This window comes from Streptomyces sp. NPDC006193, from assembly GCF_040613915.1.
Taxonomy (GTDB): domain Bacteria; phylum Actinomycetota; class Actinomycetes; order Streptomycetales; family Streptomycetaceae; genus Streptomyces.
In genome coordinates this window covers 111,826-201,568 of sequence record NZ_JBEXTB010000007.1, presented here as the reverse complement: position 1 = coordinate 201,568, position 89,743 = coordinate 111,826, and the positions used below count along the sequence as shown (strand labels likewise).

General features: G+C 74.2%; 76 protein-coding genes, 2 pseudogenes and 1 riboswitch (1 of these 79 cut by a window edge). Of the genes and pseudogenes, 22 read left to right on the top strand and 56 right to left on the bottom strand.

The features are described from left to right. Positions 1-377: 377 nt before the first annotated feature. Together ABZ261_RS10880 and ptsP are read left to right on the top strand one after the other, a co-directional pair. Entirely contained in the window at positions 378-827 is a 450-nt protein-coding gene (locus ABZ261_RS10880; protein WP_356857565.1) for a PTS glucose transporter subunit IIA, read from the top strand. A gap of 77 nt (positions 828-904) precedes the next feature. Continuing rightward, the gene (ptsP, locus tag ABZ261_RS10875; RefSeq protein WP_356857563.1) at positions 905-2,575 is read left to right on the top strand and encodes a phosphoenolpyruvate--protein phosphotransferase; all 1,671 of its coding nucleotides are present in this window, start codon (positions 905-907) and stop codon (positions 2,573-2,575) included. A 108-nt stretch (positions 2,576-2,683) separates the two neighbouring features. Here the strand turns inward: ptsP and ABZ261_RS10870 are convergent, their stop codons facing one another. Both ABZ261_RS10870 and ABZ261_RS10865 read right to left on the bottom strand, forming a co-directional pair. Beyond that, a complete protein-coding gene (locus ABZ261_RS10870) occupies positions 2,684-3,577 on the bottom strand; it encodes a hypothetical protein (protein ID WP_356857561.1) in 894 nt (297 codons plus the stop codon). 201 nt (positions 3,578-3,778) lie between these two features. Continuing rightward, positions 3,779-5,746 carry an acetoacetate--CoA ligase gene (locus ABZ261_RS10865; RefSeq protein ID WP_356857559.1) on the bottom strand — a complete coding sequence of 656 codons (1,968 nt, stop codon included), beginning with the start codon at positions 5,744-5,746 and terminating at the stop codon, positions 3,779-3,781. Positions 5,747-5,960: 214 nt separating this feature from the next. Here ABZ261_RS10865 and ABZ261_RS10860 point away from each other — a divergent pair, with 214 nt between their 5' ends. Further along, entirely contained in the window at positions 5,961-8,321 is a 2,361-nt protein-coding gene (locus ABZ261_RS10860; protein ID WP_356857557.1) for a glycoside hydrolase family 31 protein, read from the top strand. Positions 8,322-8,331: 10 nt separating this feature from the next. On the opposite strand, the gene ABZ261_RS10855 is transcribed toward ABZ261_RS10860, so the two are convergent. The 5 genes from ABZ261_RS10855 to ABZ261_RS10835 form a co-directional block, all read right to left on the bottom strand. Further along, complete coding sequence (locus tag ABZ261_RS10855) at positions 8,332-8,868, bottom strand: NUDIX domain-containing protein (RefSeq protein ID WP_356857555.1); 537 nt, start codon at positions 8,866-8,868, stop codon at positions 8,332-8,334. 501 nt (positions 8,869-9,369) lie between these two features. Then, the gene (locus tag ABZ261_RS10850; RefSeq protein ID WP_356857553.1) at positions 9,370-9,975 is read right to left on the bottom strand and encodes an ATP/GTP-binding protein; all 606 of its coding nucleotides are present in this window, start codon (positions 9,973-9,975) and stop codon (positions 9,370-9,372) included. A gap of 328 nt (positions 9,976-10,303) precedes the next feature. After that, complete coding sequence (locus ABZ261_RS10845; protein WP_356857551.1) at positions 10,304-10,699, bottom strand: DUF742 domain-containing protein; 396 nt, start codon at positions 10,697-10,699, stop codon at positions 10,304-10,306. A 9-nt stretch (positions 10,700-10,708) separates the two neighbouring features. Further along, positions 10,709-11,143 (bottom strand): roadblock/LC7 domain-containing protein, encoded by a 435-nt coding sequence (locus ABZ261_RS10840; RefSeq protein WP_356857549.1) that lies wholly within the window; start codon positions 11,141-11,143, stop codon positions 10,709-10,711. After that, on the bottom strand, positions 11,140-13,983 hold the full coding sequence (locus tag ABZ261_RS10835; protein WP_356857547.1) for a nitrate- and nitrite sensing domain-containing protein: 2,844 nt from the start codon (positions 13,981-13,983) through the stop codon (positions 11,140-11,142). Before ABZ261_RS10835 ends, ABZ261_RS10840 begins: the two co-directional genes overlap by 4 nt. Positions 13,984-14,403: 420 nt before the next feature. On the opposite strand from ABZ261_RS10835, the gene ABZ261_RS10830 reads away from it, so the two are divergent. Then, entirely contained in the window at positions 14,404-14,937 is a 534-nt protein-coding gene (locus ABZ261_RS10830; protein ID WP_356857545.1) for a hypothetical protein, read from the top strand. 155 nt (positions 14,938-15,092) lie between these two features. On the opposite strand, the gene ABZ261_RS10825 is transcribed toward ABZ261_RS10830, so the two are convergent. From ABZ261_RS10825 to ABZ261_RS10805, 5 genes are all read right to left on the bottom strand, one after another. Then, positions 15,093-15,491 (bottom strand): hypothetical protein, encoded by a 399-nt coding sequence (locus ABZ261_RS10825; protein ID WP_356857543.1) that lies wholly within the window; start codon positions 15,489-15,491, stop codon positions 15,093-15,095. 136 nt (positions 15,492-15,627) lie between these two features. Further along, positions 15,628-20,280 (bottom strand): hypothetical protein, encoded by a 4,653-nt coding sequence (locus ABZ261_RS10820; RefSeq protein WP_356857541.1) that lies wholly within the window; start codon positions 20,278-20,280, stop codon positions 15,628-15,630. Between the two features lie 82 nt (positions 20,281-20,362). Beyond that, positions 20,363-21,253: a hypothetical protein gene (locus ABZ261_RS10815; protein WP_356857539.1), complete on the bottom strand. Its 891-nt coding sequence runs from the start codon at positions 21,251-21,253 to the stop codon at positions 20,363-20,365. 130 nt (positions 21,254-21,383) lie between these two features. Then, a complete protein-coding gene (locus ABZ261_RS10810; protein WP_356857537.1) occupies positions 21,384-22,913 on the bottom strand; it encodes a hypothetical protein in 1,530 nt (509 codons plus the stop codon). A gap of 150 nt (positions 22,914-23,063) precedes the next feature. Further along, positions 23,064-23,765, bottom strand: coding sequence for a GntR family transcriptional regulator (locus ABZ261_RS10805; RefSeq protein ID WP_356857535.1), 702 nt, complete (start codon positions 23,763-23,765; stop codon positions 23,064-23,066). A 127-nt stretch (positions 23,766-23,892) separates the two neighbouring features. On the opposite strand from ABZ261_RS10805, the gene ABZ261_RS10800 reads away from it, so the two are divergent. The 5 genes from ABZ261_RS10800 to ABZ261_RS10780 all read left to right on the top strand — a co-directional run bounded on the left by ABZ261_RS10800 (position 23,893) and on the right by ABZ261_RS10780 (position 28,557). Then, positions 23,893-25,215, top strand: a complete 1,323-nt coding sequence (locus tag ABZ261_RS10800; protein WP_356857533.1) for an MFS transporter — start codon at positions 23,893-23,895, stop codon at positions 25,213-25,215. Then, positions 25,212-26,039 carry a putative hydro-lyase gene (locus ABZ261_RS10795; protein WP_356857531.1) on the top strand — a complete coding sequence of 276 codons (828 nt, stop codon included), beginning with the start codon at positions 25,212-25,214 and terminating at the stop codon, positions 26,037-26,039. The genes ABZ261_RS10800 and ABZ261_RS10795 overlap by 4 nt, the downstream gene beginning before the upstream one ends. Before the next feature lie 172 nt (positions 26,040-26,211). Continuing rightward, entirely contained in the window at positions 26,212-26,970 is a 759-nt protein-coding gene (locus tag ABZ261_RS10790; RefSeq protein ID WP_356857529.1) for a 5-oxoprolinase subunit PxpA, read from the top strand. Further along, a complete protein-coding gene (pxpB, locus tag ABZ261_RS10785) occupies positions 26,967-27,584 on the top strand; it encodes a 5-oxoprolinase subunit PxpB (RefSeq protein WP_356857527.1) in 618 nt (205 codons plus the stop codon). The genes ABZ261_RS10790 and pxpB overlap by 4 nt, the downstream gene beginning before the upstream one ends. 103 nt (positions 27,585-27,687) lie before the next feature. Next, on the top strand, positions 27,688-28,557 hold the full coding sequence (locus ABZ261_RS10780; protein ID WP_356857525.1) for a biotin-dependent carboxyltransferase family protein: 870 nt from the start codon (positions 27,688-27,690) through the stop codon (positions 28,555-28,557). A gap of 124 nt (positions 28,558-28,681) precedes the next feature. On the opposite strand, the gene ABZ261_RS10775 is transcribed toward ABZ261_RS10780, so the two are convergent. Then, positions 28,682-30,100 (bottom strand): HEAT repeat domain-containing protein, encoded by a 1,419-nt coding sequence (locus ABZ261_RS10775; protein WP_356857523.1) that lies wholly within the window; start codon positions 30,098-30,100, stop codon positions 28,682-28,684. Positions 30,101-30,399: 299 nt separating this feature from the next. After that, positions 30,400-30,792 carry an ankyrin repeat domain-containing protein gene (locus ABZ261_RS10770; protein WP_356857521.1) on the bottom strand — a complete coding sequence of 131 codons (393 nt, stop codon included), beginning with the start codon at positions 30,790-30,792 and terminating at the stop codon, positions 30,400-30,402. Positions 30,793-31,056: 264 nt separating this feature from the next. On the opposite strand from ABZ261_RS10770, the gene ABZ261_RS10765 reads away from it, so the two are divergent. Beyond that, positions 31,057-31,251 (top strand): hypothetical protein, encoded by a 195-nt coding sequence (locus ABZ261_RS10765; RefSeq protein ID WP_301975129.1) that lies wholly within the window; start codon positions 31,057-31,059, stop codon positions 31,249-31,251. Positions 31,252-31,291: 40 nt separating this feature from the next. Further along, positions 31,292-32,914 (top strand): ABC transporter ATP-binding protein, encoded by a 1,623-nt coding sequence (locus tag ABZ261_RS10760; protein ID WP_356857519.1) that lies wholly within the window; start codon positions 31,292-31,294, stop codon positions 32,912-32,914. Positions 32,915-33,168: 254 nt separating this feature from the next. Here the strand turns inward: ABZ261_RS10760 and ABZ261_RS10755 are convergent, their stop codons facing one another. Next, entirely contained in the window at positions 33,169-34,677 is a 1,509-nt protein-coding gene (locus ABZ261_RS10755; protein ID WP_356857517.1) for a PLP-dependent aminotransferase family protein, read from the bottom strand. 102 nt (positions 34,678-34,779) lie between these two features. On the opposite strand from ABZ261_RS10755, the gene ABZ261_RS10750 reads away from it, so the two are divergent. Together ABZ261_RS10750 and ABZ261_RS10745 are read left to right on the top strand one after the other, a co-directional pair. Then, positions 34,780-35,436: a hypothetical protein gene (locus ABZ261_RS10750; protein ID WP_356857515.1), complete on the top strand. Its 657-nt coding sequence runs from the start codon at positions 34,780-34,782 to the stop codon at positions 35,434-35,436. A 297-nt stretch (positions 35,437-35,733) separates the two neighbouring features. Continuing rightward, positions 35,734-36,108: an RNA polymerase-binding protein RbpA gene (locus tag ABZ261_RS10745; protein WP_003977404.1), complete on the top strand. Its 375-nt coding sequence runs from the start codon at positions 35,734-35,736 to the stop codon at positions 36,106-36,108. Between the two features lie 72 nt (positions 36,109-36,180). On the opposite strand, the gene fxsA is transcribed toward ABZ261_RS10745, so the two are convergent. From fxsA to ABZ261_RS10725, 4 genes are all read right to left on the bottom strand, one after another. Beyond that, positions 36,181-36,732: an FxsA family membrane protein gene (gene fxsA, locus ABZ261_RS10740; protein WP_356857513.1), complete on the bottom strand. Its 552-nt coding sequence runs from the start codon at positions 36,730-36,732 to the stop codon at positions 36,181-36,183. Positions 36,733-36,801: 69 nt separating this feature from the next. Further along, complete coding sequence (locus ABZ261_RS10735; protein ID WP_356857511.1) at positions 36,802-37,596, bottom strand: polyprenol monophosphomannose synthase; 795 nt, start codon at positions 37,594-37,596, stop codon at positions 36,802-36,804. Positions 37,597-38,153: 557 nt separating this feature from the next. Continuing rightward, positions 38,154-39,758 (bottom strand): amidohydrolase, encoded by a 1,605-nt coding sequence (locus ABZ261_RS10730; RefSeq protein ID WP_356857509.1) that lies wholly within the window; start codon positions 39,756-39,758, stop codon positions 38,154-38,156. Positions 39,759-39,810: 52 nt separating this feature from the next. After that, the gene (locus tag ABZ261_RS10725; RefSeq protein WP_356857507.1) at positions 39,811-40,251 is read right to left on the bottom strand and encodes an Lrp/AsnC family transcriptional regulator; all 441 of its coding nucleotides are present in this window, start codon (positions 40,249-40,251) and stop codon (positions 39,811-39,813) included. 232 nt (positions 40,252-40,483) lie between these two features. Here ABZ261_RS10725 and ABZ261_RS10720 point away from each other — a divergent pair, with 232 nt between their 5' ends. Next, complete coding sequence (locus ABZ261_RS10720; protein ID WP_356857505.1) at positions 40,484-40,918, top strand: hypothetical protein; 435 nt, start codon at positions 40,484-40,486, stop codon at positions 40,916-40,918. Between the two features lie 228 nt (positions 40,919-41,146). Then, positions 41,147-41,383 (top strand): hypothetical protein, encoded by a 237-nt coding sequence (locus ABZ261_RS10715; protein WP_356857503.1) that lies wholly within the window; start codon positions 41,147-41,149, stop codon positions 41,381-41,383. On the opposite strand, the gene ABZ261_RS10710 is transcribed toward ABZ261_RS10715, so the two are convergent. From ABZ261_RS10710 to ABZ261_RS10685, 6 genes and pseudogenes are all read right to left on the bottom strand, one after another. Continuing rightward, complete coding sequence (locus tag ABZ261_RS10710; RefSeq protein ID WP_356857501.1) at positions 41,346-42,518, bottom strand: acyl-CoA dehydrogenase; 1,173 nt, start codon at positions 42,516-42,518, stop codon at positions 41,346-41,348. The genes ABZ261_RS10715 and ABZ261_RS10710 overlap by 38 nt on opposite strands. A 366-nt stretch (positions 42,519-42,884) precedes the next feature. Then, a pseudogene (locus ABZ261_RS10705) lies at positions 42,885-43,097 on the bottom strand (TetR family transcriptional regulator); the annotation flags it as partial. A gap of 269 nt (positions 43,098-43,366) precedes the next feature. Beyond that, on the bottom strand, positions 43,367-43,507 hold the full coding sequence (locus ABZ261_RS10700) for an SCO1431 family membrane protein (protein WP_356857499.1): 141 nt from the start codon (positions 43,505-43,507) through the stop codon (positions 43,367-43,369). A gap of 108 nt (positions 43,508-43,615) precedes the next feature. Beyond that, complete coding sequence (locus tag ABZ261_RS10695; protein ID WP_356857497.1) at positions 43,616-44,977, bottom strand: peptidase C39 family protein; 1,362 nt, start codon at positions 44,975-44,977, stop codon at positions 43,616-43,618. A gap of 281 nt (positions 44,978-45,258) precedes the next feature. After that, positions 45,259-46,797 carry an amino acid permease gene (locus ABZ261_RS10690; RefSeq protein WP_356857495.1) on the bottom strand — a complete coding sequence of 513 codons (1,539 nt, stop codon included), beginning with the start codon at positions 46,795-46,797 and terminating at the stop codon, positions 45,259-45,261. A 61-nt stretch (positions 46,798-46,858) separates the two neighbouring features. After that, complete coding sequence (locus tag ABZ261_RS10685; RefSeq protein ID WP_356857493.1) at positions 46,859-47,815, bottom strand: hypothetical protein; 957 nt, start codon at positions 47,813-47,815, stop codon at positions 46,859-46,861. 258 nt (positions 47,816-48,073) lie between these two features. Between ABZ261_RS10685 and ABZ261_RS10680 the strand changes: the two genes are divergently transcribed. Both ABZ261_RS10680 and ABZ261_RS10675 read left to right on the top strand, forming a co-directional pair. After that, positions 48,074-48,694: a hypothetical protein gene (locus ABZ261_RS10680; protein ID WP_356857573.1), complete on the top strand. Its 621-nt coding sequence runs from the start codon at positions 48,074-48,076 to the stop codon at positions 48,692-48,694. A 443-nt stretch (positions 48,695-49,137) separates the two neighbouring features. Beyond that, complete coding sequence (locus tag ABZ261_RS10675) at positions 49,138-51,000, top strand: AAA family ATPase (RefSeq protein ID WP_356857491.1); 1,863 nt, start codon at positions 49,138-49,140, stop codon at positions 50,998-51,000. Positions 51,001-51,069: 69 nt separating this feature from the next. On the opposite strand, the gene ABZ261_RS10670 is transcribed toward ABZ261_RS10675, so the two are convergent. The 10 genes from ABZ261_RS10670 to ABZ261_RS10625 all read right to left on the bottom strand — a co-directional run bounded on the left by ABZ261_RS10670 (position 51,070) and on the right by ABZ261_RS10625 (position 60,565). After that, on the bottom strand, positions 51,070-52,158 hold the full coding sequence (locus ABZ261_RS10670) for a hemolysin family protein (protein ID WP_356857489.1): 1,089 nt from the start codon (positions 52,156-52,158) through the stop codon (positions 51,070-51,072). Continuing rightward, positions 52,155-53,489 carry a hemolysin family protein gene (locus ABZ261_RS10665; RefSeq protein ID WP_356857487.1) on the bottom strand — a complete coding sequence of 445 codons (1,335 nt, stop codon included), beginning with the start codon at positions 53,487-53,489 and terminating at the stop codon, positions 52,155-52,157. The genes ABZ261_RS10670 and ABZ261_RS10665 overlap by 4 nt, the downstream gene beginning before the upstream one ends. A gap of 287 nt (positions 53,490-53,776) precedes the next feature. Beyond that, positions 53,777-54,235: a PH domain-containing protein gene (locus ABZ261_RS10660; RefSeq protein ID WP_356857485.1), complete on the bottom strand. Its 459-nt coding sequence runs from the start codon at positions 54,233-54,235 to the stop codon at positions 53,777-53,779. Positions 54,236-54,251: 16 nt separating this feature from the next. Further along, a complete protein-coding gene (hisG, locus tag ABZ261_RS10655) occupies positions 54,252-55,100 on the bottom strand; it encodes an ATP phosphoribosyltransferase (RefSeq protein ID WP_356857483.1) in 849 nt (282 codons plus the stop codon). 48 nt (positions 55,101-55,148) lie between these two features. Beyond that, on the bottom strand, positions 55,149-55,421 hold the full coding sequence (locus tag ABZ261_RS10650) for a phosphoribosyl-ATP diphosphatase (RefSeq protein WP_007491392.1): 273 nt from the start codon (positions 55,419-55,421) through the stop codon (positions 55,149-55,151). 34 nt (positions 55,422-55,455) lie between these two features. Further along, complete coding sequence (gene ribH, locus ABZ261_RS10645) at positions 55,456-55,941, bottom strand: 6,7-dimethyl-8-ribityllumazine synthase (protein ID WP_356857481.1); 486 nt, start codon at positions 55,939-55,941, stop codon at positions 55,456-55,458. 23 nt (positions 55,942-55,964) lie between these two features. Then, positions 55,965-57,296 (bottom strand): bifunctional 3,4-dihydroxy-2-butanone-4-phosphate synthase/GTP cyclohydrolase II, encoded by a 1,332-nt coding sequence (locus ABZ261_RS10640; protein WP_356857479.1) that lies wholly within the window; start codon positions 57,294-57,296, stop codon positions 55,965-55,967. Next, positions 57,293-57,934: a nicotinamide mononucleotide transporter family protein gene (locus ABZ261_RS10635; protein ID WP_356857477.1), complete on the bottom strand. Its 642-nt coding sequence runs from the start codon at positions 57,932-57,934 to the stop codon at positions 57,293-57,295. Before ABZ261_RS10635 ends, ABZ261_RS10640 begins: the two co-directional genes overlap by 4 nt. Continuing rightward, entirely contained in the window at positions 57,931-58,536 is a 606-nt protein-coding gene (locus ABZ261_RS10630) for a riboflavin synthase (RefSeq protein ID WP_356857475.1), read from the bottom strand. The genes ABZ261_RS10635 and ABZ261_RS10630 overlap by 4 nt, the downstream gene beginning before the upstream one ends. 162 nt (positions 58,537-58,698) lie before the next feature. Further along, positions 58,699-58,829, bottom strand: a riboswitch (FMN riboswitch). Positions 58,830-59,266: 437 nt separating this feature from the next. After that, positions 59,267-60,565 carry an ROK family transcriptional regulator gene (locus ABZ261_RS10625; protein ID WP_356857473.1) on the bottom strand — a complete coding sequence of 433 codons (1,299 nt, stop codon included), beginning with the start codon at positions 60,563-60,565 and terminating at the stop codon, positions 59,267-59,269. Positions 60,566-60,706: 141 nt separating this feature from the next. Between ABZ261_RS10625 and ABZ261_RS10620 the strand changes: the two genes are divergently transcribed. Then, the gene (locus tag ABZ261_RS10620) at positions 60,707-61,912 is read left to right on the top strand and encodes an MFS transporter (protein ID WP_356857571.1); all 1,206 of its coding nucleotides are present in this window, start codon (positions 60,707-60,709) and stop codon (positions 61,910-61,912) included. Here ABZ261_RS10620 and ABZ261_RS10615 read toward each other — a convergent pair. After that, a pseudogene (locus ABZ261_RS10615) lies at positions 61,872-62,053 on the bottom strand (acyl-CoA thioesterase); the annotation flags it as partial. The gene ABZ261_RS10620 and the pseudogene ABZ261_RS10615 sit on opposite strands and share 41 nt — an antisense overlap. 97 nt (positions 62,054-62,150) lie before the next feature. Between ABZ261_RS10615 and ABZ261_RS10610 the strand changes: the two are divergent. The 3 genes from ABZ261_RS10610 to ABZ261_RS10600 all read left to right on the top strand — a co-directional run bounded on the left by ABZ261_RS10610 (position 62,151) and on the right by ABZ261_RS10600 (position 65,431). Continuing rightward, positions 62,151-63,542, top strand: a complete 1,392-nt coding sequence (locus ABZ261_RS10610) for a solute carrier family 23 protein (protein ID WP_356857471.1) — start codon at positions 62,151-62,153, stop codon at positions 63,540-63,542. Between the two features lie 193 nt (positions 63,543-63,735). Continuing rightward, entirely contained in the window at positions 63,736-64,422 is a 687-nt protein-coding gene (locus ABZ261_RS10605) for a DUF5995 family protein (protein WP_356857469.1), read from the top strand. 79 nt (positions 64,423-64,501) lie between these two features. Continuing rightward, on the top strand, positions 64,502-65,431 hold the full coding sequence (locus ABZ261_RS10600; RefSeq protein ID WP_356857467.1) for an LLM class F420-dependent oxidoreductase: 930 nt from the start codon (positions 64,502-64,504) through the stop codon (positions 65,429-65,431). Positions 65,432-65,464: 33 nt separating this feature from the next. Here ABZ261_RS10600 and ABZ261_RS10595 read toward each other — a convergent pair whose 3' ends face one another. From ABZ261_RS10595 to fmt, 11 genes are all read right to left on the bottom strand, one after another. Next, positions 65,465-67,162, bottom strand: a complete 1,698-nt coding sequence (locus tag ABZ261_RS10595) for an NAD(P)/FAD-dependent oxidoreductase (RefSeq protein WP_356857465.1) — start codon at positions 67,160-67,162, stop codon at positions 65,465-65,467. A gap of 50 nt (positions 67,163-67,212) precedes the next feature. Continuing rightward, on the bottom strand, positions 67,213-68,001 hold the full coding sequence (locus tag ABZ261_RS10590) for a carbon-nitrogen hydrolase family protein (protein WP_356857463.1): 789 nt from the start codon (positions 67,999-68,001) through the stop codon (positions 67,213-67,215). A gap of 833 nt (positions 68,002-68,834) precedes the next feature. Continuing rightward, positions 68,835-69,287 carry an Lrp/AsnC family transcriptional regulator gene (locus ABZ261_RS10585; protein WP_356857461.1) on the bottom strand — a complete coding sequence of 151 codons (453 nt, stop codon included), beginning with the start codon at positions 69,285-69,287 and terminating at the stop codon, positions 68,835-68,837. Positions 69,288-69,314: 27 nt separating this feature from the next. After that, positions 69,315-70,802 carry an amino acid permease gene (locus ABZ261_RS10580; RefSeq protein WP_356857459.1) on the bottom strand — a complete coding sequence of 496 codons (1,488 nt, stop codon included), beginning with the start codon at positions 70,800-70,802 and terminating at the stop codon, positions 69,315-69,317. Positions 70,803-71,293: 491 nt separating this feature from the next. Next, positions 71,294-72,736, bottom strand: a complete 1,443-nt coding sequence (locus ABZ261_RS10575) for a GuaB1 family IMP dehydrogenase-related protein (protein WP_356857457.1) — start codon at positions 72,734-72,736, stop codon at positions 71,294-71,296. 132 nt (positions 72,737-72,868) lie between these two features. After that, positions 72,869-73,198, bottom strand: a complete 330-nt coding sequence (locus tag ABZ261_RS10570; RefSeq protein WP_356857455.1) for a barstar family protein — start codon at positions 73,196-73,198, stop codon at positions 72,869-72,871. Then, positions 73,195-73,611, bottom strand: coding sequence for a ribonuclease domain-containing protein (locus tag ABZ261_RS10565; protein WP_356857453.1), 417 nt, complete (start codon positions 73,609-73,611; stop codon positions 73,195-73,197). The genes ABZ261_RS10570 and ABZ261_RS10565 overlap by 4 nt, the downstream gene beginning before the upstream one ends. 49 nt (positions 73,612-73,660) lie before the next feature. Further along, positions 73,661-74,704 carry a sugar-binding domain-containing protein gene (locus tag ABZ261_RS10560; protein WP_356857451.1) on the bottom strand — a complete coding sequence of 348 codons (1,044 nt, stop codon included), beginning with the start codon at positions 74,702-74,704 and terminating at the stop codon, positions 73,661-73,663. Between the two features lie 90 nt (positions 74,705-74,794). Next, a complete protein-coding gene (gene rpe, locus ABZ261_RS10555) occupies positions 74,795-75,481 on the bottom strand; it encodes a ribulose-phosphate 3-epimerase (RefSeq protein WP_356857449.1) in 687 nt (228 codons plus the stop codon). Between the two features lie 120 nt (positions 75,482-75,601). Then, entirely contained in the window at positions 75,602-77,020 is a 1,419-nt protein-coding gene (locus ABZ261_RS10550) for a transcription antitermination factor NusB (protein WP_356857447.1), read from the bottom strand. A gap of 114 nt (positions 77,021-77,134) precedes the next feature. Continuing rightward, on the bottom strand, positions 77,135-78,067 hold the full coding sequence (gene fmt, locus ABZ261_RS10545; protein ID WP_356857445.1) for a methionyl-tRNA formyltransferase: 933 nt from the start codon (positions 78,065-78,067) through the stop codon (positions 77,135-77,137). Between the two features lie 214 nt (positions 78,068-78,281). Here fmt and ABZ261_RS10540 point away from each other — a divergent pair, with 214 nt between their 5' ends. Further along, entirely contained in the window at positions 78,282-78,824 is a 543-nt protein-coding gene (locus ABZ261_RS10540; RefSeq protein WP_356857443.1) for a hypothetical protein, read from the top strand. A 173-nt stretch (positions 78,825-78,997) separates the two neighbouring features. Here the strand turns inward: ABZ261_RS10540 and ABZ261_RS10535 are convergent, their stop codons facing one another. The 9 genes from ABZ261_RS10535 to carB form a co-directional block, all read right to left on the bottom strand. Further along, positions 78,998-81,157 carry a primosomal protein N' gene (locus ABZ261_RS10535; RefSeq protein WP_356857441.1) on the bottom strand — a complete coding sequence of 720 codons (2,160 nt, stop codon included), beginning with the start codon at positions 81,155-81,157 and terminating at the stop codon, positions 78,998-79,000. A 148-nt stretch (positions 81,158-81,305) separates the two neighbouring features. After that, the gene (metK, locus tag ABZ261_RS10530) at positions 81,306-82,514 is read right to left on the bottom strand and encodes a methionine adenosyltransferase (RefSeq protein ID WP_356857439.1); all 1,209 of its coding nucleotides are present in this window, start codon (positions 82,512-82,514) and stop codon (positions 81,306-81,308) included. Between the two features lie 246 nt (positions 82,515-82,760). Further along, the gene (gene coaBC, locus ABZ261_RS10525) at positions 82,761-83,963 is read right to left on the bottom strand and encodes a bifunctional phosphopantothenoylcysteine decarboxylase/phosphopantothenate--cysteine ligase CoaBC (RefSeq protein WP_356857437.1); all 1,203 of its coding nucleotides are present in this window, start codon (positions 83,961-83,963) and stop codon (positions 82,761-82,763) included. A 129-nt stretch (positions 83,964-84,092) separates the two neighbouring features. Next, the gene (gene rpoZ / locus ABZ261_RS10520) at positions 84,093-84,365 is read right to left on the bottom strand and encodes a DNA-directed RNA polymerase subunit omega (RefSeq protein ID WP_003982715.1); all 273 of its coding nucleotides are present in this window, start codon (positions 84,363-84,365) and stop codon (positions 84,093-84,095) included. Positions 84,366-84,418: 53 nt separating this feature from the next. Then, positions 84,419-84,976 carry a guanylate kinase gene (gene gmk, locus ABZ261_RS10515; RefSeq protein ID WP_356857436.1) on the bottom strand — a complete coding sequence of 186 codons (558 nt, stop codon included), beginning with the start codon at positions 84,974-84,976 and terminating at the stop codon, positions 84,419-84,421. Positions 84,977-85,036: 60 nt separating this feature from the next. Next, a complete protein-coding gene (locus ABZ261_RS10510) occupies positions 85,037-85,360 on the bottom strand; it encodes an integration host factor (RefSeq protein ID WP_003977346.1) in 324 nt (107 codons plus the stop codon). Between the two features lie 299 nt (positions 85,361-85,659). Next, on the bottom strand, positions 85,660-86,517 hold the full coding sequence (gene pyrF, locus ABZ261_RS10505; protein WP_356857434.1) for an orotidine-5'-phosphate decarboxylase: 858 nt from the start codon (positions 86,515-86,517) through the stop codon (positions 85,660-85,662). Next, positions 86,514-87,620: a quinone-dependent dihydroorotate dehydrogenase gene (locus ABZ261_RS10500; protein ID WP_356857432.1), complete on the bottom strand. Its 1,107-nt coding sequence runs from the start codon at positions 87,618-87,620 to the stop codon at positions 86,514-86,516. Before ABZ261_RS10500 ends, pyrF begins: the two co-directional genes overlap by 4 nt. A gap of 60 nt (positions 87,621-87,680) precedes the next feature. Next, on the bottom strand, positions 87,681-89,743 hold the 3' portion of the coding sequence (gene carB, locus ABZ261_RS10495) for a carbamoyl-phosphate synthase large subunit (protein WP_356857430.1). It continues 1,246 nt past the right edge of the window; only the last 2,063 of its 3,309 coding nucleotides appear in the window; its start codon lies off the right edge, out of view; its stop codon occupies positions 87,681-87,683.

Here is an 89,743-nt window from a genome sequence, read left to right as displayed (position 1 = left end):
CGTTGATTTTTGGCACGCTGTTGAGTTCTCAAGGAACGGTCGCTTCCTTCGTACTCACCCTCTCGGGCTTTCCTCCGGGCGCTTCCCTTCGGTGTTTCAAACTCTACCAGGCTTTTTCCGTGTCTCCGACCGCCCCCTGCGAGCACGCAGAAGAAGATCCAGAGATAGGATCTGATGAGTTGGTTGCTGCCGGGCCAGGACGTTGTTGCACGCCGCTCGGCCCCCTGCAGGAGTACGACTGTACACGGAGCCCGGAAGACGGTGCAAATCTGCTGGGTTGGTGGTCTAGACCACTAGCTGGTAGCTTCTGTCCGGAACCACCACTTCGCTTGACATACCCTGCTGCTCAGTGCGGCTCCACTGCTGGGAGGCTTCCCATGACCACCGTGACGTCCCCTCTTGCTGGTCGGGCCATCGGACTGGCCGCGGTGCCGGATCCGGTCTTCTCCGGGGCCATGGTCGGCCCGGGAACCGCCATCGACCCCGTGCGGGAGCCCTCCGAGGCCGTCGCACCCGTGGACGGCGTCATCGTTTCCCTCCATCCGCACGCGTTCGTCGTGGTGGACGAGAGCGGCCACGGCGTGCTCACCCATCTCGGCATCGACACCGTCCAGCTGAACGGCGAGGGCTTCGAGCTGCTCGTCGACAAGGGCGACACCGTGTCCCGCGGCCAGAGCATCGTGCGCTGGGACCCCTCCGCCGTCGAGGCCGCCGGCAAGTCCCCGGTGTGCCCGGTCGTCGCGCTCGAAGCCACCGCCGAGTCCCTCTCCGATCTCCGTGACAGCGGTGACGTGAAGACCGGCGACAGCCTCTTCTCCTGGAAGTGACGCAGCGCCGTCCCGGGACGGCGGACAGGACAACCACCGCGGCGGCGGAGCCCGCCGCACTATCGGAGACGGGTGAGATGGAGACAACGCTGCGAGGCGTCGGCGTGAGCCATGGCGTGGCGATCGGCGAGGTCCGGCACATGGGCACGGCGGTGCTGGAGCCGCCGGCCAAGCAGATCCCCGCCGAGGAGGCGGAGCGCGAGCAGGGGCGGGCGCGGCAGGCCGTCGACGCCGTGGCCGCGGACCTCACGGCGCGCGGCAACCTCGCGGGGGGCGAGGCGCAGGCCGTCCTCGAGGCGCAGGCCATGATGGCGCAGGACCCCGAGCTGATGGCGGACGTGAACCGGAGGATCGCCGTCGGCAGCACCGCCGAGCGCGCGGTGTACGACGCGTTCGCGGCGTACCGGGAGCTGCTGGCCGGTGCCGGCGAGTACCTCGCCGGGCGGGTGGCCGACCTGGACGACGTGCGGAACCGGATCGTCGCCCGCCTGCTGGGCGTTCCGATGCCGGGCGTCCCGGACAGCGACGAGCCCTATGTGCTCGTGGCCCGGGATCTGGCGCCTGCCGACACGGCTCTGCTGGACCCGTCGCTGGTGCTCGGCTTCGTGACCGAGGAGGGCGGTCCGACCAGTCACAGCGCCATCCTGGCGCGGGCGCTGGGGGTGCCGGCCGTCGTGGCGCTGCCCGGTGCCGTCGAGCTCGCCGAGGGCACGGTGATCGCCGTGGACGGCAGCACCGGCGATGTCTTCGTGAACCCGAGCGACGGGAAGAAGGCCGAGCTGGAGGCCGCGGCGGCCGCGCGCAGGGCGGCGCTGGCCGCGTCGACCGGGCCCGGGGTGACTGCGGACGGGCACAAGGTGCCGCTGCTGGCCAACGTGGGCGGGCCCGCGGACGTGCCTGCGGCGGTGGAGGCCGGCGCCGAGGGCGTCGGTCTGTTCCGTACCGAGTTCCTGTTCCTGGACGACAGCAAGAACGCTCCTTCCGAGGAGAAGCAGGTGGAGGCCTACCGGCAGGTGCTGGAGGCGTTCCCCGAGGGCCGAGTGGTCGTGCGGGTGCTGGACGCGGGTGCGGACAAGCCGCTGGACTTCCTGACGCCGGCGGACGAGCCGAACCCCGCGCTCGGCGTGCGGGGGCTGCGGACCCTGCTGGACCACCCCGAGGTGCTGCGCACGCAGCTGACCGCGCTGGCGAAGGCGGCGGAGGGGCTGCCGGTCCACCTGGAGGTCATGGCGCCGATGGTGGCGGACCGCAAGGACGCGAAGGCCTTCGCGGACGCCTGCCGGGAAGCGGGGCTGCGGGCGAAGTTCGGCGCGATGGTCGAGATCCCGTCGGCCGCGCTGCGGGCGCGTTCGATCCTGCGGGAGGTCGAGTTCCTGTCGCTGGGGACCAACGACCTCGCGCAGTACACCTTCGCCGCCGACCGGCAGGTCGGTGCGGTGTCGCGGCTGCAGGACCCGTGGCAGCCGGCGCTGCTCGACCTGGTCGCGCTGGCCGCCGAGGCGGCCAGGGCCGAGGGCAAAAGCTGCGGGGTGTGCGGCGAGGCGGCGTCCGACCCGCTGCTGGCCTGTGTGCTGACCGGTCTCGGTGTCACCTCCCTGTCCATGGGCGCGGCGTCCATTCCGTACGTGCGGTCCACGCTGGCGAAGTACACGCTGGCCCAGTGCGAGCGCGCCGCGGCGGCGGCGCGTGCGACGGACAGCGCCGAGGAGGCGCGCAGCGCCGCTCAGGCGGTGCTGTCCGGCGAGTAGCCGCAAGCGGCGTCTGCACGGCGTCCGGTCCAGGGGCGCCCCGCCTTCGGGTGGGGCGCCCCTGCTGTGTCCGGGTGCCCTTGCGCTCGGTGGCGGTGGCCCGGTGCGTCAGTGGCGGTGGCCCGGTGCCGTGGTGTCCTCGCCCAGGTCGGGGGGTTCGCGGTAGTCGACGCCGGACTCCGGGGAGATGAGCTCGCCGGACTCGACGTCGGTGCAGTAGGCGTCGAAGACCTCGGACGCGGTCAGGGGTTCGAGGGCGCCGCGGCGCAGACGCCAGCCGTAGACGCGGTCCGGTGTGCCGGTGGCGGTGGTGCGGATGACGAGGCCGCCGGGGCTGCGGGTGGCGAGGCCCAGGGCGAGGACGCTGGTGAACTCCAGGGCCTCGGCCTCGTCGAGGCGGGTCGCGCCGTCGGCATCCTGATCGCCGTGGAGGACGGCGACCAGGGTGTCCGGTGATCCGGAGACGGTGCAGACCAGATGGCGGTCGCCGGGCGGTGCGGTGTCGAGGATGCGGCCCAGGAGGTCGGAGGCGCGGGTGAAGGCCGCCCTGCCGATGTCCTCGCCGCAGCCGGCGCAGGGGCCGAGGCGGGTGAGGAGGGTGGTGGCGTACTCCCAGGTGGCCTGGCGTACCGCCGCGTCCACGAGGTCGGACAGGAGGACGGCGAGCGGGCGGCCGTCGTAGGGGACGGTGGGGCCGGTGGCCGCGAGTTCCGCGGTGAAGCGGGTGCGGCTGGCCGCGGCTTCCGGGTCGAGGCCGGCGTCCGCGCAGTACGCGGCGTAGTCCTCGGGGTCGAAGAGCGCGAGCGTGGTGTGCGCTCCCTGGGCGGCGCGGGTCTCCAGGACGGCCTCCACCTGCCGGAGGTAGGCGGCGTGGTCGTCGAAGGCGAAGCTGCGGTAGCGCCGCATGGCACGGAAGTCGTGTTCGTCGGTGAGGACCCCGAGGGTGCCGGCGATCTCGCGGTGCAGGGCGCGTCGCATGGTCCGGTGGTCGGTGTGCGCCATGTCTCCCCCAAATGCGCAGTCGATCAATGCTCACTCACAGTAATGGACGGCACTGACAGTGGGGGTGTCGGCGGGAGGCGCGGACCCGGCGGTCGGCTCTTCTGCGCAGGTCGTAGGGGGCGTTCGGGTGGGCCCCGGACGGTGCCGCGTGGTGCGGCAGGGGTCCGGGGCCGTGTGCGGAGCGTGTTCTTCCGGGCCGGGTCAGGCGCGCTTGCGGGCCAGTTCCTCGTAGAAGGCGAGCAGGGTCAGGTCGTCGATGGAGCCGGGGTTGACCGCCTTCTCCCGCGGGGTCCCTTGCAGGAGGCGCTTCACCGGGACCTCGATGCGCTTGCCGGTCAGGGTGTGCGGGATGCCGGGCACTTCGATGATCTCGTCGGGGACGTGGCGCGGGGAGAGCTGTTCGCGGATGGCCTGCTTGATCCGGTTCCGGAGCGCCTCGTCGAGGGCGGCGCCCGGTGCGAGGTGCACGAACAGCGGCATCCAGTAGCCGCCGTCGGGCTGTTCGACGCCGATGACGAGGGACTCCCTGATCTCGGGCAGGCGCTCGACGACCTCGTAGATGTCGGCGGAGCCCATGCGGACGCCCTGGCGGTTGAGGGTGGAGTCGGAGCGGCCGTGGATGATCACCGTCCCGCGCGAGGTGACGGTGATCCAGTCGCCGTGGCGCCAGACGCCGGGGTAGGTGTCGAAGTAGCTGTCGTGGTAGCGGCGGCCGTCGGGGTCGTTCCAGAAGCGGATCGGCATGGACGGCATGGGGTTGGTGACGACCAGTTCGCCGACCTCGTCGACGAGGGGCTTGCCGCTGGGGTCCCAGGACTGCAGGTCGGTGCCGAGGCAGGGCGCCTGGAGTTCGCCGGTGTACACCGGGAGGGTGGGCACGGCGCCGGCGAAGCAGGAGCACACGTCCGTGCCGCCGCTGACGGAGGCGATCCACAGGTCGTCGCGGACCTCGTCGTGCAGCCAGCGGAAGCCGTCGGGCGGCAGGGGGGAGCCGGTGGTGGCGACGCACCGCACCTTGGTGAGGTCGTGGTCGCGGGCCGGGTGGACGCCCGCCTTGCGGCAGGCCATCACGTAGGCGGCGGAGGTGCCGTAGAGGGTGGCTCCGGTGCGTTCGGCGACCCGCCACTGGGCGCCCGTGTCCGGGTGGCCGGGGCTGCCGTCGTACAGGACGATCGTGGTGCCGGTGAGCAGGCCGGAGACGAGGAAGTTCCACATCATCCAGCCGGTCGAGGTGTACCAGAAGAAGCGGTCCCCGGGGCCGAGGTCGCAGTGCAGGCCGAGCTGCTTGAGGTGTTCGACGAGGATGCCGCCCTGCGACTGGACGATGGCCTTGGGCAGGCCGGTGGTGCCGGAGGAGTACAGCACCCACAGGGGGTGGTCGAAGGGCACCTGCTCGAAGACCGGCTCGGTGTCCCCGGCCGTCAGCGACGACCACTCCAGTGCGCCGTCGGGCGCCTCGCCGCCCAGCAGCGGGATGTGGACGACGGCGCGCAGGGTGGGCAGTTCACGGCGCAGCTCGGCGACGGTCCCGCGGCGGTCGTGCTCCTTGCCGCCGTAGCGGTAGCCGTCGACGGCGAACAGGACGACCGGCTCGACCTGCTGGAAGCGGTCGAGGACGCTGCGGGCGCCGAAGTCGGGCGCGCAGGAGGTCCATACGGCGCCGACGCAGGCCGTGGCGAGGAGGGCGACGACGGCCTGCGGGATGTTGGGCAGGTAGCCGCTGACGCGGTCGCCGGGGCGGACGCCGAGGGACCTGAGGGCGGCGGCCAGGGAGCCCACCTGGCGGCGCAGCTCGGACCAGGTCACGGGGCGTGGTTCGTGGGTCTCGTCCACGTGCAGCAGCGCGGGTTCGTCCGCGCGGTCGGCCGCGGCGCGCAGAGCGTGTTCGGCGTAGTTGAGGGTGGCTCCGGGGAACCACTGGGCGCCGGGCATGGCGCGGTCGCCGAGCACGCGCGCGTAGGGGGTGGAGAAGCGGACGTCGAACCACTCGGTGACGGCTTTCCAGAAGGCGTCCGGCTGGTCCACGGACCACCGGTGCAGGGCCGGATAGCCTCCCTCGGCCGGGGCGCCGTGATGGTCGGCGGCCCATGCCTGGAACCGGGTGATGCGGGCCTGGGCGATCCGCTCGGGATCGGGCTGCCAGAGCGGCTGGGGGTTCGCGTTCGACATGGGGCGGCTCCCGGGCTGTGCGCTTCGTGGGCGTCGGTCCGCGCACGGGCTGGGGTGTGCGCGTGACGCGGCTGACACGGACGATGCCATGTGATCGACTTCCGCACCAGGGTCCGCCCCACATAGTCCGTGTCGTGAAGATGTGGGCCTGGCGTGGGTGAACGGCAGTTGAACGACACGCCCGGGCGGGGTGCTCAGTGGCAGGGTGAGCGGCATGGACGGTCGTGACCTGGTGCGTTCGGTGGGTGGGGTCGGTGCGGGGAGGACGGCGCGGCAGGTGCGCGCCCTGCGTGCCGCATGGCGCAGGTGGCGTGCCGACGCCGCGGGGCTGCCGCCGCGGGGTCCCGAGCGGGCCCGGGTGCCGGGGCAGGTGCAGGGTGCGGAGCCGGGCCCCGGGGGCGGGGTGCTCCGGTTCGCGCGCTCCGAGCTGCGGATCGTCGTCGCGGTGAACGGGGCCGTCTTCTGGGGGTGGGACGGGGCGGGCCCGCAGCCGTCGTACGCGCTCGCCGGGAGCGGCCCCGAGCCGGATGCGCGTGCGGTGCTGGAACCGGACAAGGACGGCGGCTGGCGGGTGGTGGCCGAGCGGGTGACGGTCGGCGTCTCGCGGCACGGCGCGGTTGAGGTGTGCACGCCCGGCGGGGTGACGCTGCGGCGGGACCTGCCGCCGCGGTGGTGGGAGCCGGTCGGCGGGGGCACGGCCCGGTGGACGCAGCGGTCGCAGGTGGCGGCGGACGCGCGGTTCTTCGGCCTGGGCGGGCACGCGTCCGGGCCCCGGCTGCGCGACGGCGCGTACCGGCTGTGGAACACCGGTCCGGGCCGGGCGTCCGGGCCCGGTGGCGACCCGCCGCGCCTGACGATGCCGGTGCAGCTGGTGGTGGCGGACGCCGGTACGCACCTGATGTTCCACGACACCACCTGGGACGGGACCGTGCTCCTGCGGGAGGGCGAGGAGGGCGCCGGGTCCGGTCATGACCGTCCGGGGTGCTCCGAGCTGCGGATGGACGGCGGTCCGCTGCGCTGCTGGGTGATGGTCGGCACGCCCGCGCGGGTGCTGCACACGTGGGCCTCGCTGACCGGGGCGCCCGCGCTGCCGCCCGTGTGGGCGCTGGGCCACCATCACGCGCCGCGGGGCCTGGACGGCGAGCAGGAGGTGCGCCGGGTCGTCGCGGACCACCAGGAGCGCGGACTGCCGCTGGACGCCGTGCACCTCGGCGACGAAGTGAGTGAGGGGCGGCGGGAGTTCAGCGTCGATCAGGAGCGTTACCCCAAGCTGCCGGTGCTGGCGGACGAACTGCGCCGGGACGGGATCCGGCTGGTGTCGGTCGTCTCTCCGGCGGTGCGGGCGGAGCCGGGCGGCGGCGTGTACGACAGCGGTGCGGCCGTGGACGCGTTCGTGCGGGACGCGCGGGGCCGGGTCGTGCGGGGAGTGACGGAGGCCGGCGAGTCGGTGTTCCCGGACTTCACCGACGCGGGGGTGCGCGCGTGGTGGGGCGCGCTCCACGAGGAGCGGCTGGGGCAGGGGTTCTCGGGGTTCTGGTACGACGGGAACGAGCCGGCGTCGTCCGCCGCCTTCGGCGAGCCCACGCTGCCGCGCTCGGCCCGGCACGCGCTGGAGGGGCGCGGCGGCGACCACCGGGAGGCGCACAACGTGTACGCGCTGTGCATGGCCCGGGCGGGCCACGAGGGCCTGCGCGCGCTGCCGCCCGGCGAGCGGCCCTTCGTGTTCTCCCGCTCGGGCTGGGCGGGGCAGCAGCGGTACGGCGGCACCTGGTCGGGGGGCGGCGTGGCGGCGGGGTGGCCGGGACTGCGGGCGTCGCTGTCGCTGGTGCTGGGGCTCGGACTGTGCGGGGTGCCGTTCTCGGGGCCGGACGTGGGCGGCCCCGACGGCGTGGTGGCGCCGGAGCTGTACCTGCGGTGGCTGCAGCTCGCCGCGTATCTCCCGGTGCTGCGCACCCGTGGCGGCCCGGCGGTGAGCGGGGAGCCCCAGGGGTCCGGGGCCGAGGTGCTGGAGCACGCGCGCGCGGCGCTGCTCGAACGCCGGCGCCTGCTGCCGTACCTGGTGACGCTGGCGCATCTGGCGCGGCGGACCGGCGCGCCCTGCGTGCGGCCGGTGTGGTGGGGGGCGCCGGAGGACCGGGCGCTGCGCGACTGCGAGGACGCGTTCCTGCTCGGTGACGCGCTGCTGGTGGCCCCGGTGCTGGGTCCCGGTGCGGGCCGGCGTGCGGTGCGGCTGCCGCGGGGCCGCTGGTACGACACGGTGACGGAGGAGGCCCACGAGGGCCCGGCCCGGATCTGGGCGGACGCGCCCCTGTCGCGGATACCGGTGTTCGCGCGCGCGGGAGCGGTGCTGCCGGTGCGGGGCGCCGGGGGCGGCACGGAGCTGGAGGTGTGGGCGCCCCCGCGCGGGGGCGCGGGGGGCGGACCGGTGGTGCAGGACGCGGGCGACGGGTGGCGGGAACCGGAGATCGAGCGCTACGCCGCCCGCCGGCAAGGCGACCGGGTGGTGGTCACCCGGGAGGGGGAGGACGGCGCGGGCGAGCCGCCCTTCCCGGTGCGGGTGCGGGGGCTGCGCTGAGTCGCGCGGCTCAGATGTAGCGGCCCTCGAACCATGCCCGCACGGCCGCCGTGTGCAGGGGGAAGGCGAGTTCCTCGGGTCTGCGCAGCAGGTGCCAGCCCTCCGTCTCGTCCGTGCGGGCGGAGGGCGGCAGTGCGTCGGCCGGGCGTTCCGGGAGCAGTCCGAACAGCAGCAGGTGGCCGTCGGGTGAGCTCATGGCGTCCGCGAGCCGCACGTCCCGGGCGGCCGCCTCGATGCCGGTCTCCTCCGCGAGTTCGCGTACGACGGCCTGCCTCCAGTCCTCGCGGTGGTCGATGAAGCCGCCGGGCAGGGCCGTGCCTCCGCGCGCGGGGGCGACGGTCCGGGTGATGACGACCAGAGCCGTGCCCTGGGTGTCGTACACGGGCTGGAGCGCGACCGCGACCGGCAGCGGGTTGCGGTAGGCGACGGCTCCGCAGGACGGGCAGGTGCGGGGCCAGCCGGAAATGCCCTCTCCGTAGGGCGTTCCGCAGCTCGAACAGTGGGAGTCGGGCGCGGAGTTGGCGTAGGAGCGCTGATTTTCGGACACGCGCGGACTGTATCCGATCGCGAGATGCGCGTCTTCTGTCAGCGGCGCCTCCGTGGAGCGCGGGGAGGCGGCCACGGAGAGGGGTGGCCGGGACCACCCCCGTCGATCCCGGCCACCCTCGTGTACCACGACGCGGTACGGGGCCGTTCGGTTCACCGGCACCGCCTGCAGGTGCGCGCGGCCCGCGGCACGACCGCGGCGCCGGTCCTGCGCGCTGCGTACGTTCGTCCGGTGTGCCGCGTGTGCCGCGTGTGCTCGTGGGCCGTGCTGTGGGCTCGGTGCGGCGCGGCAGCAGCGCCGGGACCGGTGGGCGGCCCGGCCTCGCCGCCGCCGGCGGCCTCCGGCGGAGCCTCGGCCTGCTCCACGAAGGGAACGGGGAGGACGGCAGGTGGGCGTCGCCCGCAGGCGCGCAGGGGCGTCACCGAGGACCACGGCCCGTACCCGGGTCGGCGGGGGTGCCCGCCGCGTTCGTCGGCCTGAGCGAAGTGGTGGGTCTGCCGGTCAGCCGACGGCGGCGCGGCGGCGGGCGGCCGTGTGCCTCATCGCGTGCTGGACGACGCCGATCAGGACCTCCTTGACGGACTCCCGGTCGCGGGCGTCGCAGAGGACCAGGGGCACGTCCTCGTCCAGGTCCAGTGCCCTGCGGACGGCCCCGGCCGGATGACGGGCTGCTCCCTCGAAGCAGTTGACGCCCACGAGGAAGGGGATGGAACGCCGCTCGAAGTAGTCGACGGCGGCGAAGCAGTCCTCCAGGCGGCGCGTGTCGGCGAGGACGACGGCGCCGAGCGCGCCCTCGGACAACTCGTCCCACATGAACCAGAACCGCTCCTGCCCGGGCGTGCCGAAGAGGTACAGCACCAGGTCCTCGCGCAGGGTGATGCGGCCGAAGTCCATGGCGACGGTGGTGGTGCGCTTGCCCTCCACGCCGGTGGTGTCGTCGACCGGCCGCCCCGCCTCGGTGAGCGGTTCCTCGGTGCGCAGCGGCCTGATCTCGCTGACCGCGCCGACGAGGGTCGTCTTGCCCACGCCGAAACCGCCGGCCACGAGGATCTTGAGCGTGACGGGCTCGACCGGGGGCTTGCCGCGCTCAGAGCGCCCGAGGATCATCGATCTCTTCTCCTGCTGATAGGGGGTCGGGCGACGGCCGGCCGGGGCCGCCGTCACCGGGTGACGAAGGGGTGCGCCGCCGGGAGCTGCGTGCCGGTCGTCCGCTCCCGGGCGGAAGCGGCGCCCGCGGCGCGGCGGCCTTCTGCCGGGCCGTGCGGGCCGGGGACCGGCACGCCGGGTGAGCGGCCCGCCGGGTGCGGCGGCCCGCCGGGGGCCCGCCGGGTGAGCGGCCGTGCCGTCGGCCCGCCGCACCCGGCCGGCGCCGGACGGTCCCGGAGGCGCCGGCGCCGACCCGTCCGTCACCTCCCCGGCCCGCGCGTCCGCGCCGTCACAGGGCCCTCAAACCGTTGATGACGTCGCGCAGAATGCTTTCGTCCGGCAGCTCGGCCGGTGGCACCGGGCGGGTCACATGGACGAGCTCCGCGTGCACGAGGTCGCCGATGAGAACGCGGACCACACCGATGGGAAGGTCGAGTTCCGCGGCGATCTCCGCCACCGACTGCGGCGCCTTCCGGCACAGTCCGACGATCTCCACGTGCTCCGGGGACAGTGCGGGATCCGCCTCCGGGTCACCGGCGCCGGGCTCCGCGGCGACCACCGCGATGAGGTCGAGGCGGTGCTGGCCCGCGCTGGTGGTGCGGCCGCGCGTCATGGCGTACGGACGGACGACCGGGCCGGCCTCGTCGTCGAACCAGTGGTTTCCTGTCTGGCCGTCTGCGCTCATGCCCTCTCACTACCCGCCCGCGGGCAGATCGGTGCGCGGGGCGGTGCCCAGGTGCACGCCGACCCGCTTGACGAGGAGCGTCATCTCGTAGGCGACCTGTCCGACGTCGGAGTCGGCGTCCGAGAGGACGGCGAGGCAGCTGCCGTCCCCGGCGGCGGTGACGAACAGGAAGGCGTCGTCCAGCTCCACCACGGTCTGCCGGACGCTGCCCGCGTCGAAGTGGCGGCCCACGCCCTTGGCCAGGCTGTGGAAGCCGGACGCCACGGCGGCCAGGTGTTCGCTGTCCTCCCTGGTCAGGTCCTTGGACACTCCCGTGGGCAGTCCGTCGCCGGACAGGATCAGGGCCTTGCGGATGCTGGCGACCCTGTCGACGAGTTCGTCCAGGAGCCAGTTCAGCTCCCCCTGGTTCGTCGCCGTGCGGCCGGTCGCCTTCGGTGCGGTCATCGACCGTCCCCCTTTGTCGTTCCTTGTGCTGTGCCGTCACGGGCCCCGTCGCCCGCGGCGTTCTCCTCCCGTCCGCGCTGCCAGCCGCGCTGGAGGGAGGCCATCCGGCTGCGGACCTCCTCGGCGTCGCGGTCGGCGGGCTGCTCCGCGCGCCGGGCGCGCGGTTCGGGGTCCTGCTTGAGCTGGGGGGCCAGGCTGGCCTGGCGTACCCGCCTGGGCAGCGGCCCGGCGCCCGGTTCCGCGGCCGGGCCGTCGGCGGGGGCGGCCGTGCCGCCGCGCGGCGCCCGCTCGCCCGGGCCGCCGGTGCGGGGCTCACCGGGCCGGGTCCGCCGGGGCGGCTCCGGGGCCTCGGGTGTCCCGTCGGCGCCGGCCGCCGGGGTCGCCGGACGCTCCTCGGCTCGGTCGGCTCGGTCGGCTCGGTCGGCTCGGTCGGCGAGGCCGCCGGGGTGCCGGGCGGCCGGACCGCGGCGGCGGGCGGGCAGCGGGGCCGGGCCGTCCGGGTCCGGGCGGCGGGACGCGAGGGAGGGCTGCCGGTCCGGTTCGCCGCGGCGGGACCGCTGGTCGGTGACCGGCTTGCCGTGCGAGCTGACCAGCTTGGGCGTCTGCCGTCGCGGCAGGGGCACCGGTCCGCGGTCGCCGGTCCCGTCCCGCCCGAGGCGGTCGGCATCCGGCGCGGCCGTCCGGTCGTCGGCGTCCGGGCGGGTCCGGCGGGCGCGGAACAGTCCGCCGCGCTCGCTGTCCGCGTCCTCGAGGGCGCCGGGGAAGTCCTCCAGGGCGTCGAGGTCGACGGGCGCCTCCAGTTCGACCGGGCCGTCCAGCAGGGAGGTCGGCAGGCCGGGCAGTTGCAGCGGCCCCGGGGTCCGTCCGGCGGTCCGGCTCGCCGGCTGCTCGGCGCCCTTCGCCGTGCGGTGCCGGTCCAGCCGGAATCCGGCGCCGTCGGTGTCCGGGACGTCGTCGGTGAGCAGGGCGTCGGGGATGAACACCACGGCGGTGGTGCCGCCGTACGGCGAGGGCTGCAGGGAGACGCGGACGTTCTGCCGCTGGGCGAGGCGGCTGACCACGAACAGGCCGAGCCGGTCGGTGTCGGAGAGCTCGAACTCCGGGGTCTCGGCGAGGCGCAGATTGGCGTCCAGCAGCGCCTCGGCGGTCATCCCGAGGCCCCGGTCGTGGATCTCCAGGGTGAACCCGTTGGCGACCCGCTCGCCGACCACCTGGACGGCGGTGTGCGGGGGCGAGAACACCGTGGCGTTCTCCAGGAGTTCGGCCACGAGGTGGGTGAGGTCGGCGACGGCGGGGCCGGTGACGGCGACCCGCGGCAGCCGGCGGACCTCGATGCGCTCGTAGTCCTCGACCTCGGCGACCGCCGCGCGGACCACGTCCATCAGCTGCACGGGCCGGCGCCACTGCCGCGAGGGTGCGGCGCCGGAGAGGATGACCAGGCCCTCGGCGTGGCGGCGCATACGGGTGGTGAGGTGGTCCAGGCGGAACAGGTCGGCGAGTTCGTCGGTGTCCTCGGTCCTGCGCTCCATGCTGTCGAGCAGGGTGAGCTGCTTGTGGAGCAGGACCTGGCTGCGGCGGGCGAGGTTGACGAAGACCTCGGAGACACCGGCCCGCAGCTCGGCCTGCTTGACGGCGGCCTCGACGGCGGCACGCTGCAGGGTGTTGAGGGCCTGGCCCACCTCGCCGATCTCGTTCTTGTCGTACTCCAGGCGCGGCACCTCGGTCTCGACGTCGACCTGCTCCCCCGCGGACAGCCGGCGCATCACGCTCGGCAGCCGGACGCCGGACGCCTCGTGCGCCTCCATCCGCAGCTGCCGCAGGTCGCGGATGAGGCTGCGGCCGACGCGCACGGACAGGACGACGGACAGGAGGAGGGCGACCAGGCCGAGGACGCCCTCGACGGCCGCCTGGACGACCACGCCGCCGGCCACGGGCCGCAGGCGGTCCCGGAACCGGTCGCCCGCCTCGTCGTCGAGGGCGCCGAGCTTGTCGAGGACGCTCGCCGCGGCCGCGTCCCAGCTCTGCGCGGTGAGGCCGCGCACGGTCCCGGACTGCGTGCGGACGACGGACTGTTCGGCCGTGCGCAGCGGGGCGGCGGTGGCGTTCTGCCAGAAGCGTTCGTACCGGTCGCGGTCGGAGGCGGGCAGCAGCGGCAGGCTGATGTCGTACAGCAGGTCGCGCTGGGCGACGAGGTCGGAGACGGTGCGGGTCTCGTCGTTCGACAGCGTGCCCACCACCAGGGCGGAGCCGAGCAGCGCGTCCTCGCGGGAGAGCAGTTCGCGGGCTCGGGCGAGGTTGACGAGGGCGCGGGCCTGCTTGTCCAGCTCCACGCTGTCGACGCCGTCGAGGGAGGCCAGCAAGGTCAGGCAGGGGTCGACGAGGCGGTTGTAGCGGTCGAGGGCCTGGGCGCGGCTGACCGTACGCGCCGCGACGCCGCGGCGCAGGGAGCCGAGGCCGTCGAAGGCGTCCAGGACCATGGTGAGACGCTCGCGGTCGTCGTCGTCCATGCCGTCGACGACGTCCCGCTTCTTCGCGTTCTCACGGATCTCGGCGAGGGAGCGGTCGGTGGCGGTGCGGGTGCGGCGCAGTGCGGAGAGGGCGTCGGCCGCGCGCGGGTCGGCGAGGTAGACGAGGGCCTGGCGGCGTTCCTGCTGCAGGCCTCGGACGGCGTCCTCGGCGGGGCGGCCGATGCCCTGCACGATGCCGGACACGCGGAAGAGCCGGGTGACCTCACGTCCCGTCGACACCGTGGCGACGCCCCAGACCGCGGTCAGGGACACCAGCGGCACGAGAAGCAGCGCCACGATCTTCCGGCGGATCGACTTCCCGCGAAAGCGCATGGCCTCCCCCAGCTCGACCCCCGCCGGCCGGGGGACACATGTGCGTCAACAAACGGCGCGAGCCTACTACCGCCGCACAGTTAACTCGAAGACATGTCCGGAGCGCGAACTTCCGCACCGGTGGCGAGAGATGACGAGTTGTCCGGGCATTGCGGGAGATTGCCGCCGCGATCCGGGGCGCCCGTGCCCGCGCCGCCGCGGTCCCGGGAAGGGGCGGTTGGCTGGATTCTTTCCACCGGTGGGAATCTTCGGGCGGTCCCGTTCGTCCTTGTCTTCGGGAGATGGGGGCGGAATGGGCCACAGGAGCCGCATCCCGCACCCCGGCGGCGTGAATCAGCGCAAGCCGGGCAGTTCACTGGGGAGCCGGGGTCTTCGGGCATCGGGGCGAGCGGTCTGTCGGCGGTGGGGAGTGACACGGTGATGGACACGGCGGAGCGGCGCGGGGCGCCGGAGGGGAGCGCGGCGGGGCGCTCGCAGGCGCGACCGGGCGGGGAGGTACCGGTGCGCCACGCTGCGGCACGGCGGGGCGCCGGGGGGCCCGGCGACGAGGAACGGCAGCGGATATCCCGGCCGTTGTGGGTGGAGGAGCCCGCACGCCGGCATCCGCTGCCCGATCCGGTGCGTACGGCGGCGGTGCGGGCGGTTCTGGTCATCGCGGTGACGCTGATCCAGGCCATGGTGGCCTTTCTGTGCACGATGGCCGGGTCCTGGCTGGCGTTCCCCATGGTGATCAGCAGCGTGGTGAGCACCGTGGTGGCCACCTGGGCGGTGGTGGACGTGTGGGTGACCCGCCAGGTGTGGAACCAGCGGTACGGCGTGGTCTCCGAGCCCAGCAGCACGGCCCGCGCCCTGCGTCGCGAGCGCCGCGCCCGCCGGCGCCGGGAGCGGGCCGCCGCGCGCGAGCAGGAGCGGATACGCCGGCGGGGCGGCGCCGGGCAGCTGTCGCACCCCTGAGGCGGCCGCGTCCGGCGGCACCCGTCCCCGCGGACCGGAGCCGGCGGGACGAACCGGCGGCACCGCGGCGGGGCCGCCTCACGTTCGGGGAGGGCACACGCGTGGAGGCGGGCCCGGAGGCCCGCCCCTGCGTGTCCCTCGTCGTGCTCTTGCGGTCAGGCCTGGGCGTACTCCCAGCCGCCGCAGCTGTACGGCGTGCCGCTGGACGTGTCCTGCAGGCAGGCGCGGATCTGCAGGGTGGTGCCCTCCGCGAAGGACAGGTCCCAGTTCTTGGGGACGGCGTAGCCGTTGCCGTTGTAGTACGAGTGGGTCGGCGAGCCGGCGTTGTAGCGCCACTGGGCGGCGGTCCCGTGGCCGTCCTTCTTCAGGTCGAGGGCGGTGAGGGTCTCGCCGTCCTGGGCGAACTCGGTCTCCGCCGTGGGCGAGGTGAGTGCGTTGTAGGCCCGGAAGACGTTGCCGTCGGCCCGTGCCGGGGCGATGCCCAGAACGATCACCGACACGGAGGCCGCGGCTGTCCCGAGAACGGTCGTCAGACGACGGTAAGGCGTGCGCAAGGCTGCGTTCCTCTCTTCGGACGACTGACCGGGTCCGAACCTACTCCGGGGAAAGGCCGGTTGCTCACCCGTTTTTTCCCTCGCCCCGCGGGTCCGGACGCTCACGGCAGCGGGGCGGTCACGGATCCGCCCCCGCTCAGTGGGCCGCGGGCGCCGGGCGCTTGAACATGCGCGTCGCCGTGATCTCGCTGTGCACCGTCTCCCCCGGCTGGGGCTGCGGCGGCAGCCCGGGCCGCAGATGCTCCTCCACACTGATGTACTTCAGGCCCGCCCGGAGATCCGCGTCGTTGCGCAGGCGGATCACCAGCGGGAACTCGGCGAGGGCGGTCGTGTCGAACAGGCCGGTGGTGTACAGCAGCTGCACGCCCAGCGCGTCGGAGACGGCTCGCTGCAGCTCCAGCAGGTAGGTGGCGTTGGCGCGGCCGATGGGGTTGTCCAGGAACAGGGTGCCCGCGTGCCGGTGCTTGTCGCGGCCCCGGTCGTTGGAGCGCAGCGCGGCCATCGTGCAGTACAGGGCGATGGCGGCGGTGAGCAGCTGGCCGCCGGAGAACACGTCGCCCATCTGGCCGACGGGGACCCGCTCGGCGCGCAGGACCGCGTCCGGCTTGAGGATCTCGACGGCCACGCCCTTGGGCTGCAGCGCCGCCGCGACCCCCCGCAGCAGCAGGGACATGCCGTCCCGGCGCAGGTCGCTGTTCTTCTTCACGGCCGCGCGCGTCGCCTCGTCGACGACCTCGCCGAGCCGTTCGGTGAGCGTGGCCTGGTCCGGCTCCTCGAAACGGATGCGCAGGAACTCCTGGCCGGACCACTCGCCGAGCCCCTCCGGCAGCCGGGAGAGCCGCTGGGCGGACCTGAGCGTCGCCAGGGCCGACTCCACCAGGCCGCGCAGCCGGTCCACGATCGAGTCGCGGTTGCGCTCGAGCTGGGCCAGTTCGTCGGTGAGGACCCGCAGCCGGGGCGCGAAGGCGTCCGCCCACTTCTGGGCGTGCTCGGGCAGGGCGGAGGCGGGCAGCTCGCGGATCTGCTGCCGCGCGGGGGTGCGGACCTGCTCGTAGCGCGTGGAGTTGGCGTGCCGAACGAGGACGTCGCTCGCCTCGCGCACGGCCGCCTCGGCGGCGGACAGGTCGGCGGCGCAGCCGCGCAGCGAGCGGCGCGCCTCGGCGGCGGACTGCCGGGCCTCCTCCAGGGTGCCGGGGTACGGCTCCTGCTCCTCCTGCTCCTCCTCGGGGGTGTGCTCGCGCAGCAGGTCGCGGAGCATGGCGGCGATCTCGTCGAAGCCGCCGGCCGCGTCCTCGGCGGCGCGGTGGGCCTCCTGCAGCCCGGCGTGCGCCTCGCGGGCCTCGGCGAGCGCCTCGGTGCGGGCGGCGAGCTCGGCCGTCGCGGTGCGCAGCAGCGCCTGGGCGTGCTCCGCGTCGCGCGGGACGAGTTCCCCGGGCAGCTCGGTGTGCGCCTCGCCGTCCTCGGGGGCGAGCCGCTCGGCCTCGCCGCGCAGCCGGCCGAGCTGCTCGCTCGCGGACGACATCCGGGTCTCCAGGAGATGCACCAGCTCCTCCGCGCGGGCGGCGGCGGCCTGCCGGGAGGGGCCGTCGGAGCCGTCGGGCGACTGCAGCAGCTGCTCGGCGCGGGTGCGGACCTTGTTGCTGAGCCGGTCCAGTTCGGCGCGGGCGGCGCTCTCGTCGCTCTCCGCGCGGGCCTGCTCGGCCCGCAGATCGGCGCCGACGCCGACCTTCTCGTACACCTGGGAGGCGGTCCGGTAGGCCTCGCGGAGCGCGGGCAGGGACGCCTTGGGCGCGTCCGCGTCCTCGGCCGGCAGGTCGTCGGGGGCGCCGGCGATCTCGGAGCGCTCGGCGCGCAGGGCGCGGGCGGTGCGGCGGGCGTCGTCGGCGGCGCGCTGGGCGGCGCGGCGGTCCTCGTCGGCCGCGCGGGCGCGTTCCAGGCAGGACTGGGCGCGGGCCTCGGACTCGGCGGCCTCGTCGGCGAGTTCGCGCAGCTTCGCCTGCCAGCCGGCGCGCTCGCGGAGCCGGTGGGCGAGGCCGGCGAGGGCGTCGGCGGCACGGCGGGCCTTCTGCGCGGCCTCCTGCCGTTCGTCGCGCAGCTGTGTGGCCTCGGCGGCCTGCTCGTCGGCCTCCGCGCGCACGGTCCGTGCCTCGGCGAGCTCGGCCTCGGCCTCCTCGGCGAACGCGCGGGCCTCCTGGGCGGCGCGGGCGAGTTCGGTGAGGCGTCCGGCGGGGCAGCCGGTCCGCCAGGAGGCGAGCCGGGCGGCCAGTTCGCGGTCCTTGCCGAGGCGGGCGGCGAGGGCGCGGATCTCCTCGTCGCGCTGCATGGCGCGTTCGCGCAGGGCCTGGCGCTCCTCGTCGGCGGCGTGCTCGTCGTGCATGGCCGGGTTCGGCGGCACGAGGAAGACGTCCCCGGCGCCGGCGTCGTCGGCGGGGGTCGGGGCGAGCAGGGCGGCGGCGGTGCCGACGGCGACGGCGGACCGGGGCAGCAGCGCGGCGTCGCTCAGCGCCTCGCGGGCACGCGCGTGCGTGTCCGGATCGGTGATGATCACACCGTCGACCAGTTCGGGGCGGGCGGCGAGCACGCGCGCGTGGTCGGCGGGGTCGACGGCCTGAGCGAGGTAGCGCCAGCCGGGCAGCGCCGGGATGCCGTGCTCGCCGAGGAACTCGACGGTGGCCAGCACGTCGGGGCCGGGCGGCAGCAGTCCGCCGTCACCGAGGGCGCCGAGGATGCGGGCGTCGTCGGCGGCGGCCGTACGCAGGTCGAACAGGTGCCGTTCGGCGGTCGAGACGGCGTCGTCGAGCAGTGCGCGCAGCTCGTCGGCGAAGCGGTCGAGGTCCTCGGGGCCGAGCGGTCCCTCGCCGAGGGGGCGGGAGGTGCTCGTGGGGGCCGGGGCCGCGTCGTCCGCGCCGCTGCGGGGGCCGGGCACGCGGGCCGCGGCCGCCGCGCCCGGCAGGCTCAGCAGCTCGGCGAGGCGCTCCTCGGCGGCCAGCGACTCGGCCAGGCGGCGCTCGGCCTGGTAGGCGCGCTCGGCGGCGGTCGCCGCGTCGGCCGCACGGGCCGCGGTCAGCTCCGCGCGGGCCTCGGCGGCGGCCGCCTCGCGCGCGTGCTCGGTGGCCTTGCGGGCGGCTTCGCGGGCCGCGTCCCAGGCGGCGACGGCGGTCTTCTCGGCGTCGCTGGCGGCGAGCGCGGCCCGGGCCGGGTCGGCGTCCGGGGCGCTGTCGTCGAGCCAGCCCGCGCGGACCGCCTCGGCGGTCTCCTGCTCGACCTCGGCGAGCCGCTGGCGCAGGTGTCCGGCCTCGCTGCGGGCGCGCTGGGCGTCGGTGGCGGCGGCGGTGGAGTCGCGGTAGGCGCTGTCGCTGACCTCCTGGAGGGCGGCGGAGCGCTCCTCCTCCTCGTTGGCGAGGGCCTCGGCGCTCTCGGCGGCGGCGTGCAGGGCCCGTACGAGGTCGACGGCGGCCTTGGCGCGGGCGGCGAGCGCGGGGGCGGCGTCCCGTTCGGCCTCCTGGATGGCGGCGGACACGCGCGCGACGCGGTCGGCGGCGGCGCGGTGGCGCAGCACGGCCTCGGCGGCCTGCCAGGCCGCGTGCAGGGTGCGGGCGTCCGCCAGCTCGCGCTTCTGCGCGGCGGCGGACTTCTCGGCGGCGGCGAGGGCCAGGGAGGCGTGCCGGTAGGCCAGTTCGGCGGCGATCAGGGCGCTGCGCTCCCGCGCGCCCTCGGAGTGCGTGACGGCGTACGCGGCGGCCGTGACCCGCTGGGCGAGGTCGGCGGCGCGGACCCGCTCCTGCACGGCCCGCGCGGACAGCCGCCGGGCCAGCGTGCGGGTGCGGCGCTCGGCGCCGGCGTGCACGTCGCGTGCGCGTGAGCGCGCCTCGGCGGCCTCCACGATCCGGCCGAGCAGGTCGACGGAGCCGGCGGTGAAGTCGCGCTCGGCGATCAGTTCGGCGCGCCGGCCGAGCTTGTTGCCGAAGCCGCTGACGAGGTCGGCGAGTCCGTCGGTGTCGCGGGTGTCGGTGACCGCGCGCAGCAGCAGGTCGGTGAAGTCGGAGTCCTTCTTGACCGCGAAGAGGCCGGCCGCCTCGCCCTCGTCGGCGTTCATCTCGCGCTGGTAGCGGAAGAGTTCGGGGTCGAGGCCGAGCTCGCCGAGGTGCTCGGTCCAGCGCTCGTGGATCTCTTCCCAGTGCACCTCCAGGTGCGGGTAGGCCTTGCCGGCCTCCATGAGGGCGTCGCGGAAGCCCTTCATGGTGCGGCGGCGGCCCTGCGCCCCGGAGGCGCCCTCGGCGGGCGGCCGGACGGCGGTGGACTCGGCGACGGGCAGGTTGTCCAGGCTGAGGCCGGGTCCGGGCCGGAAGGAGTACCAGGCCTCGGCGAACTTGCGCGGGTCGTTGGAGACCTGCCGCCCGCGCCACTCGCTGACCTTGCCGACGACCACGCACTCGCCGGTCAGCACGTGCTGCCACTCCAGGGCCACATGCCCGCAGTCGTCGGCGAGCAGGAACTTGCGCAGCACGCCGGAGCTGGCGCCGCCGAGGGTGTTGCGGTGGCCCGGCAGCATCACCGAGAAGATCAGCTTGAGCAGGACGGACTTGCCGCCGCCGTTCTCCAGGAACAGCACGCCCGCGGGCGCGGGCCGGCGGGGCGGGCCGGACGGCTCCTCCGCGAAGAACTCCGCCTGCGTGGGCGCCGGGTCGGGCACGGGCTCACCGACACCTCGCAGGTCAAGCACGGTGTCGGCGTAGCGCGCACCGGCGGGACCGATGGAGTAGAGGCGGACCCGGGACAGCTCGTACATGGCGGACTCTCGTCAGTCTTCTGGCAGTTCTGGCGGTTCTGGCGGTTCTGGCGGTTCAGGTGCGGCGGTGCTGGGGGGGTGATCAGGGGTGCGAGGGCGCGTGGAACGGCAGTCCGGCGTCGGCGACCAGGTCCAGGTCGTCGGTGTCCTCCGCGGGCAGCAGGGTGGCCGTGCCGTCGGTCACCGGGACGACGCCCAGTTCCAGCAGCTCGGCCAGGGCGGCGCTGCCGGCCATGTCGCGGACCTGGAGCTGGTAGCGGGCCGTGGTGCGGTAGGTGCCGCCGTTGTCGTCGCCGGTGCGCTGCAGGAAGCCCGAGTCGGTGAGGAAGGCCAGGGCCTTCGCCACGATGCCGGTGGTGGAGGCGGCCGGCCGGCGGGCGTCCTTGGTGGCGCCGGTGGCGCTGCGCCGGGCCCAGATCCGCCAGGCGGCCTCCAGGCCGGGCGCGTCGGTCGCCGGGTCGGTGTTCTCGCCCTGCTCCTCGGCGCGTTCCTCCAGGCGGCGGCAGGCCTGCCGGACGAAGGCGTCGACGCCGTTGACGGTCACGCGGCCGATGTAGGTGTCGTCGGCGAGGTCCTCCGGGCGCGGGAACGCCAGCGCGGCGACGGCGAGATGGGCGAGTCCGTGCAGGAAGCGGTCCCCGGAGTCGGCGGCGGTGCGACGCGCGTAGTCCCCCATGCGGACGGCGAAGACGGAGTCCTCCGCGGCGGTCACGGCCATTCCGGCGCGCGGGGACACTTCGAGCACGACGAGTCCCAGACCGGTGGCGACGGCGTCCGCGAGCCGGGCGAAGGCCGGGTCGTCGCGGTAGCGGCGCAGCAGCTCGGTGTACTCCTGGTCGCGCGCGGGCTGCAGTTTGGGCTGCAGCCCGAAGGCGACGAGCCGCGCCGCGTCGGCGGCGTCGGCGGGGGTGACGGCGGCGGATGCCGACGGCGCGGAAGGCTCCGCCTCACTCCACTCGACGTGCTCGCTCACGGACACAACTCCTCGATCTCGAAACTGGGGGCAGGAAGGACGTCCTGGGGGGCGTGCCGCGCCGGTGCGCGGCCCGGCCGCGGGGCGCGGGCGGCCGCCGCGGGTCCGCGCCCGCCGGCCGGCCGGGGCCTCACGCCGCTTCCGCCCTGTCGGCGGCCATGCCGGCCGCATCGAGCAGGGCGGTGCCGACGATCAGGTCCGCGCCACCGAACTCCGGGTCGTCCAGTTCGGTCCCGTCGTCCACGGCGAACAGCAGCTTCTCCTCGCCCTGCCGGTAGGCGGTGCCGACGGCCGGGCTGGCCGCGTGGACGGCCAGCAGCGCCACCAGGTAGGCCAGGTCCGGGTCACCGGTCCGGCGGGCCTCGGCGAGCAGCCCCGAAAGTCTTCTCGGCGCGTCCGCCGGCAGGTCCAGCAGCTCCTGCGCCGCGGCCAGCTGCTCCTCGCTGAACCGGCTGTCGTCCGGGGTCGCGATGAGGTCCGGCTCGGGCATCTCCGCGCCCAGGTGCTCGCGTTCGACGGGCGGTGTCAGGAGGATCTCCACGAGGTCCGCGACGCGGACGGACACCGGCGTCCGCAGTCCCGTGCCGCGCGCGAAGAACGCGTCCGTGACCCGGATCGCCTGCTCCACGGGCAGCGGCAGGACGGGGGCGACGAGATGGCCGTAGAGGTCGATCCCGGCCGTCGCCGCCGGCGCGGCGAAGGCCTGCCGGTCCTGTTCGGCGCGGAACAGCGGTCCCGCCTCCAGCAAGCGCGACTGGAGCTGGGTGTGCCGGCGGATGCAGTCCTTGACGATGTCGACGAGTTCGGCGGCGCGGCGCTTGTGCTCCGGGTCCTCGGTCTCGTCGCGTGCCTTGCGGATGTTGGTGAGGATGGCGTTCTCGTGGCGGTAGCGCTCGGCCACGTGGTCCAGGGCCTCGGCGATCATGTCGGGGACGGCGTTGAGCCAGTCGACCGCGCGGACGTTGCGCCGGGTGGCCTCCAGGGCGCGGCGGAGCGTCTCGGAGTACTGCACCGTGCGGTAGCGGGCCTGCTCGGCGGCGAGCTGGGCGTCGGCGAGCCGGCCGCGGCTGATCAGTACCTCCAGCTTGACCTCGGCGGCGATCTGGGCGCTGGTGACGTCGGTGTCGAGGGCTCCGACCAGGACGTTGACCGCCTCGTCCGTGGTGCGCAGGTAGACCGTGCCGCCGGGGCCGGGCACCTCCTCGATCAGCTTGAAGTCGTAGTCCCGGCGGACGTACGTGCCGTCCGGGGCGAACGTGCCGTAGACGGCGCGGAACCCGCGGTCCACGCTGCCCACGTTGATGAGGTTCTCCAGGACCCAGCGGGCCACGCGCTCGTGCTCGGCGGCGGGCCGGTGCGGGGCCTGGGCGGCGATCCGCGGCACCAGCCGGGCCACGATCTCCTCGTGGTCGGCGCCCGTGTCGAAGTCCATGTTCAGCGTGACCAGGTCGATGGCGGCCAGCGCCACTTCGGCCATTCCGTACACCGAGTACTCGCCGGCCAGGTTGGCCTTGCGCGCGTCGAGATCGTGCAGCGGCGCGGTGCAGGCGAGCGCGCGCAGCCGACGCGCCAGCCCCTCGTCGGCGGCCGGGCCCGAAGCAGGGCGCGGCCCCGCGCTGAGCTGGGACGGAGCAGGGTCCGTCGATGCAGGTGAAGTCACGTTGCACAGCCTAGGTCCTCGGTCTGACATCGACCCAAACGGCGTGGACCGGCGCCGCCGGGCGGGCCGGGCGCCGCGGTCCGCGTGCCCGGGTGCGGGCCCTCCGCGGCCGTCCGCGGCCGTCCGCGGCCGCCCGCGCGGCCCGCTCCGCTACGGGGCGCTCTCCTCGCCCACCCGCCGCCGGTACACCTCGACGATCCGCTCCAGGGACTCGGCGAGGTAGGTCCGAAGCTGCCGCTCCGCCGCGCGGCGGTCGCCGTCCTGCAGGGTGCGCAGGAGCTCGCGGTTGCGGGCGAGGTACGGCTCGTGCAGCCGGCGCTGGTCGTCCACGACGTGGAAGGCGAGCCGCAGTTCGGCGAAGACGCTGCGCATCAGCTCGTCGGTGCGTTCGCTTCCGGCGAGGGCGACCAGTTCGCGGTGGAAGTGGATGTTGGCCGTACCCACCGCTTTCCAGTCGTTCTCGACGGCCGCCCGCTCCCCCTCGGCGACCGCGGCGGCCATCCCGTCGAGCGGGTACGGCGGTTCGCCCAGGCCGCGCACCACGGCGCACTCGACGAGGGACCGCGTGCGGTAGATGTCCTCGACGTCCTCCACCGTCAGCACCCGTACGAACACACCCCGGTTGAGCTCGTGGACCAGCAGGCGCTCGTGCGTGAGCAGCCGGAACGCCTCGCGCAGGGTGTTGCGGGAGACCCCGAGCGCCCCGCCGATGCCGTCCTCCGAGAGCCGGGTGCCGGGCGGGAAGTACCCCTCGCTGATGCGGTTCCTGAGGATGTCGGAGACCCGCTCCGCGGTACTCGTGCGGCCCAGGAGGACACGGTCGCCGGCCAGTCCCGTCAGCTGCTCTGCCATGCCCGGAATTCAATCGCAGACACCAGGACGAGACAACACAGGTATTGAGGGATCGTTGAACAATCCTCTACGGTGCTCCGCACGGCTCACATCCCAGCGCCCTCCGTCTCCCGTCTGCGAGGTGCCCATGAGCACGCCTCCACCGCCTCCTTCCGTGTCCTCCCCCGGCGTACGTCCGGCGCCGGGCGATCACAGCGCCGGCGACGGCGCGTTCGGCTGGCTGCGCGCCCTCGGCCCGCGCGGCCGGCGCGCGTTCGCCGGCGCCTTCGGCGGCTATGCCCTGGATTCGTACGACTACTTCACCCTGCCGCTCAGCATGGTGGCGCTGTCGGCGCACTTCGGCCTCGACAGCGGCGAGACCGGCCTGTTCACCACCGTCACGCTGGCAACCTCGGCGGTCGGCGGCGCGCTGGCCGGCGTGATCGCGGACCGGGCGGGCCGGGTGCGCGCGCTGATGATCACCGTGCTCGCCTACGCGGTGTTCACAGTCGCCTGCGGCTTCGCCCCCACCTACGAGACGCTGCTGGTCCTCCGCGCCCTGCAGGGCCTCGGCTTCGGCGGCGAGTGGGCGGTCGGCGCGGTCCTGGTCGCCGAGTACGCGGGCGCACGCCACCGGGGCCGCACGCTCGGCGCCGTCCAGAGTTCCTGGGCGGTCGGCTGGGCCCTGGCGGCGCTCTTCTACACGCTGGTCTTCTCCTTCGTCGGCGACGACCTGGCCTGGCGCGTGATGTTCTGGACCGGCGCGCTGCCCGCACTGCTCGTGGTGTGGCTGCGCCGCCGCGTGCACGACGCCCCGAGGGCGACGGCGGCCAGGGAGCAGGACCCGGGGCGGGGCTCGTTCGCCGCGGTGTTCCGGCCGGGCCGCGACGGCTCCCCCGGCCTGCTGCGCACCACGGTCTTCGCGAGCCTGCTGTCCACGGGCGTGCAGGGCGGCTACTACACGCTGGCGACCTGGGTGCCGACGTATCTGAAGACGGAGCGCGGCCTGTCGGTCGTCGACACCGGCGGCTACCTGGCCCTCCTCATCTCCGGCGCCTTCCTCGGCTACCTGACCGGCGGCCGGCTGACCGACCGGCTCGGCCGGCGGAACAACATCTGGCTGTTCGCGCTGCTGTCGGCGGTGTGCATCCTGGCGTACGCGCACATCCCGCACGGCGCCGACACCCTGCTGCTGGTGCTCGGTCTCCCGCTCGGGTTCTGCATGTCGGCCATCTTCAGCGGCTTCGGCTCCTACCTGAGCGAGCTGTATCCGACGCCGGTGCGCGGCACCGGGCAGGGTTTCACCTACAACACGGGCCGCGCGGTGGGCGCGGTGTTCCCCACCCTGGTGGGCTTCCTCGCGGACGGCTGGGGCGTGGGCGGCGCGCTGGTCTTCGGCGCGATCGGTTACGGCCTCGCGGCGCTGGCGCTGCTCGGGCTGCCGGAGACGCGCGGGAAGGAGCTGGCGTGATAGGGGTGGACCGTCCCGTCACCGCGGTCGAGGAGCACGCGCGCGCGTGGAGCCCGGAAGCCGCGCGGGCCAGGTTCCGCGAGGGCCTGGCCGGCCCCACCGCCGGGGTGGCGGCGGGCCACACGCAGGCCAACCTGATCGCGGTGCCCGCCGACTGGGCCTACGACATGCTGCTGTTCTGCCAGCGCAATCCCAGGCCCTGCCCGGTGCTCGACGTCACGGACGCGGGGTCGTGGACGACCGTCCTCGCCGAGGGCGCCGATCTGCGCACCGACCTGCCGCGCTACCGGGTGTGGCGGGACGGCGAGCTGGTGGACGAGCCCACGGACGCGCGCGCGTACTGGCGGGACGACCTGGTGTCGTTCCTGCTCGGGTGCAGCTTCACGTTCGAGTGGGCGCTGGCCCGGGCGGGGGTGCCGATCCGGCACGTCGAGCAGGGCCGCAACGTCCCGATGTACGTGACCGGCCGCTCCTGCCGCGCGGCGGGCCGGCTGAGCGGGCCGATGGTGGTGTCGATGCGCCCGGTGCCGCCGGAGCACCTGCGGGCCGCGATCCGGGAGAGCAGCCTGCTGCCCGCCGTGCACGGCGGCCCGGTGCACTGCGGGGACCCGGCGGCCCTCGGCATCGCGGACCTCGGCCGGCCCGACTTCGGCGACCCGGTGACCGCGGCCGAGGGCGACATCCCGGTGTTCTGGGCCTGCGGGGTGACTCCGCAGGCGGCCGTGATGGCCTCCCGGCCCCCGTTCGCCCTCACGCACGCCCCGGGCCAGATGTTCCTCACCGACGCCCGGGACGAGCAGTACCGGCTGGTCGGCGTCGACTGAGGCCCGGCGTCCCGGGGGCGGACGGAACCGGAGGCGGACGGAACCGGGGACGGACGGAACCGGGGGCGGACGGAACCGGGGGCGGACGGAACCGGGGGCGGACGGAACCGGGGGCGGACGGAACCGGGGAACAGAGGAAACTGGAACGAGAGACCGGAGGCACGGGACCACCATGACCGCGATCGATCTGAACGCCGACCTCGGTGAGGGCTTCGGCCGCTGGCGGCTGACCGACGACGAACAACTGCTCTCCGTCGTCACCAGCGCCAACGTGGCCTGCGGCTTCCACGCCGGGGACGCGGCCACCATGCGCCGGGTGTGCGACCTGGCGGCCGAACGCGGGGTGACGGTCGGCGCGCAGGTCTCCTACCGGGACCTCGCCGGGTTCGGCCGGCGTGCGATGGACGTGCCGCCCGCCGAGCTGGCGGCCGAGGTGGCCTACCAGATCGGGGCCCTGCAGGTGTTCGCGCGGGCCGCCGGGGCGCGCGTGGCCTACGTCAAGCCGCACGGCGCGCTCTACAACCGGGTCGTGCACGACTCCGTGCAGGCCCGCGCCGTGATCGAGGGCGTGCTGCTGGCGGACGGCGCGCTGCCGGTGCTGGGCCTGCCCGGCTCGCGGCTGCTGGAGCTGGCCGCCCGGGCGGGGCTGCCGGCCGTCCCGGAGGCGTTCGCGGACCGGGCGTACACCGACGAGGGCACGCTGGTGCCGCGCGGCCGGGACGGCGCCGTGGTGACCGACCCGGAGGCCGTCGTGGAGCGCTCCGTGAGCCTGGCGCGCTCCGGCGAGGTCACCGCGCTCTCCGGTGCGCGCATCCGGGTGCGCGCCCGGTCGCTGTGCCTGCACGGCGACACGCCCGGCGCGGTGGAGCTGGCCCGCCGGGTGCGCGAGCGGCTGACGGCCGCGGGCGTGCGGGTGGAGGCGTTCGCATGAGGACGCTCCCCGTCGGCGACGACGCGCTGCTGGTGGAGGTGGCCTCCGGCGAGGAGGCGCAGGCCCTGCACGCGGCCCTCCTGCGCCGCCGGGCGGAGGGCGCGCTCCGGGTCCGCGAGATCGTCCCGGCGGCCCGCACGGTGCTGCTGGACGGGCTGGCCGACCGGGCCCGCTGGGCCGCCGAGCTGGCCTCCTCCGACGTGCCCGGGGTGCCGCCGCGCCCGCGTGAGCTGCTCGAACTGCCGGTGCGCTACGACGGGCCGGACCTCGCGGAGGTCGCCGCGCGCTGGCAGGTGCCCGAGCGGGAGGTGGCCCGCGTCCACGCGGGCACCGAGTTCACCGTCGCCTTCTGCGGGTTCGCCCCCGGCTTCGGCTACCTCACCGGGCTCCCGGCCCGCTACCACGTGCCGCGGCGCGCCACCCCGCGCACCGCGGTCCCGGCCGGGGCCGTGGGGCTGGCCGGGCCGTACACGGGCGTGTACCCCCGCTCCTCGCCGGGCGGCTGGCAGCTGATCGGCACGGTGGACGCGGTGCTGTGGGACCCCGCGCGCGAACCGGCGGCGCTGCTGGCGCCGGGGACGCGCGTGCGGTTCGTACCGGTGGAGGGACCGTGACGGCCGGGACGCGACGAGCCGCCCGCCGTGACTCCGGGCCCGGCGTGGACGCGGGCGCCGTGCGCGTCGCCGCGGCGGCGGGGGTCCTGCCCGGGGAGGGGTCATGACCGATCGCGCGCTCGTGGTGGTGCGCGCCGGCGCGCTGACCACCGTGCAGGACCGCGGGCGGCCGGGGTACGCGCATCTCGGCGTGCCCCGCTCCGGGGCGCTCGACCCGCCCGCGGCGGCGCTGGTGAACCGGCTCGTCGGCAATCCGCCGGACGCCGCCGTGCTGGAGACCACCCTCAGCGGCTGCGCGCTGCGCCCCCGTTCCACGGTGACCGTCGCGGTGGGCGGCGCGCCCTGCCCGGTGTCGGTGGGCGGCCGCCCGGCCGCGTGGGGCGCCCCGGTCGTGGTGCCGGGCGGCGAGCTGCTGGAGGTGGGCGCGGCCACGGCCGGTGTCCGCAGCTACGTCGCGTTCGGCGGCGGCGTCGCCGTGGAGCCGGTGCTCGGCAGCCGCGCCACCGACCTGCTGTCCGGGCTGGGTCCGGCCCCGCTGGCGAACGGCACGGTGCTGCCGCTGGGCCCCCCGGCCGGCCCTCCCGCGCGCGTGGACGGCGTGCCGCAGCCGCGGCCGCCGGCCGAGCTCGTGCTGCGGGTGACACCGGGTCCGCGCGACGACTGGTTCACGGCGCGGGCGGTACGGGACCTCACCGCGTGCGCGTACCGGGTCTCCGCGGCGAGCAACCGGATCGGCCTGCGCACCGAGGGGCCCGCGCTGGAGCGGGCCCGGTCGGACGAGCTGCCCAGCGAGGGCATGGTCCTGGGCGCGGTGCAGGTCCCGCCGGACGGGCGTCCGGTGGTCTTCCTCGCCGACCATCCGACCACCGGCGGCTACCCCGTGATCGCGGTGGTCCGCGCCGCCGATCTGCCGGCCGCCGCCCAGGCCCTGCCGGGCACCCCGGTCCGCTTCGTGCCGGTACGGCGCCGCTGAACCCCGACGGCCCCAGGCGGGACCTCGGTGCTGCGGTACGGGGGTTGCGCCGCGACGGCTCGCGTGGGACTCCCGGTGCGCCGGCGCCGTGCGCGCCGCCGGCCGGGCCGGTCCGCGGCCGGGGTCAGCCGAGGGCCGCGTCCGGGCCGAAGCGGGCGCGCACCGCCGTCTGCACCTCGGCCTCCTCGGCCGGATCGGCGGCGAGGCGGCGCAGCCGCTCCACGACCCGGGCGTCACCGGTCTCGGCGTGCCGGGCGGCGAGCTCCCGGGTGGTCTCCTCGCAGTCCCAGAGGCACTCGACGGCGAACCCGGTGGCGAAGGAGGGATCGGTGGCGGCCAGTGCGCGGGCGGCGCGGCCGCGGAGGTGGGAGGAGGCCGTCTCGCGGTAGACGTGGCGCAGCACGGGGGCCGCGCAGGCGATGCCGAGGCGTCCGGCGCCGTCGACGAGGGTCCACAGGGTGGGAGCGTCCGGGCCCTCGCCGCGTACGGCCTCGCGGAGGGCCCCGAGGACCAGGCCGCTGTCCCGGCTGCCGCCGCGGCAGGCGAGCACGCGGCCGGCGGCGGCGCCGAGCGCGTCGGGGCGCTGCGCCCAGCCGCGCGCGCGGTCGACGGCGGCGACGCTGCGCATCCGTTCGAAGGCGTCGACGGCGGCTTCCGCTACGGCCGCCGTTCCGTCGGTGACCGCGGCCTCGACCAGGTCGAGGGCCTCGGGGTCGTTCGCGTCGGCGAGGTAGCGCAATGCGGTGCAGCGGGCGCCGTCGAAGCCGGTCCGGGCGGCCTGGACGATCTCCGGCCGGTCCTCGGGGCCGGCCACGGCGGCCAGGCAGCGGGCGGCGGGCACATGGAGGGCGGCGCCGCGCTCCATGCCCTGCTGCGCCCACTCGAAGACGGCGCGCACGCTCCAGCCCGGCCGGGGCCCGGTGGGGCGCATCTGGCGCTGCCAGCGGTCGAAGCAGCCGGCCTCCTGCGCGGCGCGCACCCGTGTGGCGACCGACCGGCGCGGATCCTCGGCCCACAGCCGCCAGGGCCGCGGCTCGAAGGCGTCGCGCACGGCGGCGGCCAGCTCGGCCTCGCCCTCGGGATCGGTGGTGAAGCGGGCCAGAACCGGGGCGGCGAGGGCGCGCAAGGCCGCGTCGTCGTCCCGGAGGGCCAGCTCGTCGAGCGCCCAGGCCCAGTTGGAGCCGTGGGCGGCGTACCTGCGCAGCAGGTCGAGGGCGTCCCGCCTGCCGTACGAGGCGAGGTGCCCGAGGACGGCGAGGGACAGGCCGGTGCGGGACTCGTCGGTGTCGAGGACGTCCTCGGGGCCGAAGAGGTGTGCCTCGACGGCGTCCAGCTCGCCGTTCAGGTCGAGGAAGAGGCGGGCGTAGTACAGGGAGCGGTTCTCCACCTGCCAGTCGTGGCGCGGGTCGCGCAGCACGCAGTGGTTCAGGGCCGCCAGCGCCTCGGCGCGCGGGGCGGTGAGCGCGTGCAGCGTGCCGTCGCCACGACCTCGCTGGAGCAGCCCGAGCAGCGTGCCGCTGGGCGCTATGACCGGATCGAACATGGGAAACAGCCTCACATCAAGCGTCGACGCAACCGGGAAACACGCATTACCTGGCCGCGTGACACAACGTCGGAGCGCCCGCCGTCTCTTGCTTGCTGTAGACCATCTCTCTCTGCCTCTCGTCGGTGGCCCATGCGGACCGCGTCACGGCCCGCGCGGTGCGGCAACACCTGCCCAGCCCTCGCGTCCGTGAATCACGTCGTCATGATGACCCGCGGTGTGTGCTGCCGCGACCGTATTTCCGGCGGCCGGCACCGCCTCCCCCGTTTTCCGTGTCGTTCCTGGTCGGGATGTCCGCGTCAGTGGACGCCGAACAGCTCCAGCAGGTCTGTCCTGCCGAACATGCGGGCCGTGTCGACGGCCGAGGGCGTCCCCGCGGACGGGTCGGCCCCGCCCTCCAGGAGGGCCTTGATCACATCCGTCGCCCCCTTGAAGACGGCGCCCGCGAGCGGGGTCTGGCCCCGGTCGTTGATCTGGTCCGCCGCGGCGCCGCGGGCGAGCAGCGCGCGCACCGCGTCGGCGTGGCCGTGGTAGGCGGCGAGCATCACCAGGGAGTCCCCGCGGTCGTTGGTGAGGTTCGCCGGGACGCCCGCGTCGACGTACGCCACGAGCGCCTCGGTCCGCCCCTGCCGGGCCAGATCGAAGATCTTGGTCGCCAGCTCCACGACCTCGGGGTCGGGGGCTTCACTCATCGGCCGGACCGCCTCTCCTTGCAACCGTTCAGGTGAATCGCCAGGGTACTGGCTCGCGTCTCGCATGACCCGAAGTGCCCGAGGTAAAGATCACCACGGCCTGTGCCCGGGCGGCGGACCCGGCCGGCCGGGCCGGGGCGGGCTCCGCCGAGCGGGGTAAATGAGCCGGTATTCACCCAGTTGCACCTTTAATCGTATGGATACATGCTGTGATCCTGGAAGAGCTCATGGTGACTGTCCCCCCTCGACACCAGGAGGCCCCCAATGATCCTCTCCATGTCCGGCGTCGTCCTGCTCGGCATCATCGTCTTCCTGTTCTTCCGCAAGGACGGCCTCAAGGGCTCGCACGCCTGCATCTCGGCCCTGTTCGGCTTCTACCTGGCGAGCACGGCCATCGCCCCGAGCATCAAGGCCGGGGGCGAGAGCCTGGCGAGCCTCCTCGGCGGCATCAGATTCTGACCCCGCCCGTCCCGTCCGAACGCACCGTCAGGAGACAGCAGTGGCCCGGCGCCCTCTCCCCCGCATCCTGAGCAAGGACAGCGCCCAGATCGCCCGGACGCAGATCGCCCGGAGCAGGGAGCTGGCCCGGACGGCGGCCGACAGCGCGACCGACGTGCTCCACCCGCTGATCACCGTCACGCGCGGCCTGCGCCGGCTGGCCTCGGCCGGACGGCGCAAGTGGGCGGACACCCCGAAGGACAGGCGCGGACCGCTGCTCTTCCTGGCGGCCTCCGCGATCCTGGTCGTGGCGCTGGTGCCGTACGGGCCGCTGCTCGCCGTCGTCACCGTGATGGCGGCGGCGGCCTGGCAGGGGCGCGACCGCACCCCGCCGGGGCCCGAAGGACCCGACGCCTCCCGGTCCGAACGGCTCCGCGCGCTGTACGAGGCCCTGGTGCCGTACTTCTCCGGCCCCGAGGACCCCGCGCCGCTGTACGCGCACGGCGGGGAGTGGGAGAAGGCCTTCGTGGAGCACGAGTTCGACGACGGAGGACGCGTCGGCCATCTGGTGATCCGCTACCCCGCCTGTTTCGCGGACGGCGACCCCGCCGCCCGCGCGCGGATCGAGCAGCTGCTCACCGCGAAGGCCGGCCGGGGCCGCGAGTACCGCTTCGCGTGGGACGAGGAGGGCAACCAGCTCACCGTCACCGTCCTGCCGCCGCTGCCCGCGGACGTGCCCGCCCAGCACTTCGTCACCGCGCCCGGGGAGACCGTCCTCGGCTTCACCGATCCGAGCGAGGTCCAGCGCACGCTCCCCCTCTGCTACGGGGAGGAGGAGCGGATCGACGTCCCGCCCGTCGTCTGGCGCACCGGCGTCCGCTCCACCGAGCCGCACCTGCTGGCCATGGGCCACCCCGGCGGCGGCACCTCGACCCTGCTGCGCTCGATCGCCCTGCAGGCCCTCCGGTACGGAGACGTGCTGATCGTCGACGGCGGCGGCACCGGTGAGTACGCCTGCCTCACCGGCCGGGACGGCGTACTCGCCGTGGAGTGCGCCCTCCCCGGTGCGCTGGCCAGTCTGGAGTGGGCCGCACAGGAGACGGAGCGGCGGCTCATCGCGATCAATCTGGCCCGGCAGGCGGGCGACCCGCCGCCGGCGGACACCCGGCGCCCGCTGTGGCTCCTGCTGGACCGGCCGGGCGTCTTCACCCACCTCGCCGCGGCCGACGGCCGCAAGGACCCGCAGGCGCTGCTGCAGGTGCCGCTGCGGCACGGCCGCGCGGCGAACGTGACCGTGGTCCTGGCCGAGCAGTTCGACAGCGCGGACGCGCTGAGCGACGCGGTACGGCAGCACACGCGGGCGCGTGTCGTGCTCGGGGCCGCCGCGCCGCAGCAGGTTGAGGCGGTGCTGGGCGTGCCGCCGCACACCACGCCCCCGGCACACCTGCCACCCGGCCGCGGCTACGCCCGGCTGGGATCCGGTCCGGTGCACCGGCTCCAGGTGCCGCGGACGCCGGACCCCTACGACGAGGCGACGAGCGACGCCGACCGGCAGGCGGTGCTGGAACTGCTGCCGCCGCGGAGCAGGCCGGCGGACGCGGAGCCCCCCGTGCCGGCGGACCTGTCCAAGCCGGCGGCAAAGGAGGCGCCGAGGACGGCGGAGGCGGTCCCGGCCGAGAGCTGACCGTCCTCACGACGGCACCGGACCGGCGACACCGCAGCCGACCCGACGCCGCTCGGTTCGCCCGGCACGCGGGGGCCGCGCGACCAGCCCCCACCGGACCCGCCCCCGGGCCGGCGGCGCCCGGCCGGCGCACCGCCGCATCCGCACCCCCGGCCGCCCCGCGGCCGATGCCGCGCCCCCGGCTCCCCGAGCGCGCCCCCGCCCGAGCCGTCCGCGGCGTTCACGCCCGGACGCCGCCCCCGACGCACGGCGCCCTAAGCCACGAACGTCCGCGGGGACTCCCCCGCCCCCGTCGCCCCGGTCTCCACCAGTCGCGCCGCGGCGGCGAGCCGTGTCGCCGCCTCCTGCGCCACCGCTCCCCCGACGGTGAACGGAAGCCGGACGTACCCCTCGAAGGCGCCGTCGACGCCGAAGCGGGGGCCGGACGGGACCCGGACACCGGTGCGTTCACCCGCTTCCGCGAGCCGGGAGCCGGAGAGGCCGCCGGCCCGGACCCAGAGGGTCAGGCCACCCCGCGGAACCTCGAACTCCCAGGCGGGCAGTTCCCGGCGGAGGGCGGCCACCAGGGAGTCGCGGTTGTCCCGCGCCTGCGCTCGGCGCAGTTCCACGGCCTGCTCCCAGCCGCCGGTGCTGAACAGCCAGTTCACGGCGAGCTGTTCCAGCACCGGCGTCCCCATGTCGGCGTACGCCCGCGCGGCGACCAGGCTGCGGATGACGTCCGGCGCCGCCCGCACCCACCCGATGCGCATGCCCGCCCAGAACGCCTTGCTGGCCGAGCCGACCGTGATCACCGTGGATCCGGCGGGGTCGAAGCCGCACACCGGCCGGGGCATCCCGCCGTCCCGGAAGGCCTCGTCGAGCCAGAGCTCGCTCATCGTCTCGTCGGCGACGAGGACCGTGCCGGCCGAGCGGGCCGCGTCCACCAGCCGGCGCCGCTGGTCCTCGTCGGCGAGCGCGCCGGTGGGGTTGTGGAAGTCGGCGACCACATAGGCGATGCGCGGCGCGGCCTCGCGCAGCACTTGGCGCCAGCGGTCCATGTCCCAGCCCGCCAGTCCCTCGGCCATCGCGACGGGGACCAGCCGCGCGCCCGCCTCGCGCATCAGCTGCAGGATGTTGGCGTAGGAAGGGGACTCGACGGCGATGCGCTCGCCGCGGCCCGCGAAGAGGTGGCAGATCGCGTCGATGGCGCCCATCGCGCCGGTCGTCACCATGATCTGCTCCGGCATGGTGGGGATGCCGCGCGCGCTGTACCGCTCGGCGATCATCGCGCGCAGGGCGGGCAGTCCGGCCGGATAGTCGCCGTGCGTGTGGGCGTACGGCGGCAGTTCCTCCAGGGCGCCCTGCACGGCGCGGGTGAGCCAGGGCTCGGGGGCAGGGAGGGAGGCGCAGCCCAGGTCGATCACCGAGCCGAGGGCCTCCGGGGGCAGGGGTTCCAGTCCGCGGGCGGGGACGGGGTTGCCCGCCGGCACGGCGGTCCAGCTGCCGGCCCCGCGGCGGGACTCCAGGAAGCCCTCGCCGCGCAGCGCCTCGTAGGCCGCCGCGACGGTGGTGCGGCTGACGGAGAGCGCCAGGGCGAGTTCGCGTTCCGCGGGCAGCCGGGCGGCCACCGGAACGCGGCCTTCCAGGACCAGCAGCCGGATGCCGTCGGCCAGGGCGCGATAGGCGGGGGGCCGGCGGGCGCCGGGTACGGCCGGGCGGTCCTGCTGGGAGCCGAGGAGCCGGGCGAGCTGCGCGGCTCCCACCGCCGAGGTCCACTGCGGCATGACGATCAGTCCACCTTCCCCGAATTGGCCCTGGATGGCATCTCGCGTCAAGCCACAGAGTGTCATGCGTCAGGCCACCGCCACCACCCAGGGGGGTACGTCGTGCTCACTCGCCACCGTCACCTAGGACGACGGCTGATCCAGCTGTACGCCGGACTCGGGCTCTACGGCGCGAGCTCCGCGCTGCTCGTGGCGGCGGGCCTGGGCCTGGAGCCCTGGGGCGTGCTGCACCAGGGGCTCGCGGAGCGGTCCGGGCTGAGCATCGGCGTGGTGTCGATCGTGGTGGGCGCCATGGTCCTCCTGCTGTGGATACCGCTGCGCCAGCGCCCCGGACTCGGCACGGTCTCCAACGTCTTCGTGGTCGGCCTCGCCATGGACGGCACGCTCGCCCTCCTTCCGGACGCCCGCTCCCTCGCGGTCCGCGTCCCGCTGCTGCTCGCGGGCGTCGCACTGAACGGCGCGGCGACCGGCCTGTACATCGCGGCGCGCTTCGGCCCGGGTCCGCGCGACGGGCTGATGACGGGGCTGCACCGGCGCACCGGCCGGTCGATCCGGCTGATGCGGACGGCGGTGGAGGTGGCGGTGGTGGCCACCGGGTTCGCGATGGGCGGCACCGTCGGAGTGGGCACCCTGCTGTACGCCGTGTCCATCGGCCCGCTGGCCCAGCTGTTCCTGCGGGTGTTCGCCGTGGTGCGGGAGCCGGCCGGGGCCGCGGCCGGCACCGCGGCGGCGCCGGAGCGGACCGCGCTGCCCCGGTGACCCTCCGGAGATTTCCGGCCATCGATTTCTCACTTGAGGGCAAAGGGCGGTAGTGTACGCGTTTGGCCTGCCAGGCGTACCGTTACTGCGCGTCAAAGATGCCGAATCGCTGGGTGACATATGCCATCAGATGTGACAAACCGGACGCCTGCGGGTACAACAAGGGGCGGCTACGACGGCGACGCATGACCCGGAACGGGACTCGGTACGGGAATCTTTACCGCCGACCGGACGTTGACCGGATGACGACGACAGCGACACCTGTCCTGTGGGCGACAAGCCCGGGAGGCACGATTCATGAGTGAGCGAGCTCTTCGCGGTACGCGCCTCGTGGTGACCAGCTACGAGACGGACCGCGGCATCGACCTGGCCCCTCGCCAGGCCGTGGAGTACGCATGCGAGAAGGGGCACCGTTTCGAGATGCCCTTCTCGGTGGAGGCGGAGATCCCGCCGGAGTGGGAGTGCAAGGTCTGCGGGGCCCAGGCACTCCTCGTGGACGGCGACGGCCCGGAAGAGAAGAAGGCCAAGCCCGCGCGCACCCATTGGGACATGCTGATGGAGCGGCGCACCCGTGAGGAGCTCGAAGAGGTCCTCGAGGAGCGTCTGGCGGTACTGCGCTCGGGGGCGATGAACATCGCGGTCCACCCGCGGGACAGCCGCAAGTCCGCATAACGCACACGACACCGCGGGCGCCGTACGTGAGTCACGTACGGCGCCCGCGGTTTCGTGTGCCTCCCGGCGCGCTCAGCGGGTCAGCGGCGGCCGCTGCTCCCCCGGCTCGGACCGCTCCTGGCGGATGACCTCCCCCTGCACCACCTTGCCGTCGGGGCGGTGCATGCGGGCCTGCTGGAAGGCGTCGCCCAGGCCGCCCGGGACCACCGTGCGGAGCCTCTTGTCCAGGGCGTCCTCCGCGAAGCGGCCGACGGCCTTCTGCACGGGCGGGAGCAGCAGGAGCAGCCCGAGCGCGTCGGAGAACAGGCCGGGGATCATCAGCAGCAGGCCGCCGAGCATCATCCAGCCGTTGCCGCCGCCGCGCTCGGGCGAACCGCCCCGCTGCAGCGCCTCGTTGAGGCTCTGGAAGGCGCGGCGGCCCGCTCGCTTGATCACCACGGAGCCGGCCGCGGCGCCCGCGACGAGGATCAGGAAGACGGTGAGGCGCCCCGCCGCGCCCGCGACGAGGATCAGCAGCCAGATCTCCAGCGCCAGCCACGCGGCCAGCCCCAGCGGCAGCCACCTGCGCAGCCGGGAGCGCCGCGGCCGGGCGGTGTACGGAGAGGTCGGAGCGCCAGTCGTCATGCTCCCAGTGTGCCCGGGGGCTGTTCAGCGCGGGATAAGGGGCCGGGCGGACGAGCCTTCCGGCGGTCGCTAGGACTGCCGGGAACTGCCGGTGATCTTGCCGACGCGGTCGCCCACGCCCCAGGCGGTGACCCGCCACAGCGCCTCGACGAGGATGTCCTTGCTCATCTTGGAGTCGCCGTGTTCGCGCTCCACGAAGGTGATGGGCACCTCGACCACGTGGTAGCCGGCCTTGACGGCGCGGCGGGCCAGGTCGACCTGGAAGCAGTACCCCTGCGAGGCGACCTCCTCCAGGCCCAGGCCCAGGAGGGTCTCGCGGCGGAAGGCGCGGAATCCGCCGGTGATGTCGCGCAGCGGCAGGTCGAGGGCGAGACGGGAGTAGAGGCTGCCGCCGCGGGAGATGAACTCGCGGGACTTGGGCCAGTTCACCACCCGGCCGCCGGGCACCCAGCGGGAGCCGAGGACCAGGTCGGCGCCCTTGAGGGCGGTGAGCAGGCGGGGCAGTTCCTCGGGCTGGTGGGAGCCGTCGGCGTCCATCTCGATCAGCACGCCGTAGTCGCGCTCCAGGCCCCAGCGGAAACCCGCGAGATAGGCGGCGCCGAGGCCCTCCTTGCCCGTGCGGTGCAGCACCCGGACGCGGTCGTCCTGGGCGGCCAGCTCGTCGGCGAGTTTGCCGGTGCCGTCGGGGCTGTTGTCGTCCGCGATGAGTACGTGCGCCTCGGGGACGGCCTTGCGCACCCGGCCGACGACGGACTTGATGTTCTCCGCCTCGTTGTAGGTCGGGATGATCACCAAGGCCGTGCCGAGCGGACCGAACTGCCTCCCCTGGGCCTTCGCCGCGAGGGTCCCGTCGCCGTCGTTCACTGCTGCCCCTTCATGTCGTACGCAGGGGTCCACCATAGTGGCCGCGGCCTGGGATGACGCGGCAGCTCGCGCGCACGGTGGTGTCGATGTCGCCGAGGCGGGGCCGGAACGCGCCCGCCGCTGCCGTCCCGCCGCGTGCCCGGCACCTTCGTACCACGGCGGATGGGGGCCCGGCGCCCTTCGGGCCGACCTGGGACCCGCTGGCTGCGGGTCGACCGAAAGCCGTTGTCTACTGAGCTCCCGGGCCCCACCCGGGTCACACCTGGCCGACCATCCGGGCGTTGCCCCGTCGGCGCGGGCGCTGAGCCTGGCTCCCAGCGACGGCGCCCCGGTGCGGCACGCCGTCCCTGACCCAGCGGCGCTGCGGCGCGTGGTCTGAACGCCTCCCGGTCGGGCGTCCGGTGGTGGACTCGGCCGAACCTACCGGCCCCCGGCCGCCGACTGTCAACAGCCCCCTGACCTGCGCAGACAATGCTGCTGACGCGTCCGGCGGGGAGGATGCGCAGGTCGGGCGGCGGGGCCTGGGAGGCGGGCGGCCGGCGCGCCACCCCCCAAGATCACTCGCCCGGCCGTACGTACACCGTCCGTCCGCCCACCACGGTGCGCAGGCAGACCGGCAGGGCGCGGCCCGGGGTGAGGTCGGGCAGGCCGGGGGTGCCGGAGCGCGGATCGGTGGACCAGCGGGCGACGCGGTCGTCCGGGGCCTGGACGATCAGCTCGTCGGTGCGCCAGACGGCATAGTCCGCGGGCGCGCCGGGAACGAGGACGCCCGCGTCGTCCCTGCCGACGGCCCGCCAGCCGCCGCGGGTGTGCGCGGTGAACGCGGCGCGGACGGAGATCCGGTGTTCCGGCGTGCGGTGGAAGGCGGCGGCGCGGACCGTGCCCCACGGGTCGAGCGGGGTGACCGGGCTGTCGGAGCCGAACGCGAGCGGAACGCCGGAGCGCAGCAGCGCGGCGAAGGGGTTGAGGGTGCGGGCCCGGCCGGCGCCCAGGCGGCGGGCGTACATGCCGTCCTCGCCGCCCCACAGGGCGTCGAAGGCGGGCTGGACGGAGGCGATCAGGCCGAGCTCCGCGAAGCCCGCGACGGTCTCGGGGGTGAGCATCTCGGCGTGCTCGACGCGGTGCCGCGCGGCCCGGACGCGGGCGAGGCCGATCTCCTCGGCGGCGGCGCGCACGCCCTCCACCACGGCGGACACGGCGGCGTCGCCGATGGCGTGGAAGCCGGCCTGCAGACCCGCCTCGGTGCAGGCGACGACATGGGCGGCGACGGCGCCGGCGTCCAGGTAGGCGGTGCCGGTGTGGTCCGCGTCGGCGTACGGCTCGTGCAGGCAGGCGGTGTGCGAGCCGAGGGCGCCGTCGGCGAAGAGGTCGCCCGCGGCGCCGACCGCGCCCAGCGCGCGGGCCTTCTCCGGGTCGCGCTCGGCCCAGTAGCCGACCACGCGGGGGCCCGGCGTCCCGGCGGCGAGCCGGAGCAGGCCGGTGAAGTCGTCCTCGGAGGAGATCCGCGGGCCGCCGCACTCGTGCAGCGTGCCGATGCCGAGGGAGGCCGCGTGCGCCAGGGCGGCGCGCTGCGCCTCGGTGCGCTGGGCGGGGGTGACGGCGGCCAGGGCGGCCTCGCGCACGGCGTGGTGGGCGTCGCCGGTGAGCGGGGCGTCCTCGCGGGGGACGTCGCCGGGGACCAGGTCCAGCAGGGCGCTGGTGACGACCGCCGAGTGCACGTCGATGCGGGACAGGTAGAGGGGACGGCCGCCGGTGGCCTCGTCCAGCTCCGCGCGGGTCGGCGGCCGGCCGCCGGGCCAGCGGGCGGCGTCCCAGCCGTGGCCGAGCAGGACCCGGTCGCCGGGACGGGCGGCGGCGAACGCGCGGATCTCCGCGAGGGCCGCCTCCAGGGAGGACGCGGCGGACAGGTCGAGGCCGGTCAGGGCGAGGCCGGTGGCGGTGGTGTGCACATGGGCGTCGGTGAACGCCGGGGTGACGAGGGCGCCGTCGAGGTCGACCACCTCGTCCACGCCGTCGGCGAAGGCGTCGGCGGCGCCTTCGGAGCCGACCCAGGCGACCTGGCCGCGCTCCACCACCATCGCGGTGGCGAAGGGGTCGGCGGGGCTGTGCACCTCCCCGCGGCGCAGGAGGACGGTGCGGGGCTCGGCGGACTGCTCACTCATGCGGCACAGTGTCTCGCGCGCGGGGGGCGCGCGCGGCACCGGGGCGGCCGGTTCAGATCTTGGGGGGACGCGCCTCGTAGGGGGTGGAGAGCACCACGGTGGTACGGGTGGAGACACCGGCCAGCGTGCGCAGCCGGGCCAGCAGTTCCTCCAGCTCGTGCGGGGTGGCCACGCGGACCTTGAGGATGTAGTTCTCGTCGCCGGCGACGCTGTGGCAGGCCTCGATCTCGGGGACGTCGGCGAGGCGGTCCGCGATGTCGTCGGGGGCGCTGGGGTCGAACGGCTTCACCGAGATGAACGCGGTGAGCGGCAGCCCGACGGCCTCGGGGTCGACCACCGCGGCGTACCCGCGGATGACGCCACGCTGTTCCAGCCGGCGCACCCGCTGGTGCACGGCCGACGTGGACAGGCCCGTGGCCTTGCCCAGGTCTGTGTAGCTCATCCGCCCGTCCTTGACGAGCAGCTGCACGATCTGACGGTCCAGCTCCTCCATGCCGCCCCAACCTACCGTGCGGCCGATCGCCCGGACACCTCGCAGGTGCTGGTCACTCCCGGTTCGGCGGGAAACGCGCCGGGACGGACACCCGCTCACCGCGTGTGACGAACGCCACACGGCTCGGACAGGCTCCGTGATGTCCTCGTGATTACCCCCCGGACCGGGCGGGAAGTGCTTGCTGTGGTCGAGGCCGCAGCGCCTTCACGGCCCAGCCTTAGGGGGAGTTCCCATGCAGAGTGTCCATCGCCCTGGTCGATCCGCGTCCAAGCGGCAGCAGCAGGCCGTCGAGCCCGAGCCGGAGGGCGTCGAACCGGACGTCTTCGACGACGAGCTCGACGCCTACGACACCTTCGAGATGTACCGGGTGATCTGCCCGGACTGCGCGCAGCCGATCGCGCTGCTGGCGGACGAGGAGGTCCTGCCGGAGCACGCGCTGTGCGCTTCGCCGTGGAACCCGTTCGGGCTCACGGTGTGCGCGGGCACGGGCCGCCCGGCGACCGACGCCCGCCCCGCCGACGAGTCCTACGAGCCGCAGGAGCAGGACACGGCTCTGCTGCTGACGCTCCCCCAGGGGCTCGACTGGCGGACGCAGCCCTTCTCGCACGTCGGGGGCCCGGGCTCGCGCCCGATGCGCGTACCGGCGATGCGCCGCCAGGCCGCCTGAGCCGCTCCGGCGCGGGTGAGCCCCGTCACGGTGACCGTACCGCACCACGGCGCGCAGCTGTCGTGGTGCGCGTGAGGCGTGCCCGCACGGGGCCCGCACCTGCGCGGCGCGCGGCCCGGGTCGTCGGCGCGGCGGCGTCGCGGAGCGGGCGGGAAACGGGACGTGCGTGAACTGACGCCCGATTCCGCCGGACGGTGACCTGCCCGGCCGCCGGCGCGTTGCCCGGGTATGACCCCCATGTATCCGGTACCCGGGCGTCAGCGCCGTGTCTTCGTGCCCCGCCCCGCGCAGTCGGTTCCGCCGCCGCAGGACCCGCCCATCTACCGCGACCTGATGCGGGCCTGGGCCGACCGGGGCCGGACCCTGCCGGGCCGCCACGACCCGGAGTGGGTGGCACTGGCGGCCCCGACGGTCCTCACCGGGGAGTTCAGCGACCTTCCGGCCCCGCCACGTGACGGGCGATGACCATCCGCTGGATCTGGTTGGTGCCCTCCACGATCTGCAGCACCTTGGCCTCGCGCATGTAGCGCTCGGCCGGGAAGTCGGCGGTGTACCCGTAGCCGCCGAGGATCTGCACGGCGTCCGTGGTGACCTTCATGGCCGTGTCGGTGCAGTGCAGCTTGGCCATGGCGGCCTGCTTGGCGAAGGGCAGGCCCGCGTCCCGCAGCCGGGCGGCGGCGAGGTAGAGCGCGCGGCCGGCCTCGATCTGCGTGGCCATGTCGGCGAGCATGAAGCGCAGCCCCTGGAAGTCGGCGATGGGGCGGCCGAACTGCCGGCGCTGGGCGGCGTAGGCGACGGCCTCGTCGAGTGCGGCCTGGGCGAGGCCGATCGCGCAGGCCGCGATGCCGAGCCGGCCGGAGTCGAGTGCGGACAGGGCGATGGCGAAGCCCTGGCCCTCCTCGCCGATACGCCGGTCGTCGCCGACCCGGACGCCGTCGAGGTGCACCTGGGCGGTGGGCGAGCCCTTCAGGCCCATCTTCCTCTCGGGCGCGGCCGCGCTCAGGCCGGGGGCGTCGCCGGGCACGAGGAAGGCGGTTATCCCGCGCGGGCCCTGCTCGCCGGTGCGGGCCATCACGGTGTAGAAGTCCGCGACGCCGCCGTGCGTGATCCAGGCCTTGGTGCCGTCGATGACCCATTCGTCGCCGTCCCGGACCGCCTTGGTGCGCAGGGACGCCGCGTCGGAACCGGAGGACGGCTCGGAGAGGCAGTACGCGCCGAGCAGGCCGCCGCCGAGCATCGCGGGCAGGTGCTCGACCTGCTGCTGCTTGGCGCCGTAGGTGGCGAGGGCGTAGGAGGCGAGCGTGTGGACGCTGACGCCGAGCCCGACGGTGAGCCGCGCCGCGGCCAGCTCCTCCACCACCTGGAGGTACACCTCGTAGGGCTGCTCCCCGCCGCCGTGCTCGGCGGGGTACGGCAGGCCCAGCAGGCCCGCCTCGGACAGCAGGGTGAAGGTCTCGCGCGGGAAGCGGCCCGCGTCCTCCTCCTCCGCCGCCTTCGGCGCGATCTCGCGCCTGGCTATCTCCCGGACCAGGGAGAGCAGATCCCTCGCCTCGTCCGTCGGCAGTTGACGCTCCACCGGCTGCGGTTCGCGGTCGGACATGGCGTCGGCTCCTCCCTGTTCGGGCACCGGCGGTTCGGCCCGGGGTGGGGGCGGCTCCGCCTGGTCGTTGCGCTGGGCCGAAGGCGCCGGCTTCCGGGTCTCGGAAGGTGCTGACCTGCGGCATGCGCTGTGAGTATGCCCGATCGACGCCCTCGCGTCACCAGTTAACGACCGCTTACTTCCCCCGTCCAGTCCTGAGGCTTTCCGGGCCCGATCGGTCCGCACCGCCGACCCGGTGGTGGGGCCGGACCGGCCGGCGTCAGCGGCGTGCCCCACCCGGAGGAGAGACGTGCCCCAGCTCCTCGCGGGCGGGACAGCGGGGGCGGGGGACCAGGAGCCTGCGCGCGCTCCTCTCCCGTGCCGGGGTCAGCCGCCCCTGCCGGCGGGAGCGGGGGCCGGACGGGCGGGCTCCAGCTGCCCGATGGCGCGCAGCGCCCCGCCGAGCGTCCTGACCAGCAGCTCGCCCAGGGTGTCGCGGGACAGCTCGGCGACGACCGCCTCGCGCACGCCGCCGCGGATCGCGGGCACCTCGGCGTCGAAGCCGACGCCGCCGCCGGCGATGGCGCGGTGGGCGGCCCGTGCGCTGTCCATGGACGACGTCGCCCGCCGGGCCGGGGTCGCCACGGGGCTGGTCTCCTGCTACTTCCGCTCCGAGCGCGGCTCACGCCCGATGGCGATGAGTCCGGTGCGACGCGCCACGGAACGCGCGGCGCCGCGCACCGGGGTGACGGCGCTCTGCCGGGGCATGGTCAAGGTCGGTCCTGTTCCGGGCGGCCGACGGGACGTCCGCAGTGTGTCCGCGGGACGTCCGCAGTGTGTCCGAACATGCCCGGCCCATGAGCGCCGGGTCAGAGCAGGCCGAGCCGGGTCACCAGCATCGCGAGCACCACGACGAGGACCCAGCCCATGACGTGTTCGACGAGGTCCGGGCCGTCGTCCTCGGGGCCGCCGGTGAGGGCACGGGTGACGGTGGCCGAGTGTGCGGTCATGATGTCGCTCGCAGATGCAGGGGTCGGACGCACGGGGGGACTCCCCCGTGCGTCCGTCCACCTTGCCACCCGATCCGGTGTTCGCGGCGATGAGCTTGGTCACACCCCTCAGCGCACGCCCACCGCCGCGAGGGCTTCGCGCTGCCGGGGGGTGGGGTGGGCCGGGAAGTAGAGGTAGCAGACTCCCCCCGTGCCGGAGACGACCTTGCCGGAGGCGTTGTACCGCTTGGTGCGCAGCCAGACATTTTCGAACTCCCGGCGCAGGTACACCCGCCGTACCGCCTCGTCGCTCGGTGAGGCGGGGTCGTTGGCGACGACGTCGCCGTCCGCCGTGAAGCCGATCACCGTCATCAGGTGCCCTGAGGTGCCGTACCCCGCGCCGGTCAGCTCGGTCTTCAGGAAGGACTGGGACGTGATGGCCGGGATGCCGGCCGCGATCAGCGTCTCCAGGTCCGTGAGGGAGGCGAGCCGGGTGACCACGCCCTGCAGGCCGTCGAAGGTGGCCGCGTAGGCGGCGTTGAAGGGCCAGTTGCCGCAGCCCCGGTACTGGTGGTCGTAGGTCGAGCGGGCCGCGTGGCACACCTGCGGGTCGGCGTAGGACGGGTCGACCCAGGACAGCTGCTCCCGGGTGAGCCGGCCGCCCCAGTACTCGATCACCATCTGCGAGGAGGTGGGGCTGCACCAGGCCTCGCCGCCGTTGTCGTACTCCGGGTACTGCCCCGTGTGGATCTCCTGGGAGTAGCGCGGGACGGCCAGTTCCCGGGCGAGGCCCGGGACGGAGGCGGGGACGGTGAAGCGGTCGGGGACGTCGGAGCCCATCGCGCCGAGCCGCCGGACGGTCGGGGTGAGAGGGGTGCCCGGCCTGCGGTACAGGGTGAGGCGCAGCCGGTACGAGACCAGGCGCAGGCCGGTGCTCGCGTCGTCGAGGGCGAGGGTGTCGGTCCAGACGGTGCTTCGGCCGTCGGCCTGGCCGTCCACGGAGGTCCGCTTGATGTCCCGGTCGCCGGCCGCCCAGCGGCCCATCACGTACCACGGCGTCTCGGCGCCGTCGGAGTACGTGCCCCGCAGTTCGGCCTGGAGCCAGGTGCCGTCGGGGGTGTGGGCGTTCCACGAGACCACGGCCTCGGTGGCGGGCACGGTCAGGCGGTGCACCGGGGAGGTCCAGACCGCGTACTCCCAGGGCGCGGTCGTGCCGGTGTGCGGATCCGTGTAGTCGGTGCGGCCGGCGGGCGTTTCGATCACCAGACCGGGGCTCCGGCCGGCGACCGCCCGGGTGCCCTCGGCGGTGCCGGACCGCCAGTCGCGGTACGTGGTCCAGGAGTGGTGGTCGACGGGGCGGGCCGGGGCCCGGCCGGAGGCGCCGGCGGCGGGCCCCCCGGCGGCGGCCGCGGGGCCTGCCGCGCCGGTCACGGCGGCGGCGACGGCGGCGGCCAGGACGGTCCTGCGGGAGGGCTGTCGGGTTCTGCTCATGGGCGCGTTCCCCCGGGGGTGTCCGAGTCGGGCGGGTCCGGTGCACGGTGGTGCGCCAACTATGGAGCAGGCCGGACCCCCCGGCCAGCACTTGCGCGCATGCCGCGCCGCCAATATTGGTCTGCACCGCCGAAAGGGGCCGCGGCGGCGGGCGCGGGACGGCCCCGGCGCGGGCGGGACGCCGTGCGCCGGGGCCGTGCGGCCGGGGCGGGACGCCGCGCGCCGGGGCCGTGCGGCCGGGACGGGATGCCGCGTGCCGGGGCCGTGCGGTCGGGGCGGGCTCAGACCAGGTCCATCGCGGCCACCTCGTCCGGACGGCCGTAGCTGACCGGGCCCTGGAAGCGGCGGCGGGCGGTGGCGAACCACCAGACCGTGGCCACCAGCAGGACGACGGCCAGCGCGATGGGCGCGTAGTTGAAGGAGTCGACCGTGATGGGCGAGGCCTGCGGCAGCATGAACAGCAGGCTGCTGAGCAGGATCCACACCACCGCGAGCCAGCCGATCGGCCGGCCCCAGCGGCCCAGGTGCCAGGGCCCGGGCTGGAAGGCGTCGCCGAGCCGCAGCCGCAGGAAGATGGGCACGGCGTAGGCGAGGAAGAGCCCGACCACATTGACGCTGACGATGGCGGTGAACGCCGTGTGCGACCACCAGCCCGGCACCACCAGGGCCAGTGAACAGGCCACCGCGAGCCAGACCGCCTTCACCGGGGTGCGGGTGCGCAGCGAGACCGAGTGCCACCAGCGGGAGCCGGGCATCGCGCCGTCCCGGGAGAAGGCGAAGATCTGGCGGGTGTTGCTGGTGAGGTTGGCGAGTCCGCAGAAGAGCATCGCGCCGATGACGATGAGGAGCATGACCTTGGCGGTGGCCAGGCCGAGTCCGTCGATGAGGATCTGGACGGGCGGCGCGGCCGCCCCCGCGACCTTGTCGTAGTCGCCGATGCTGTAGACCAGTGCCAGCATCAGGGCCAGGCCGGCGATCGCCGAATAGCCGATGGCCCGGGTGATCCCCTTGGGCGCGCTGACCGTCGCGCGGACCGTTTCCTCGGACATGTGGAAGCTGCCGTCGAAGCCGGTGAAGGTCCAGCTGGTGACCAGCAGACCGAGCATGCCGCCGTAAAGGCCGTTCGTGAAACCGGTGCTGTTCTCGAAATGCGTCACGAAGGACGCCGGCTGATGCCGGTCGGGCATCACTATGAGTGCGCCCACGATCACGACGAGTCCGATCAGCAGCCACCACACGGAAATGCGGTTCAGCACGGCGACGAGCTGGACCGTGAAGGTGTTGGCGAGCCCCTGCAGCACGATGACGAGGGCGGTGATCAGGACCGTCTGGTGCGCCGTCGGCTGGTAGGAGGGCCACTGCAGCTGCACGAAGACCTGGATGAAGGTGGCGGCCGCATAGCCGGTGGCGGCGGTGCCGCCGATCTGGCCCACGAAGTTGAGCCAGCCCGTGAACCAGGACCAGGCGCCTTTGTGCCGCTTGGCGAGTTTGCCGGCCGAGAAATAAAGGGCGCCGCTCGTCGGATAGGCGGAGGCGACTTCCGCCATCGCCGCGCCGATGAGCAGCACCATGACGGACACACCGATCCAGCCGAACACCAGAATGCGGGGGCCGCCCGCGTGCATACCGAATCCGAAGGACGAGAAGATGCCCGAGAGGATATTGATGATGGTGAAGGAGATGGCGAAATTGTCGAACGCCTGGAAGCGCCGGGTGAGACTGCGCGGATAACCCATCGCGTGCAGGGTCGCGTCGTCGTCGAGCACGACGGAGTCCGCCGCGCGGGCGCGCGGCCGGGGGGTCGACATCCGTTCCGACACAGATCGGCCTTTCTCTCGATGGGGGGTCTCGATGGGGAACAGGGGGAGCGGGGGCGAGCGGTCAGGCGGGCGCCGGGACGGGCAGGCCGCAGGAACGGCGCGCCCGGGAGAGCTGCTCGGCGGGGTCGCCGAAGGCGCTCCACGGCATGCGTGAGGCGTACGGGCCCATCGCGGTGAACACCGCCCGGGCCTCGAACTCGCACTGGGCCATGACCAGGGCGTGCGCGAGGTAGGCCAGGTCGAGCACCGGGGTGAACCGGTAACCGGCCACCGTCGGCAGCCAGTTGTGGTAGATCGCCAGCGCGGTGGAGCGCCACTGGGGCTGTTCCCAGACCCGGTCGGCGAGCAGTTGGGTGGGGTTGTAGCTCTCCACCAGGGCCACCAGGGGCAGCAGCCGGAGGGCGGAGTCGGCGGGCGCCCGCTGGCTGAGGAAGGCGGCCACGTCCCAGGCCGCGTTGACCGAGCCGCCGTGCCGCGTGAAGAAGAAGGACAGGAAGCGGTGGTGGGCCTCCCGGTTCCACGGGTCCAGGGACAGGATGTGCCCGAACAGCCGCCAGGGACCCGGGGGTGCGGTGAGCAGGCCCTGCGGGGCCGGTTCGCGCAGCCGGTGCAGCCGGGCCATGGCGAGCCGGGCGACCCAGGGGGTGGGATCCCCGGGCGCCGCGGCGGCGGCCCGGTCGCACGCGGTCAGGGCGATCCGCTCCAGCGCCTCGGCGCGGTCGTCGCGCGCGTCGGCGGCCCGCAGGGCCCGCTGCACCGCGACCCGCGCCCACATCAGCGCCGCTTCGGGCGTCGGCTCCTCGGCCAGCCAGCGCTCGACCAGGTCGGTGCCGGCCGCCTCGGACGCGAGCACCAGCGAACGGTGGGCGCGCAGGGCGAAGTCGGAACGCGTCTCCGCGAGGGCCTCGTACGCATGGCGGTAACGGCCGGCCCGCACATCGACGCATACGCTCGCCAGGACGCGGTCGTCGGCCGCCGGGTGCCATACATAGTGCCCTTCGAATAACTCCGCGGCCATGTCCCCCTGCCAGTCCCGTCCTGCATCACCGTGCGCAGGAGGCACCTTACTCAGCGCCGGGCACACCCGGAACGCCGAATTCGACATATCGGTCAGTTAATTCGGGCTGTTTATCGGCGCCATTGACTGGCCGCCAGCCGATGGTTCAAGACGTGACGTTTTCCGGCGGGCGCCGGGGGCCCCGGGCGCTCCGCCCCGGAGGCCGCCCTAGACTGTTTCACGGAAAACCGACCCGCCTCACCACCCCCGGGAATCGCCATTCACGACCTCGCCGCCCGGCTGCGCGGGCTCCCCCCGTCCCTGGGGCCGGTCCGGCTGATCGGCGTCGACGGGCACGCCGGCTCCGGGAAGTCCACCTTCGCCGGCCGGCTCGCCCACGCGCTGGGCGGGGCCCCGGTGCTGCACCTCGACGACATCGCCAGCCACGAGCAGCTCTTCGACTGGACCGACCGGCTCCTGACCCAGGTGATCAAACCCCTCGCCCGCGGCGAGAGCGCGCACTACACCCCCTACGACTGGCGGGCCCGCACCTTCGGCGCCCCGCGGCCGCTGCCGCCCGCGCCCGTGGTGCTGGTCGAGGGCGTCGGCGCCGGCCGCCGGGCGCTGCGGCCGCATCTGGCGCGGCTGCTGTGGATGGAGCTGCCCGCGGCGGACGCCTGGGCGCGCGGCCGGCTGCGGGACGGCGCCGAGCAGCGCGCGTTCTGGGACGGCTGGGTTCCGGCGGAGCGCGCGCACTTCGCCGCCGACCCCTCACGCCCCCATGCCGATCTGCTGGTGCTGCAGCGACGGGAGGGGTATGAGGTGGTGCCGGGACCGGCGCAGGCCGCCGGAGCGGACCACGGCATGACGCACAGTGACGGATCGTCCGCATTGCGGTGAAGGCGCGGGAAGCCGCGCCGGAGCGCTTGCGAGCCAACTTTCCTCCCGTGCCCCAACTGTGCTTGACCCGGGAGCCGTACAGGTCTTACGTTCTCAATGTGCGGCTTTCGGAGCCGCCGGCCGACGCGAAGCCCCCGGTTGTTCCCCCGTGACCGGGGGCTTCGTTCTGCCCGCGGTCCCCCCTTCCCGGCCCGTCTCGCGCACCGATCCGCTCACCCTCGGTCACGAACTGGCGTGCGCCCCGTCCGCTCCCACCTCGCCCGACGCCCCGTGCGGCCCCCTACGGCCCGTGCTCCCCGCGCGGGTACGATGCCCCTGGTGCGACCGTCGAGCCTGCCTCGCGCACCTGCAACTCCGGTCCGCGGCACAGCGGTTCGACCGCGGCGGCCGTCGGGCGACCGTCCGGCGGCGAAGCACGGGGCACGGTCTGTGGGGGGGACGTGATGGACTTCGGCACGCGGGGCCCCGAGGCCCCGGCCGACCTCGCCTGGCTGCGGGGCGTGGACGCCTACACGATGGGCTCCTATCCGCAGGCGGAGGAGGAGTTCCGCGCCGCGGTGCGGATGGACCCGGGCATGGCCGACGCCTGGCTCGGGCTGCACGCCCTCCGGGTCGACACGACCACCGCGCTGCTGCGGATGTTCCGGCACCGGGACCGCTTCGGGGAACAGCGCGCCCGGCACCGCCGTGCCCTCAACTCCTGGTACTGGCTCGGCTGGTGGGTGCAGCCGGTGCTGGAGAGCCCGCGCGACCTGCTGCTCGCGCACGCCTCCCACTGGCTGGACGGCCGGCACGTGCCCGAGCTGGACCGGGCCCTGGCCGGACTGCCCCCGGTCGACACCGACGCCCAGGTCCGCTTCCTGCACGCCTGCCGCGCCTATCTGGTCAAGGACTGGGAGCAGCTCGTGAGGCACACCGACCCGCTGCTGGACGATCCCCTGCTCGGCATCGAGGCCGGCCTGTTCGGCGGCATGGCCCGGGTCCGGCTGGAGATGTACGGCCAGGCCGAGCCGCTGCTGGCGACCGCCCTGATGCGCTGCCGCAGCGAGCAGCCGCAGCGCAAGGAGCTGCGGTACTGGCTGGCGCGCGCCCATGAGGGCACCGGCCGCAGTGCCGCGGCGCTGCCGCTGTACCGGGCGGTGCACCGGGTGGACCCCGCCTTCATGGACACCTCGGCCCGGCTCGCCGCGATCGCCGAGGGCGACGGGTACGACGACGCGGCCGGCCTCGCCGCGGTCACCCTGGCCGGCGCGGGGCAGGACACGGCGGACGGGCCGGACGGGTTCGACTCCCTGTTCGGTACGGAGGGCCGGGACCTGCGGCTGCCGGAGCCCGACCTGCCGACGGGCCCGCTGCCGTCGCTGGGCGAGCCCGTGGTGCGGCTGAAGACCGGGGTGTCCTCGTCGCTGGTCCCGGCCGGGCCGACCGACCCCGCGCTCCTGGAGCAGGCGCTCGCCGAACTCGAGCGCATGGTGGGGCTCGAACCGGTGAAACGCCAGGTGAAGGCGTTGTCGGCGCAGTTGAACATGGCGCGGTTGCGGGCCGGGCAGGGGCTGCCGGTGCAGCCGCCCAAACGGCACTTCGTCTTCTCCGGGCCGTCGGGGACGGGCAAGACCACGGTGGCGCGGATCCTCGGACGGGTCTTCTACGCGCTGGGGCTGCTCGGCGGCGACCACCTCGTGGAGGCCCAGCGGGCCGATCTGGTCGGCGAGTACCTCGGGCAGACGGCCGTGAAGGCCAACGAGCTGATCGACTCCGCGATCGGCGGGGTGCTGTTCGTGGACGAGGCGTACGCGCTGTCCAACTCCGGGTACGGCAAGGGGGACGCGTACGGGGACGAGGCGCTGCAGGTGCTGCTGAAGCGGGCCGAGGACAACCGGGACCACCTGGTGGTGATCCTGGCCGGCTACCCGGAGGGCATGGACCGCCTGCTCGCCGCCAACCCGGGGCTCTCCTCCCGCTTCACCACCCGCGTCGACTTCCCCTCCTACCGGCCCGGGGAACTCACCGAGATCGGCAAGGTGCTGGCCGCGGAGAACGGGGACCTGTGGGACGAGGAGGCCCTGGAGGAGCTGCGGTCGATCGCCGGGCACGTGGTCGAGCAGGGGTGGATCGACGAGCTGGGCAACGGGCGCTTCCTGCGGACCCTGTACGAGAAGAGCTGTGCGTACCGGGACCTGCGGCTGTCGACGTACGCCGGGGCGCTGCGCCGGGAGGACCTGGCGACCCTGCGGCTGCCGGATCTGATGCAGGCGTACGGGGAGGTGCTGTCGGGGCGGGGGCCGCAGGATCCGCCGGGCCTGTAGGCGGTGCGGCGGCCGCGCCGGGCCGCCGGCGGGGGCTCGCTCGCGCGGTGCCCCGCCGGCGGCGCCGATCTACGTGGCCAGCGCCCCCTCCGGCTCCCCGCTCACCCTCGGCTCGGCCGGCCGCGCGTCGGGGGACTGCCGGTGCGCCGGATCCCGCACCTCCCCCACCAGGAGCTCCAGGACGTCCTCCAGGGCCACCAGGCCCAGCACCCTGCCGGAGGCGTCCGCCACCTGGGCCAGGTGCGTGGCCGCGCGGCGCATCACCGTGAGGGCGTCGTCGAGCGGCAGCTCGGCGCGGAGCGTGGCCATCGGGCGCCACACGTGCTGCGGGACGGCACGGTCGGACTCCTCCAGGTCGAGGACGTCCTTCACGTGCACGTACCCCATGAACGGGCCCTTCTCGGCCGCCGCGACCGGGAAGCGGGAGTAACCCGTGCGGGCCGTGAGGTCGACGATGTCCCCCGGGGTGACCGACGGGGTCACCGTGACCAGGGACTCCCGGCGCAGCAGGACGTCCGTCACCGGGCGGGAGCCCAGCTCCAGGGCGTCCTCCAGGCGCTCCTGCTCCTCGGGGTCGAGCAGGCCGGCCTGGCCGGAGTCCTCCAGCAGGCGGTTGAGCTGCTCGGTGGTGACGACCGCCTCCACCTCGTCCTTCGGCTCGACCCGGAACAGCCGCAGGATGCCCTGGGCGCAGGCGCCCAGGGACACGGTGATCGGCCGGCAGAGGCGGGCGAAGTACACCAGGCCGGGGCCGAGCCACAGCGCGGCCTTCTCCGGGGCGGCCATGGCGAGGTTCTTCGGGACCATCTCGCCGATGACGAGGTGGAAGAAGACCACCGCGGCCAGGGCGATGACGTAGCCCAGCGGGTGGATCATGCCGTGCGGGAGGCGCACCCACGCGAACACCGGCTCCAGCAGGTGCGCCACCGTCGGCTCGGCGACCGCGCCGAGCGTCAGGGAGCAGACGGTGATGCCGAACTGGGCGGCGGCCATCATCTGGGGCAGCCGTTCCAGCCCGTACAACACCTGGCGGGCGCGGGCCGTGCCGAGCGGTTCGATCTGGCTGCGGCGGACGGAGACGAGCGCGAACTCGGCGCCGACGAAGAACCCGTTGGCCAGCACGAGCAGCGCGGCGAAGAGCAACTGCAGGACGCTCATCGGGCGGCCTCCGTCGCCTCGGCCGCCGGGGCCGTCCGGACCAGGCGGACCCGTTCGGCGCGGTAGTGGCCGACCTGGCGGACGGCGAGCCGCCAGCCGGGCAGCTCCGCCCGGTCGCCCGGGGCCGGGATGCGGCCGAGCAGGTCGGCGACCAGGCCGGCGACGGTCTCGTACGGTCCCTCGGGCACGTCGAGGCCGATGCGCTGCAGGACGTCTACGCGGCAGCTGCCGTCGACGTCCCAGGCGGGTCTGCCGTCCTCCGCGGGGGCGGGCGCCAGCTCGGGCACGTCCTTGGCGTCGTGCTCGTCGCGGACCTCGCCCACGAGTTCCTCGACGATGTCCTCCAGGGTGACCACGCCCGCCGTGCCGCCGTACTCGTCGACCACGACGGCGATGGGCTGTTCGCTGCGCAGCCGGGCGAGGAGGGGCCGCACGGGCAGGGTCTCCGGGACGAGGAGGGCCTTGCGGGCGATACGGCCGACGGGGGTGCGCAGACGGTCCTGCGCGGGGACGGCGAGGGCGTCCTTGAGGTGGGCCATGCCGACGACCTCGTCGATCTTCTCCCGGTAGACGGGGAAGCGGGACAGGCCGGTGGCGCGGGTGAGGTTGACGACGTCCTCGGCGGTGGCCGAGTCCTGCAGGGCGCTGACCTTCACCCGGGGGGTCATGACGTGCTGCGCGGTCAGCTCGCCCAGGGAGAGGGTGCGCACGAACAGGTCGGCCGTGTCCTGCTCCAGGGCCCCGGCACGGGCGGAGTGCCGGGCCAGGGACACCAGCTCGCCCGGGGTGCGCGCGGAGGCCAGCTCCTCGGCGGGTTCGACGCCGAGGGCGCGGACGAGCCGGTTGGCGACCGTGTTCAGCCCGGAGATCACCGGACGGAAGAGGCGGGAGAAGTGGTGCTGGGGGCCGGCCACGAAGCGCGCGACCTGCATCGGCCGGGACACCGCCCAGTTCTTGGGCACGAGTTCGCCGATCACCATCTGGATCGCGGAGGCGAGCAGCATGCCGACGACCACGGCGACACCGGAGGCGGCGCCCTCGGGGACGCCGAGCGCGGCGAACGGACCGTGCAGCAGTTCGGCCAGGGCCGGTTCGGCGAGCATGCCGACGACCAGGGAGGTGATGGTGATGCCGAGCTGGGTGCCGGAGAGCTGGAAGGACAGCTCCTTCAGCGACTCGACCACCGTGCGGGCGCGTCGGTCGCCTTCGGCGGCGGCCTGCTCGGCGTCCGGGCGTTCGACCGTCACCAGGCCGAATTCGGCCGCCACGAAGAAGCCGTTGGCGAGAATCAGCAGGAATGCCGCTCCCAGGAGCAGCAGGGGGATGGTCACGCTGCCACCGCCTTCCCGTCGTGTCGGGTCGGGGCGGCGCAGGTACTGCAGGACGATCCGTCCATCGCCGGAGGGAGTCACTCCTCGGGTAGCAGGAACCCCTGTGCACCGGGCGGCACGCAGGGGCGGAGGCGCAGGAGAAGGGCCTCCGCCACCAGATTAATCAAGATCTGGGCCGACGCGGCAGGGCGGAGCACCCGGAGCGGTCCCCGAGCGTGCCCCGAGGCGTCCCCGGCGGGGTCCCCCGAGCGGTCCCGGAGCACCCCGCGGCCGGCGCTGCCCCCGGGTCAGCCCCCGTCGCCGTCCCGGGCCGTCGCGCGCGCCTCGGCGAGGGCGCGGAGGGCCTGCGCGTCGGCGACGGCCTGCTGCCGGGCGATGCCCGGCTGGATGCCGAGCGCGGGCAGGCTGGTGCCGTCGCTGAGGTCCAGGAACACCCAGGGATCGCCCGTCCGGAGGTTCACCCGGAGGATCTCCGCCCAGGCCAGGCGCCGCTCGCCGGCGATGTTGACGACGGTGACGCCGGACTCGTCGGCGACCACCTTCACCCGGGCGAACCGGGTGAGCACCCAGAAGATGAGCGCTCCGGTGACGACGAAGCTGAGCCGCTCCCCCGGGCCCAGGTCCAGCAGGAACGCGATCCCGGAGATCACCAGGAAGATCACGGCGCCGGCGGTGAGCAGGATGACCCGGGTGCGGCCGGGGCGGAAGGTGACGGGGAGGTCGGGAAGGGGGGTCGGGTCGGGCATCGGTCGGCGCACCCCTCTACAGGCGGCAGGCGTGGATGGCCGTGGTCAGGATCGCGCGGGCGCCGATGGCGTACAGGTCGTCCATGATGCGCTGCGCCTCCTTGGCGGGGACCATGGCGCGGACGGCGACCCAGCCCTCGTTGTGCAGCGGGGAGACGGTCGGGGACTCCAGGCCGGGGGTCAGCGCGACGGCCTTCTCCAGCTGCTCGACCCGGCAGTCGTAGTCCATCATCACGTACGTCCTGGCGACCAGGACGCCCTGGAGGCGGCGCAGGAACTGCTGGACCTTGGGCTCCTCGGCGTCTGCGCCGGTGCGGCGGACGACGATCGCCTCGGACGTCATGATCGGCTCGCCGAAGACCTCCAGGCCCGCGTTGCGCAGGCTGGTGCCGGTCTCCACGACGTCGGCGATCACCTCGGCGACGCCCAGCTCGATCGCGGTCTCGACGGCGCCGTCCAGGTGGACGACGGAGGCGTCGATGCCGTTGTCGGCGAGGTGCTTGGCGACGATGCCCTCGTAGGAGGTGGCGATGGTGCGGCCCTGGAGGTCCTGCAGGCCGTCGGCGGTGCCGGGGCGGGCGGCGAAGCGGAAGGTGGAGCGGGCGAAGCCCAGCGGCAGGATCTCCTCGGCGCCGGCGCCGGAGTCGATCAGCAGGTCGCGGCCGGTGATGCCGATGTCGAGGCGGCCGGAGGAGACGTAGATCGCGATGTCGCGCGGGCGGAGGTAGAAGAACTCGACCTCGTTCTCCGGGTCGACGATGCGCAGCTCCTTGGACTCGCGGCGCTGCTGGTAGCCGGCCTCATGCAGCATCTCCGCCGCAGGGCCGGACAGTGAACCCTTGTTGGGGACGGCGATGCGCAGCATGAGGTCGGCTTCCTTCTCTCGTTCTCTACGGGCTGGCTACGGGTGGGCTTACAGGTGGGCGTAGACGTCGTCCAGGGAGATCCCGCGGGCGACCATCATCACCTGGACGTGGTACAGCAGCTGCGAGATCTCCTCGGCGGCCGCCTCCTTGCCCTCGTACTCGGCGGCCATCCACACCTCGGCGGCCTCCTCGACGACCTTCTTGCCGATGGCATGGACGCCCTTGCCGACCAGCTCGGCGGTGCGGGAGGTGGCGGGATCGCCGTGCGCGGCCTTGTGCTGGAGCTCGGTGAAGAGCTCCTCGAACGTCTTCTTGGACATGGTGAGGCCCACCCTACGCGGTGTGCGGCACTCCTCAGTGCCAGGGTTCGGACACCGAGCGGAGGGTGGCCGCGGTCGAGACCGCCGCCGTCACCGCCTCGTGGCCCTTGTCCTCGCGGGAGCCCTCCAGCCCGGCCCGGTCCAGGGCCTGCTCCTCGGTGTCGCAGGTGAGCACGCCGAAGCCGACGGGGACGCCGGTCTCGACGGAGACCTGGGTGAGGCCCTGGGTGACGCCCTGGCACACGTAGTCGAAGTGGGGCGTGCCGCCCCGGACGACGACGCCGAGGGCGACCACGGCGTCGTAGCCGCGGCCGGCGAGCGCCTTGGCGGCGACCGGCAGTTCGAAGCTGCCGGGGACCCGGATCAGGGTCGGCTCGTCGATGCCCAGTTCGTGCAGGGCGCGCAGGGCGCCGTTCACCAGGCCGTCCATCACCTTCTCGTGCCACTGCGCCGCGATGACGGCGACCCGCAGGTCGCTCACGTTGCGTACGGACAGCTCCGGTGCACCCTTGCCGCTCACGTCTCTCCTCAGTGCCTTCTTGCTTACTGGTTTCCGCAGGTGCCCGACACGGCGGGCGTGTCGAGCCAGGGCAGGTCGTGCCCCATCCGGTCCCGCTTGGTGCGCAGGTAGCGGAGGTTGTGCTCGCCGGCCTGGACGGGCATCGGCTCGCGGCCGGTGACCCTCAGGCCGTGCCGCAGCAGCGCGTCGGTCTTGTCGGGGTTGTTGGTCATCAGCCGGACGCTGCGCACACCGAGGTCGGCGAGGATCTGCGCGCCGGCGCCGTAGTCGCGGGCGTCCGCGGGCAGGCCGAGTTCGAGGTTGGCGTCGAGGGTGTCGTGGCCCTGCTCCTGCAGTGCGTACGCCCGCAGCTTCGACAGCAGGCCGATGCCGCGTCCCTCGTGTCCGCGCAGGTAGACGACGACGCCCCGGCCGCGGCCGTGGATGCGCTCCAGGGCGGTGTCCAGCTGGGGACCGCAGTCGCAGCGCAGGGAGCCGAAGACGTCGCCGGTGAGGCACTCGGAGTGGACGCGGACCAGGACGTCCTCGCCGTCGCCGATCTCGCCGTGGACGAGGGCGACGTGCTCGACGCCGTCGGCGGCCGAGCGGTAGCCGTACGCCCGGAAGGCGCCGTGCCTGGTGGGCAGGTGGGTCTCGGCCTCGCGGCGGACGGCGGGCCCGCCGGGGGGCGCCTCCCGGTCGAGCGGCGCCGGGAGCTCGGTGGAGCGCCGGTAGGCGATCAGGTCCTCGATGGAGATGATCGTCAGGCCGTGCTTGCGGGCGAAGGGGATCAGCTCGGGCAGCCGGAGCATGCGGCCGTCCTCGCCGGCGATCTCCACGATGGCGCCGGCCGGGCGCAGGCCGGCGAGCCGGGCGAGGTCGACGGCGGCCTCGGTGTGGCCGTTGCGGGTCAGGACGCCGCCGGGCCTGGCGCGCAGCGGGAAGACATGGCCGGGGCGCACCAGGTCGGCGGGTCCGGCGGTGCCGCTCGCCAGCAGCTGCAGGGTGGTGGCGCGGTCGGCGGCCGAGATGCCGGTGGTCACACCGTGCGCGGCGGAGGCGTCGACGGAGACGGTGAACGCGGTCCTCATCGACTCGGTGTTGTCCTCGACCATCTGCGGCAGCCGCAGCCGGTCCAGTTCCGCGCCCTCCATGGGGGCGCAGATCAGGCCCCGGCACTCGCTCATCATGAACGCGACGATCTCGGGGGTCGCCTTCTCGGCGGCGACGACGAGGTCGCCCTCGTTCTCCCGGTCCTCGTCGTCGACGACGACCACCGGACGGCCGGCCGCGATGTCGGCGACGGCCTGCTCGACCGGGTCGAGCCCAGAACTCTCGATGTCCTCCGTGCCGTAGAGGACCGGTGCCGAGGTCATGCCGGCGCTCCTTCCAGGACGGGCCGCGCGTCCCTGCGGGAGCGCAGCCACCAGTCGCGCATGCCCCACAGGACGAGTGCGCCGTAGATGACGTAGACGAAGCCGGAGAAGGCGTAGCCGTTGGCGAAGTTGAGGGGCACGCCGACGAGGTCGACGAGCAGCCAGGCGAACCAGAACTCGACCATGCCCTTGGCCTGCGCGTACATCGCCACGACGGTGCCGACGAAGATGTAGGCGTCGGGCCAGGGGTCCCAGGACAGGCTCGGGTGGGCGGTGAAGAGCAGGGCGACGGCGACCGTGCCTGCGGCCGCCGCGGCGACCATGGCCGCGCGTTCGCGCCAGGTGGCGAACCGGGGTGCGATGTGGCCGTCGCCGGCCCGGTCCCTGCTGCGCTGCCACTGCCACCAGCCGTAGAGCGCGACCGCCATGACGACGGCCTGCTTGCCGGCGCTGCCGGTCAGGTGGCCGTAGAAGGCGGCGAAGAGGACGAGGCCGGAGAGGAACTGCACCGGCCAGGTCCACAGCGAGCGGCGCCAGCCGAGGGCGAGGGTGATCAGGCCGAGGATGTTGCCGACCATGTCCGACCAGATGATGTGCTGGCCGAAGAGGGTGAACGCCTCGGAGTTCATCCAGTTCACCGGCCGGCCCCCTGCCCGGCCGCGAGCAGCCGCTCCACGTACTTGGCGATGACGTCCACCTCGAGGTTGACCGGGTCGCCGGGCTGCTTCACGCCGAGCGTGGTCAGGGCGAGGGTGGTCGGGATGAGGCTGACGGTGAAGTGGTCGGGGCCGGCGTCCACGACGGTGAGGCTGATGCCGTCGACGGTGATGGAGCCCTTCTCCACGACGTACCGGGAGAGGCCGGCGGGCAGGGAGATCTTCACGAGCTCCCAGTTGTCGGAGGGCTTGCGCTCCAGGATCTCGCCGGTGCCGTCCACGTGCCCCTGCACGATGTGCCCGCCGAGGCGTGCGCCGACGGCGGTGGGACGCTCCAGGTTGACCCGCGATCCCACGGTGAGCGCCCCGAGGCTGGAGCGGTTCAGGGTCTCGGCCATGACGTCGGCGGTGAACTCGTCGCCCTCGTGCTCGACGACGGTGAGACAGACCCCGTTCACGGCGATGGAGTCGCCGTGGCGTGCGCCCTCGGTCACGACGGGGCCGCGGAGCCTGAAGCGGGAGGCGTCGCCGAGGTGCTCGACGGCGGTGACCTCACCCAGCTCTTCGACGATTCCGGTGAACACTTCCCGGGTCCTCCTGCCTCTTCGGGCACGGACTCCGGGGCCTGTCGATGACGACAGAGTCACGGGTGGGCGCACAGACCGGGGGCGTCGCCGGCACAGGGGGCGTCCGCAGGCGGACGTGTCCCGGTACGGCGGCGCGCACACGGAACGCATGCCCGCCCGCCGCGCACTGCCTCCCATCCGGACTTTAACCGTCGGTCCAGGAATTTCACCTGGTCAACCGGCCGCTGGAAGCGACCGGGTCGCGGACTGTAACCGCCGGTTCGGACTTTCACCGACCCCGGAGTGCGCTGCTTCTGGTACAGGGCCAGTGTGCCACGGCCGGTGCTCACCCAAGAGGGTGAGGAGTGTGGGCTCGCTCACACTGCGTGTCCCCTGCGGCGCGCCGCGCACTCGGGCGCCCAACGGGCGGCGGTCCGCAGGGGGTTGACATCGGTCCGGACCATTGACCGGACTGGTCTAGTCCTTTTAGGGTGCGGGCGGGCCCGGCGGCGGTGACGACGGCCCTTGCCCGCCGCCGGGCCCGCCACCTGCAGGACCCGACCGCCGGGACCAGGCCTGCGCCGTACAGCGTGCCGTCCCACCGGGTCGCACCGGTCGCGCTCCCCCGCCGTGCCGGGCCGCGCGGCGCGGGCCGACGCGACGCGCGCCCGCATTGCCGTGCGCCCGCCGGCGCGCCCACCCGCATTCCCGCGCCTTTGCCTCCGCGCCCGCGTGCGCGCGGCCGCCGTCACGGGCTCTGGCGCTCCGGTGGGGTGAACAGGTCGTCCTGCGCCCGGTCCCGGGCGGTGAGCAGCGCACCGCGCAGCACGGCGGCGCCGCCCAGGCTGCTCGGCCGTACCTCGGTGCGCAGGGGGGACATGCCCCGCAACCGGTCCTCCACCCACCCGGCGAGCAGCGCTCCCCCGGCCTGGCCCACCTCCCCGCCGAGCACCACGCATCCGGGGTCCAGCACGGCGACGACGGAGGCGGCGCCGACGGCGACGCGGTCGGCCAGGGCGGCGAGGAAGCGGTGCGCGGGAGAGCCGCCAGCGCCGCCGGACGCCCGGGGCGCACGGGCCGCCGCGGCGTCGTGCGCGACCGCGCCCCCCGTCCCGCCGGCCGCCCCGCCAGGCGCGCCGTCCGCCGCCACCTCGGCCACGGCCCGGCGCACCACCGCCGCGGCGGCCGAGCCGTCCGCCCCCTCCGGCGCCGGCAGGCCGCACTCCCGCGCCAGGGACGCGAGCGCCGCGGCCCCGGTCAGCGAGTGGAACCCCCCGTCGCAGTCGGTCGCCGAGGGCAGGGATCCCGTTCCGGGGACGGGCAGGAAGCCGATCTCACCGGTGCCGCCGGAGGCGCCGCGGCGCAGGGCGCCGTCCAGGACGACCGCGGCGCCGACGCCGTGGCCGAGCCAGAGCAGGACGAAGGTGTCCCGGTCGCGGGCGGCGCCCTCGCGCTGCTCGGCCAGGGCGGCCAGGTTGGTCTCGTTCTCGACGGTGACGCGGGCGCCGGGCAGCCGTACGTGCAGGGCGGCGGCGAGGCTGCGGTGCCAGGCGGGCAGCCCGGCGGAGTCGCGCAGGTCCCCGGTGGCCGGGTCGACGAGGCCCGGAGCGCCGATGCCCACGGTGTGCAGGCGGTCGGCCCCGGCCTCCTTGACCGTGCGCTCCACGGCGGCCACCGCCTGCTCCAGGGCGGGCCCGGTCCCGGCGTCCCCGCCGATCGGCACGGACGTCTCGGCGAGCACCCGCCCGACGAGGTCGGAGACGAGCACGAAGACCCCCTCGGTGCGGACGTCGAGGGCGGCGAGGTGGGCGCGGCCGGCCACGAGGCCGTAGAGGCGGGCGTTGGGGCCCCGGCGCTGCTCGCCGGACTCGCCGACCACCGTGATCAGTCCGGCGGCCGAGAGCCGCTCGACGAGGTCGGCCACGGTCGGCCGGGACAGTCCCGTCAGCCGCTTCAGCTGTCCCGCCGTCAGCGGGCCTTCCTGCTGCAGCAGCCGCAGGGCGAGGCGGTCGTTGATGGCCCGGGCGGTGCTCGGTGATGCGGGCATGGCGGGAATCCTCCCAGATCGCCGGACCGGCCACCGCACGGGACGCGCGGCACGCTATCTATCAGGCAGGGACCCTGATAGTTTACGCCGCATGGCGTCCGAATGGGTCGGGAACACCGGAGGGGTGGGGACATGAGGGACATGGGGCATCCGCACGACGAGGTGAGGCGCGCCCGGTACGCCGTGGCGGCCGTCTTCGCCGTGCACGGCGCCGTGACCGGTTCGTTCGCGACGCGGGTGCCGTGGATCCAGGACCACGCCTCGCTGAGCGCGGGCCAGCTGGGTCTCGCACTGGCCTTCACGGCGTTCGGCGCGGCGTGCGCGATGCCGCTGGCGGGCCGGATCAGTCACCGGTTCGGCAGCCGTACGGCCCTGCGCGGGCTGCTCGCGCTGTGGACGCTGTCGCTGGTCCTGCCGTCCCTCGCGCCGAACCTGTACACCCTGTGCCTGGCGATGTTCGCCTTCGGCGCCGCCTCCGGCATGGCCGACGTCGCGATGAACGCGCTGGGGGTCGAGATCGAGCGGCGGCTGGAGAAGTCGATCATGTCCGGTCTGCACGGCATGTGGAGCGCGGGCGCGCTCGTCGGCTCGGCGGCGGGCACGCTCGCGGCGCACCTCGGCTCCGACGCCCGCCTGCACCACGTCCTCGCCGCGGCGGCCCTCACCCTGCTCGGCATGCTGGCCTGCACCTGGGTGCTGGACGTGCAGCCCGCCGAGGACGAGGAGCCACCCCCGCGGTTCGCCCTGCCGCCCCGCTCGGCGGTGCTGATCGGCGCGGTCGGCTTCTGCGCGGTGTTCGCGGAGGGCGCGAGCCTGGACTGGTCGGCGGTGTTCCTGCGGGACCGGATGGGCACCTCGGCCGGCCTGGCGGCGGCCTCCACCACCGGGTTCATGCTGACCATGGCCGTGGCCCGGGTGGCCGGGGACGCGGTGGTGAACCGGTTCGGCGCGGTCCGCACGGTCCGCTCCGGCGGAGCCCTGGCCGGGCTGGGCGGGCTGTTGATCGTCCTCGCCGGGCACCCGGCCGTGGCGATGGGCGGGTTCGCGCTGATGGGCCTCGGCATCGCGGTGGTCGTGCCGCTGTGCTTCGCGGCGGCCGGGCACGCCGGACCCCGTCCGAGCCAGGCCATCGCGGGCGTGGCGACCATCACCTACACCTCGGGGCTGATCGCGCCGAGCCTGATCGGCGGGGTGGCGCAGGCGACCAGCCTGGTGGTGTCGTTCTGCGTGGTCACGGTGCTGGCGTGCGGGCTCACGGTGTTCGCGGGGGTGCTGCGCACCGCCGAACGCGGTGGCCGCGAGCAGGTCAGCGCGCGGGCCGCGGCAGTTCCCGGCCCGCGTTCCTGAAGGTCTCGCTCCACGGCGCCGGGCGCACGGCCGCCGCGTCCAGCCGGACCGGCACGCGGGTGCCGCGGGCGTAGGTCTGGGCGCCGTCGGCCGAGCAGAGCCGGAAGCCGTAGTGAGGCCGGTCGTGCCGAGCCGCTCCAGCGACCGCTCAGGACCCCCCGGGTGGGCGCGGCCTCCTCGGCCACCCGTGACAATGGTCCGGACCGTCCTCACGTACTGGAGAAAGCGAAACCCCACCATGGACCTCGGCGTGCGCTGGAAGCTGCACGGTGATGGGCGCACGCCCGCGCCCGGAGCGGTGGTACGCCCCGACGAACGGCTCTCCTGGCCCCGTACCGTGGGCCTGGGCGCCCAGCACGTGGTCGCGATGTTCGGCGCGTCCTTCGTGGCACCCGTGCTCATGGGTCTGGACCCCAACCTGGCGATCATGATGTCGGGCGTGGCGACCATGATCTTCCTGCTCGCCACCCGGGGCCGGGTGCCGAGCTACCTCGGCTGCTCCCTGTCGTTCGTGGGCGTGGCCGCCGTCATCCGGGCCCAGGGCGGTTCGAGCGCGACGGTGACCGGCGCGGTGCTGGTCGTCGGCGCCGCGCTGTTCCTGGTGGGACTCGCCGTGCAGCGCTTCGGCGCGCGGATCATCCACGCGGCCATGCCGCCGATCGTCACGGGCGCGGTCGTCATGCTGATCGGCTTCAACCTGGCCCCGGTGACCGCCTCCACCTACTGGCCGCAGGACCAGTGGACGGCGCTGCTGGTCATGCTGTTCACCGGGCTGGCCGTGGTCGGCCTGCGCGGCTTCTGGTCCCGGATCGCGATCTTCCTCGGCCTGGCCTTCGGGTACGGCATCTCCTGGGCCTTCGACCGGATCTTCGGCAAGATCCACTCCATGAGCCCCGGCGGCAAGGTCACCGACCACTGGCGCCTCGACCTGTCCGGTGTGTCGAAGGCCGACTGGATCGGTCTGCCGTCCCTCCACGGGCCGTCCTTCCAGTGGTCCGCGGTCCTGGTCGCGCTGCCGGTCGTCATCGCCCTGGTCGCCGAGAACGCGGGACACGTCAAGGCGGTCGGCGAGATGACCGGAGACCCGCTGGACGACCGGCTCGGCACGGCGATCGCGGCGGACGGCGTCGGCTCCGTGCTGTCGACCGCGGTGGGCGGTCCGCCCACCACCACCTACTCCGAGAACATCGGCGTGATGGCCGCGACCCGCGTCTACTCGACCGCCGCGTACTGGGCGGCCGCCGGCTTCGCGCTGCTCTTCGGCGTCTGCCCGAAGTTCGGCGCCGTCGTCGCGGCCGTCCCCGGCGCGGTCCTCGGCGGCATCACCGTCATCCTGTACGGCATGATCGGCCTGCTCGGCGCCCAGATCTGGCTCAACGCCGAGGTGGACCTGCGCAACCCGCTGAACCTGGTGCCGGCCGCCGCGGGCATCATCATCGGCGTCGGCAACGTCACCATGAAGTTCACCGACACCTTCTCCCTGAGCGGGATCGCCCTCGGCACGCTGGTCGTCATCACCGGCTACCACGCGCTGCGCGCCTTCGCCCCGGCCCACCTGAAGCAGCAGCGGCCCCTGCTGGACGAGGGCACGTCCTCCTACGACACGGAGGAACCCCGCGCGCGCTCCTAGGCGAGCACCGGCGCCCCGGTTCACGCCCCCGGCGCCGGGGACGCCGGTCGCCCGGGCCGCCGGGGGGCCTCCGCGGGCCGGTGCGGGCCGGCGCGGCGCCGCTCCGTCCGCGCGTCCCGTGGCGTTCCCCCGTTCCGGCGAAGTGCCGGGGCGGTGGGGGCCCCGGGCGGGGCGGGGCTGGGACGCTTCCCCCATGGCGCAGTCGGAACACCTCACCGCCCCCGTCGACGCGGTCGTCTCCCGGATGCGCGCCCTGGGCGCGGAGCTGCCCGAGCGGGACGGGATCGCCGTGTTCAACCGCGTCTACCTCGCCGTGACCGAGGAGGTCGGCCGGCGCCTGCACGCCGGGGAGTTCACGGACCCGCGCGCGGCGGCGGCGCTGGACGTGCGGTTCGCCGAGCGGTACCTGGCCGCGGTCGACGCGGCGGCCGCGGACCGCCGTCCGCCCGCCTGCTGGCGGCCGCTGTTCCAGCTGCGCCGCCATCCGGGGGTGCGGCCGCTGCAGTTCGCGCTGGCCGGCATCAACGCGCACATCGGACACGACCTGGCGCTGGCCGTGGTGGACACGTGCCGGGCGCTCGGCTGCGAACCCGCCGACCTGGAGGACGAGTTCGACCGGGTGGGCAACCTCCTCACCGCGCTGGAGGAGCGCGTCCGCGAGGAACTGATGCCGGGCCCCGACCTGCTGCAGATCGCCGATCCGCTCACCCATCTGCTGGGCTCCTGGAGCCTGGAGCGGGCCCGTGAGGCGACCTGGGCGGCGGCCCGGGCGCTGTGGGCGCTGCGGCACTGCGGCGACGTCGCCGAGGAGTTCACCGAACGGCTGGACGCGGCCGTGGGGTTCGCGGGGCGGATGCTGCTGACCCCGTTGCCGGACTGAACCGGCCCGCCGGGGCGGGAACACCCCGGAGCCCGCGGCGCGTTGACGCCAAGACACCCGACGGCGGAGGAGCAGTGGCATGACGGTCCGGCTCGGTCTCGGTCTTCCCCAGATGCGGCAGTTCGCGATCGGCAGGGACGTGCCCGACGTGGCACGCGCCGCCGAACGCATCGGTTACGACAGCCTGTGGGTCTTCGAACGGGCCCTGTTCCCCGAGCCCGCCACCCAGGGCCTGTACGGCATCGAGGGCCTGCCCTGGCCCGACCAGTACCGGAACGTGGCGGACCCGCTGGTCACCCTCACCCTGGCCGCGGCGGCCACCGAACGGGCGGAGCTCGGCTCCAGCGTCTTGGTGGCGCCGCTGCACCTGCCGTTCCAGCTCGCCAAGGCGCTCGCCTCCCTGGACGCGGCCAGCGGGGGCCGGGTGATCGCGGGTTTCAGCACCGGCTGGTCCCTCGACGAGTACGCGGCCTCGGGCGTCCGGCCGTACGCGGAGCGCGGCGCCGCGCTGGACGAGGTCATCCAGGTCTGCCGGGCGGTGTGGGGACCGGACCCGGTCGTCCACGACGGGCGGCTGACGAGGATCGCCTCCGCCGCCGTGGGCCCCAAGCCCGCCCGGCCGATCCCCGTCCTGCTGGCCGCGCGCAACGGCAGGGCCATGCGGCGGCTGGTCGACCACGCCGACGGCTGGCTGCCGACCAGCATCAACGCCGGGCAGGTCGCCGCCCAGTGGCGGCGGCTGCGGGAGCTCGCCGAGGAGCGCGGCCGCACCCGGCCGATCCGGACGGTGCTGCGGGTGAACGCCGTGCACCGGGCCACGCCGTACGAGGGCGCCGGCCGCGCGCCCTTCCAGGGCAGCGTGGACCAGATCGTGGCGGACCTGGTGGAGTACGCCGGGATCGGCCTGGAGGAGATCCTCGTCGATCTCCAGGGCGGCGCACGGGACGCGGAGGAGCTGAAGGACGTCGCCGCCGAGGTGTGGGAGAAGGCGCGGGCGGCCGGCATCTGAGGCGGGCCGCCCGCGCCCTGGTCCCGCGGCCGGTCAGTCCTCGGGGAGCTCCACCGGCGCGATCTCGTCGTAGACGTCGCCCGGGCCCGGGTTGGACGGGTCGGTGGTGCCGCCGAAGTGGTGCATGACGCCCCACACCGCGTTCAGCGCCGTCTGGACGGCGCCCTCGGCCCAGCCGGCCGTCCAGGAGATGTCGTCGCCGGCGAGGAAGATGCCGCGCTTGTCCTCGGGCAGCCGGTCCTGCATGAAGTGGGTGAACAGGCGCCGCTGGTAGCGGTAGTGGCCGGGCAGGTTGGCCTTGAACGCGCCCATGAAGTAGGGCTCGTTCTCCCAGGAGACCGTGACGGGGCTGCCGATGATGTGCTTGCGGATGTCGACCTTCGGGTAGATCTCGCCGAGCGACTTCAGCATGACCTCCATCCGCTCGTTCGCGGACAGCGGCAGCCACTTCAGGCTGTCGTCGCACCAGGTGTACGACAGGCAGATCACGGCGGGCTTGTCCGGCCCGTCGTCGAGGAGGTAGGTGCCGCGGGTCATGCGGTCGGTGAGCGTCATCGACATGACGTCCCGGCCGGTCTCCTCGTCCTTGTCCAGCCAGAACGGCCGGTCCACGGGCACGAACAGCTTGCTGGACTCCATGTAGTGGGTGCGCTCGATGGCGGTCCAGTGGTCGATCGGGAACAGCGAGTCGTCGCAGTCGATCTTGGAGAGCAGCATCCAGGACTGGGCGGTGAAGATCGCCGCCTTGAAGGTGCGGATGTCGCCGTTCGCGTCCGTCACGGTGATCCGGTTGCCCGCGGTGCGGTGCAGCCGGGTCACGGCCGGGCGGGGCTGCCCGTCCACGTGCAGCGACTTCAGCGAGGTGCCGTACGGCCAGTGGACGATCTTCTCCGGCTCGCGCTCCCACAGGCGCAGCGGCAGCTGCTGCGAGCCGCCGACGATGCCGCGGTGGTGGTCGTCGGCCTCGGTGTAGACGACGCGCAGGATCTCCAGGATGGAGTTGGGGAAGTCGGTGTCCCAGCCGCCGGTGCCGAAGCCGACCTGGCCGAAGATCTCGCGGTGCCGGAAGGAGGCGAAGGCCTCGGAGTCGCAGAGGAAGCCGTAGAAGGTCTGGTTGTCGAGCTTCTCGACCAGCCTGGACCAGATCTCGCGGATGCGCTTGACGTCCCGCTCGCGCATGGCGCGGTTCATGTCGGAGAAGTCGGCGCCCTCTTCCAGGCACCTGTTCCAGGCGTCGGCGACGTCCCGGTACACCTGGGGCAGGTCGTCGATGGTCTCGGCGTAGTGCGACTCGCCCTTGAGGTCGACCACGGTCGACGGGGTCGCCTCCGCGAGGGGGTTCGGGAACGGCTTGGTCTCCAGGCCGACCAGGTCGATGTAGTGCTGCAGCGCCGTGGAGGACGGCGGGAAGCGCATCGCGCCCATCTCGGCGGTCAGCGACTCGTCGCAGCCCTCGAAGCCGACGGTGCGCAGCCGGCCGCCGATCTGGTCGGCCTCGTAGACGACGGGCTTGAGGCCCATCTTCATCAGCTCGTAGGCGGCGACGATGCCGGACAGACCGCCGCCGATGATCGCGACCTCGGTGCCGTGCTCGGTGGCGGGCACCTGGCCGAGGCCCGCCGGGTGGGCGAGGAAGTCGTCGTAGGCGTACGGGAAGTCCGGGCCGAACATGGTGATCGGCGGCTGCTGCTCGTCGGTGTGCTCGACGGCGTTGGGCACCGTGGACGTCATGGGGTACGGACTCCTTGCGAGGTGGAACGGAGGGGAGGCGCCGCGGCCGCTCAGACGAGGGACCCGTACAGACCGGGGCGGCGGTCCAGCAGGTACGGGTTGGCCTCGCGGGAGGCGGCCAGGAAGGCGGGGTCGGCGTCGGCGGCGACGAGCTGCTCGCCGCGGCCGGCGCGGGTCCGGGCGACGCCGTCGGGACCGGCGAGGACGGAGAGCCCGACGAACTCGAACTCCCCCTCACGGCCGACCCGGTTGACGTAGGCGACGTACATCTGGTTCTCGAAGGCGCGCACCGGGATCATCGACTCGGCGACGAACTGGAACGGGTGCATCTGCGCGGTCGGGACGACCAGCAGGTCGGTGCCGGCCAGGGCGTGGGCGCGGACGTTCTCCGGGAACTCGACGTCGTAGCAGATGAGCAGACCCACGGTGAGGCCGTTCAGCTCGGCCTGGACGACCTGCTGTCCGCCGGGTGCGAAGTGGTCGCGCTCGAAGCAGCCGAAGAGGTGGGTCTTGCGGTAGTTCGCGAGCCGGGTGCCGTCGGCGGAGATCAGCTGGGCGGAGTTGAACACCGTCTCGCCGTCGCGCTCGGGGTAGCCGTAGGCGATCGCCAGGCCGTGCCGGGTGGCGATCTCGGCGACCGCGTCGGCGGAGTCGCCGTCGGCGGGCTCGGCGAGCCGGGCGATGTCGTCGCCGATCGCGTATCCGGTGAGGAACATCTCCGGCACCGCCAGCAGTCCCGCGCCCCCGGCGGCGGCCCGGCCCGCGGCCTCGTCGAGGACCTTGAGGTTCTCGGCGACCGAGCCGGGGCGGCCGGAGCTCTGGAGCAGGGCGGTGCGCATGCGGGATCCTCACCGGTACGGGGGGTTCAGGGGTCGCCATAGACGGTACGGTCGGCGGGCTCGGCCGGACAAGAAGGAGCCGTTGCGCGCCGGTGCGCTGTTCGTTGCGCGGAAAGGGCTCGTGGCGGCGATTCGTTGCGCGTGAGCAGGGCGGCGGGTGGATCCCGTCCGGCCGGCGGTCACAGCCGGCGCCCGGGAGCGGTGCGGTACCGCCGCACGCCGGGCCGAAGGGGACGGGTGCGACTCGCGCAGCGGCTGCGCGAGCCCGGCAGGGGGCCTGCCGCTGGCCGGGAGGCGGCGGGGCACACCGGTCCGGTCCAGGCCGGCCCCGGCAGGCCGCGCCGGGGCGCGCCGGGCGTCCGCGGGGCACATCTCCAGGCGGAGCGACGCGTGGGCGGACGCAGCCCGGTGGGCCGTCGGCCGGGTCCTGGACGATGCCGGCGGCGGCGCGCCACGCCCGGCCGGTGGGCTGCGCCGGCCGGTCCGCCGCCGGTCCGCGCCCGCTCGCAGCGGGCCCCACCGTCCCCGGCTTCCGGGCCGCCGTCGCGGCCGGGCCGGGAGCTGGTCCTCACCGGCCGCCGCGGTTTCCCGGTGTACGCGCCGGCCTTGCGCCGGACACCGTGCGGCCCGGGCCGCACGCGCGCGAGCGCACAGACCCGGGCCGTCCTTCCCGGTCGGAGCGGCACGCTGTACCGGTTCCGGGTGACGGGCACCGGCGGGCACGCCCCCGGGGGTGCGCGCCCGATGCGCACGCCCGCGCGCCCGGCGGGCCGATCCGGACGGAACCGTGCGTGCCGGCCCCTGCGGTGCCGGGGTGATCCCGACGCAACCCCCTAGCCCGGGGCCCCGGACGAGAAGCGCCGCAGCAGCGGGGAGAGCACCAGGACCGACTTGGTCCGCTCCACGAACGGCTCCCCGGCGATGCGCTCCAGGACCCGCTCGAAGTGGCGCATGTCGGAGGCGAAGACCTGGGCGACCGCGTCCGCGTCGCCGGTGACGGTCGACGCGGCCACGACCTCCTGGTACCGCTCCAGGCCCCGCTGGATGGTCTCCGGGGAGGTGTTGCTGCGGCAGTAGATCTCGATGTATCCCTCGGTCTCCCAGCCGAGCGCCGCCGGGTCCACCCGGACGGTGAAGCCGGTGATGGCGCCGGTGGCGCGCAGCCGGTCCACGCGCCGTTTCACGGCGGGCGCGGACAGGCCGACCATCTGCCCGATGTCCGCGTAGGAGCGGCGGGCGTCCTCGGCGAGGGCGTGCACGATGCGTTCGTCGAGATCGTTCAGCACTGGGGGTGGTTCACTTCTTCGGTTCGGTCACTTCTCTGCCGTCACCGCGAGGTCCTCGTCGGCCGCGAGACGGGAACGGCGATAGCCGTACAGGAAGTAGAACACGAGCCCGAGGGCCATCCAGCATCCGAAGACCACCCAGGTGACGGTGTCCAGGCTGAACATGTTGTACGCGCAGAACAGGAAGCCCAGCACCGGCAGGACCGGTCCGAACGGCACCCTGAAGGTGCGCTCCAGCTCCGGCCGCCTGTACCGCAGGACCACCACCGCGATGTTGACCAGCCCGAAGGCGAACAGCGTGCCGATGCTGGTGGCGTCGACGAGCTTGCCCAGCGGGATGAGGGCGGCGAGCACACCGCAGAAGAGGGACACGAGGACCGTGTTGAGGCGGGGGACGCCGGTCTTGCCGTGGACCCTGCCCAGCGCCTTGGGCACCAGGCCGTCGCGGGACATCGCGAAGAGGATGCGGGTCTGGCCGTAGAGCACGGTGAGCACCACGCTCGCGATGGAGATGACCGCGCCGAGCGCGAGCAGGGTGCCCCAGAACGTCTGGCCGCTGACATCGTTCATGATCGCCGCGAGGGAGGCCTCGGAGCCGTCGAACTTCTTCCAGTTCCAGGCGCCGACGGCGACGCCCGCGACCAGCACGTACAGCGCCGTCACGATGATCAGCGACAGCATGATCGCCCGGGGCAGGTCCCGCTTGGGGTCCTTCGCCTCCTCGCCGGCCGTGGAGGCGGCGTCGAAGCCGATGTACGAGAAGAACAGCGTGGCGCCGGCGGCGCTGACCCCGCTCATGCCGAGCGGCATGAAGTCGCGGTAGTTGCCGGACTTGAAGCCCATGAAGCCGACCGCGCAGAACAGGACCAGGGCGGCGATCTTCACACAGACCATGATCGTGTTGGCGCGGGCGGACTCCCGGGCGCCGCCGAGCAGGAACACCATCGCCAGGAGGACGACGATCAGGGCCGGGAGGTTGATGACACCGCCCTCGCCGGGGGCGGAGGACACGACGTCCGGGACGGTGACACCGATGGTGCCGTCGAGCAGCTCGTTGAGGTACTCGCCCCAGCCGACGGCGACCGCGGCCACCGACACGCCGTACTCCAGCACCAGGCACCAGCCGCAGACCCAGGCGACCAGCTCGCCCATCGTTGCGTATGCGTACGAGTACGAGGAACCGGCGACCGGGATGCTGCCCGCCAGCTCGGCGTAGGACAGGGCCGAGAACAGCGCCGTGAGTCCGGCGATCACGAAGGCCAGGGTGATGGCGGGACCGGCCTCCGGGACGGCGTCGCCGAGGACGACGAAGATACCGGTGCCGAGGGTGGCCCCAATGCTGATCATGGTCAGCTGCCACAGTCCGAGCGAGCGCCGCAGCTGCCCTCCCTCACCCTGGCCGCCCTCGGCGACCAGGTGTTCCACGGGCTTGCGGCGCATCAGGCGCGCGGCGACGCCCGGGGACGCGGGGGCGGCCGGTATCGGGTTCTGCGGGGGTGCGCCTTGGTCGAGCACGCGCTGGCTCCTTTTCGCTGCCGGGGGATCGCTGGGCGGGCCGGCAAGGTCGCCGGCCCTCGTGGAGGGGGGACCGGAGGGAGCCCGCGAGGGCGGGAACCCACCGAGCGGGGCCGCCGCCACACCACGTACAGCGCAGCACCCTACGAGGCGCGGCTTCACGGGCGTAATGCAGCAACCTTGCGCATGCCCGCATGATCATTGCGTTCATCGGCCCGGAATGCCAAATCGTTGCACGCGGGCTTTCGACCGTTGCACGGTCCCCCGGCCGGCCCCCCGCGGGGGTCCGCGGCGAGCAGCACGCAGGGCGGGGGCAGGGGGCGCCCGCGGGGCGGCCGGGGAGGCGCCGGTCCGCTGCGACGCGACGCCCGCACGGGGCGGACGGTGAGCGGGGCCGAGGGCGGCGGCGGGTACGGCGACGGCCCCCGGCGCTCCCTGGACGCGGGAGGGACGGGGGCCGTCGAAGGGGCTGCCGAGGCCGGCCGGCGAGGTCAGTTCCAGCTGGCGTGCAGCGGCTTGCCCTCGGCGTAGCCGGCCGCGCTCTGGATGCCGACGATGGCCTTCTCGGCGAACTCCGCCAGCGAGCCGGCGCCGGCGTACGTGCAGGAGGAGCGGACGCCCGCGACGATCGAGTCGATCAGGTCCTCGACGCCCGGCCGGGCCGGGTCGAGGAACATGCGGGAGGTGGAGATGCCCTCCTCGAACAGCGCCTTGCGGGCGCGGTCGTACGCCGATTCCTCGGCCGTGCGGTTGCGCACGGCGCGCGCGGAGGCCATGCCGTACGACTCCTTGTAGAGGCGGCCGTCCGCGTCCTGCTGGAGGTCTCCGGGGGACTCGTAGGTGCCCGCGAACCAGGAGCCGATCATCACGTTGGACGCGCCGGCCGCGAGCGCCATGGCGACATCGCGCGGGTGCCGGACACCGCCGTCGGCCCACACGTGCTTGCCGTGCTTCCTCGCCTCGGCGGCGCACTCCAGCACCGCGGAGAACTGCGGCCGGCCCACCCCGGTCATCATCCGCGTGGTGCACATGGCGCCCGGACCGACACCGACCTTGACGATGTCCGCGCCGGCGTCGACGAGGTCCCTGACGCCCTCGGCGGAGACGATGTTGCCCGCGACGACCGGCACGCGGGGGTCGAGCGCGCGCACCACCCGGACGGCGTTGATCATCGACTCCTGGTGGCCGTGCGCGGTGTCGATGACGAGCGTGTCCACACCCGCGTCGAGCAGCTGCTTGGCCTTGCCCGCCACGTCGCCGTTGATGCCGACGGCGGCGGCGATCCGCAGCCTGCCGTGCGCGTCCACGGCCGGGGTGTACAGCGTGGCGCGCAGGGCGCCCTTGCGGGTGAGGATGCCGGCCAGCCTGCCGTCCTCGTCGACGGCGGGGGCGTAGCGGCGGTTGTGGTGGTCCAGGGTGTTGAAGGCCTCGCGGGGGTCGATGTCCGCGTCCAGGAGCAGCAGGTCCCTGGACATGACCACTTCCAGCTGGGTGAAGCGGTCGACGCCGGACAGGTCGGCGTCGGTGACGACGCCGACCGGCCGGTGGTTCTCGTCCACGACCACGCCGGCGTTGTGGGCCCGCTTGGGCAGCAGCGCGAGGGCGTCGGCGACGGTCTGGTGCGGGGCCAGCACGATCGGGGTGTCCAGCACCAGATGGCGGTTCTTCACCCAGGAGACGACGTCGGTGACGACGTCGATCGGGATGTCCTGCGGGACGACCACCAGGCCGCCCCGGCGCGCCACCGTCTCGGCCATGCGGCGGCCGGCGACGGCGGTCATGTTGGCGACGACGAGCGGGATGGTGGTGCCCGTGCCGTCCGGGGAGGCGAGGTCCACGCCCTGACGCGAGCCGACCGCGGAGCGGCTCGGCACCATGAACACGTCGTCGTACGTCAGGTCGTAGGCGGGCCGGATGTCATTGAGGAAACGCACGTGCTGCACATCCCAGTCGATCAGAGGCGACCCCCCGACGGATGCGTCAGGGGGAAAGAGCACGTACTTCATTCTCCCATGGGGGAACCCCTGCCATGCCCTCACAGAACGTCCAGCCCGGCCGCGGGGCGCCTAGGAGGAACCTCCGAGGGCGAGCGCGACGGTGAGCGACGGCGCCAGCGCCACGGCGTGGGCGAACACCTCCTGAGCGGTCTCCCACTCCGCCGGCCGCGCCGCCGCGTACGCCTGCCAGCCGCGGACGACGATCAGGAGCCCCCTGCCGCCGGCCGCCTCGGGCCAGACCGTGACGTCGGCGAGCGAGTCGGCCAGCGCGTCCCAGTTGCGGCCGAACCAGTCGGGCAGCGCCAGGGCCCGGGCGGCGCGGTCCATCAGGCCGGCCTTGTCCGTGACCCCGTCGAGGTCCAGGGCGACCACGAAGCGGCCGGCCAGGTCGTCGCTCATCTCAGCACCGCCCGGAACGTCCTGTAGTGGTCATCGGTGTAGTAGACCTCCCCGCCCCGCCCGGTCACCAGACGCCGGGCCCCGCGGTCGGGCGAGCCCGGGGTGGGCACCGTGTACTCGTGGTAGTAGCCGCGCGGGTGCGCGGGCAGACGCCGCTCGGCGTTGCCGAAGACGGCCCCGTCCCGGGCGTACGGGAAGGGGCCGCCCCGGTCGATGCGGGCGAGGGTCCGCCGGGCCTCGGCGGGGAGCCGGGACGCCTCGACGGTGCCCGTGTCCCGGGCCCATGCGGGGGCGGACGCGCCCGGCGCCGCCGTGGTGCCCGTGCCGGCGCCCGGGTCCGGCGAGCACCCCGTCAGCAGGACGCAGAGACAGACCAGCAGGCCCGCGAGAGCGCGGGGGGCGAACCGCAGCATGCGCCGATGCTGCCACGGCCGGCCCGGCTCGTCTCCCCCGCGCCCGCGGTCAGTGCCCGTCGGGGTCCGCGCGGTTGAGCGCCGGCCTGGGCGCCGGCCCGGCCGTCAGCAGGTAGTCGGCGGCCGAGGTGTCGGTCACCAGGCTGGTGACCAGGCCGGAGCGCAGCACCGCGTCGATCGCGGCCGCCTTGCGCTGTCCGCCCGCGATCGCCACCACCTCCGGGACACGGCGCAGCTGGTCGGCCTTGACCGTGATGCACCGCTCCCCCAGGTCCCGCCCGACCCGGCGCCCCTCGGCGTCGAAGAGGTGCGCGGACATCTCGGCGGCGACGCCGAGCGAGGCGTAGTGCGCGCGCTCCTCGTCGCTGAGCATGTCGTGCACGGTCGAGATGCCCGGCTCCCAGGAGCCGATGGAGACGCAGGCGACCGTGACCTTGTCGAAGTACTCGAAGGCCCGGGCGATCCCGGTCTGGTTGCGCAGCGCCGCCGCGGTGGCCTCGTCCGGCAGCAGCATCGGCGCGTAGATGGGGTGGGCGTCCCCGCCGGACACCTGGGCGGCCCGGCGGACGGCCTCCACCGAGCCGCGCTCGGCGGTCCCGGCGTCGTACACGCCCGTCAGCTGCACCACCGTGCACGGCGGGAGCCGGTCGAGCGCCGCCGCCATGTGGATGGTGGACCGGCCCCAGGCCAGCCCGAGCACGTCCCCCTCGTTGACGAGTTCGCCGAGCAGGTCGGCGGCGACCTCGCCGAGGTTCTCGGGGTCGGGGGTCTCCTCGGCCTCGGCCGGGGACTCGACCACGACGGCGTGCCTCAGGCCGTAACGGGCGCGGAGCGCGTCGGAGCGCTCGGCGTCCAGCTCGGCCGGCACGCGGATCTCGATGCGCACGAGATCCCGTTCGAGGGCCGTCTCCAGGACACGGGCCACCTTGAAGCGGCTGACGCCGAACTCCTCGGCGATCTGGATCTTGGACTTGCCCTCGAGGTAGAAGCGGCGGGCCATGGCCGCCGCCTGCACCAGCTCAGCGGGTCCCATCCGCATGGCTGACCGGCCCGCCGACATACCCGACACGGCGATCTCCTCACTGCTGTTCACACTCTGGATTCGCCGTTCATCCTTGCAGATCCGGCGTTGCTGATCCGCCCTGATGGGCGGCGTTCTCTCAAGCGTTCATCTGGCCGTGGCTCAGTGGTCGCACGCCCAGGACGCGTTGGCGGTCGCCGCCTCCGCCCGGGCGCGCAGGGCCTGCACGGCCTGTGCGGGGTCCTGTGCCCCGTAGACGGCCGAGCCGGCCACGAACACGTCCGCGCCCGCGTCCGCGCACCGCTCGATCGTCGAGGCCGAGACACCGCCGTCGACCTGCAGCCACAGCTGCAGACCGTGCTTGCCGATCAGCTCCCGGGTGCGGCGGATCTTCGGCAGCATGATGTCGAGGAACGCCTGGCCGCCGAAGCCCGGCTCCACCGTCATGATCAGCAGCATGTCGAGTTCCGGCAGCAGGTCCTCGAACGGCTCGATCGGCGTGGCGGGCTTGAGCGCCATGGACGCGCGGGCGCCCTTGGCCCGGATCTCCCGCGCGAGCCGCACGGGCGCGGCCGCGGCCTCCACGTGGAAGGTGACGGAGGAGGCTCCCGCCTCGACGTACTGGGGCGCCCAGCGGTCGGGGTCCTCGATCATCAGATGGCAGTCCAGCGGGGTGTCCGTCGCACGGGCCAGGGACTCCACCACCGGCACGCCGAGCGTCAGGTTCGGGACGAAGTGGTTGTCCATGACGTCGACATGGAGCCAGTCGGCGCCCTGGACCGCCTTGGCCTCCTCCGCCAGGCGGGCGAAGTCGGCGGACAGGATGCTGGGATTGATCTGCACGGCCATGACCCAAGCCTGCCATGCCCGGGGCACTGATGTTCGCCGCCGTCCACAGGCAGGACCGCTCATCGTACTGGTACGACGACCTGTGACCGCCTGTGGACATCCGTGAACGCAGCGGCGCCGTCAGCCGGTACGCCGGATCAGGGCCAGGTACATCGCGTCCGTGCCGTGCAGATGCGGCCACAGCTGCACGTCCGGCCCCTCGCCGAGCGCGGGGACACCGGGCAGCAGCGGCCGGGCGTCGATGAGTTCGGCCTCCGGGGTCTGCTTCAGCACGTCGGCGACGACCGCCCGGGTCTCGGCGAGATGCGGCGAGCAGGTGGCGTAGCCGACGACCCCGCCGACCCGGACCGAGTCCAGCGCCGTGCGCAGCAGCCCGCGCTGCAGCGGCGCGAACGCGTCGAGGTCCTCCGGGCGTCTGCGCCAGCGGGCCTCGGGGCGCCGGCGCAGGGCGCCGAGACCGGTGCAGGGCACGTCGACCAGCACCCGGTCGAAGCTGGCCGGCCGCCACGGCGGCCGGGTCCCGTCGGCGGCGACGACCTGGTACGGCCCGGGGTTGCCGTGCAGCGCCTTCGCCACCAGGCCCGCCCGGTGCGGCTGCTTCTCCGAGGCGAGCAGCGCGGCCCCGCGCTCCGCGGCGAGCGCGGCCAGCAGCGCGGCCTTGCCGCCCGGCCCGGCGCACCCGTCGAGCCACTTCTCGTCGGGCCCGTCGAGCGGTGCGTTCGCCAGCGCGAGGGCGACCAGCTGGCTGCCCTCGTCCTGCACGCCCGCGCGCCCCTCGCGCACGGCGTCCACCGCGCCGGGCTCACCGCCCTCGGCGAGCCGCACGGCGTACGGCGACCAGCGCCCGGGGACGGCCGCGCCCTCCCGCAGGAGTTCCTCGGTGGTGGCCCGTCCCGGCCGGGCGACGAGCGTCACCTCCGGCCGCTCGTTGTCCGCCGCCAGCAGCTCCTCGATGCCGTCCCGGCCGCCGCCCAGGGAGTCCCAGAGCGCGGAGACGACCCAGCGCGGGTGCGAGTGCACGACGGCCAGGTGGTCCTCGGGATCCTCGTCGTACGGGGGCGCGACCTTCTCGATCCAGCCCTGCAGGTCGTCCTGGGCGACCCTGCGCAGGACGGCGTTGACGAACTTGGCCCGCCCGTCGCCGAGCACCGCCCGCGCCAGCTCCACGGAGGCGGAGACGGCGGCGTGCGCCGGGATCCGCGTGCCGAGCAACTGGTGCGCGCCCAGGCTCAGCACGTCCAGGACGGGCGGGTCCACCTCGCGCAGCGGCCGGTCGACGCAGGCCGCGATCACGGCGTCGTACGTGCCCTGCCGGCGCAGCGTGCCGTACACCAGCTCGGTGGCCAGGGCGGCGTCCCGGGCGTCGAAGCCGCCCTTCTCGCGCGCCTTCCTCAGCAGCGGGGGCAGCACGAGGTTGGCGTACGCGTCCCGTTCGTCCACCGCGCGCAGCGCCTCGAAGGCCAGGATGCGGACGGGGTCCTTCTGGGGACGGCGGTGGGGCTTGGCGGGCCTGCGGGGCCGCCGGGACTGCTCGCTCACGGAAAAGGTGCTCCGGGTGGGAAGAGGGAAATGCGCCTCCAGCCTACGTCGGGGCGCCCCCGCCCCCCGCTGCCGGGGGCGCGTCGGCGCACCCCCGCCCCCGGCGTCCGGGGTTCAGCCGCCGAGGCTCTCGCCCTCCGCGATGCGCACCCCGCGCGCCCAGTCGGCCGCGCGCATGGGCTTCTTGCCCTGGGCCTGCACCCAGAGCAGCTCGACGGCGTGCGAACCGGTGCCCGCGTGCACGCTGTTCTTGCCCACCGCGAGCCGGCCCGGCGCCAGATCGGTCCGCTCGGGCACCGGCTTGACCTGGACGAGCTTGAGCCGCTCACCGCGGAAGGTGGTCCAGGCGCCGGGCGCGGGGGTGCAGCCGCGCACCACCCGGTCGACGCGCAGCGCGGGCGCCGTCCAGTCCAGCCGGGCGTCCTCGACGGTGATCTTCGGTGCGAGGGTGACGCCCTCGGCGGGCTGCGGCACGGCCTTCAGGGTGCCGTCCTCGATGCCGTCCATGGTCGCGGCGAGCAGCCCGGCGCCCGCGAGGGCGAGCCGGGTGAGCAGGTCGCCGCTGGTGTCGGTGGGCCGGATGCGCTCGGTCACGGTGCCGTAGACGGGCCCGGAGTCGAGTCCTTCCTCGATGAGGAAGGTGGACGCCCCGGTGATCTCGTCGCCCGCCATGACGGCGTGCTGCACGGGCGCCGCGCCGCGCCAGGCGGGCAGCAGCGAGAAGTGCAGGTTCACCCAGCCGTGGGCGGGGACGTCCAGGGCGGCCTTCGGCAGCAGCGCGCCGTAGGCGACCACGGGGCAGCAGTCCGGCGCGATCTCCTTCAGCCGCTCCAGGAACTCCGGGTCCCGGGGCTTCAGCGGCTTGAGCACCTCGATACCGGCCTCCTCCGCCCGTTCGGCCACGGGCGACGCGACCAGCCTGCGCCCGCGCCCGGCCGGCGCGTCGGGCCGGGTGACGACGGCGGCCACCTCGTGCCGCCCGGAGGCGAGCAGGGCGTCCAGAGCGGGGACGGCGACCTCGGGGGTGCCGGCGAAGACGAGCTTCATGGGCGGGATCGGGCCTCTCGGGCAGGGGGCGGGCGGGCAGCGCACCAGTCTATGTCCACGCGCGGCGCGCGACCGGCCGGGCGGCGTACGCATATGCCCGTACGCCCCCACCCCGTGACCAGCGGAGCGTCGGCGCGTTGGTCAAGAAAGAGTTGACCACACCGGGCCCTCTCGCGGCCCGATTCCTTTCAACGCCGGTTCGAGAGGCTTGTTCATGGCCGACCACGCAACCCACGACGCCCAGGCCCGGGCCAGCCTGCACTTGCTGGTGCGGGACATCGAGCGAGTCCGGCGGCAGGTGGACGCGCTGCGCACGCTCACCGCCCAGCTGGGCAACGTCTACCGCCCGCGCCGCTCCGGCCCCTCCACGGGCTTCGTCGTCTACGGACGGGCCCCCGCCCCGACGGTCCGCCTCGCCCAGGAGCTGCGGGACAGCGTCGAGACGCTGGTCACGGCCGCCGTGGACTTCGACCGCTCGCTCGGCTTCTCGTGGGACGCGGTGGGCTCCGCGCTCGGAGTCACCAAGCAGGCGGTGCACCGCCGGTACGGCGCCCGTCGCGCCGCGGCCCAGGCGGCGGCCGAGGCGGAACGGACGCCGGAGCCGTCCGGCACCCGCACGATCAACGTGAACACCGGCCTGCCCACGGTGCCGACGGTCCCCGCGGCCCGGTCGATGCCCACCCAGCCGACCGCGGGCAGCCCGACCCTGCGCGACGACCCCCGCCCGACGGCCTTCCCGGCCCCCCGCAACGGCTGACGGCGTTCCCGCTCCCCCGCCCTCCCGGCCCCCGGGAGGGCGGAGCTGTGCGCGGCCGGGCCGGCTGCCCTCCCATGGCGTTCCCCGGGGCGGCAGCGGTCGGACCTCCCGGCGCGGCAGGGCGCACCCCGCCGGCGCGCAGGCGCGGGACGGGGCGTGCGGCCCGCCTTCGCTCACCCGATGTCCGGCGGGTCGATCCGTACCCGGACCGGCTCACCGGTCCCCCGCGCCGTCCGGGCCGCCTGCGCGGTCTTCAGGGCGGCGGCCAGCGCCGCGCCGCTGCCCGGCGGCACGCGCACGAGTGCCCGTTCCCAGTGCTCGCCCGGCGGCGGCGCGCCGGGTCTGCGCGGCCGGCCGGGCGGGGCGGGAGGCAGCGGGACCGGTCCCAGCAGCTCGGCGTCCGGCGGCAGTTCGACCGCCGCCAGGAATGCGGCGACCGCCTCGGCCGGCCCCCACACCGCCGCCATCCGGGACACCGGCGGGAAGCCCAGCTCGGCACGCTCGGCCAGCTCCCGCACGGCGTGCCCGACGGGGTCCCAGCGCACCAGCGCCTGAACGGGCCGCAGCGTCGGCTCGGCCACCACGACCACCGTGCCGCCCTCGGCCTGCGGCCGCACCAGCGCGCCGGCCGCGATCCACCGGCGCAGCGCGTCCTCACCGGCCCGCAGGTCGGGGCGTACGAGCATGGCCCAGCCGTCGAGCAGCAGGGCCGCCGCGTACCCGCCCTCGGCGACCGGTTCGGCGCCCGGGGTGCTGACGATCAGCGCGGGTGTGCCCGGGACGGTGTCCAGCACGTGCTCGCGCCCCGAGGTGCGCACCGGGACCGAGGGGAAGGCCCGCCCCAGCTCCTCCGCGGTGCGCCGGGCGCCGACGATCTGGGCGCGGAGCCGGAAGCCGCCGCACTCCGGGCAGTGCCAGGCGTCCTCGCCGCGTCCGCACCAGCCGCACCGCAGCACACCCGCGTCCTGCCCCTGGAGCGGCCCCGCGCAGTGCCGGCACCGCGCCGGCGCCCGGCACCGGGCGCAGGCCATGCGGGGCGCGTAGCCGCGCCGGGGGACCTGCACCAGCACCGGCCCGTGCCGCAGGCCCTCACGGGCCGCCTGCCAGGCGAGGGTCGGCAGCCGGGCGGCGCGGGCGGCCTCGTCGCGCGCGAGGTCCTCGTCGCCGACGGTCCGGACCAGGGGCGCGGCCCGCCGCACCTGCTCCCGCCCGGCGACCAGCGGCCGCGCCCAGCCGCTCTCGACCAGCTGGGCCGCCTCCACGGTGCAGCTCCAACCGCCCAGCAGGAAGGCGCACTTGTCCAGGGCCGCCCGCAGCAGCAGCACGTCCCGGGCGTGCGGCTGCGGGGCGTGCTGCTCGCTGTGGCTGTCGTCCCCGTCGTCCCAGATGGCGACGAGGCCCGGATTCTGCACGGGTGCGAACATCGCCGCCCGGGTGCCGACGACGGCGCGCACGGATCCCCGCCGCACCGCGAGCCACTGCGCGTACCGCTTCTCGGGCCCGGCGTCGGCGGTGAGCAGCGCGTGCCGGCCGGGGCCGAGCAGCGCGGTCAGCGCGGCGTCCACACGGGCGGCGGCCCGCCCGTCCGGCACGACGACGAGGGCGCCGCGGCCCGAGGCCAGCGCGGCGGCGACGGCCCGGGCCAGCTCCTCGCTCCACAGCGGGCCCGGCAGCGCGTTCCACACCGCCCGCGGCGCCCCACCGGAGGCCAGCGCGCCCAGGAACGCCTCCCCGTGCTCGTACCGCGTCCAGGAGCCGGCGTCCGGGGCCTGCGGCGGAGGCAGCGGCGGCGGGGACGGGCGCTGCTCGGCGCGTGCGCTGCGCGGCGGCACGGCCAGCTGCAGCACGTCGGCGAGGCTTCCCGCGTACCGGTCGGCGACGGCGCGGGCGAGCCCCAGCAGTTCCTCGCTCAGCACCCGCTCCGGCGACACGACCTGGGCCAGCGCCGCCAGCGGTCCCGCGTAGTCGGACGCGGCCCGGCGCTCGACGAGGAAGCCGTCGACGAGTCCGCCGCCCTCCCGGCGCCCTTCGCGCACCCGGTGCCGCCCGGCCCCGAACCGGACCCGCACCCGCACCCCGGGCTGGGCCTCGGCGTCCAGCTCCTCGGGCACGGCGTAGTCGAAGTACCGGTCGAGATGCAGCACGCCCTTGTCGACCAGCACGCGCGCCACGGGGAGCTCCCCGGCGAGCGCGGCCCCCCGCCAGGTGCGCGGTTTGGCCCGCGGCGCCCTGGCCTTGCGGACGCTGTCGCGGATGAGCGCGAGCTGCTCCGGCGGCGCCCCCTCGGCCCCGCCGCCCCCTCCCGACCCGGTCGCCCCGTTCTCGCTGCTCACGCTTGCATTCTTACCAAACGGCACCGACAACGCCGCCGGACGCACGACCCCGGACGCACGAACCTGGACACACGACCCCGGACGCACGGACGCGCCGAGGCCCGGCCTCCCGAAGGGAAACCGGGCCTCGGCGGAGGTCGGGCCGGGTCTACAGGTCCACGGCGGCGCGCAGGGCGTCCACGCGGTCGGTGCGCTCCCAGGTGAAGTCGGGCAGCTCGCGGCCGAAGTGGCCGTAGGCAGCCGTCTGGGAGTAGATCGGCCGGAGCAGGTCGAGGTCGCGGATGATCGCGGCCGGGCGGAGGTCGAAGACCTCGTCGATCGCCTTCTCGATCTTCTCGGGCTCCACCTTGTGGGTGCCGAAGGTCTCGATGAAGAGACCGACGGGCTCCGCCTTGCCGATCGCGTAGGCGACCTGGACCTCGCAGCGGGAGGCCAGACCGGCCGCCACGACGTTCTTGGCGACCCAGCGCATGGCGTAGGCGGCCGAGCGGTCCACCTTGGACGGGTCCTTGCCGGAGAAGGCGCCGCCGCCGTGGCGGGCCATGCCGCCGTAGGTGTCGATGATGATCTTGCGGCCGGTGAGGCCGGCGTCGCCCATCGGGCCGCCGATCTCGAAGCGGCCGGTCGGGTTGACCAGCAGGCGGTAGCCCTCGGTGTCCAGCTTGATGCCGTCGTCGAGCAGCGCCTTCAGCTCCGGCTCCACGACGAACTCGCGGATGTCGGGCGCGAGCAGCGACTCCAGGTCGATGTCGGAGGCGTGCTGGGAGGAGACGACCACCGTGTCGAGGCGGACGGCCTTGTCGCCGTCGTACTCGATGGTGACCTGCGTCTTGCCGTCGGGGCGCAGGTAGGGGATGGTGCCGTTCTTGCGGACCTCGGACAGGCGCTTGGAGAGGCGGTGCGCCAGGAAGATGGGCAGCGGCATCAGGGTGGGCGTCTCGTCGGACGCGTAGCCGAACATCAGGCCCTGGTCGCCGGCGCCCTGCCGGTCCAGCTCGTCGTCGTCGCCCTCGACCCGGGCCTCGTAGGCCGCGTCGACACCCTGCGCGATGTCCGGGGACTGCGCGCCGATGGACACGGAGACACCGCAGGAGGCGCCGTCGAAGCCCTTCTTGGAGGAGTCGTAGCCGATCTCGAGGATCTTGCTGCGGACGAGGGTGGGGATGTCCGCGTAGGCCTTCGTCGTCACCTCGCCTGCCACGTGCACCAGGCCGGTGGTGATCAGCGTCTCGACGGCGACCCGGGAGGTCGGGTCCTCGCGCAGAAGCGCGTCGAGAATGGTGTCGCTGATCTGGTCAGCGATCTTGTCGGGGTGACCCTCGGTCACGGACTCCGAGGTGAACAGGCGACGGGACACAACGCTCCCTGTGGTTGCAGCGGCTGCTGGCTGATCATTTTCGATCGGCACGGGGCTGCGCCCGGTGCCGACCGTGAACAGTTTATCGGTCGCACTCGGCCGACGGGCCACCCGCTCGCCTCTCGGAAGCGCTGTGACCTGCGGCACGGGCATTCTGCCCAATGCCCGCACGCTTGGCCAGGGCGCGCCACCGCCGATCGAGCGAATCCCCAAGGCTCCGTCCGGCGGACGCCGAGCTTCCGCGCGTCAGCCCAGCCGCTGCGCCACCAGGTCCCAGACGATGTCGGCCAGGGCCTCCTTGGGGCCGTGGGGCACCGGGGTCTCGCTGCCGTCGGCGCCCAGCACCACGGCCTCGTTCTCCTCGGAGCCGAAGGTCTTGCGCTCCCCCACCTCGTTGACCACGAGCAGGTCGCAGCCTTTGCGGGCGAGCTTGATCCGGCCGTTGGCGAGGACGTCGTCGGTCTCGGCGGCGAAGCCCACGATCACCTGTCCGGGCCGAGCCCGTTCGGCGGACACCTCGGCGAGGATGTCGGGATTGCGCACCAGGACGATCGGTTCGGGGTCCTGGCCGTCCTTCTTCTTGATCTTCCCGGCGGCGTACGAGGCCGGGCGGAAGTCGGCGACGGCCGCGGCCATCACCACGGCGTCGGCGTCCGCCGCCGCCTTGAGGACGGCCTCGCGCATGTGGACGGCGGTGCCCACCCGGACGACGTCCACGCCTGCGGGGTCGGGCAGTGCGGTGTTGGCCTCCACCAGTGTCACCCGGGCGCCGCGGGCGGCGGCGGTGCGGGCGAGGGCATAGCCCTGCTTGCCGGAGGAGCGGTTGCCGAGGAACCGGACCGGGTCGAGGGGTTCGCGGGTGCCGCCGGCGCTGACGACGACGTGCCGGCCGGCGAGGTCGGGCTCGCGCACCCCGCGGGCCAGGACACGGCGGCAGACCTCGAAGATCTCGGCGGGGTCGGGCAGCCGGCCCTTGCCGGTGTCGACGCCGGTGAGGCGGCCGACGGCGGGCTCGATGACGACGGCGCCGCGGCGGCGCAGGGTGGCCGCGTTCTCCTGGGTGGCCGGGTGCTCCCACATCTCGGTGTGCATGGCCGGGGCGAGGACGACCGGGCAGCGGGCGGTCAGCAGGGTGTTGGTCAGCAGGTCGTCGGCGAGGCCGTGGGCGGCCTTGGCGAGCAGGTCGGCGGTGGCCGGGGCCACGACCACGAGGTCGGCGTGCTGGCCGATGCGGACGTGCGGGACCTCGTGGACGTCGTCCCAGACCTCGGTGGAGACCGGGTTGCCGGACAGGGCCGACCAGGTGGCGGCGCCGACGAAGTGCAGCGCGGAGGCGGTGGGCACCACGCGGACGTCGTGGCCGGACTCGGTGAACCTCCTCAGCAGTTCGCATGCCTTGTAGGCGGCGATGCCGCCGCTGACCCCCAGCACGACCCTCGGCTTGTCCACCGCGTCTCCCGGACTCGACAGCGTACGGCCCGGCGCCGTACGACTCGACAACGACGACTCCATGACACACCACAGGCCCGGCAGGACGACTGCCGGGCCTGTGGACAAGTCAATCGCGATCTGAAGGTACTACTGCGCCGGGCCCTCGACGGCCTCGGAGGTCAGCAGACCGGCGTTGATCTCGCGCAGGGCGATCGAGAGCGGCTTCTCGTGGACGTGGGTGTCGACGAGCGGACCGACGTACTCGAGGAGGCCCTCGCCGAGCTGCGAGTAGTACGCGTTGATCTGGCGGGCACGCTTGGCCGCGTAGATCACGAGGCTGTACTTCGAGTCGGTGGCCTCGAGAAGCTCGTCGATCGGCGGGTTGATGATGCCCTCGGGCGCGGTGATGGAAGAGGACACGCTCTACCTTCCGATGGATGGAAAAGAATCGATCATCGTGATCACGGTCACGATCACACAACGTCCATCAAGGCTAGCAGCTCGCGGGCCACGTCCTCGACGGAGGTGTTGACCAGGGTCACATCGAACTCCGGCTCCGCCGCCAGCTCGGTCCTGGCCGCCTCCAGGCGGCGCTCGATGACCTCGGGCGGCTCGGTCCCCCGGCCGGTGAGCCTGCGCACGAGCTCGTCCCAGGAGGGGGGAGCCAGGAACACCAGCTGGGCGTCGGACATCGACTCCCGGACCTGGCGCGCGCCCTGCAGGTCGATCTCCAGCAGGACGGGCTCGCCGTTCTCCAGCCGCTCCAGCACGGCCGCGCGGGGCGTGCCGTAGCGGTTGCCGGCGAACTCGGCCCACTCGAGCAGCTCGCCGTTGGCGATCAGCTTGTCCATCTCGTCGTCGGTGACGAAGAAGTAGTGGACTCCGTGCTGCTCGCCCGGGCGCGGCTTGCGGGTGGTCGCCGAGACCGAGAGCCAGACGTCGGGGTGTTCCTTGCGCATATGGGCGACGACCGTGCTCTTGCCGACCCCCGAGGGGCCGGAGAGCACGGTCAGCCGCGGACGTTCACTCATGCAGCGATTATTCCAGCAATCCCCACGTGCCCGGGACTCCCGGTCCGCCGGCAGGCGGGCTCAGGAGCCGGTGCTGCCGAACTCACGCTCCAGGGAAGCGATCTGGTTGGAACCGAGACCGCGCACGCGGCGGCTCTCGGAGATGCCCAGACGCTCCATGATCTGCTTGGCGCGGACCTTGCCCACGCCCGGCAGGGACTCCAGCAGCGCGGAGACCTTCATCTTGCCGATGACGTCGTTCTCCTGGCCCTGCTTGATGACCTCGTGCAGGGAGGCGCCGGAGTGCTTGAGTCGATTCTTGACCTCGGCCCGCTCCCGGCGAGCCGCGGCGGCCTTTTCGAGCGCGGCTGCGCGCTGTTCAGGGGTAAGGGGCGGAAGAGCCACGCCTACGTCACCTCGGATGTCGAACTGTCGGATACGGACCGGTGAGGAACCTAGTCGCCCCACACCTGGGGAGCTACGAGCAACACGTCGCCCGGTCTCCCCCACTGCCTGGAGGGCGTGGGAGGTGCCCCCACTGCTCGGAGACTAGCGGGCAAGTCCGCAAGAGTCAGCGAGAACAGCGGAAAAGTCCTGGTCAGCCTCCGCCAGGCCAGACATTTCAGACATATTGCCCAGGATTTGCGGATGTATTCACGCTCAAGCCGACGTGATGGTGCTCACACGAGCACGCGGCCGGGCGCTCAGGCGCCCGCGACGGCCGCGCGGATCTCCTCCGCGAACCGCTCGGCGGCCCCGCGCAGCGCGCTGACGTCGGGACCGTGACGCAGGACACCCCGGCTGACGTTGGGCACCACGTTGCGGACGGCCGCCCCGAAGACCCGGGGAAGGTCGGCGGGGGTCGCGCCCTGGGCGCCGATGCCGGGGGCGAGGAGCGGACCGTTGACGTCCAGGTCGTACGCGGACAGGTCGCCGAGCGTGGCGCCGACGACCGCGCCGAACGAGCCCAGCGGCTCCTCCCCCGCGTTCTCCGCCGCCAGGTGGGCCAGCACGGTGGCCCCGACGCTCCGGCCGTCGGCGCGCACGGCGTGCTGCACCTCGCGGCCCTCCGGGTTCGAGGTCAGCGCCAGCACGAACAGACCGGTGCCGTTCTGCCGGGCCAGGGCGACGGCCGGGCCCAGGGAGCCGTAGCCGAGGTACGGCGAGACGGTGAGGGCGTCGGAGAACAGCGGGGCGTCCTGGTGCAGGAACGCCTCGGCGTAGGCGGCCATGGTCGAGCCGATGTCGCCGCGCTTGGCGTCCATCACGACCAGGGCGCCGGCCGCGCGCGCCTCGCGCACCGATGTCTCCAGCACGGCGAGGCCGCGCGAGCCGAACCGCTCGAAGAAGGCGCACTGCGGCTTGAGGACGGCCACCCGGCCGGCGACCGCCTCGACGACCGTGCGGCTGAACCGTTCCAGGCCGGCGACGTCGTCGTTCAGTCCCCAGTCGGCGAGCAGGGAGGCGTGCGGGTCGATGCCGACGCACAGCGGGCCGCGCTCGTCCATGGCGCGGCGCAGCCGGGCGCCGAAGGGCTCCGTGGGGCTCGTGCGGGGGCTCATGCGGCCTTCCTCACATCGGCGCCGACCGCGTCGGCGAGGGTCGCGTACGGGCTGTCGCGCAGGCGGGCGGCGAGGCCCTTGTGGATCGCCCGGCACCACAAGGGGCCCTCGTAGACGAAGGCGCTGTACCCCTGGACCAGGGTGGCGCCGGCCAGGATCCGCTGCCAGGCGTCCTCGGCGGTCTCGATGCCGCCGACCCCCACCAGGGTGAGCCGGTCGCCCACGCGCGCGTACAGGCGGCGCAGGACCTCCAGGGAGCGCTCCTTGAGCGGTGCGCCGGACAGGCCGCCGGCCTCCCCGGCCAGCGAGGGGGCGGACCTGAGGCCCAGGCCCTCGCGCGCGACGGTGGTGTTGGTGGCGATGATCCCGTCCAGGCCCAGTTCCACGGCGAGGTCGGCGACGGCGTCGACGTCCTCGTCGGCGAGGTCCGGGGCGATCTTCACCAGCAGCGGGACACGCCGGTCGGGGACGGCGCGGTCGGCGGCCTCGCGCACGGCGGACAGCAGCGGGCGCAGGTGGTCCACCGCCTGCAGGTCGCGCAGGCCGGGCGTGTTGGGCGAGGAGACGTTGACGACCAGGTAGTCGGCGTACGGCGCGAGCCGCCCGGTGGACTTCACGTAGTCCGCGACGGCCTCCGCCTCCGGGACCGCCTTGGTCTTGCCGATGTTGACGCCGACCACGGTCCTGAAGACCGGCTCGCGGGAGGCGAGGCGGGCGGCCACGGCCAGCGAGCCGTCGTTGTTGAAGCCCATGCGGTTGATCAGCGCGCGGTCGGCGACGAGCCGGAACAGCCGCTTCTTCGGGTTGCCGGGCTGCGGCTCGCCGGTGACCGTGCCGATCTCGACGTGGTCGAAGCCGAGCATCGACAGCCCGTCGACGGCGACGGCGTTCTTGTCGAAGCCGGCGGCCAGCCCGAACGGGCCGTGCATCCGCAGGCCGAGCGCCTCGGTGCGCAGTTCCTCGTGGCGCGGCGCGAGGGCGGCCGCGGCGAACGTGCGCAGGACGGGGATGCGGGCGACGAGGCGGATCCAGCGGACGGCCAGGTGGTGGGCGTTCTCGGGGTCCATCCGCTGGAAGACCAGACGGAAGAACTGCTTGTACATGTCTGCGTGTCCTCATGAAGAGGGGGACACCGTTCCCGGTGTCCCCCTGGGGGCCGGCTGCTAGTCGCGGGCCGCGGTCAGGTGTTCCGCGTGCTCCTGGAGCGAGCGGACGCCCACGTCGCCGCGGTTGAGGGCGTCGATGCCCTGGACCGCCGCCGCGAGGGCCTGGACCGTCGTCAGGCACGGCACGGAGCGCGCCACGGCCGCCGTGCGGATCTCGTAGCCGTCGAGGCGGCCGCCGGTGCCGTACGGGGTGTTGACGATGAGGTCGACCTCGCCGTCGTGGATGAGCTGGACGATGGTCTTCTCGCCGTTCGGGCCGGTGCCCTCGGACTGCTTGCGCACCACCGTGGCGTTGATGCCGTTGCGCTTGAGGACCTCGGCGGTGCCGGAGGTGGCGAGCAGCTCGAAGCCGTGTGCCACCAGCTCGCGCGCCGGGAAGATCATCGAGCGCTTGTCGCGGTTGGCGACCGAGATGAACGCGCGGCCCTTGGTGGGCAGCGGGCCGTAGGCGGCCGCCTGCGACTTGGCGTACGCCGTGCCGAAGACGGCGTCGATGCCCATGACCTCGCCGGTGGAGCGCATCTCCGGGCCGAGCACGGTGTCGACGCCGCGGCCGTGGATGTCGCGGAACCGCGACCACGGCATGACGGCCTCCTTGACGGAGATCGGCGCGTCGAGCGGCAGCTCGCCGCCGTCGCCGTGCCGCGGCAGCAGCCCCTCGGCGCGCAGCTCGGCGATGGTCGCGCCCAGCGAGATGCGGGCGGCGGCCTTGGCGAGCGGCACCGCGGTCGCCTTCGAGGTGAAGGGGACCGTGCGGGAGGCGCGCGGGTTGGCCTCCAGGACGTAGAGGATGTCGCCCGCCAGGGCGAACTGGATGTTGATCAGGCCGCGCACGCCGACGCCCCTGGCGATGGCCTCGGTGGAGGCGCGCAGGCGCTTGACGTCGAAGCCGCCGAGGGTGATCGGAGGCAGGGCGCACGCCGAGTCGCCGGAGTGGATGCCGGCCTCCTCGATGTGCTCCATCACACCGCCGAGGTACAGCTCCTCGCCGTCGTACAGCGCGTCGACGTCGATCTCGATGGCGTCGTCCAGGAAGCGGTCGACCAGGACCGGCCGGGAGGGGCTGATCTCGGTCGACTCGGCGATGTAGGAGGCGAGGCGGGTCTCGTCGTAGACGATCTCCATGCCGCGCCCGCCGAGGACGTACGACGGCCGGACCAGGACCGGGTAGCCGATCTCGTCGGCGATGGCCTTGGCCTCCGCGAAGGTGGTGGCGGTCCCGTGCTTGGGCGCCGGCAGGCCGGCCTCGGCCAGGACGCGGCCGAAGGCGCCGCGGTCCTCGGCCGCGTGGATGGCCTCGGGGGACGTGCCGACGATCGGCACGCCGTTGTCCTTCAGGGCCTGGGAGAGGCCGAGCGGGGTCTGGCCGCCCAGCTGGACGAGGACGCCCGCGACCGGGCCGGCCTGCTGCTCCACGTGGACGATCTCCAGCACGTCCTCGAGCGTCAGCGGCTCGAAGTACAGGCGGTCGGAGGTGTCGTAGTCCGTGGAGACGGTCTCCGGGTTGCAGTTGACCATCACGGTCTCGTACCCGGCCTCGGACAGCGCGAAGGAGGCGTGCACGCAGGAGTAGTCGAACTCGATGCCCTGGCCGATGCGGTTCGGGCCGGAGCCGAGGATGATCACCGCGGGCTTCTCGCGCGGCGCGATCTCGGTCTCCTCGTCGTACGACGAGTAGAAGTACGGCGTCTTCGCGGCGAACTCGGCGGCGCAGGTGTCGACCGTCTTGTACACCGGGCGGATGCCGAGGGCGTGCCGGACCTCGCGGACGACGTCCTCGCGCAGACCGCGGATCTCGCCGATCTGCTGGTCGGAGAAGCCGTGCCGCTTGGCCTCGGCGATCAGCTCGGCGGTCAGCTCGGGCGCTTCGGCCAGCTCGTCCGCGATCTCCTTGATGAGGAAGAGCTGGTCCACGAACCAGGGGTCGATCTTCGTGTGTTCGAAGACCTCCTCAGGCGTGGCACCGGCGCGGATGGCCTGCATGACGGTGTTGATCCGGCCGTCGGTGGGGCGCCGGGACTCCTCCAGCAGGGCGGCCTTGTCGCCGGGATCGCCGACGA

Bases quoted from the DNA above. Each gene is read 5' to 3' on its own strand.
- ABZ261_RS10880 (WP_356857565.1), top strand. From the start codon at position 378: ATGACCACCGTGACGTCCCCTCTTGCTGGTCGGGCCATCGGACTGGCC.
- ptsP (WP_356857563.1), top strand. From the start codon at position 905: ATGGAGACAACGCTGCGAGGCGTCGGCGTGAGCCATGGCGTGGCGATC.
- ABZ261_RS10870 (WP_356857561.1), bottom strand. From the start codon at position 3,577: ATGGCGCACACCGACCACCGGACCATGCGACGCGCCCTGCACCGCGAG.
- ABZ261_RS10865 (WP_356857559.1), bottom strand. From the start codon at position 5,746: ATGTCGAACGCGAACCCCCAGCCGCTCTGGCAGCCCGATCCCGAGCGG.
- ABZ261_RS10860 (WP_356857557.1), top strand. From the start codon at position 5,961: ATGGACGGTCGTGACCTGGTGCGTTCGGTGGGTGGGGTCGGTGCGGGG.
- ABZ261_RS10850 (WP_356857553.1), bottom strand. From the start codon at position 9,975: ATGATCCTCGGGCGCTCTGAGCGCGGCAAGCCCCCGGTCGAGCCCGTC.
- ABZ261_RS10845 (WP_356857551.1), bottom strand. From the start codon at position 10,699: ATGAGCGCAGACGGCCAGACAGGAAACCACTGGTTCGACGACGAGGCC.
- ABZ261_RS10840 (WP_356857549.1), bottom strand. From the start codon at position 11,143: ATGACCGCACCGAAGGCGACCGGCCGCACGGCGACGAACCAGGGGGAG.
- ABZ261_RS10835 (WP_356857547.1), bottom strand. From the start codon at position 13,983: ATGCGCTTTCGCGGGAAGTCGATCCGCCGGAAGATCGTGGCGCTGCTT.
- ABZ261_RS10830 (WP_356857545.1), top strand. From the start codon at position 14,404: ATGGACACGGCGGAGCGGCGCGGGGCGCCGGAGGGGAGCGCGGCGGGG.
- ABZ261_RS10820 (WP_356857541.1), bottom strand. From the start codon at position 20,280: ATGTACGAGCTGTCCCGGGTCCGCCTCTACTCCATCGGTCCCGCCGGT.
- ABZ261_RS10805 (WP_356857535.1), bottom strand. From the start codon at position 23,765: ATGGCAGAGCAGCTGACGGGACTGGCCGGCGACCGTGTCCTCCTGGGC.
- ABZ261_RS10800 (WP_356857533.1), top strand. From the start codon at position 23,893: ATGAGCACGCCTCCACCGCCTCCTTCCGTGTCCTCCCCCGGCGTACGT.
- ABZ261_RS10790 (WP_356857529.1), top strand. From the start codon at position 26,212: ATGACCGCGATCGATCTGAACGCCGACCTCGGTGAGGGCTTCGGCCGC.
- pxpB (WP_356857527.1), top strand. From the start codon at position 26,967: ATGAGGACGCTCCCCGTCGGCGACGACGCGCTGCTGGTGGAGGTGGCC.
- ABZ261_RS10780 (WP_356857525.1), top strand. From the start codon at position 27,688: ATGACCGATCGCGCGCTCGTGGTGGTGCGCGCCGGCGCGCTGACCACC.
- ABZ261_RS10775 (WP_356857523.1), bottom strand. From the start codon at position 30,100: ATGTTCGATCCGGTCATAGCGCCCAGCGGCACGCTGCTCGGGCTGCTC.
- ABZ261_RS10770 (WP_356857521.1), bottom strand. From the start codon at position 30,792: ATGAGTGAAGCCCCCGACCCCGAGGTCGTGGAGCTGGCGACCAAGATC.
- ABZ261_RS10765 (WP_301975129.1), top strand. From the start codon at position 31,057: ATGATCCTCTCCATGTCCGGCGTCGTCCTGCTCGGCATCATCGTCTTC.
- ABZ261_RS10755 (WP_356857517.1), bottom strand. From the start codon at position 34,677: ATGCCGCAGTGGACCTCGGCGGTGGGAGCCGCGCAGCTCGCCCGGCTC.
- ABZ261_RS10745 (WP_003977404.1), top strand. From the start codon at position 35,734: ATGAGTGAGCGAGCTCTTCGCGGTACGCGCCTCGTGGTGACCAGCTAC.
- fxsA (WP_356857513.1), bottom strand. From the start codon at position 36,732: ATGACGACTGGCGCTCCGACCTCTCCGTACACCGCCCGGCCGCGGCGC.
- ABZ261_RS10730 (WP_356857509.1), bottom strand. From the start codon at position 39,758: ATGAGTGAGCAGTCCGCCGAGCCCCGCACCGTCCTCCTGCGCCGCGGG.
- ABZ261_RS10725 (WP_356857507.1), bottom strand. From the start codon at position 40,251: ATGGAGGAGCTGGACCGTCAGATCGTGCAGCTGCTCGTCAAGGACGGG.
- ABZ261_RS10720 (WP_356857505.1), top strand. From the start codon at position 40,484: ATGCAGAGTGTCCATCGCCCTGGTCGATCCGCGTCCAAGCGGCAGCAG.
- ABZ261_RS10715 (WP_356857503.1), top strand. From the start codon at position 41,147: ATGACCCCCATGTATCCGGTACCCGGGCGTCAGCGCCGTGTCTTCGTG.
- ABZ261_RS10710 (WP_356857501.1), bottom strand. From the start codon at position 42,518: ATGTCCGACCGCGAACCGCAGCCGGTGGAGCGTCAACTGCCGACGGAC.
- ABZ261_RS10700 (WP_356857499.1), bottom strand. From the start codon at position 43,507: ATGACCGCACACTCGGCCACCGTCACCCGTGCCCTCACCGGCGGCCCC.
- ABZ261_RS10695 (WP_356857497.1), bottom strand. From the start codon at position 44,977: ATGAGCAGAACCCGACAGCCCTCCCGCAGGACCGTCCTGGCCGCCGCC.
- ABZ261_RS10685 (WP_356857493.1), bottom strand. From the start codon at position 47,815: ATGGCCGCGGAGTTATTCGAAGGGCACTATGTATGGCACCCGGCGGCC.
- ABZ261_RS10675 (WP_356857491.1), top strand. From the start codon at position 49,138: ATGGACTTCGGCACGCGGGGCCCCGAGGCCCCGGCCGACCTCGCCTGG.
- ABZ261_RS10670 (WP_356857489.1), bottom strand. From the start codon at position 52,158: ATGAGCGTCCTGCAGTTGCTCTTCGCCGCGCTGCTCGTGCTGGCCAAC.
- ABZ261_RS10660 (WP_356857485.1), bottom strand. From the start codon at position 54,235: ATGCCCGACCCGACCCCCCTTCCCGACCTCCCCGTCACCTTCCGCCCC.
- hisG (WP_356857483.1), bottom strand. From the start codon at position 55,100: ATGCTGCGCATCGCCGTCCCCAACAAGGGTTCACTGTCCGGCCCTGCG.
- ABZ261_RS10650 (WP_007491392.1), bottom strand. From the start codon at position 55,421: ATGTCCAAGAAGACGTTCGAGGAGCTCTTCACCGAGCTCCAGCACAAG.
- ABZ261_RS10640 (WP_356857479.1), bottom strand. From the start codon at position 57,296: ATGACCTCGGCACCGGTCCTCTACGGCACGGAGGACATCGAGAGTTCT.
- ABZ261_RS10625 (WP_356857473.1), bottom strand. From the start codon at position 60,565: ATGCCCGCATCACCGAGCACCGCCCGGGCCATCAACGACCGCCTCGCC.
- ABZ261_RS10620 (WP_356857571.1), top strand. From the start codon at position 60,707: ATGGGGCATCCGCACGACGAGGTGAGGCGCGCCCGGTACGCCGTGGCG.
- ABZ261_RS10610 (WP_356857471.1), top strand. From the start codon at position 62,151: ATGGACCTCGGCGTGCGCTGGAAGCTGCACGGTGATGGGCGCACGCCC.
- ABZ261_RS10605 (WP_356857469.1), top strand. From the start codon at position 63,736: ATGGCGCAGTCGGAACACCTCACCGCCCCCGTCGACGCGGTCGTCTCC.
- ABZ261_RS10600 (WP_356857467.1), top strand. From the start codon at position 64,502: ATGACGGTCCGGCTCGGTCTCGGTCTTCCCCAGATGCGGCAGTTCGCG.
- ABZ261_RS10595 (WP_356857465.1), bottom strand. From the start codon at position 67,162: ATGACGTCCACGGTGCCCAACGCCGTCGAGCACACCGACGAGCAGCAG.
- ABZ261_RS10590 (WP_356857463.1), bottom strand. From the start codon at position 68,001: ATGCGCACCGCCCTGCTCCAGAGCTCCGGCCGCCCCGGCTCGGTCGCC.
- ABZ261_RS10570 (WP_356857455.1), bottom strand. From the start codon at position 73,198: ATGAGCGACGACCTGGCCGGCCGCTTCGTGGTCGCCCTGGACCTCGAC.
- ABZ261_RS10565 (WP_356857453.1), bottom strand. From the start codon at position 73,611: ATGCTGCGGTTCGCCCCCCGCGCTCTCGCGGGCCTGCTGGTCTGTCTC.
- rpe (WP_356857449.1), bottom strand. From the start codon at position 75,481: ATGGCCGTGCAGATCAATCCCAGCATCCTGTCCGCCGACTTCGCCCGC.
- fmt (WP_356857445.1), bottom strand. From the start codon at position 78,067: ATGAAGCTCGTCTTCGCCGGCACCCCCGAGGTCGCCGTCCCCGCTCTG.
- ABZ261_RS10540 (WP_356857443.1), top strand. From the start codon at position 78,282: ATGGCCGACCACGCAACCCACGACGCCCAGGCCCGGGCCAGCCTGCAC.
- gmk (WP_356857436.1), bottom strand. From the start codon at position 84,976: ATGAGTGAACGTCCGCGGCTGACCGTGCTCTCCGGCCCCTCGGGGGTC.
- pyrF (WP_356857434.1), bottom strand. From the start codon at position 86,517: ATGAGCCCCCGCACGAGCCCCACGGAGCCCTTCGGCGCCCGGCTGCGC.
- ABZ261_RS10500 (WP_356857432.1), bottom strand. From the start codon at position 87,620: ATGTACAAGCAGTTCTTCCGTCTGGTCTTCCAGCGGATGGACCCCGAG.